The sequence below is a fragment of the Streptococcus sp. ELY_86 genome (assembly GCF_058314495.1).
Genome location: NZ_JBZFUK010000003.1, coordinates 1 through 115,343, shown reverse-complemented (window position 1 = coordinate 115,343; position 115,343 = coordinate 1). Strand labels below are relative to the sequence as shown.

Genomic DNA, 115,343 nt, shown 5'->3' with positions numbered 1-115,343 from the left:
AGACGCTTAGGATCCCCATAAGTGGGAAATTTGAAAAGCTGATACTTCATGGTGAAATACTCATCCGGTATCGTAATATTTTCACCCGCAAGTAAGGTTCCTAAATCAGTTTCCAACACTTTTGCAATATATTCCAATTTTACAATAGAAGGTAACGACTGTCCCAGTTCAATACGTACCAGCTGACGAACTGTCAGCTCCTCTTCACTGTTACACAGTTGTTCACGCGATAATCCCTTTTTCTCACGCTCTTCTCGAATCTTTTTCCCAATTGTTTCTTTTATACTCATACTTTTCCACTGAATTTATAAAATGACTCTGGCTAGTTATGGTCTCTTCTTACATTAAAAAATAGAGCACACACCTGACATCGCTTAGGGCTGCTGGATTCCTCCCCTGACCCGCTTCACGCGCAGATGTTGCTCCAAAAGTATTATAACATAGATTGAGCAAACTGCCAACTTAAGACTTTCGTCTTTGCCTAAAAAAGTCCAGCATAATTCTGGCACAGTCTTCTTCGAGGATTCCTGTTTCCACTTGTACCCGATGGTTGAGCCGCTCATCTGTCAGAATGTCATAGAGGCTGCCGGCGCCGCCAAATTTTTGATTGGCAGCTCCGTAGATGACCTGCGGAATACGGGCAAGGCCAATCGCACCGCTGCACATGACGCAGGGTTCAATTGTCACAAAAAGGGTCGTAGCAAGCAGACGCCAGCTGTTTTCATGCTTATTGGCCTCTGTGATGGCCATAATTTCGGCATGCATAATGGCCTGACTCAGCTCCTCACGCGCATTGTGTCCGCGGCCGATGATCTGCCCGTCCTTAACAATGACACAGCCGATAGGAATCTCTTCTTTGGCCAATGATTTTTGAGCTTCTTTCAAGGCTTCTGCCATGAAAAATTCTTTTTCTTCCTGAGTGAAGTCGGTCATCAGCAATCACCGATTTCCCATGATTTATGAGGCTCTGCCAATTCTACAGGAATACCCTTTGAGTAAGTCTCAGTCTGGCTTCTGAGGACTTCCAAATGATTGTCTGGTTCAATCCCTGCGGGCGGCAGCGGCGGCATGTGGGTCAGCACTAATTTTTTGACCCCTGCTTGGGCGGCAATCTGTCCTGCTTCCTTGGACGTCAGGTGGGCTGGGTGGTTTTCATTGCCTTCGTAAAGGTAGACATCTGCAAGGAACACATCAGCATCCTTGGCAAAATCAGCCAGTCCGTCAAAATAACCGCTGTCCCCTGTAAAAACAAGAACCTGGCCGCTCTCACGCTCGACAATGCGCATGGCATAGCAAACGACAGGGTGCACAGTTTTAATGAAAGTAATGTCAAAGGGGCCAATTTTCTCAGTGCCCTTAACATCATAGGCGATTCCTTGAGAAACACCGTCAAGGGTCAGTTTGCTAAACTCATAACTGTCCTCATCGTGGCCATAGATAGGCAAGACTTTGGGCTCCCACAAGTGCTTAGGATAAAGCTGAAAATAGTGACGCAGAACCCCTAAATCAGCAACATGGTCCGGGTGGTAGTGGCTGATAATGACAGCATCTAAATCAAGGGGTGAGATTTCTTTTTCCAGTTCATTGACAGCACGGCTGCCGCAGTCTATCAAGAGCTGAAAGCCGTCGTGTCCCGTTAAAAGATAGGAGGTTGTTCCCGCATCTTGATAAGGATAGGCTCCCCAGCAGCCAATGGTTGTTAACTTCATAAAAACACCTTCTTTATTTCCTGTTAGCTTTATTATAGCAAATTTCCTGCAACAACTAAACAAGGGCCTGCTTCAAAGAACTTCTCTGAAACAGACCCTCTAAGTGTTTTATCTCAAACAGCTAATTATTAAAAGTCCTATAAAGACTGCATAAATAGCAATAAAGACCCACTTGAGACGGACAACGATCGCCGCAAATTCCCGGATAAAGGCACTGGGAATATAGTAGGCAGCTGTTGAGCAGCCTAAACCGTCCCCGGACATGTGAAGCCCGTGCGCATAGACACTGGTTCGAAAAACATGGTAGGCATTGGTGACAAAGAGAAACCGCGGATGGCTCATTTCTTTTTCAGCCAGCTCTTTTGAAAACAACAGATTTTGATAGGTTGAGCGTGACTTCTCTTCCAAAAGAACTTTATTGCTGGGAATATCCCCTTGCTGTCTGATGTAAGCAGCAATGGCCCTGGCTTCTGAAATCTTTTCGTCAGGTCCCTGACCGCCGCTTGCAATCAGCTTGGCTTGGGGATTGCTGGCTTTTCGAAAGACCTCAAGTGCCTTATCAATTCGCTTTTGCAGTAAAGGCGTTACCTCTTTTCCCTTTCTAAGCCCTGCACCGTGAATGATAATGAAGTCATAGTGCTTATTTTTAGGAATAATCAGATACAAAATGGAATAGAGCATAAAAGCAACAAAGGACATTCCAAACAGCAAAAACGTAAATAGCAAAAGAAAGTAGATAAAATAAATCAAGCTGTTTTGTGAAAGATTTTTCAAAAAAGATGAGCCCAAATACACGAAAAGAAAGAAGCCTAGGATGGCGATTCCCAGAAAAAGGGATAAGAAATTAGTCTTTGAGCGCCCCTCTCTTTTCAAAAGGACAAAACCGTTATAAATGAGAAACAGGCCGCTAAAAAAGAGAAAAGCAGGAACCAGTAGAAATCCCAGTACGAAAATCAAGTAAGCCATTGTGTAGCCCTGCTGGTAGAAAAAACTAGCAGCCGTGATATAGGCAAAAAACAAAAAGATGATTAACAGAACCGGATTGATCAAACTGCGGGCATCGTGATATATAGAAAGGGCAAGCACCATAAACACTATCAGCGTAATGACTTCTAACATTGCTTCTCCTTATAAATCTCCTAAGCAAAAATCACATGCAGTACCAGCAAATGATTAAGGTAAGCAGGATTAAATCACAGAGCATAAAAATCAAAATAAAGTATCTTAAACGATCGGCTTTTGTCATCAGTTGATCCTCCTTCGCTACAAATCTGCTGCCAAACCAGCGGCAGCCATTTTCTACCTTTATTTTACTGGAAAAATCATAAACCAAACTTACACTTTTGTAAGCCGGCCGGTAAGCACTGGGCGGCCAATAAGAAATCCAAAACTATGTTCAAAAGCGACTGCCCAATCTCTTAATTTTTGACACCTAAAAAGACTGGAGCTGTACCCACAAGTGGATTTTGCTCCAGTCAAAGCAGTTTTTGTCTGTATCGATACATTTTCGGCCATCGTTTAGAAATTACGATTGGATTTATTGTAGCCGTAGCGTTCGATAAAATCTTCACGGAATTCAAGCAAATTATCATCCATAATAGCCTGACGGACCTTTCGCATGAGATTAAGCAGGAAATAGAGATTGTGATAGCTGGTCAAGCGCAGGCCGAAAGTCTCATCAGCTTTGAGCAAATGGCGCAGATAAGCGCGCGTGTAATTTTTGCAGGTATAACAGTCACAGTCATGATCAAGCGGCGTGAAATCTTCTGCATACTGAGCGTTTTTGACAACCAAACGTCCTTCACTGGTCATGCAGGTTCCATTTCTGGCAATTCGGGTGGGCAGGACACAGTCAAACATGTCAACACCGCGGATAACGCCGTCAATCAGGCTGTCAGGCGCTCCCACTCCCATCAGATAACGCGGCTTGTTTTCCGGCAGGAGAGGTGTTGTGAAATCAAGCACAGCATTCATTTCTTCATGTGATTCACCAACTGCTAAACCGCCAATAGAATAGCCCGGAAAATCCATAGCGACTAAATCAGCTGCGGATTGACGTCTGAGATCTTCAAAGCCGGCTCCCTGAACAATCCCAAAGAGGCCTTGTTCCTGCGGCCGCCGATGAGCCTTGAGACCGCGTTCTGCCCAACGGCTGGTCCGTTCAATCGAATTTTTAACATAATCGTAGGGCTGGTAGAATTGAGGACATTCATCAAAAGACATCATGATGTCTGAACCCAGATTGTTTTGGATAGAGATAGCCTTTTCCGGTGACAGAAACATTTTAGCACCGTTTAGATGGTTTTTAAAGGTCACGCCTTCTTCTGTGATATTGCGGCTATCAGCCAGCGAATAAACTTGAAAACCGCCGCTGTCTGTCAAAATAGGCTGATCCCAGTTCATAAACTGATGCAGTCCGCCGGCCCGCGCAATCAGCTCATCTCCGGGCCGCAGCCACAGATGATACGTATTAGCCAGAATAACTCCTGAACCCATTTCTTTTAACTCTTCGGGCGACTGTGTTTTAACGGTTGCCTGAGTTCCCACCGGCATAAACATGGGGGTCGGAAAAGTTCCGTGGGGTGTGATGAGCTCTCCCAGACGGGCTCCCGTGTGTTTTTCTTTTTTTATTAAGCGATATTGAATCGGCGAATCTGTCATTTGTACTCCTTGTTTCCAATTATTTGGATATAACCTTATAAATTTTATCAAAAATAGCTGAGCTTGTCACAAGATGAAATCCACTCATTTTTTATGGAAGGCTTCTAGCTGTAAATGATGTATAACAAACGGCCGGAACACTTCTGTCCCGGCCTTCTGACTTTGTGCTATTCATTAAAATCTTGCAGTCTTTGGAAAAGGCAGTTATCTGCCCATGCTCACATTATTTCTTGCTTATTGAACAGCCAATTTTCGATACTCAATCTTAATGCAGCGGTTCATGACAATATCATTGCGTCCTGCCGCACGCAGAATCTTTTCTGCTTCTTCACTTTCCAGACCCAGCTGTGCCCAAAAAACACGGGCATCTGTTTCGATAAAATCACGGGCCACATCAGCTAAAAACTCGCTGCGGCGAAAAACGTCAACAATATCAACCGGCTCAGGAATATCCTGCAAGCGGGCATAGACTTTTTCACCTAAAATTTTGCTGCCCGCAGCTCTTGGATTAACAGGAATAATCTTATAGCCGGCATTTTGCATCACCTGAGAGACCTCATAAGCGGCCGTTTCTTCCCGGGCAGACAGGCCAACAACTGCAATAGTCTTAGCCTCTTTTAAATAATCAAAAATGACTTCCTGACTGGGATTTTGAAATTGATAGGTCATGGATAACCTCCTTCATTTATTTTGACAGTACATTATTTAGCTTCATACCAAGTCTGACCGGCATTTTCATCAGCCACAAGCGGTACGGATAATTCAATAGCAGACTCCATCGTCTCCTTGACCAGCTGTTTAACAGCTGCCAGCTCTTTATTGGGAACTTCAAGGACAATTTCATCATGCACCTGCAGCAGCATGCGCGCTTGGTAATTTCTCTGCGTCAGCGCCTTGTCCAGATTAATCATAGCTACTTTGAGAATGTCAGCTGCACTTCCCTGAATAGGGGAATTGATGGCTGTACGCTCGGCAAAGGAGCGAATATTGAAATTGCGCGAGTTGATATCCGGCAGCTCACGCCGTCTGTGAAAGAGCGTCTCCACATAGCCTTTGTCACGCGCTTCTCTGACAACTCTGTCCATGTAGTTTTTAATACCCGGATAGCGTTCAAAGTAAGTGTCAATATAATTTTTGGCGGCCTTGCGGCTGATGCCTAAATTATTAGCCAGACCGAAGTCTGAAATACCGTAAACCACGCCGAAATTAACAGCCTTTGCATTGCGGCGGTCGTTCGGTGTCACATTTTCAGGCTTGTCAATACCAAACACACGCATAGCTGTTGAGGTATGAATGTCAGCCCCTTCTTTAAAGGCCGCGATTAAGTGCTCATCTCCTGAAATGTGAGCCAGCACCCGCAGCTCAATCTGTGAATAGTCCGAACTGAGCAAGACACTGTCCGGCCATTCCGGAACAAAAGCCTTGCGGATCAGGCGGCCCTGCTCCAGACGAACCGGAATATTTTGCAAGTTGGGATCAACACTGGACAGGCGTCCGGTCTGTGTCAGATCCTGCAGGTAGCGGGTATGAATCTTACCATCAAAAGAAATCGCTTCTTGCAGTCCGATAATATAGGTCGACTGAAGTTTGGCAATCTGACGGTATTCCAAAATTTTAGCTACGATGGGTGAGCGATGAGCCAAGCGTTCTAAAACATCAACAGCTGTCGAATAGCCGGTCTTTGTCTTTTTGGTGACCGATAAGGGCAGGCCTAATTTTTCAAAGAGAATAGCCCCTAGCTGTTTAGGCGAATTAATATTGAACTCTTCCCCCGCCAAGGCATAGATTTCCTGTGTTAGAGTTTCCAGTTCAATCTCATTGGCTCGCTCCATATCTTTCAGCGTTTCTTCCTTGATGGAGATACCGGCGATTTCCATTTTAGCAAGGACATTGGCTAAGGGCAGCTCCATTTCAAAGAGCAGACTTAACTGGTCATTGTCAGAGAGTTTGCTGCGCATAGGCTCTTCACTGGCAATCAGGACACTGACCTTTTTGGCTAAATGGCTGAGCAGAGCAGTTTTGTCAGGAACCGCCCGTTTAGCACCTTTCCCGTAAATTTCCTCATCGGTCGCAAGCGGCAAATCGGTATAGAGTCTGGCAATGGTCGATGTATTGTTGTTTTCAACAGTCGACAGCAGATACTTGGCCAAGCGGCTGTCAAAGCTGGCTGTCGGCAGATCAATCCCCAGATGATGGAGCAAAACTTTGCTGCGCTTGAAATCATAGGTCTTAATGGGTCTTGACAGAGCCTTTTTAAACAACTCTTCACCAAGCAGACTAATGTCATTGCTGGCATAGATAGCCTGCTTGTTGCCCCAGGCAAAACCGATGATGTCTTCTGTGTGATAGTTGTCGTTTAAAATTTCAAAGTAAAAGAACTGATCGTCTGCAAACATGTCCGGTTTGAGCCGGCTGACCTCGGTATAATCAGCCTCAAAATTTTCAGCCTTAGGCGATGAGCCCAGCTGCGAACGAAACTGCCTGAAATCCATTTCATCATAAAATTTAGCCAGACTGTCAAATTTGGGACCGGCATAGACGATGTCTTCTAAACCAATGGTGATAGGTGCCTGAACATCAATCGTCGCTAAGGTTTTCGACAAGAAGGCCTGCTCTTTATCATTGACCAGATTTTCTTTCATCTTAGAAGCTTTAAAGCTGTCTAAGTTTTCATAGATGGCCTCCAGACTGCCGTGTTCATGCAGCAATTTCAACCCTGTTTTTTCGCCAATCTTGGTGACCCCCGGAATATTATCCGACTTGTCTCCCATGAGTGCCTTCAGATCAATAAACTGCTTGGGTGTCAGTCCCATTTTTTTCTTGAGGTAAGCCGGCGTAAACTCCTCGAACTCTGCGACACCTCTCTTAGAAATCTCAACGGTCGTGTTGCTGTCAGTCAGCTGAATCAGGTCTCTGTCCCCGCTGACAATCGTTACGTCATACTCATCTTCATTTTCTGCCAGTTTATCCAAGGTTCCGATAATATCATCGGCTTCATAATTTTCCAGATCATAAAAAGGCACACCGAGCGCTGTCAGCATTTCACGAATATAGGGGAGCTGTTCGCGAAACTCTGCCGGTGTTTTATCACGTCCAGCTTTATAATCCGTAAACATTTCTGTCCTAAAAGTAGTCTTACCCGCATCAAAGGCGACCAAAATGTGCGTGGGCTCTACCCGCTTGATCATATGATCCAGCATCAGGTGAAAACCATAGATCGCATTGGTGTGAAGACCGGCAGGATTTTTAAAACGGTCAATTTGATTGTAGAGTGCAAAAAAAGCACGGTAAGCGACAGAAGAGCCGTCAATTAACAGTAATTTTTTCTTGTTTGTCATAGCTCTATTGTAACATAATTCTCACTGTTTAAAAGTTTAAAACTCATTAGCATGAAGCTGTTAAGCCCCTAGAAAAGCTAAAAGAAAAAACAGGAACATTGTGATAAGTCCTGTTTCAATTATAGTTAATGTCTTTTTAAATAATCGTCGGTATTTCATCATCATCGTCAAAGTCTTCCACTTTGTCTTCATTAGGGAAGGGTTTTTGCAGATGGCCCAAGATAAAGCGCGATATAGGTCCCACAATTAAAAAGTTCAAGGGAACTGCCATCACAAAGTTTGTCAGCCATGCCCCCAGATAAACCGGCAGCGTCAAGGCAACCCGATTGATCAGCAAACCATATAAGGACATGATAGAAACCATTCCAAGAATCATCAGACCGGAGATGGTCAGAATTTTTTGCCAGCGTTTATGATGGTCTTTCAAAAAACGAAAGGCAATCTTTTTGGCCAGCGGACCCACTAGTAAAGTATCAGCTAGAAAAGCAAGGACAAATCCGGGAATATAGCCCAAGGCTAGGGCTTTCCAGCTGAAATGGCCGACCACTGTCAAATTATAGGCACTCATTCCCAGCACCATTAATCCGCACATCATGGTTGTAAAAAGCATGGCTTCTTTAAAATTTCTTGGCATTACTCGCCTCCTTTTTTGTTCTGAAAACTAGCATATCATAATTTATACAGGCACGTAAGCTCTTTTTTGAAATTTTTCTGAAATAGCGTTTCAAACCAAAAAACCTATCAAAAACGTCATCAAAAGTTTCTGATAGGCTGATCGTTATATGATCTGTGAAATGAAGCAAGCTTTGCTGCCCTTTAACTTTTCAGATTTTTTATACGGCTGGTAACACCTTTCAAATTATAGCACTCTGCATAGTCTCTGATAGGCCGTTTGATATGGTCAATGACATAGCGCTTGCCGTCAATATGGTGAGCTGCTAAGTTGGCATAGAGCTTTTCAATTTCCGCTTTGACAGCCGGATCATTAAAGGTATAGTGACCGGCAATGTCCAAAATTTCTTCCGACAGGGCTAGATCTGCTTTGATTTCTTCAACTGTCAAGTTGACCTGATCGCCCACCATCCACTTTCTCCAACGCTGGCTTTCAATCGCTTTTACCAGCAGGGTTTCGCGAATTTTAGAAGCTTCTTTAACCAAGCCGTATTCAACTAATTTGGCTTCAACTTGAGCCAGATTGAGATAAGCCCTTGTTTCTTCCGTACCGTATTGCGGTGCGACATTGGTCGCTGTAATGGTTGAAGGCAAGTGTTCTAAAAGCGTAACATCATCTAGGTAGTCACCGTTGTGCTCTTTGAGACCGACGCCGTATTTTTTCGCCATCTGAGCCAAATCATAAGCATTTTTAAAATTAAAGTGTCCGACTTGCTCTGTCTTGCGTGTCAGGGTTCCTGTCTGGCCGACGATAAAGGTTGGCATGGGCAGGCCACGCTTGCCTAATTCTGCCTGCAGCTGTTTGATAAAGGTTTCATAGGTCTCAGTTGAGGTTAAACCGCCATTAGTTTCTTCCGTGCCGACTTCATAGCCGATTTCCGGCAGTTGGCGCTTTTTACGCTCATTTTCACAGAATTCAATCAGGGCAACTGTACGCTCCAAAACGGTTTCAAGCGGAATGACCTTGCCGATTTCAAAAGGATCCTTGGTCGGATCAATCATAAGCAAATCAAAACCTGCTTCAATATCTCCTACATAAGACTGCTCTCCCAGTTTCATGGCCTCATCTGTCGGCAAGTGGCTGTTGCGCTCCTTATCACGCTGCCAGGGACCGCCATGGTCGCGGCAAAGGTAATAAAGATTGTCATAATGAATATCTTCTGCGACTTCTTTGACCGCCTGAGCAAAGGTGAATTGATTCCAGCCGTTAACATAGCCTCCACCAAGCTCATCCAAATCAACCTGATTGCGGCTGGCAATAAACATGACCGGATAGTCATCTTCCTGCGAGAGTTCCAAAGCCGCCTGCACACAGTTTTTAGACATGGGACCGATTCCCAAAAGAGTGGCGCTTTCGCCGGTTTTTTGCAGTTCCAAGAGCCCTTGAACGGTCTCTTTAATTGAAAGTTTTGTCATAATGTTTCTCCTTTATTTAAGATACTAAGGGCGTAAAGAAATCCGTATAAAAATAGGAAACGGGCGCCGTGTCGCTAAGACACAAGGACGGTTATCTTTTTTACTAGGATTTTAGCTCGTGTTCAATTACATAAGATACAAAGGGCGTTAAGAAATCCGTATAAAAATAGGAAATGGACGCCGTGTCGCTAAGACACAAGGACGTTTATCTTTTTTACTAGGATTTTAGCCCGTGTTCAATTCATAGTTTTTCATTCTTCAATATCCGGTTTGGTAAAATGCAGGATAGCAACTGAAATCAAAGTACCAATCAGCATAGCAATAACATACCAGAGTTTTCCGTTAACAACAGGCAAAATGATGAGACCGCCGTGAGGTACCAAGGCCTCAACATTATTTACCATCCCGAGAGCACCGCCGACAGCGCTGCCGATAATAATCGCGGGCAGAACACGTTTCATATCCTTTACCGCAAAAGGAATGGCACCTTCTGTAATGCCGATCAAGCCCATAAAGAAGGCAGACAGTCCCAAATCACGGTCTTCTTTGCTGTACTTCTTGCGGTCAATAAAGGTGGAAATGGCTACAGCCAAGGGCGGAATAGCTACCGCAATCCGGTGAGCACCGTTAGGCGAATAGATGCCTTCTGCCATCAAAGCAAGCGTAAAGGCCGTTGCCGTCTTGTTGATGGGGCCGCCCATATCAACAGCTGTCATGGCCCCGATAATCAAGCCCAAAACAATGGCACTGCCTCCCTGCATTTCGCCCAGCGTTTTCACCAGCCAATCCATGACAACACCAATTGGTACAGCAATAATATAGATATATACCATTCCTAAAACAAAGGTCGTTATGATGGGAACAATCAAAATAGGCATCAAAGTTCTGACCAGCTGCGGTGTCTTCCAAGTCTTAGTCCATTTGACAAAATAACCTGTCAGCACACCCAAGAGCATAGCTCCTAAAAAACCTGTTTTGACTTGATCTGCACCGATCGGATTATTGGCAATATAGCCTAGGATCATAGCCGGAGCCAGGGCCGGTTTTCCGGAAATGGAATAAGCGATATAGCCCGACAAAAGCGGAATCATCATGGCAAAGCCGGCTGCTCCCAGATCATTTAAATTTTTCATAAATTGATTGGTGATTTCCATCCCCTTGTCGGTTGGCTTTCCGGTGGACAGAGCGATTGCCAGAAAAACACCGCCGACAACAACCGAAGGCAGCATGTAAGAAACCCCGGTGTTGAAAGCTTTTTGCAAGTCTTTCCATATTTTTTTATTCATTATTTCACCCTCTTATTTTATAGTGCTTCTGCCTGATCTAAAACCTTAGACGGATCTTTGATAGCCTCTCCCGGGTCAACGCTCAGAACTTTACCTTGAGCTCGCTTATCATCAAAACGATCCTGTCCTTCAATTTCAACGGCGATAGCCAAAATCACAAGATCTGCTTCATCTACAGTTTCTTGTTCCAATTCATTCTCAATTCCCATACCGCCCTGAGTTTCCACTTGGTAGTCATAACCGCGTTTTTCACACTCTTTTTCAAGCGCCTCCTGAGCCATGTAAGTATGGGCAATGCCTGTCGGGCAGGCTGTTACGGCAACTATTTTCATTTTGAACCTCCTTATACATCAATCGCATTTAATAGCTGAAAAACCTTGTCTTTGCCTTGCTGCAACAGTTCCTCTCGAAATTGTTCATCCAATAATCTTTTGCTGACCTGTGAAATAAACTTTAAATGCAGTTTTTCGGTTCCTGTTTCCGGAACCCCAATCAGAAAAATCAGCTGGACATCTTCCTTGTCTTCCTGAGTCCATCTAAATTTTTCTTTGGTCCGCAAGAAAGCAATGAAAGGCTTCTTGACGACATCTGTTTTCCCGTGCGGGATAGCAATGCCATAGCCGATAGCTGTCGGGACTTCGGCTTCTCTTTTTAAGACTGCCTGAAAAAACAAGTCTGCATCGCTGACATAGTCAATAGCCTCGGCTGCCTTGGCAATCCATTTAATAATCTGATCCTTGCTTTTGCTTTCATGATCAAGGAAAATTAATTCTTGCCGGATAATATCAGTCTTTTCCATAAACGATCTTTAAAACCTCCTTAACGTCTTTTTCCTGTCTGAGTGTCTTCAATTTTGCTTCATCATTAATAATCTGATAAATGCTGGCAATAATGGCTCTGGCTTGTTTTAAATCTTTCTGAGCAATTCCTATCATAAAAACAGTATCAACATAGTAAGTATTCCACTTATATTTTTTACAGCTGGTAATAAGCGCAACAAAGGTTTTCAAAACATGCACCGGCTTGCCATGAGGAACGGCAACACCTAAGGGCAAGTCAGTTCCCCCCAGCTCTTCACGCTTCAAAACGTCGTATTTAAAATCTCCGGTTACCAGCTTTTCTTCCTCCAAATGCTCGCCAACACTTAAGATAACGTCTTTTTTGGAAGCATATTTTTTATCAGTGAAAACCAAATGCGGCAAAATGTAGTGCTTCAGAATTTCCGGTGATTTGGATAAAACCTTATTTTGTTTTGTTTTTTCACTGAAAATACTGATAAGCTCTCTATTGCTGATAAAAGGTGAAACATAGTAACAATTGCTTTCTTGCTGCTTTAGCTTGACCGTGGTCAAAACAAAATCATACTGGTTTAGATCAAGCTCTGCTGCTTCCGGCACCGAAGCAACTTCCAGCGTATCCAGCGAAGGCAGGGCATTTTTGATGCGATTGATTAACAATTCTGAGGTCACAATACCTGTCGGACAGATCACTAAAATTTTTCGGCTGATACCGGCTTTTTCAATCGCCAGCTGGAAGTAAATCGTCAAAAAAGCAATCTCATCCTCATTGATGTCAAGCCCCAATTCATCACTAAAATCCGTCATCAGCAGCCATAAAATATTAAAGACCACTGAGTATTCCAGTTTTATCTGCTCTGTAAAAGGGTTTTTGACAAAGGTATGCGACTGCAGGCGCTGGAGCATAGCGGGAATGTGAATTTTTAACTGCTCCAGCAAATGCTCATCACTTGAAAAATCAATCGTTAAAGCCTGTGACACCTCTTCGATCAAATGCTCAACCAAACCATCATCGACGTAAGCTGCCGGAATCGGCTCAAAGCGGTAATTAAGGAGCATGTAGGATAAATATTCGATATCACCGTTTGTGTAGGCGAAGCCCAAGCGCACAGATGCTTTATGCAAAATCTTGACCGCACTGTCAATATAAAAGGCATGTGTTTTTTGATTCAAAAGCCCCTCTTTTACAGACAAGTGCTCTCCCTGCAAAAGCTGATAAACTAGGGCAATGAGAACACTGAGAAAACTTTGAATGTAAAGCTCAGAGATGGTGTTGATGTTCTCCTTGATATAGCTGTACAGGATATTTGTACAGACCCCTACAGCTTCGTGAGGATAAGAAGTCAACAGAATATCGATATCATCTTCTAACGGTAACGGGCTTAGAGACTGGGCATGCTCGATCAGGAGCTGATTAAAATTAAGCAGAGCATTGAGCTTTTCTTCAGAGTCCTTCCAAACAGCTCTGGTGCCCTTATGATTGCTAAGCAGATGGAAGTCATTACCCTTGCCCAAAGTCTTTTCGATAAACGTGAAATCCTGTTTGATAGATGTTTTGCTGACAAAGTATTCCTCAGACAGGGCATTAAAGGTTACTGTTTGACCTTTGAAAATCAGCCGAATCATGATGGCAACTCTTCTTTTCAGGCTTTGATCCTCGTCTTCTGCCGGGTTTTCGCTGCCCAATTTTTTATCAACAGCAATGCCCACACCGCGCTTCCTGACAATGTTCAAGCCAGAATTTTGAAGCGCTTTCATTTCTGTGTACACCGTTCGCTCAGAAATTCCCAATTTTGCAGCTAAATGGGCAGCCGTCTGAAACGACGGCTCCTGCTCAAGCAGGTCCAGCAATTTTAACTGTCTTTTGCTGAGCATTTCTAAATCACCTCCTGACACATCTACACCTATTAGTTAGAATGGATTGAGGCAGCTTAAACTGTAAACATTCTCTGCAGAAAAACAGTCGCAAGCCAAACAAGCCGGTATTCTGTCAAACCAGTCAACACTCACTATAGCAGCTGCCCTTGTGATAAATTCATTATAAACAATCCCTTACTGCCCTGTAAATAACAAAAAGCTGCAGGAAGTTCCTGCAACTTTTAAGATTTTATAAGAAATGGATAGACTGTAAGCCCCTTATTTACAATGTTTTTCCGGTCATATCCGCATAGTCTTGTTCCATGATTGCCCATGACTGCGCAATATCATCAGTCAGGGAGAACAGCCCGCTCCGACCCACAATGTAGATATCCGGCCCTGCCTCATCAATACGCTTAAACGTTTTGCGGCTGGATGAACCGTCCATTTCTATTAAGTAATGGTAAGAATTCTCATCTCTTAGATGCCTTAAATCAACAATCTTCTCTAAAGTTGATTCTAAAAAACGCTGCCCTGCAAATCCCGGATCAACTGTCATAACAGTGATTTTATCCAGTAAATCAATATAAGGCAAAACAGCACTTACGGGGGTTTCGGGATTAAGAACAACTCCCGCCTTTAAACCGGCAGCATGGATTTGATCAATCAAGCGAAAAGCTAAGCCGTTAATAACTTCGGCATGCATGCAAATCCACTCACAGTTCATCTTGATCATTTCAGACACCCAGAAGGCCTGATCGCTAACCATCAGGTGAATTGACAAGGGCAGGCTGGAGAGCTTTCTGACTTCACCGATAAACCACGGCGACAGTGTAATATTGGGAACAAAATGTCCGTCCATAATATCAATATGATAAGAACTGGCATGCTGGTTAAGAAACGTAATTTCTTCTTTAAATTTATCCAGATTCATACACATCAAAGAAGGTGATATTTCAACTGCTGACATCTCTACTTCCTCGCTTTCTCATAGAATTTCAAAGTCATCAAGACTGATATCTGCTTCATCCTCTGGATTGACTTCCGCTGTTGCTTCCTTGGAAACAGGCTTTTTGATCACGGCATAAACTAAGCCTGTTACCAAAATATTGATCAGCAATCCGCAAATCCCGGCCAGCGGCCGTGTCATGGTCGGAATCATCAGAATCCCGCCAAAAGGCACCGCTGAATCAGCTCCCATCGTCATAGATACAGCACCGCCTGCTGCACCTCCTATGGCGGTTGCAATCAAGCCCGGTATCAGATTGTTCATGACAATGGGAATGACTCCTTCAACAATATTGACAATACCCATGGGAACAGCTGATTTCAGCGTTTCAATTTCATCCTTGCTGTAGATGTTTTTTCTCATCAGCTTGGCAATAAAATAAGCCAGACCAAAGCCAACAGGGGTAGCCGTATTGACTAGCTGCAGGGCCGTCAGAGGTTCTTTGACGCCTTCTGCCTGAAGGGTTAGGACAAAGGCGTAAACTGTTTTATTGAGCGGACCGCCAAAATCAACACCACTGAGCACTCCGACAACACCGCCAAAGACAATACGGGATGATGAACTGAGCCCTTTTAAGAAGGTTGTCAGCCAGCTGGTAAAGGCACTGATTGGACCGCCAATCAGGTAAATCATAATCAGACTGCTGACAAAGGCTGTCACAAAAGGCACAATCAAGGTAGGCATCAAGCCCTTTGCCCAGTTGGGGACTTTTAGATTTTTTAATAGATAAAGAGCCAGAAAGCCAGCAATATAACCGCCCAAAATACCGCCGATGAAGCCGGCACTGATACTGTTGGCAATTAAACCGACAACAAAGCCCGGTGCAATTCCCGGTTTTCCGGCAACAGAGAAGGCAATCCCAGTCGCAATAACAACAGGTAAGAGACCTAAAGCCTTGCCACCCATGGTTGCCATAGCATCCCAAAATGAAAATTTCCCGATGATGAGCGCATCCTGAGACTGACCGCCCATAGCCATCCCAATGGCAACTAAAAAGCCAGCCCCGCAAACGATGGGGATTAAATAGGAAATAGCTGTCAGCAAATGGCCTTTCAAATTAGCTTTTTTCAATAAATCTTTCATTTCTCTCCTCCTATGATGAAAATGCAGCCAAAACATCTTCTGGGCTTTCAGCCTGTAAGAGCCTTGCTACGACCTGATCGTTGCCTAATTTTTTAGCAAAAAGAGCGAGCAGCTTTAAATGTTCCCTCGCTGCCTTAGCATCCGAACCCACCGCAAAAAGAATCACTGCGCGCACGCCTTTGCCGTCAAGACTCTCCCAGGGAATTTCTTGGTCATTAATACCAATAGCTACCGCGGGAACTGTGACAAACTGACTTTTGCCGTGCGGAATGGCCACGAAATTACCGATTCCTGTCTGCCCTTGGGCTTCACGTTCATAAACATCCTTGATAAAGGCTTCCTGATCAGAAATCTTGTTTTCCTGAAGCATTAGACCGGACAAAGCCCGAAGAGCTTCTTCTTTGGTTTTTACCGATAAATGAGTGTCAATCAATTTGACATCAATAGCATCCTTTGCTTCCATTGCTTGTCCTTCCTATTGTTGAGCGGCGACTTCTGCCAGTTTTGCAATCAGCTTATTGGGCGATTTGATGGCAACTTCTGTCGGTACCTTGACTGTTTTCTTGCCGGCAAAGCGCTCTTCTCCGGAAATTTTGACATCAATGGCTAGAATCACAATATCGGCTTCTGCAATCTCTTGGGGACTCAGTTCATTTTCAATACCGATGGTGCCTTGCGTTTCGATTTTGACCGTATGTCCCACTTTTTTAGCTGCCGCTTCTAATTTTTCCTGAGCAATGTAAGTATGGGCAATCCCAACAGTACATGCTGCTACTCCAACGATTTTCATAGTCTTCCTCCTGTTTATAAATTCTTTTCGATAGTTGTTTTGCTGTCTTTTAATAACCTTTCAACGTAAGCATCATTTGCCAGCTTTGTCATAAAGCTTCTGATTTGCTCTTTAACAGCCCTTTCGTCATTCGTTTTCAAAGCCAAACAGATCACTAGCTTGATGTCCTTGATGGTCTCACTCCAGTCCTCAATAGGCTCAGCCAAGCGCAGAATCAGAATCTGGCTTTGTCTAAGCTCGCTTGATTCAAGATGCGGCAGGACTGTCTGCTTGTCAATCTGAATGTTAGCCAGCTTTTCGCGGAAAAACAGTTTCTGCTTCAATTGCTGACTGATAGAAGCATCAATCTGTTCAGCTAAAAAGTGATAGACATCATCCGCTTTTTGAAAAGATTTTCCGACAAACACTTTTTTAACTAATTCAGCGCTCACTTTTGATTTCTCCAATCTTTTGCCGCAGGCGTTCCTGATCTTCTGCTGTAAACATCCCCGTTACTAATAAAAAGTGGTAAGACGGCGATTGCTTAAGGGGAATGGTTGAGATTAGCAAATCAATCGCAGGATAGATTTCTTCCAGGTGTTCAACCTCACGCGAAGCGATAACATCAACAATTTCCAATTCTGAAAAATTATTGGCAATTTTAGCCCGCAGCAATTCTGAAATACCAATACCAGTTGTGCAGACAATCAAGGTTCGCAGTTTACGGCCGCTGGTCTCCAGCAATTTGGCAAAGTACAGCGTTATAAAACCATTTTCATCTGCCGAAATGGGTGCCAGATGATAAATCCGGCTGATTTCTTCTGACGTCTGACAGACCTTGTTAAAAAGATCGGGATAAACCAGTTTAATCTGACTGAGCAGACCATTTTGAACCATAATCTTTTGCTCCAAACGTTTGAGCATAGGCTTGATATGATTAGCCAGATCAAAGAAAATATCCTGATTGGTGATATCAAAGTCCCATTTTTGACGCATTAATTTCAAGTAAGTCCGCGTAATTCCCACTACTTCTTCTGAAAAGGAAATACTTTCAGAACTGACTTTTTCCAACCTTGAAGCTGATAAATACTGATAAAGATAGTAGACTTCAACTCTTGGAATCGGCAGCTGCAAATAACTTTCCAGATGTTTGATAACTTCCTGAGATATGTCCAGCAAAATGTCAGAGGCATCCCTCAGTCCCTTTTTTTCTGTGTCATAGGCATAAGTTTGATGGGCTCTGATACGCTCCATCAAAATATACAAGTGCAAAAAAATGTTGATATTATAAGGATAAGGAATTTTCCCAGAAAGGTGTCTCTCAATTGTTTCTAATTGATAAAGAATAAATGCTGCATCTTTTTCATCAATATCCAGATCGGAGTGTTCCTTTAAGTCAACAAAATCAAGAATCTGATCATGCTGAATCCCGGCCAGTATAGCGCGGCGGATATTTTCTTCTTGCCCTTCAATAGCCAGCGTTCGTTTTTTACGCAGCAATTTCAGATCAAACTTTTTAATATCCTGAGCGATAATTTTCTCATCGGCAATCAAAACGGATTCCCCTAAAAAGAACTCCTCCATAACATCAAATACACTGACGGGTTTTGGTGCCTGCAGGAGCAATAATTGCTTTAACTTACTTCTTCTTTGCTGGGGGGAATAATCGGCATGCGGCTTATTTTCATACAGCAGCAAATAGCGATCATAGTCCAGCTTGTACCCCCTTCCTTTTTCAGAGATAATCAAGGGACCGTCCGGCAAATCTTCATTGATACTTTTGACCCATCTGTAAATCGTTTTAGCTGACGTGTTTAATTTTTGCGCCAAAACATCAGACGTGATAAAATCCCTTTGAGTTAGCAGGAGATATATGAGTTCCTCACTTTTGCCTTTCAGGCTCATCTAAGCTTCCTCCTTTACATCCTTATGATAGCAATATTTCTTACCAGTATTTTACTAATTATTGTCCATAGCAACAGACATTTATTTGAATTATCTAATAAAATTACAGCAAAAAAGAGCAAAACCTCATTAGTTTTTTGGAAATCCAATGAAGTCTTGCTCTTTAAAAGACTGTTAAAGCCGGTCTAATAAAATAAATTGTTCTTCGAAAAGCTGTTTGTAACCTATAAAAGTTTCTCTTTACCCCGACACTATAGCTACTGCCCTGACCGGTGAACCCGTGGCTTTTTCCCAATGCGGGTAAGCGATGGCTATCAGACTTCCTGTTGCGGGTACTTGGTCAAGATTTGCCAATACCTCAAGCTGATAGATATCCTGCTCCAGCACATAATATTCCTCGGCTAAACGGCCGTTTTGGGCTGTCCGTATCCAAAGTTTCATGACCCAGAGCTGAAATGTTTCGCTCATGAATTAGAAATGCCAAAGCTCCATGCGACCAGCCGGGTGTGTGCTGCACTCCCTGATTATCTAAATTTTGGATGGCTTTTTGATCCGGCCAGCGCTTTGACCAATCGCTGCGAAAGGCTACAAAACTGCCGGCAGGAATGCTGCCATGCTCTCTTTCAAAAGCCAGAATATCTGCTTTTGTGAGCTCATAGTCGGGATTTTCTGCTACCTCTTGCGATTTATCAATCACAATCAAGGGCAAAAGCAAATCTTTCAAATCGATCTCATCCAGCCAGCGGCCGCCTTCTACAAAGTGAATAGGGGCATCAATGTGAGTGCCGTACTGACCGACAACAGAAAACTGCTGCACATGAAAACCATCTTTTAAAGTAAAAACATCTTTCTTTTCCAAAGCAGGCAAAAGCGGAAAATGCGGACTTTGGTCGTTGATTCGATGAGTCAGATCCACCCATTTAGCTGATTTTAGGGTTTGATAGGCAGCTGATATATTTGACATAACATGTCCTCCTTTATAATACAGCGATCAGCATATAATAGCGCAACAACTGCTGGCTAAATGCGATTTTTAGCCCTTATATAGAATGAACAGCTGCTGCATCATTTAAAATACTGTCATCCAGCTGATTGGTCTCTTTGGCCGTAATGAGTCCTGCTAAAATACTGTCATTAACATTGACTAAGGTCCGCCCCATATCCACAATCGGATCGATTGCAATCAAAACGCCCAGAGTTGTTACAGGAAGATTGAGCGCTCCCAAGACGATCAAGGTAGTGAATAAAGCTCCGCCGCCAACACCGGCAACACCGAAAGAAGCAATGACATCAATCAAAACAAGCATCAGGACAAACTGCCATGAAAAAATATTAATACCAACCGTCGGTGCAATAATAGTGGCAACAATGGTCGGGTAAACCCCGGCACAGCCATTTTGCCCAATCGTCAGACCAAAGCTGGCAGCAAAGTTAGCAACGGTCGGGCTGACACCCAGAGATTCTGTTTGAATTTTGACATTTAAGGGCAGAGTCCCTGCACTCGTACGTGAACTGAAGGCAAAAAGCAATGCCGGCAGTGCCTTTTTATAATATAGAAAAGGGTTGATACGATTGATGAGCAGTATCAGCGTATGGACCAGCAAAACGAGAATCAAAGCGGTATAGACAGCTGCGATGAAAAGTCCTAGACGGCCGATACTTGCCAGAGAATTTACCGCAATGGTATTGGTAATCAGAGCGAAAGTGCCATAAGGCGTCAGTGCTAAAACCAATTTAACAAGCCGGTTGATAATCAGCTGCAGTGCCTTTATTCCCTTGGCAAAAACGGCTGCATATTCAGGGTCACTTTTTTGAACAGACAAATAAGCAAAACCGACTAAAAGTGCAAAAATAACAACTGCTATCGTGCTTGTCGCCCGGCTGCCGGAAAAATCGGCAAAAATATTGCTGGGCAGAAAACTGACAATCTGCTGAGGCAGCGTAAGACCTTCGATTTCACCTTGGTGTTCCTGAATGCTGGCCAGAGCTTCTTTGCCTGCTCCTCCGGTAAAATTAGCTCCCTGCAGCTTAAATAAGACAGTCGTGAAAAAACCTATCAAAGAGGCAATAGCTGTCGTTCCCAGCAAAATGCTCAGAGTAATCCCTGTAATTTTCTTAAGATTTTGTTTTACTTCCAGCTGTGTAAAGGCACCAACCAAGGATAGAAAAATCAGCGGCACTACCAGCATTTTAAGAAGCGACACATAGCCGTTTCCAACAATTCCGATCCAATCAAGAGCTTGGGCTAAAATCTGACTTTTTGCCCCCAGAACCAGCTGGAGAACGAAGCCAAAAGCCGCTCCCAAAACCAGCGACAGCAAGACTAAACTCGTAAAGCCCACTCTTTTTCTATGGACAAAAGCTAAGACCGCTAATAAAAGAAGCGCAGCTGCTACAATAATTAATGTTGAAAATGTATCGTTCATAAAATCCTCCTTTGACATCATCCAAATAAAAAACTTGCAAAGCTGCTGCCTTGCAAGGACGTTAAAACGTGCTACCACCTTGAATTTATGGTATTCTCACAAATACCAACTCCATCAGTACACCTAAATATACTGGAAAGCTGTATGGGGCTTACCCCTAACAATTTCAGAAAAAACTCCCTTGATTGTTATCATTCAAAGACCATATTCAAAGCGACCGGCTAATCTTCTCACACCTGACGAAGACTCTCTGTTTAGCGGCAAACTTTTACTTTTTCTTATCAGTATGATGTATTTAATTGTTTTTTATTATAGCCGTAAACCCCTTTAAAATCAACCGATTCAGGCATTAAGCTTATTTATGGACTGCCATAAGTAAAATTTATAGGAGTAACTCCCGGCAAAATCAAAAGGCCTCCGCCTTTGGCGAAGACCCTTAATATCTTAATAGATGTCAAGCTTATAAGCTTTTCACAATATTGACAACATTTTCAACTGTAAAGCCATATTTTTCAATGACTTCAGCAGCCGGAGCTGAGGCACCAAACTTATCAATACCAAGAACCTTGCCGTCTAAGCCGACATACTTGTACCAAGGCTGTGTTGCTGCCATTTCAATTGCAAGACGGCGGCGGACCGAGCTTGGCAAAACAGCTTCCTTGTAATCATCAGGCTGCGCATCAAAGAGTTCAGTTGACGGAACAGATACAACACGCACCTTATTTCCTTGAGCTTCAAGTTCTTTGGCAGCCTTAACAGCCAGATTGACTTCTGAGCCGGATGCCAAAAGAATCGTGTCAAAATCAGTACCTGTTTCATAGATGACATAAGCACCCTTAGCAACCGCCGTAAAGCTTGACCCTGCTTCAACGGCTAAGTTCTGACGGGTTAAGACAAGAGCTGTTGGAGTAGTCTTGCTTGTCAGAGCATAGTGCCAAGCAGCCTGTGTTTCACGCGCATCTGCCGGACGGAAAACTGTCAGATTAGGAATAGCACGCAAACCAGCCAGATGTTCAATCGGTTCATGGGTAGGCCCGTCTTCACCGACAGCGATCGAATCATGGGTAAAGACATAAGTCACCGGCACACCTTGAAGAGCTGACAGACGCACAGCAGCTTTCAGGTAATCTGAGAAGACAAAGAAGGTACCGCCGTAAACACGCAAGCCCCCATGAAGAGCCATACCGTTCAAAACAGTTCCCATAGCAAATTCACGCACACCGAATTGGATATTGCGGTTGAGCGGGTTATCAGCATCTTGCAGTCCGTCTTCTTTAATGTAGGTCATGTTAGAATGCGCCAGGTCGGCTGATCCGCCAAGGAAGTTAGGCAGGACAGCTGCCGCTGCATTGATAGCATCCTGTGAAGAATTGCGGGTTGCTTGGGAGAAGCCGTCTTCATAGACAGGAAAGTCTGCTTCCTTGATTTCAACAGGATCTTTGCCTGAGATAATGGCTTCAACCTCACGTGCTTCTTCAGGATAAGCCTGACGGTATTCTCCTACCAGATTTGACCAGGCAGCATAGGCTGCTTCTCCGCGGTCAGCAACATTTTCTTTAAAGTCAGCATAGACGTCTTCAGGTACTTCAAACGGTGCGTAATCCCAGCCGAGAGCTTTGCGGGTTGCAGCCGCTTCTTCGTCTCCAAGCGGTGCACCGTGAACAGCATTGGTTCCGCCTTTAGTCGGAGCTCCGTAGCCAATCACTGTTTTCACTTCAATCAGGCTTGGCTTACCGGCACTTTTAGCCTCTTCAATAGCAAGGCTGATGGCATTAACATCTGTGCCGTCTTCAACCAAGCTGGTATGCCAGCCATAAGCCTCATATCTAGCACGGATATTTTCAGTGAAAGCATCATTGGTTTCACCATCCAAACAAATATCATTGGAATCGTAAAGGACAATCAGTTTATCTAAGTTTTGTTTAGCGGCATAGGAAGAAGCTTCACCGGAAACACCTTCCATAAAGTCACCGTCACCGGCAATAACATAGGTATAGTGATCAAAAATAGGATAGCCTTCGCGGTTGTATTTAGCTGCTAAGAAGCGTTCTGCCTGTGCCAGACCAACAGCCATCGAAATGCCCTGACCGAGCGGACCGGTTGTCACATCAACACCGGCAGTATGGCCGTATTCAGGATGTCCCGGTGTTTTTGAACCCCACTGACGAAACTGTTTGATTTCATCCATGCTCACGTCTTCAAAGCCCGACAGGTGCAAGAGAGCATATAAAAGCATGGAGCCGTGGCCTGCCGATAAAACAAAGCGGTCGCGGTTGATCCAGTTTGGCTGACTCGGACTAACCCTTAAGTGCTTTGTATATAGGCTGTAAGCCATAGGAGCAGCCCCCATAACAACACCCGGATGGCCTGATTTCGACTTTTCAATAGCATCCACGCCCAAAAAGCGGATGGCATTAACCGATAAATCTGACATAATATTCTCCTTTATAATTGATACCCTTATTTTAGCATAAAACGCTTACTTCTTCCAGAAATCTTAAGAAAGCATGACAGTTTCTTTTAAAAAATATCCACACATCGGGCGATATGCGGATAGAAACTGTCATTTTTAGCAGCTGCCCTGCCTCCAGGTGTGACAAAAACAGTTATAATAAGCAGCTGCCTGAAAAGTTAGCTTTGATTTTGCCGCCCAGACAAAGCAGAGGTTACAGCAGTGACCAAAGCCGTCTCAGCTTAAAGCATAAACAGATACAGTAGTTAATTACAGCAATGCCTTAAACTGGATGTTGGAGTCGTGTTCGAAGCAGTCATCAAAACCGCGTGGATGGTGGTATTCAATTCTGCCCTTATCCTGCGGATAGGTATATTTGCCGCCAACTTCCCAGATGAATGGGTGGAATTGGTACTGCAAACGTTCTTTGCGCATCTTCCAAAGCATTAAAATTTCATCGGTTGACGCCATGAAGTTAGACCAAATATCATAGTGCACCGGAATGATGACTTTTGCACGCAGGTTTTCAGCCATACGAAGAAGATCAATAGAGGTCATCTTGTCTTGAATGCCGACCGGATTATCACCGTAGTTGTTGATGGCAACATCAATATTAAAGTCTTTGCCGTGTTTAGCAAAATAGTTTGAAAAATGAGAGTCAGCGCCGTGATAAATAGTTCCGCCCGGTGTTTCAAAGACATAGTTAACAGCCTTGCGAGCCATTTCTTCATCTGTAACAGCCAAGCCTTTTAGCTCACCATCCTGCTCATCTGCCCCTTCAACCGGTAAAGTCACCAAGCAGGTCCGGTCAAAAGACTCAACAGCGGTTACTTTGATATCCTTAAATTCAAAAGATTCACCCGGTTTAATAACAATGATGCGGTCTTCTGGGACACCCCATTTTTTCCAAATTTCACCGCATTCGTAAGGACCGACAAATTTAACATGATCCAATTTCGGATTATTGACAATGGCCGCAGCTGTATTGATGTCAATATGGTCACTGTGGAAGTGGGAAACCAGATAGTAGTCCAATTCATTGATGGCAAAAGGATCAATAACCATGGGCTGCACACGCAGATTAGGCTGTAATTTGCGCACACCGGCCATATTGGCCATTTGGTGGCCGCGTACCATATCTTTCACTTTCTTGGTTGATTTTCCGCGGTTAGACCAAAGATCCATGACAACATTGGCACCGCCCGGTGTTTTTATCCAGACACCGCAGTTGCCCAGCCACCACATGGCAAAATTATCAGCAGGGACGACCTCCTCTTCGATTTCTTCGTTGAGCCAGGTTCCCCACTCAGGAAAAGTGCTTAAAATCCATGATTCTCTTGTAATGTCTTTAACATTAGCCATTGACGCTTCCTCCTCTATTTGGATATATTTTCTACACTTTTATGATACCCCTATCATAATCCTAAAAAAAGACCAAATAAAGCACAAATTTGTGTTCACATTTGGACTGTTGTTAAAGGTCCCATCGATAAACTATACTGTTTCCAATTGTTTTAGCTGAAAAATCAAGTGCATTTACGAATAATAGTATTAGAGGGCCAAAAAGGTGCCTTCTACTTGGCAGTGCTGAACAGGACACTGTTTTAATATTCCAAAGCTTAAGTCTGCCGTTAAGTAAAATAAAGAAAGGAGTATATGCTAAATCGAGAAAGCAAAAGCAGAGGTTTCTGCAGGCAGGCTTCATTAACACCTGCCAAGATAAAAACGGAACTGTGACTGATGCATGACTGTGTACGTATCTTATAACATTTCAAAATTTCTATACAGCAAAACGAATTCAACCAGGCATCAGCTGGATTTAAGCTTAACAAAACACCGTAGCTAAAAGCCTGCGGTGTTTTTGACTGCAAGACTGCTTCAAACCAGAGCTAGTTTTCAGTTGCCGTTTTCAGCTGTGTATCATAGAGCAGTTCTTGATTAATTAAACGCTCAATTTTGGTTTTTAAAACATAGCAGTCATTATCATCTTTGACATAATGACGGATATAGCTTTCTAATTTTTTATCAAAATCGTCCTGTCCCGCCTGAGCATGCTGTTTAGCAAAGCGGATTAATTTTATGGCATCGTCGTCCGTCAAAATCGAATGAACAAAGAGTGTCGGCAGCTTGGTCTCAAGCTTATCAGCAGCCGAAATCACCAAATCAACGGCAATAATATCAGCAATACTGTAAAACTGTTCAGACGTTAAAACCGCTTCAATTTTACTGTGAGGCAGATACTGACTGCACTGCTGCATGAACAATTTTTGAACACCGATGCCCTCATCACAGACCAAAGCCAGAGTAACAGGCGGTGTCGGCTTCGATTCGGCATGCTCTAATTCGCCGCCGATATGAATTGTAATATAAGCAATATCATCATCATTCATTTTGATAAACCAGGACTCTTCCAAAAGAGGGATACAGGCCTTGGTCATAGCAAACAAATCTGCATATTTATCCTTAATTTGATCGGTCAGGGGATTGCTGGCCGCGATTCCGTAAGTTTTTCGAAAAAGCAGGGCCTTGCAGTGCGTCAGCAGCTGATCGAGCAGCAGCTTCTTATTTTGAAAGTGGACGTGGTAATCCAATTCAAAAGTATTGATAAAATGTCCCAATATGCGGCGCATATCATCATAATCGTGGCTTTCCAAATGAGTATCCTGATCCTTGCGGTAAGACAAAAACAAAACCGCAACTAAGGATATTTCAATCTCATCCAGCTCCAAACCAAATTCTTTTTTCAGGTTTGCGGTTAGATTTTTAGCAATCTCATACTCTTTTCGTTCTTTAATAGGAGAGAATTCCTGCAGCAAATCACTTTGCTCCTCCGCAGACAGTCTCAGATTGCGGTAGCTTAAAATGTGATAAGGCAGCGTCTCAGCCATCAGGCGGATATCCTGAGAATTGATTTTTTTCCCCAGCAATTTCTGAGACGCCTGCAGTTCCTTGTCCATAAAGGCAGAAATATCACCTGAAAAATAACCGGACAGACCGGCAAAATGCCGTAATTTCTCGCGAACCATAGCGGTGTAATTGGGATTGCTGTCCATGTAAATGGTGTAGAGCAGCTTATTCAGATATTGAATCTTAGACAAAGGATGACATTTCAGGTGATAACCCCGCGACTTAGTAACTTGCAGCTGGATACTGTATTGCTCAAAAGACAGTTTCTCGCGGATTTCATTAAGATCGTTTAAAATTGTATTGCGGGACACGCCGTTCAGCTGCATCAGTTTCTCAATGGTTACACGGTCTCTGGAAACAGCAATATAGGTGATACTGAGGAGCATCCGTTCATGCACGCTCATGACATAAGAATAATCATCCAAACCAGCTAAAAGAGTTTGGCAGGCTTCCTTTTGCTTAAGCGACAGGAGAATTCCCACACGCGGATGACTGATAATTTTAGGAAGCTGAGGCGGCAGGGCTTCATTTATTTTATCCAGATGATAATAAACTTTGCGCCTCGATTGGCCTAAAACTTTTGAAATAGTCATAACGGTCTCAGGCTCCTCTAACTTGATGAGATAAGCCAGAAGATCATAACTATTTCGATCCAGGATAATCATTTTCCACATCCTTTGTTAATCTATTAGAACTTTGCAGTACAAAACAATACGCCGACAGGTCATTTTGATAAAGGCAGGAACTGTCAAAAATCGTTTATTGCTGGGAAAATCCCTCTCCAAACAGCATCGGCAGAATTATGAAAAGCAAACTAAGGTACTAGCTTCATTATACCATACTTTCAAAAGAGCGAATCGCTTTCTTTAGCCGATAAGCTTTTGCACTACCACGATACTGCAGTCATGCAAAAGACCCGTTCTTCCTAAGCAGAAAAAACAGGTCTTTTGCCAGTTGTAAAAAGGAATTTGCCGGCAGTACGGCAGTGAAAATCAATCTTAATTTTCAAGCTTGTGCAGCAGTTTATCTTTGAAGTAGTTAAAATAGGTCTTTTTATCCGTTACCGTAACTGTCTTGCCAGTCATGCCGTATTTCACAAGCTTGCTGTCTTTTTTGGAGACCGTTACTTTGGCAGTTACCTTAAAGAGATTGCCGTTTTTGGTTTTGGTAGCTGACAAGGCAACATTGGTAATTTTACCTTTAAGAACAACTCGATCATTGCCCTTTCTTTCCAAAGAAAGCCGGGTCTTTTGCCCTTTCTTCATAGAAACAACATCATCAGAAGAGACATAATAGACAATCAAGACTTTCTTGGACTTTCGAATGTCAGGGTAAAGCTGACCGATTTCAGCCAACTTAGGAATGATATTGATCCCTTCATATTTGGGATTGGTATGGATAATCCCATCGTCTGAAGCAAAGATAGAAATTTTCTTTACCTCATCATCATTGCCGGAGCTCTTCTTTTCAGCTTTCTTATCCTTACTGTCCTTGTCTTTATCATCATTTTTAGAATTTTTGCTGTCAGATTTCTTTTTGGATTTTTCCTTGCTATCTTTTTTATCAGTTTTCTTAGCTTTTTTCTTGGCTTCTTCTGCTCGTTTTTGCCTTTCTTCTACAATTTTCTTTTGTTCAGCCTGCCGTTTAGAGTCGGCATTTTCTGAATAGGTAATCAGCAGATCGCCTTTTTTAACGCTGGCATTATTGTCCAAATTATTTTTAATGATGGACGTATCACTGTAGGATTGAATAACCGATACCACCCTTGTCGGAGCCACTTCTCCTGTGGATGTGACGGTTATTTCCTTTTTAGCAAAACAGAGAAAGACTATTATAAAGATGATCAAGCAGACCAAAGGAACAATCAAGAGGGTCGCAAAATTATGATAGCGTCTCCTATAAAATTCTGCACTTTGTAAAAATTTAGGATCCATCTTATTCCTCACTTTCAATGAAACAGCTCATAATAGAGACCCTTATCAGCCAAAAGGCTCTCAGGTGTTCCCTGCTCAATAACCCGTCCCTGATCCATGACGATAACATTGCTAGTCCGTTGGGAGATACTCAGGCGGTGGGCAACAAAGATAATGGTTTTATCGGTCATCTGCAAAAGATTATCAACAATTTTCTTTTCGGTCAGAATATCCAGACTGCTGGTAGCCTCATCAAGAATTAAAATCGGTGCCTTGGTTAAGAGTGCTCTGGCCAGGGCAATACGCTGCTTTTGACCGCCAGAAACACCGGCACCGTCTGATAATTCAGTCTGATAGCCCAGCGGCATTTGTTCAATATCTGAGCGGATTTCAGCAATTTCACAGGCACGAATAATCTCTTCCTGAGTTGTCCCTTCTTTGGCGCCCAGAGTTAAATTATCCATGATAGATCCGCTGAACACATAGGCTTGCTGAGGAAGGTAGCTAATGTGCTGCCGCAGAGCGGTTTTATCAATAACCTTTAGGTCATTGCCATTGATACGGACAATCCCTCTGTTGGGCTCATAAAAGTTGACAATCATCTTGGCCAGAGTTGTCTTACCGGAACCGCTGGGACCGACAATACTGACCTTATCCCCTTTTTTGATGGTTAAATTGATATCTGACAGCGTATCGCGGCCAAAGCCGTACTTATAGGAAAGATTTTCAAAAGTAATATCACCGTCCAAAAAACTGCTGTCTGACAACTCACCGCTGTTTTCAAATTCAGATTCAACCAAGTAAACCTCATTCAAACGAGTATTGGCAACACGGGCGGACTGCAGCTTGGATTGTAAATTGATAATATTTTCAATCGGATTTGAAAAGTAAGATAATAAAGCGTTGAAGGTAATAAGCTGACCGACTGAAATTTTATTATCCATGACTAAGCGCGAACCGTACCAGAGAATAACGACATTAAGAATAAGCTTGGCACCGCTTTTCAGGGCAGATTGAAGAGCACTGTATTTGTGCAGTTTGAAATTTTTTTCCAAATAATCCACAAATTCACTGTCAACGTTTTGGTAACGAGTTGTTTCACTCGTGAGTGATTTGATGGTTTCCATCCCATTGATATCTTCAATGATAGAAGAGCTGACCACGGCATTGCTTTCCATGACCTCGTGATTCATTTTTTCAAAAGGTTTCAAGAAAACAAAAACAATAACAGCATAAATCGGAATTGACAGCAGCGTCAGAAAGAACAGGTTATTGTTCTGCACCAACAGGACCCCGCCAACCAAGACAATCATGGTCAGATCTAAAAAGATGGAAAAGATAGTTGATGCGACAGCATCAATAATCTGATTGGCATCTGTAAAGCGGGAAGTAATCTCACCTGTACGTCTTGTCGCAAAGAAAGACATGGGCAGAGTAAAGATATGCTTAATATAAGACAAAATGACATCAATCACCAAGCGCAAACTGAGAACTGCCAAGAGATAATCCTTGGCAAAAGCCATAACCTGCTGAATTATATAGGTAACGACCAGACCGATGGTAATAATTCCCAAGGTCGACACCAGCTGATCGGGGATATACTCATCTAATATACCTTGAAGATAGTAGGAGCCGACAATATCAATCAAGGTTACAATTAAGCTGGCCAGAATGATATAAGTCATCAGCGCTTTTTGCTTAAAGATTAAAGGGAAGAAGTTAGACAGACCGTTCTTTTTACCTTTATGAGGCTTATAATTCGGCTGCGGAGCCAAGAAAATGGCCACTCCTGTCCACTCTGACTGAAAGTGTTCCTTACTCATCTTAGTGACTTTGACCGACGGATCCGGATCCCCAATAATGAGATTGTTCTTTTCATTGGCATAAACAACATAGTAATGCTGCAGGCGCTTATTCTTAATCACGTGGACAATGAAAGGATAAGTCAAGTCATCATAGTCAAACAGCGTCATATCCGCCTTAATAGAACGCGTTTCAAAGCCAATCTTTTTAGCGGCTTCGACAATACCCAGAGCCGTCGTTCCTTGTTTATTGGTCTTTGACAATTCCCGCAGATGAGCAAGAGAATAGTGCGAACCATAGTGCCTAGCAACAGAAGCCAAGGCTGCTGCCCCGCAGTCTCTGGTATCAATCTGGGGAACCATCTTATAATGTCTGCGCCAGAAAAGACGAGAAGTGCCTTCCGGCAGCGGCTCAGAAACACCCATTCTTCCTCTGATAATTCTTTTGATAATTTCTAAGACAATATTAACAGCTACCACAATTAAAACAATATAAATAACCTGTTCCATAAAACTAATCTTTCTTCATCCATTTTTCAGAAAAATAACCCAAACTATTCTGGGTCATTTTAAAGCCTTAAAATACTTTAATATCTTAAAGAAACGCTTGCCATGCTATCATTATACTTCTTCAGCACCACTCATAATTTAATGTTTTATCATCTTTAATAGTTTTGCGCCATCAATCACAATGAGAGAAAGTCCTTCTAAGACCATTAAACCAACAAGAATGTACTTAAGGGGTCTTATCGGTGTGTATACAGCTATTAACCCCATTATTACAAAAATCGGCAGCAAACTATTCTGAAATAGACGTTTAATCATAGGCTATAACCAGCTCCTATAGAGATTTCAAGCAAATTTTAATAAGTTTACTGTCATTTAAATTACAATCAGTTTTTATTAAAAAAAGAACAAATATAAACCATAAAATGCTATTGCAATACACTCTAATACAAAGACCCCAAAAGAAATCAGCCTAATTGCCATAAGCAGCGATTAACGGACATACTATGCAGCTAATCATAAAAAGACGACTTAAAATACTCCACATGTTATTACCATCCGTTTTTCCAATCTTCAGCTTCAGAAAGAGCAGTTACATCTGCCAAAATGATTAAATACTAATGATTGAAGAGGGACTAAAATATGATAGAACTACAATGAGTTTTACGACTTTAAAATCTGAATTTGATTACTTGTTACTTGGTCTTAAAATAACTAACGCCGATAATGATTAGTGAAATAATATCCACCAAAATTAGTAAAGTAAGACAACAATATTTTGTCGTATTATTTCCGCTGGATGCACTAATCCTCGCTAAAATTCCCGAAATAATCGTTGCTGTCATTGCAACCACTAAAATTTTCTTAAAATCTAACATATCAATAACCTGTTACAAACCCATTATACGTATACGCACTATGAATAAAACCTGCAGTTGCACCAATAACAGCGCCAAATAAACCAGAATCTACCGTTATTTATGGGAGTTTAAATCTCTTAGTACTTGTAAGAAATACTTACCGTATACTGCAATCATAAGTAAACTTGCCACCAATCCTATGAGGAAAGTAATCAGCTCTATGTTTTTACTTGGAAACCACTTTGGAATAAATACCAAAATGCTCATACTGATTACATACAACAGACAAATTATTATAGTATGTACCGAAATTTTCATATCAAACTCCTAACATTTTTTAATCCAAATTCCGTACTTATCATAGCTGAAACCTTTCATAAAGCCAGCATATAACCAATAATTTGACAATACTTTTGCTTTCACTAATGCAAAAGATAATAAACAAATAGACCAAGCAAAATGATGACACAGATAAATGAAATTACTATGTTTTTACTGCGGTAAGAAATAAGTGCTAATACACAAAGAGCAAGTAACACTAAAATTGACTGAATTATGTGCATAAACCAACATCACCTTTTCTAAATTTGTACTGATATTTTTAATGAATTCAATAATATACCTTGTACCTAGAATAGACTAACATTCGTATTCCAAAAGAAAAATACTATTAAAATTATTAAAGTTAACTCTAAACCTACTTTAAGTAAGCGTAGTACCAATTGAAGTCATACAACTAATTTTCAATATATAGAAATGATTCAATTGATAACTAGAAGCTGTTAATTACCAGAACCCTCCGTCTCCCCACCCTTCTCTAGCACCAATATAAACACCTGCCACTGTAGTCAAGCCGAGAGTCCCAAGAGCTAGATAAGGTCCTGCAACTGGAACTCGCCAAAAAAATTGAGCTGGCTTGAAACCAGCCGTAAATCCTGTTCCAGCTCCTAAAACTCCACCAGCAATTGCTCCAACAAAACCTGAACCATCAATATCTGCAAGATAGTCTTCTCCTGCTGCTTCAAAATGGTCAAATGCCATTGAGTCTAAAGTTACTGTATTCATAAAACTTCTCCTTTTCTAAATATTGCTGTCATTTAGCATTTTAAAATGACAGGTTCAATAATATTTCTGACTTTTCACTTTGACGGAAACAAAGTGAAAAGCGAGTATAAATTTTCTGATAACTATTGTTTTTATTAATTTCTTACAAAAAATAAGCCAGTCATCTCATACAATGACCCAAAGGCTGATCGCTAAAAACTAATTTCAGAACTTTATCCCGCTCTTCCTTCACCTTCCTACCTTTTATATTCGCCAACGATTAGAAAAATAATTTATTTTCTTTTATTTTTTAAATAGCAAAAGCCTATATAAGCCAACAGAAAAGCTTGTACTATGATGGTGATAACCGCACAAATCTGCTTGACCTTTTGATTGCTGCTGGAAGAGGCGATAACCGATGCGGTCGAGGAAATCACCAGAACCAAGGTAAAAACTAAAATAATATTATCGCCAAACTTCATTGTAGCTCCTACTCTATTTATCACATCTTCTATCCTGAGGTATCTTTACTATTTTCAGCTTTTTTCATGACAAAACCAGTTACGGCTGTGATAAGAATAACTAGTACTATTGCTGCTATTTTTGAATAGCGCCATATAATGACAGCAGTAACCATGGCAAATATAAACCAAGACAGCAAATAAATTATCTTTCGTGCTCGATTCGCCATCGTATTGCCAACCGAATTATTTGCTTTTTGATTACCATTACCTTTATTATTCTTCTCTTGAGCTTTTGCCATACTAAAAAAATTGAAAACAGCCGTAGCTGTGAGTACAGTAAATAGTATTATTGCCACAATTCTTGAATTCGACCACTCAACCAAAGCAAGACCTGTGGCTAACAAAAGCCAAGATAGTAAAAAAATTATCCTTCGTGTTTTTTCATTTTTTAGTATCATGTTAATATATCCCAATTATTAATTTGTCCATAATAAATGGCTCAGCTGCACCACTATTGGAGACAATAAAATGAACTCATTTGTCAATTTTGATGCTTTTTATTCCAATAAAGTATTAATACTGAAATATTTTCTATCATAAAGATTATAAACACGATAAGCTTAATATTTTTAATGGGTAACAATAGGGAAATAAGCAACAAAACGGGATAACTGATAAGAACAGCTCTTCCTACTTTTGGCGACAGCATAACACACTCCTTAACATTGGAAAGCACTGCTAAAGCATTAGGCACTCCCTTTGAATATCGGTGCCATTTTAACACTTTAAACTAGCAGGTGCAATAATATTCCAGAAATTTAACAGTGATGGTAACAAAGCGAAAACGGATCAAAAATTTTCTGACAATTATAATGTTATCCACTTTTTATTCGTAGATTTGCAATTCTTCTCGGAAATTAAAAAGTCGGGGACATGCTGTCCTGATTGGATAAACCTCATATATCCCTGACATCTTTTAACAGTTCCTGATAAAAAATTTTTTCTAGTTCTTTAACTAAAGCATAGGCACTCTTAGTATCTTTCACATAAGGATGGACAGATGTTCGCAATTTCTCGTCTAATCTGCTGTCTTTAGCTTTTTCACCCTGAATAAAGCGTATCATTTTGACACTGTCATCATCTGTCAAGATAGCATGTACTTGCAAGACTGGTACTGGTGAATTTAAAATACTTGAATCTGTAGTCGTAATAACAAAATTTGATGTTAAAAGGTCATGGATACTGTGAAATTGCTCTGAAGTAAAGACTGCATCAATGTGGGGATGCGGAAGTACTTGCTGACATTGACGCAAGAAAAATCGTTGGACCCCGGCACCATCATCACAGACTAAAGTTATCTTAATCTTATCAGATCGCATTTTGGGTTGCTCTTTTCTTTCCAGTTCTCCGCCCAAATGAACGGTTAAATAAGCGATATCATCATCTGTTAAGCTAATAACCCACGCTTTCTCCAAAATATCTGCACAGGATTTTGTTTGGTCAAAGAGCTGCTTATAATTCTCTTTTATCTGTTTGGTTAAAGGATTAATCGAAGGAATATTAAATGTTTTTCGATAAAGCATAGATTTACAGTGAGCAACCAGCTGGTCAAGAAGCAGCTCTCTATGGTCAAAGCTGCTGTGATAGAGAGTTTCAAATTTTTTTAAAAATAGGCTCAGCTGGGACCGCATAGCATCGTAATCATGGCTGTCCGCATGTTCATCACGATCCTTGCGAAAAGACAGGAGCAAAAGAGTGACAATAGATTTTTCCAATGCATCCAAACGAAGATTAAAGGTTTGATAAATCCTTTCTGCTAAATCGTGTACCAAGCTGTATTCTTTACGCTCATGCGCTAGATTAAACTCACGTTTAAAGGCAAGTTTATCTTCCTCAGATAAAACCATGCTTCGATAGGCACTCAGCAAATAAGGAAGAGCCTCAGCCATAAATTGACGATCATAGCGGTTAACCTTTTTCCCTAATTTATTGCTTAAATTTTCTACCTGTTCACTTAAATAACCACGCATTTCCTTCGAAAAATAGCGATTATTGGGGGAATGTTCCTTGATTTTTTGATAAACAATTTCTTTAAAAGCATCGCTCCCCTTATAAATAATCGTTTGTAAAAGTTTGTAGGAAAATTGAATTTTAATCAAGGCCGGGCAAACTAAAAAATACCCTTCTGATTTGCTCACTTGAAGATTAATTCCAAAGGCATCATCTGCTAATTTCTGTCGTATTTCCTGTAAATCATTTAAGACCGTGTTGCGAGAAACATCGGTCAAATTCATTATTTTATCAATCGTTACTCGAACAGATGCAACACTGATATAGATAAGTATCAGCTGCTGCCGTTCTTCTGCGCTCATGACATAGGAATAATCATCCAGCCGACTCATTAAATCACGGCAGATTGTTTTTTGCTGTTTGTTTAATACGATTCCAATTCTGGGATAGGAGACAATTTTATCTACTCCCACAGGCAGAGCTTCATTAATTTTGTTAAGATGATAATAAATTTTTCGCCGGGATTGACTCAAAGCCTTCGATATGCTCATAACGGTTTCCGGCTCTTCTAACTCTAGTAAATAATTGAGAAGAGCATAACTTCGTTTATCTAAAAGAATCACTTTTTTCTCCTCTCGTAAAGTATGAGGATATTAAAAAATCTGTAAAGCAGAAAGGGCAGGAAAGAGTCCCTAAAACTCTAAGCAGTCTGTTTTCCTCATAAATTTTTATCCTGCATTTGATGCCAAACAAAAATAACGTTAGTTTTTGTCTGTCTTAATCAGCGTCAATAAGCCTGTTTGCATCATGGTTAAGTACTTCAGCAGTTGATGGATACTCTAAAGCAAGATATTCTAAAGAAGGAAAAGCTTCTTTAATCTGACAAATATCCAGCTCACCTTCAAACAAGCTAGAACTAACTTGGGGGTTATTATTTACGAGTTTATAATTTTTGCAATGAAGATAGGTCGTAACAGAAGCTAAAATTTTTTGCGCCTCCTCAACGGATTCATGAACCCAAGCCCAATTACCCGTATCAAACACAAAGCTGACAGGCAGCTCAGCGGCCTTCATCAAATTCATCGTGTGCTGACAGTTGGCTAGGCTGGCATGGAGCGGCGTTTGATTATTTTCTACCCGTATACCGATTTTATCAAGGGGAAAATCTGATAACTTTCTTAACTCTTGGCTGGTCACCCCTCGGCTGTCACCCGTATTTAATTTAATAAAAGGAGCTGCTAAAGTCTGCGCCTCTTCAAAAAGAGTTGTCAGCAGAGGGTTGATTCTTCCGTTTATAAATAAATCTTCATTAATACTGTAAAAAAGCGATATGCCATAGTTATCAGCCGTTTTCTTTAATCGAAGCAAGTCGGCTGTCCTATTTCCAATAAATTCACGTCTGACTTCAAATCTTCTAAATCCTAAATCATAAACGCTTGCAAGTAAGTCTTCCTGACTTTTACCAGCCTGTAGGTCTTTTAAAAAAGCAATACTGTTAACAATAATATCTTCTTTTTTCATGCTAGCCCCTTTAATTTAACTCATTGAGTTTCTCCAGAGCGCTCAGCAATTCCCACTGCGGCTGCATAGCTTCAATAAGGCTCTGGTAAACTCGGTATTTTGCTTCATAGCAGGCATGTTCTGCTGCAACCGGTTCGAAATAATCTTTAGGTTTCACCATCTTGTGACAGGCTTCTTCTAAGCTTAAGCCGTCAATTGCCTGCAAACAAGCAATCGCACCACCTAGAGCACCTAACTCACTCCCCTCAACGGTTTCAACGGGAATATCGAGAATGTCTGCAAAGATCTGCATCCAAGCCCGTGAATTAGCAGCACCGCCTGAGAGCCTGATTTTCTTTGGCTTTCCTCCTTTTGTCTTTATAAGCTGATCAATGTGCTGTTTGTGGGCAAAGACAATTCCTTCATAGACCGCACGAAGCATATGAGACTTGGTAGTCGTTGAACTCAATCCAAAAAAACTCGCTCTGGCGTCCTGCCCGACATTACTGCCATAGAGAAAAGGGAAAAATAAGACGGGTGTATAGGATGCGCTGGTTTCCTGCAAAAAGATTTCTAAATTATCATAAATTGAACGACCTTCTTGCTGACTGTTTTGAATTTCTTCAGCCATCAGCATTTTCAGAATAGCATCAAGGTTGCCTGCAGATGTCGGGCTGCTGGCTTCAACTAAAAAATCACGGTTAGGAAAATAAGAATTCATATGACCGCTGTCTTGATCAGCCGCAATCTTACTGGGATAAGTATTGATATTCCACGTTCCTGAAATCACACTAAAAACATCATCCTTTAGAACACCCGAGCCAACAGCACAGGCATCAATATCAAACAAACCGCCAATAACAGGAGTTCCTTCAGCAAGGCCAGTCTCGTGAGCAGCGCTTCTACTAACGCCACCCACAGCTTGTGCATAATCAACCAGAGGAGGGAGGGCTGATTTCACCTCAGGTATGCCAAAAAAGTCTAAAATTCTTTCATCGTAGGTGCCAGTCTTAAAATTAATCCAGTGGTTTCCTGAAGCGTCTCCATACTCCTGATTGATTTTACCGGTTAATTTAAAACGGACGAAATCTTTAGCAGACAGAATTGCACCAATTTCTTGGTATAGCTCCGGTTCATGATTCTTCATCCACCGTAAAAGGACTGGGTTCTGGACACCGACAATATGCTGCTGGGTTAGAGGCCAAATTTCTGACACTCGCTTCTCAAACTGTTGGGCTAAAGCTGTAGCTCGGTTATCTGTCGAAAGAATACCGCGTTTAAAAGGACGCCCTTTCTTATCCAAGAGATACAAACCTTTGCCATGTCCGATACAGGCGACTGCTGAAATAGACTGACTGCTAATGCCAGATGTTTCAATAACCTTTTGAATAGCGTTAACCATTGCCTGCCAGGTCGCTTTCAAGTCCACTTCTCTATAACCCGGTTTATCTTCGATACGGAGTGTTTCAAAAGATGAAACAGCCAGTTGCTGACCGTCTTCATTAAATAAGACGGCTTTTGTGTTGGTACCGCCGTAATCAATGCTTAAAAAATACCGCATGAGTTCGCCTCCTGTAAAAAAAACAGAGCTGAGAATAATTTCCCAGCTCCATTGCCTATAGATTCAAGCCTTTAGTAGCTGGATCAAATGCCTCGTGATTGGCCTTAATAAATTCTGGCTTAAAGTAAACACGCTCAGCATTGTTGTAGAGTACATCTTCCAATTCTTCCTGCGTAAAAATATCAGTATGCTCCAGCCATGTGGCCAGTTCCTCATAAGTATTAAAGGTAGCCGACCAGGGAGAATCTGTTCCCCATATAATGCGCTTGGCTCCAAGAACTTCTTTGGCAATTTGCACATTCTTTTTCGATTTTGGAAAAGGAAACTTATCAGGTCTGTCAATATCTTGAATGGCTGATATGTCGGTATAGATATTTTCTAAATCTTTCCAGCTGCTAATTTCAGCTCGCAGACGATTCGGATTATCTGCATGTGGGAAAGAGAGGTGGCAGACAACAAAATCAAGACTGGGATAAACACGCGCTAAGTTTGCAATAGCATCCGGCTGATGGCTGATTTGATCCCAGTTACCGTAATCAACAGTTATGACAAAACCAGGATAATCAAGCAAATAAGTCAGAATCTGGCTGACATGCGGATCTGAATCCAAACGAAAAGGGGTCTTAAGACCGCGATAGCCGTGAATACCTCCGCCCTGGCTGATTTCAAGTTTGAGTGCCCTAAAACCTAATTCTTCAACATGACGCTGTATGATTGCCATAGCATTATCTGCAAAGGGATCTACTGAAAAAGCCCCTGTAAAACGCTGAGGATACTTCTTAATGGTCCGATAAGTATAATAATTCTGGTAGCCATTGAGATGACCCTGCAAAATAACAGCTTTTTCAACGTCATTGTTATCCATATAATCTAGCAGAGATTCTGCCGGAAAATTTCTATCCCCATAATGATCTTCAATCAATTTGATAACTTCACCATCGTCCCAAATGGCATAACCATTGCCAAGGGCATTTAAACGCCCTTTCCCATTAAAGCCGGCGATAGCATCGACAATATGGGCGTGTCCGTCAATTTTTTTCATCATTTTTCCTCCATTAAATTCTTTATCAATCTTCACTGAGAACGATTTTTTCAGAGCTTCCTTCAAAGCCGCTATTTTTATCTGCCATCTTATTGAGGTAAGTGTAGATGGATTCGCGGCGAGTCCGCAATATAAACAGAGCGATAAGATAAACGATGACAGTTAAGCCTATCCACAGCGGACTGCCCGATATCCAAGCGATAAAAATTAAAGCCGTCAGAGGGTGAGCCAGAAGGTTAAAACTCATAATGATAGCTACTCCAGCCGGTAACAGTGAACTGTTACTTTGCTGCACAGCCTGAGTATAAATGGGACCAAGATAAGAAGCCGCATAGAGACCCAGAGAAAACCAGATGATACCATTCAAAATCGTTTTTAGGATATTCCCTTTAGTGATGGCTACCATAGACTCCACCATAAAAGGAATAGCAATCAGATCAACAACCGGCAGGGCTCGATTCCCAGGCAGTAAAAGAGACACAAGAACCATGATAGGAACAAGAATCAAACCGGATATAATTGTTGCCGGTTCTCCATAGCCCACACCATCATCAACTGCAATAAACCACCGTTTCTTACTGACTGTTGCTGCTTCCGTCTCACTTTCTTTCTTCTTATTTTGCTCAACAGCCTGAGCAAGAGGCGCAAAAGCTTGGGCAAAAACACCTGTGATCAAAGGAAAAATTGTCATAACAGCAGCTAAAGCCACCGCAAACTGAAAGATGCCTCCCCAAGCCTTAATATCCCCTAAATTACGAATACTGCCTAATACACCTATAATCAAACCTAGAATAAATCCAAGGGTCATAGGCTCTCCAAAGATGCCTAGTTTAGCCTTTAGAGAATCTGGGTTGAGTTTAACTTTACTTAATCCCAAAGCATTCCACAAAGGATCTAAAACGATGGCAGGTACCACAGTTTCAATATTGTGAATGGAGTTTACGGTCGCATTTTTAATTCCAAAATAATCAGACCAGCGATCAGCTACAGTTTCTGATAATATTAAGGAATACAGGAGAACAAAGACCATAAAAGCAAAGGAAAGAATAAAATTATGGGTCACCTGATAGGCAAGAGTCCCCCAAATCATGTAACCAAAGTTATTCCAGAGATTGGCCGGGGTAAAGACGCGTGTGATTCCCAGTAAAAAGATAACCAGCTCAATCACCAGACCGATAACAAAAAAGGATAGGCCAATCGTTGACGAAAAAGCTGTCAGAGAACCTGTCTGCCAGCCGATATCAACAATCGGCAGATTCAGGCCGGTTGATTCAACCATAGCTTTGATATATTTGGTAACAAGCGGTGAAAAGGAAGAAATAATCCAGCTGAATCCTGTTAGTCCGACACCGGCGCGAAGTGCACTGAACAGAGCCTTCTTAGCGTTGACCTTTAAACATAAACTAACAATAAAAATCATCACCGGAACAACAACTGATGCTCCAAAAGCATCGAAGAAATTGTGCAGAGCTTCTAGCATAAAGTAACCTCATTTTCTTAGGTAAGCGCTTTTATCATAATCTGTAAATTACAGCCATGCATATCTCTAACAGCTGCACAGGAAACTTTTGCCACAGCCCAGAGAAAGCTTCAAAAAACTTCCTTCTTGCTGCTTGACTCCTGCTGCGCAAAAGCTCCTTGACAGCTTTGAATATCAGAATAAATAAGCATGGCTAATTGATAAAAACTATTTGTTAACAACATTAACAGGGTTTCCGGCATAAAAGGAACGGATATTCTCTGCCGCTTCTTCTGCCAAAGTCCGACGTCCCTCAACAGTACCTGTACCCGCATGAGGAGCCATCATAACATTATCCAGAGCACGCAGTTTTTCCGAAACATGCGGTTCAAACTCAAAAACATCCAAACCGGCACCGGCAATTTCTCCTTTTTCAAGAGCTCCCACTAAATCTTCTTCTGACACAATAGGCCCGCGCGCAGCATTAACAAGATAACTGCGATTTTTCATAGCTTTGAAAACTTCCTTGTTAAACTTATGCTTAGTTGATGGGAGGAAAGGAGCATGAATGGTAATAACATCCGCTGTCCGAACCAATTCCTCAAAGTCAGCATAAGTAACACCAAGTTCTTTTTCCTTTTCTTCTGATAAGCGATAGGCATCATTATAGATGACTTTCATTCCAAAGGCCTGTGCCAATTTAGCGACAGTCGAGCCGATTCGGCCAAAACCATAAACCCCCAATGTCGCCCCTTCAAGTGTTAGACCTTGGTGGCGGCGTTCACTCGGATCAATCCAGTCGCCATTGCGGACAATCTTATCATAAAAGGCCAGACGTTTAGCAGCTGACAAAATCAAGGCAAAGGTCATCTCAGCAGTCGGCACACGAACAGCCTGAGGAGAATTAGAAACAACAATTCCTTTTTCTTTAGCATAAGCAATATCAACATGGTCAAAACCGACGGCATTCAAAGAAATGATCTCTAAGTTTTTACCGGCATCAAGCATTTCTCTGTCACCTTTTTGCCCCATCAATAACCAGCCGTCGTATTCATGCAAATGTTCCAGTACATACTCTCGTGAAAACGGTTCGCCATCCGAATAGGTCACATCAAAGTCTTCGAAGAGCTTTGTCAGTCCTTCTTTTGGAACAATACCTGTTACAAGTATTTTTTTCTTTGTCATATTTTACTCCATTCTTATATTTTGATAAATTTGGTAAGACATCTCTTTGTTGTAAGCGTAAGTGAGCAGACAGTCCAAAACAAAGGGAGAATACGGTAACCCCAGATAAGCTTTAGCAAACGCCATAGCACTCATTTCACTCAGGGAAACAAAGGTCGTCTTATAACGATATCCCAGAAAAGACCATAGAACCATTTTTTTCGTTTTTGTAATCACTGATGCCACATGCTTAAATTCTAAATAATGGAAATATTCATGGGCAATCAATAGCTGCTTAAGTGTTTTTTCCGAAAAATCATGCTGATACTTGGTCCCGCTCACCAAACTTAAAAACCTATCAATACTGTCCTGAAAAACCGTGATTTTATCAGGTTCTACGTACTGGGCAAAAATTAGATAACTGCCGCCATTCGGTGTAGATGGGTTCGTATAAGCAATACCTGCCCTATCCAATAAAGCAAAAATATCTGCAGTTTCTTTTTTTGCACCTTCAGCATAAGCAGAGCCGCATGTTACAGCTGCAGCAATCAGGTCTGCTTTCATTTCTTCTGTCATACGCTCGTAAACAGGATCTGCTTTTAACGCATGCTGATAGAATCTTTCTTCGGGAACTGCCATAACCATTTCAGCAAAGGTCTCAAAGTCTGGAACTGTCACAGTACTTTTTCTCTCCTGATTAGGAGGAGCCTGAGACTTGGGAAAGAAAATCTTCTTGATATTCATTTTCATCATAATTGTGTTTTAACCGCTACTAAGATAACTTTTTCTTCAGGATCCAGCATGTCCATTTCAACAGACATTAAGAGGAGAATTTGCTCAAAATCCATGCTGCCATTAAAATCCATAATTCTTGGGCCGACACAGATATAAAAATCCGGCCGCAAAACGCTGTCTGTCGTAAACACAGCCAATTTTTCATAAAAATCCGCAACAGCTTCCTGATAATCTTTGACCTGAATCTCTACTGCTGTGCCCGAGCTGCTTTGAACTTTGATAAAGCCTTTGGTGTCCAAAATACGGATAGCCTCATCACCATCTGTGCGGCCAATAATCTTGAAGAAGTCACCATTCAGTCTCATAGCAACCTTTTCTGCCGGAACACCCATATCTTCGGCTGCTAAGGCCAGCAATTCGTCTTGTGTTGCAGCAGACAAAAGATCCATTGATTTCACTTCTGTAGAACCGAGGGCTATAGCAGTTAATTTAGAGGTTTGTGAGTCAATTTCTACATGCACTTCAACTGTCGCTGCTGCCGCACCGCTTTCAACAGCCCTGTCAATAGCTTCTTGCCGAATGGATCGGATATCCTCAGGTGTTGGATTGGGAACTACCCGCTCCACGGCATCACGAACCAAGGAAAGAGCTACCCCAATAGAAGAAATAACTTCCGCATTTTCCGGAATTTTATACTTGATAGCCATCTTATCAGCACAGTACCCAATCAGTGAGGCTGCTCCGCCGCCGACGCCAATCAAGGAAATTTGATCATGACTCAGCTTGTACTTTTCCGCCAATTCCATAATGACAGGTTCAATCTTTTCATAGGCTTTATGCAAAATTTGCTCAGCCAGCTCCTCAACAGTAATCCCTATATAATCAGCAACAGGTTTCATAGCTAAGCGGGCTGCTTCAACATTTCCGTAAGAAAACTCATCGGGACTGACTAACCCTAAAACATTGGCTGCACAGCTATTTGTAATGGTCAGATAAGAACCATCCTTTAAGCGGAGCCGAACATAGTCTTCCGGATCTCCGTCTTTAGGTTGAAATAAATCCAATTCACAATCTTTTAGCTGCTCTGTTTCAGAGAAAACAGCATAATCCAAACCAGCAATATGGGCACTGCGAGGTCCGACATCTACTACACCGTCCTTGGACACACGTACCATACTGCCGCCAGCAACACCCAAGACACGGACATCTAAGGAGCTGATATAGGTCTTATGACCGCCAACAATAGAGTAGTCAACCGCCGGCCGGCCATTTTTTATGACGCCGATATTAACAGAAGTTCCGCCAACTTCAAAATAAACCCCATTTGAAGCCCGTAAATACATCAGCGCTCCCATGACACTGGCTGCAGGACCCGACAGCATTGTGAGAACAGGGCGCTTTTTCATTTCTGCAATATCCATGACACCGCCGTCACCGCGCATAATCATTAAAGGAACCTCAACACCGGCATTGTGAACACTTGCTTCTGTCTGACTGGCTGTGTCCAACATTTTGGGGAGGATACTTCCATTGATAGCTGCTGTCCGTGTCCGACGAGTCAAACCATATAATTTGGTAATTTCAGAGGCTGTACTTGCCATTAAGCCCCGGCTTTCAGCTTCACTCAGAATATTTTGTTCAGGCGTAGCATCGTCAACCCCGAAGGCAGAGGAAGCTATGATAACCTGAGCGCCTTGTGCCTCTAAACTATCCAGTTTTTTATTAACGTTTTCCTGAGTGAATTCCCTTCCTGATAAAAACTCATTAACAATCCTGATATATCTTCCTGTTCCTAAATCAATGTCGTCCAGATGAGTTTGACGCTTAGCCAGAAATGATTCAAAGAAACCGCCGGCAGTTCCCAGTATACCAACCTTAGCCACATCTCCTTCCAACAGAGCGTTGGTTGCTTGGGTAGTACTGTGGGCTACAAACACAACATCTTCTGGAGAAATGTTATTTTCTTTCATACAGTTAACAAAGGATGTAACGACACCCGTTGCTACACCAAATTCGTCATCATGAGTGGTTTTTACAGATGACTTTCCAATAATCTCATGAGTATCGTTATCGATAGCTACAGCTTTGGTATGAGTACCGCCCACATCAATGCCCATCCTTACTTTTCTACCTGACATATCTTACCTCCTTAACCAAACATGAAGTAGGTAACCATGGCTAAGACAGCACTGATAACCCAACCGCTGGGGATGCTAATTTTCAAAAAATCCTTGGTTGTTACTTTGGTATAATTGATACCCCAAATAATCCAGGATTGGGTAATACAAGATGAAATATTCATTGTAATCGTTGGAGTATACATCAAAGGAAAGAGAAGGTTTGTACTAAAACCAACACTTTTCAGGATTCCTAAGGTCGCAGCTCCTGCACCAGCCAAGGTAAACGGACCTCGGAACAAACCTAAAGGTGCCAAAACAGCAAAAGCCAGACAAATGATAAAGGTGGAATGAGGAATAACTCCTCCTAATAAAGCGTTAAAGTAGGGAACGGCCAGCTCTGAGGCTTTATTAAACATGGGAATAATCAGCATAAAACCAACCAAAGGAGCCGTATCAATAACTCCGTCATAGAAGGTTTTATTAAAGATATCACCAGTCGCTTTGAAATTTTTGAGATAGCCGCAAATAGCTAAAGCATAGAAGCTGGCAATTAAGAACCCGAGAATAACCGGAATTTGAAAGCCGATTGCCAGTACAACCGGAATAAACGGTGTTAGCAGCGCCAGAGTCGGCACCTTTCCTTCTTGCTCTTTGGCAGGTGTTTTAGCAGCCCAAGCATGAATACGTTTCTTTCGATTAGCAAAAATGACAATAATCAAAATAGCGATTGCCAGCTGAACGGCTAAAGCGACGAAGCCCCAATGCAGGTAAGTTGCATTGTAGAAATAAGTTTGTTCTCCCTTAGGACCTAGGTAGAAAGCTTGATATTGGTTGAAAATCAGAGGGTTGATATACAGTCCTCCTCCGATAGAAAGCATAAAAGCAACCAAAGAAAAGGTTTTAGGAACACCTAAGGTCAGCATAATCGGCAGTACAATAACACCGATGGCAACAACCGCACCCGCACCGAACATACTGGTAAAAATGGCTGTTGTCACAATTAAGAGTAATGTTGCTGTTATGGCAGGCTTATCACCGCCCAGCTCAACCGTCTTTTTGATAATAGATGAAGCAATGCCGGTTTGCAGCATCACACGGCCAAACCAAGCACCAAAACAGAAATTAACTAAGACCGGTCCCCAGCCTTCCGGCCCTGCTTGAAAGACATTGGTTAAAACATCTTTAAAAGACATTGTGACAACATCTTTGTTCTGAGCGATAAACTGAGGATCCTTGACTAATATATTCCCAACTAAAGGAATGACGGTCCACAAGATAGCCATAATCAGCATACCAATCATCAGGTTACCGCCTTTGACGGCGTAAACGACTAATCCTAAAAAGACTAGCAATAATAAAATTCCTATTAATGTTTGAATCATGGTTCATCTCCTTTATTAAGATACGGTAGAGGCTTGTTATCTAAGTGCTTCTCACTTGATAACAAAGGTCAATCACCATAGTGATTTGGCAACCTCTCCCACCAACTCCGTGTGGTTAGTAAAATTGACTAACCAAACTTCTTGTCGCATAGGGCACTGGCGGATAGGGTATTCAATACAGATTCAAGAGGAGACTCTAGGAGGAAGCCCTTTTTGACACAGTCCACAGCTCGTGTTTGGCTCCCTTTTTTAGAGACTAAGGCCGCTTTACAGTCCAGAGATTCAAGAACCGCGTTTGACTTTTACGACCACTTTCTTAACGAATTCGGGTGTACCATCCACCCATCCGTTTGTTTTATGAGGTTCATCCATACCGATGATTAAAAAATCTCCTTTCTTTAATTTCACTTTATTGATATGCTCAGGCCCTTCTAAAAATTCAATATCCCGCTCACTATTATAGGGACTTACAGGGGCTGCATCAGTTAAGGATGACAAATAAATATACTCACTGCCTTTTGCGATATAATGAACATCTAACCTATCATGGTGTCTTTCAAAGGGAAGATCTGATATATCCTGTGTTTGATAAGATAGAACTTGCAGATAGGTATCCTCATCTACTTGAATACGCCCGTCTTTGACTTGGAGAAAATCCCTTTCCTGAAGCAGCTTTAAAACTTTACGAATCACCAGATAATCTGCTCGATTAAAGCTTTCTATATTTGAATACAGCATTTCCTATCCTCCTATTGCAGAATCGGTGTTAACTCCTTAGAAAGATATCTGGTATAAAGCCACTTCATGGCGGCCGTTGTTAGCAGAAAAGATATAATTTTTACCATTTTTTTCAAAAGCTAAACAATTGCTTGAAGCGGAACCTGAATCGATCATTTCTGCCTGAATCTTACCGTCAATCTGCCGGTAGAGCATTAAGTCGGCACGGCCGGATCGAAAGCCAAATACAAATACCGGCTCTCCATCAAAGTAACCTGACCAGATAGAATGCCCAAAGGGGGTCTTTTGAGGGTGATGAAAAATCTCTGCTGTAAAGTCTTCATTCAGCACTCGCAATTTGTCGCCGTGAAAAGCTTGGATAATAACATTTTCTTTGTCGCCATCACCATCCAAATCAATCTGGACAATATCACTGGTTTCTTCGCCAAAGAGTAAATCTAGGCGCCAATCATCCGTATCCGAATACTCTGGGTAGGTTAATTTCACAATTCCTTCAGCACCTGTTATCAAGGAGTATCCCTCCTCTTTGACACTGTAGTAGCCGTGATTTTTACAAAGTCTAAGCGGAAAAGTCCGTAAATCGCTCAAGCGGCTACCTACTTTATCAAATCGCCCAACAATAATTTTTCCCTTATCAGACCAATCTTCCACAAACCTCTTAGAATTAGCAATAGTGCAGCCAATAAATAGAAGACTGCCATCAGATTGCTCAATAAGATCAAAGCGATGTAAATAAGGAAAATCTGCCACCTTTGATATTGTCCAATGCCCTTTCGAAAAACTCCCTCTGACGATTTGACAGGATTTAGCATTAAAGCCGGGGTAAAATTTTTGAGTTGCTAAAAAATCAAGTGTGCCCGGAATTTGAATGATACTCATAGTTCCTCCAACTTCATCCCAGACAACCGTCTTTTCAAAGGAACTAGTGAGATTATAAGCAAAACAGGCATCCTCAACTTCTGAAGCAACGAGCAGGTAATCTTCATCCTGATACTGAAGTCTGGCAACAGAATAACTGGATTGCAAAGACTCCGATAATATTTTTTCGACTTTCATTTAGGCTCCTTCCGAAAAGCTTTTAGTTAAACGTTTAACTAAACCGCCAAAAAATAATAACCGTTTATGGTTAAACGTTTAACTTTTTATTACTAAGAGTATACCACACAAAAAATATTTTGCAAGCGTTTTCTAAATTAAATTGATAAAAAGAGAAAAGGCAGAAATTATTGTCTGTCTTCTCTCTTGCTTCAAACCAGCATTAAACAGTTAAAAAGATTTTCGAAGCACAATATTATTACGAACTTCAATCAACTGGGGTTCATAGACCTGATCATCATGCTTAATCTTATCGATCAAGCACTCTGCTGCGACACAGCCAATCCCATAAGAATCCTGACGAATGCAAGACATGTTCGGGTTTAAAACTTCCATCCAGTCCAGGTCTTCATATGAACCCAGGCCAAAATCATCAGGATAGCGGTAATCTGTTTTGTTCAGCATTTTCATAAATTCTAAAAGAGTTGGGCCATTCATCATGAAGAAAGCTGTCCTCTTCTGCGCCTTTTCAATAATCGAAAAAATCTTTGCTTCTGCTTCATCTTCTCCCAAGATAATGAGCTTGGACGGATCGCTGCTTACCGTATTGATAAATCCTTGGTAACGTGCCTCCCGTGTGGAAATCCCCTTAATAGGAAAAGTCACAAAGTAGATATCTTCATAGCCGGCAGCCTGCATTCTCTCCAAAAATTTACTGGTCGAATAGGTATTATCTGAGACTATTGTATCCAGTGTCAGATCTTTTGACTGTCGGTCAACCATTACCATTTTTTGATTATCCAGTGTTTTTATTATGGGATTATTGGCATCAACCGAATCTAAAATAACACCGGATACCTTTTCTTGATCTAATCTTCGCAGATTATCCAACTCTAAATTTAAATCATTATCTGAATTTGTGAAAGTCGCAGCGTAGCCGTGTAATTTGCAGGTATCATTGATTCCTTTCATGACAAGGGAAATGAAAGGGTTAGTAATATCAGCAATCACGACTCCGATAGTTTTAGTGTCCCGCGTAACTAAGCTCTGCGCAACCTTACTTGGCTGGTAGCCTGTTACCTCTATGGCCTGCTTAATTTTTTCCTTTGTTGCAGGTGACATTTTTTTATAATTTCCGTTAAGGTAGTAGGATACTGTCGCCTTTGAAACTCCCACCAACTTAGCAATATCATTAATGGTCACCTTACCAAACATTGTCTTTCCCTCGCTGCTATAATGTTTCTACCATTATATCATTTTGATTTGGAAAGAACAAAAGGGTAGACTGGCATTAAAAAGGCAGTGCCTACTCCCAGTATTAGCGTTTTAATCTAACATTTGGGGCAGCTCAGCGGAGCAGTTTATATCTGCTAATGCTCCATGCCCTTTTGCCCATAGTAGGCGTTTTTCCCGTGTTTGCGCAGATAGTGCTTGTCTTTCAATGCCTGCGGCACTTCTTCGACTTCAGGGCTGATTGCTTCGGTATAGCGAGCCATACGAGCGGCTTCTTCCAGAACAACGGCGTTGTAGACGGCTGATTTTTCATCCTTGCCCCAAGAAAATGGGCCGTGGTTGCGCACTGTCACACCTGAAACAGCTAAAGGCTCTAAGCTGCGTTTGGCGAATTCTTCGATGATAACCTTGCCGGTTTCCTTTTCGTATTCCCCGTTAATTTCCTCAGCGGTCAGCGCTCTGGCACATGGAATCGGACCGTAAAAAGTATCTGCATGGGTCGTTCCGTAACAAGGAATATCACGGCCGGCCTGTGCCCAGGCCACCCCTTCAGTTGAGTGAGTGTGGACAATGCCGCCGATTTCCGGCCAGGCTTTATAGAGCTCAACATGGGTCGGCAGATCAGATGATGGATTAAGATCGCCTTCGACGATATTTCCGTCAAGGTCTGTCACGACCATGTTTTCAGGTGACAGTTTGTCGTAAGCAACACCTGACGGTTTGATAGCTATATAGCCTTGTTCTCTGTCAATGGCCGAGACATTGCCCCAGGTAAATTTTACAAGGCCATGATCCGGTAATTCCATATTGGCATCATAGACACGTTTTCTTAATTCTGGTACTAACATTTATCGTAACCCCGCTTTCTCAATCAGTGGATAAAGGAAATCCTGCGCTTCCTTGATAGCTGCCCGTGTTTCTTCAACGGTTTCACAGTTTTCTGACCACATTTCAATCAGAAACGGACCGTTGTAGTTTGTTTTCTTTAATACATCAAACATGGCTTCCCAGTCAACACAGCCTTGACCAAACGCTACATCACGGAATTGACCTTTTGAGGTTTCTGTTACCGCATAAGTGTCCTTCAGGTGGAGAGCAGCAATTGAGCGGTGCCCATTGTAAAATTCGCTCCAGAGGTCATTGTGCCAGGCTGAAACATTCCCCGTATCGGGATAGACAAAGAGGTAAGGAGAGTCAATCTCTTTTTCAATGGCTAGATATTTTTCAATCGAATTGATGAAGGGGTCGTCCATGATTTCAATGGAAAGGATGACCTGAGCTTCTTCCGCCCAAGTGCAGGCCTGACGCAGATTTTTAATAAAGCGTGCCCGCGTTTCAGGCGACTTTTCTTCGTAATAGACGTCATAGCCTGCCAGCTGAATATTGCGGATGCCGATGTCCTGAGCAAAGATGATGCACTTCTTCATCATGTCCATGGCTCGCGCTTCTTTTTCAGGATCATTGGACCCCATCGGAAAGCGGCGGTGGCCGCTGAAGGTGATGGTTGGCACACGCACACCTGTTTCAAAAATGGCTTTCACTAGGTCTAAACGTTCTTCTTTCGACCATTCCAGTCGTGCTAAGCGTTCATCACTTTCATCGATGGACAATTCTACAAAATCAAAACCTAACTCCTTAGCAAAATTAAGCCGCTCCAGCCATGTAAAATGTTTGGGTGTTGCTTTTTCATAAATACCAATCGGACGCGTCATAGTCTACCCCCAGATTCGTTTAATTTCATCCTTGAAAGCACGGGCTGCTGCTGCCGGATCTGGAGCTTCGGTGATACCGCGGCCGGCGATAAAGGTAAAGACATCAACCCCTTCAAAGAGTTTTAAGGTATCAACGCTGAGTCCGCCTGTGACAGATACACGAAAGCCCATATCAATAAGTTTTTTCACCTTATTAAGATCTTTTTCACCCCAGGTTTCACCGGCAAGAAGGGCGTCGCGTGATTGGTGATAAATGGCTTGTGAAATACCGGCATCCAGCCATTGCTGAGCTTGCTCATAAGTCCAGTCGCCGTACAGTTCGATCTGAATTTCACCGCGATCACCGCGGACTTCTTCGATAGCCTTGCGAGCTGCTTCCATGGTTGGAATGGTTGCACAGCAGATACAAGTCATCCAGTCAGCACCGCGAACAGCATTGTTTTTTGCTACCGTTCCGCCGGCATCGGCACATTTGGTATCTGCGACAATGATTTTATCCGGGAAAAGGCTGCGCAAAACTTCAACAAGTTCACTGCCAACTTGGAGCAGACAGACAGTCCCTGCTTCAATAACATCCACTTCCTGTCCCACCGAAACAGCTGCTGTAACAGCCCCCTGCAGATCAGAATGGTCAAGAGCAACTTGTAAATTTGGTAATTGTTGGGTCATATTTATCTTCCTTTCATTAAAGATACAAAGAAGCTGCTTTAAGAATCTAAATCCAAGCCTTCAAGATAAGGACTGCTTTTGGATTCATTAACCATAGCCAGCACATCTTCCGGTGTTTTGCAGTCCAGCAGACGCTGGATTGAATTTTCCAGTTCAAAAAGGGCAATAATCTGCGGAATGGCTACAGACGTATGAATAGCGGGACTGGTAGCCGCCAAGCACAGCAGCACCGATACTTCTTTCCCGTCTGAAAATGTCACCGGTTCTGTCAAAGTAATGAGTGAAAAGGCGTCGCGATTGACTCCTTCACCAGCCATTGCATGGGGCATCGCCATTCCCGGCATGAGCACATAGTAAGGACCGTGCTCCTCTGTAGAAGCAATAATATTGTCATAGTATTTTTCTGTGACTGCACCGCTGTCAATCAAAGGCTGAACAGATAATTTTACGGCTTCTTCCCACGTTTTCGCTGACAGCCCCAGTCGAATGGAGTTATTTTCTTTAAATGATTTTGTTAAGTTCATCAAAAAACCTCTCTTACCAAAATTCTTTATCTTTTTTAAAGTGGAAGGTGTTTCCAAATTTTGAAAACACCCTCTTACCTTAGATCATTACAAAATGGCTTGTAATTTTGTTTTAATTTCATTATCATCCATTAAATTGTCAAGACCTACCAGATGACCGTTTGTCCGTCCGTCCAATTCGTGGATCAAATGATTGGAAGCCACAACGATGTCATAATTTGCAGCTAATCCCTTAGCTTCGCCAACTGAGCAGGAAGCTGACTCAATATCCGTCACGCCTAACTGACGAAGAGCATTTTCAACTTTCATCTTGATAACCATAGATGAACCCATACCATTTCCGCATGCTGTAAGAACTTTAACCATGATAATTCCTCCTGTAAAATTTTACTTATTATATTAATGTTATCAGTCTGTATAAACTGTGATTAAGATATTATTGTCCCTGAACATCTCCGCGATAGTAAGCATCTTTGTCTTTTGCTTTGGCAAACTGAATTTGCGGAATAGCAAGCAGGAAGAGAGCCACAAGAGCATAACCGACAGACCCTGCATACTTAAAGAGATAAGCAAATGGAACCCATGGAATTTCAAAGTCGATATTGCCATGGTAGCCGCCGAAGTTAGCAAGGCCCAAAAGAGCAACCGCTACTGCACCCAGAATAACCTGAAGCACACCTGAGATGAAAGAGAGAACTACTGCTGCCTTCCAGCCGCCGCGCTTATCCGCATAAACCGCAATAGCCGCATTATCAAAGAATACCGGAACGAATCCTGTAATAATCAAAACCGGATTTTTAAAGACGATGAGCAGAACAATGGTAATCAGCTGTCCGATAAGACCTGTTGCAAAACCAAAGAGCACTGCACTCGGTGAACCAAAGCCGTATGATGCTGCCACGTCAACCGCCGGAAATGAACCGGGCAGCAATTTATTAGAAATACCTTGGAAGGCGTTAGTCAGCTCACCGACGAACATACGTACACCCTGCATCAAAATGAAGAGGTAAACAGAGAAGGTGAAGGCTGTTTGAATAACATACATGAAGTAAGACTGTTTCGTCGGATCAAACAGAGTTCCTGTTGTGATGACCTTAGGATTGGCCATAATGTCCGGACCTAAGACCGCAAGAATGGCACCGAAGAAAACCAGCATCAAGGTTGCTGAGGCAACGACTGTATCGTGGAAAATGTTAAGAAAAGCAGGAAGTTTTAAATTATCCAGATTTTCTTCTTTTTTACCGAGTTTTGGTGCAAATTTATCGGCGAACCAGATGGCAAATTGCTGCTGATGCCCGATAGCAAAACCACCGCCGCCTGTCAGGCGCTGAGTTGGCTCAACTGTCAGATTTGAACTGACAGCCCAATAAAGACCGCAGATAATCCCTACTGCTAAGGTTCCCCAAAATTGATTGCGGAAAGCCGGAATCAAGAGGATAACCATTAAGGTAACCGTTGCAGCCTGCTGAACCATGATGTGTCCTGTGATGAACAGAGTCCGAATCTTGGTTACTTTCCGAAGGGCAACAAGAAGGATATTAAAGAAAAAGCCAATCAAAAGGGCTGATGTTGCCGTACCAATAAATTGAGGAAATTCCTGAGCAATTTTTTCATTTGCTGCTGTCAGTCCAAAATAAGGGTCAATAACCGCCGCACCGATATTAAATTTGTAATTGAGAGCTGCCAAAATCGGGCGGAAAGTGGTTACCAAACCGGCAGCGGCCACATCCAGAATCATATAACCAACTGTCGCTTTGACAAATCCTGCAAAAACATCATGTAAAGGCTTCTTCAAAAGCAGGTAGCCGATAAGTACCAGCAAACCAACGAAGAAGGCCGGTTTTTGCAAAATATTCTGCGAGAACCAGTTAAGGACATCTAAAAGAATGTTCATTGTTTTTCCTCTTTTCTAAAAAAGTTTGTTACGTTTTATAGCTTTATTATAATTGCTGAAAACGCTAACAACAAGACCAATAATCACACATGCGAGTGTTCAAAATTGGGCTGAAAGATTTTATGAAGTCAGTAAAGATCCTTTTTGTGAATTCTGCACAGCCACATGCTGCTTTGCGCTACAAATGGTTAAGCAATAAAAAAGCCTGATTACAGCTGCAAACATCTGCAATCAAGCTCCAATATGATGGGCTATATAGAAAAAACTCCGCAATCCTTTAAGAATGCGGAGTTTAGCAATTCGTATCAGCTTTTTAGCACACGGCAGCAATCAGTCCAACTTTTCCCACTGCCACTGATTCACTTCCGGAATGTCATCACCATGTTCCCGGATATACTGTCTGTGATAGGAAACTTTCTCATCCATCGCTTGAGCGAAGGCAGCTGCCTCATCTTCCAAGCAAGCTACAGCAGCATCCTGAGCTAAGTGGAATCGATCTAACTCAGATAAGACCCGCATATCAAACGGCGTGGTGATATCCCCATTTTCACGATAACCATGGACATGAAGATTATGGTTGCGGCGAGTGAAGAAGATGTCTCTGATCATTCCTTCATAGGCATGGAAGGCAAAGATAACAGGCTTATCTGCTGTAAAGACAGCATCAAATTCCTCATCGCTCAAGCCTCTTGCATCTACGCTAGGGTGGCGCAGCTTCAAGATATCAACAATATTGACAAAACGAATTTTCAGATCCGGAAATTCTTTATGCAAAATGCTGATAGCTGCCAAAGCTTCTAAGTTTGGTTCTGTTCCTGCAGCCGCAAAGACCACATCCGGTTCCTGATCCTTATCGGTAGAAGCCCAGTCAATCACCTTGTAGCCTTTTTCAACCAGCTCCTCAGCCTCTTGGGCAGAATAGAACTGCGGACGAGGGTGCTTAGAAGTTACGATTAAGTTAATTTTATCTTCTGATTTCAGTGCCTTATCCATGACAGCCAGCAAGGAGTTGGTATCTGCCGGCAGATATTCACGGATAAATTCCGGCGTTTTTTCTGATAAATGAGTCAGAATACCCGGATCTTGGTGGGTATAGCCATTATGATCCTGCTGGAAGACCGTTGACGTTGAAATTAAATTTAACGATGGATAATTTTTACGCCAGGTCGTATGTGTTTTGGATTTACGCAGCCATTTGAAATGCTGAGTAATCATCGTATCGACCACGCGCAGGAAGGATTCGTAGGAGGCAAAGAAACCATGGCGTCCTGTTAAAACGTAGCCTTCCAAGAAACCTTCTGCCTGATGTTCTGACAGCTGTGAATCAATCACGCGCCCAGCTGGGCTGAGCCATTCATCATAGTTTTCATCCCGGCGAGCCAGCCATTGCCGGTTGGTCTTTTTGAAGACTTCATTGAGGCGGTTGGATTTTGATTCGTCCGGACCGAAAATACGGAAATTATCAGGATTTGCTTCAACCAAATCAGCGGCATATTTCCCAAATTCGATCATGTCCTGCGCAACCACAGCACCTGGTTTTGCGGTATCAATGGCGAATTTTTTCCAGTCAGCCGTATTCATTGGCTTAAGGATACCTGCATTGGTGATTGGGTTGGTTGACATCCGCCGATCACCTTTTGGTGAAATAGCGGCAATCTCAGGAATCAACTGTCCTGCTTCATCAAACAGCTCTTCAGGCCGATAAGATTTCAGCCATTTCAAAAGAGCATCAACATGTTCCATGTGGTGGGCATCAACCGGAATAGGAACTTGGTGCGCACGGAAGCCCCCTTCGATAGGTGTTCCTTCCCATTCTTTAGGACCTGTCCAGCCCTTAGGAATGCGAGCAACAAGCACTGGCCATGCCGGCATAGCTGCCTCTTCCGCCGGATTTTTGCGGGCTTGAGTTTGAATAGCTTTAATCTTTTCAATAGCTTCATCAAGTTTTGCTGCCATAACCTGATGAGATTCTAGAGTAGGTTCCTTAACTTCAACAAAAATCGGATCCCAGCCCAAGCCTTGGAAGAATTGCTGCAGTTCTTCATCTGTACGGCGGGAAAGAATGGTCGGGTTGTGGATTTTTCCGCCGTTGAGGTAGAGAATTGGCAGAACAGCACCGTCATTAACAGGATTGATAAAGGTGTTGGACAGCCAGCCAGCCATTAAAGGACCTGTTTCGGCTTCGCCATCTCCGATAACCGTCGCAGCGATGACATCCGGATTATCCAGTACCGCACCGGTCGCATGTGACATGGCGTAACCCAATTCACCGCCTTCATGGATAGAGCCCGGTGTTTCAGGAGCCGCGTGCGAAGCAATGCCGCCTGGGAAAGAGAAGATTTTACAGAGCTTGGTAAAGCCTTCCTCTGTTTGAGTAATCTCAGGGTTTAATTCAGTGTAACTGCCGTCCAAATAGGAATTAGACACCATCACCTGTCCGCCGTGTCCAGGCCCTTCAATATAAAACATGTCTAAATCATACTTATTAATCGCCCGATTTAAATGAGCATAAATAAAGTTTTGCCCCGGAACAGTACCCCAGTGTCCGATAGGATGGACTTTGAGGTCATTTTGAACAAGTTCTCTTTTTAAAAGAGAATTATCCTTCAAATACATCTGAGCTGCTGATAGGTAATTGGCTGCACGCCACCACGCATCTACTTTTTTCAAATAGTCATCTGATTCAAAATTCATATTTCTTATTCTCTCCTTGTGATTTTATGAACATATACATTTGCAGAAAAAGAGTCTGGGAGTCAGTCATTTAAGAGGAAGAAGGTGTCTCATCTTCACAATCTAAGGATAGCTCAAAGATGAGATCAGCCAACTGTAACTCTATTTCCAGACCCTTTTTGTACCTTAGTCTAATTCTCCGGGATTAGAAGCAATGAGAACTTTCAGCTCTTTACCGGCCATCATTGCTTCAAAGGCATCACGCCAATGTTCCAAGTCAAAAACAGCAGTCACCATTTTATCTTCATTGATAGCGCCCTTGCTTTCCAAATGAATAGCAATCGGCCAGTCGTATGGATTTTGTGAACGTGAGCCTTGATAAGTGATTTCATGCTGAATGATCGTTCTTTCATCCAGTTCATTCAGATCTTTCGCGAAAAGTCCTACTTGCTGCAGCACACCGCCTTTACGAATCAGAGGGAGAGCCGCATTGACAGCAGGAATAGCACCTGAGCAGTCATAGACTTTATCCACTCCCACGCCGTTGGTCACATCTGCTACAATTTGAGCCAGGTCTTCTTCTTGTGTGTTGACAACAATATCTGCGCCTAACTCTTTAGCAATTTTCAGCCGGTCTGCATCCTTAGTCACACCTGAGACAATGGTAAAGGCTCCGATTTCCTTGGCAATCTGCAAGGACAGTAAGCCCATAGGTCCAGGACCGATAATCAAAACGGTATCATGAAAATCAAGCGGCGTCAATTGGTACATAGCATGTACGCAGGAAGCCAACGGTTCTGACATAGCAGCCAATTTATAGCTGACGTTATCGGGAAGAATATGCACGCTTTCTTCTCTGGTCAAAACATAATTAGCCATGCTGCCAAAAGCTTTGGTCCCGATTCCGGAGCGTTTTTCACATAGGTTGTATTGTTTTTCTTTGCAGTAAACACACTCGCCGCAGGTATCAAAGGTTGTTTCACTGGTAACGCGGTCACCCACTTTTACCTTGGTAACATCTTCGCCGACAGCCACAACCTGTCCGGAAAATTCATGTCCCAGCACCAAGGGAGTTACGGCATTTTTATATTCACCTTTATAGGTATGAATATCTGTTCCGCAAATCCCTGTGTAGGCTACTTTCATCAATACACGGTCCCCTTTGACCTCTGGAACATCGATTTCTTCCAGAGACATGTTATCAAAACCGGGGGCTGATTTTACTACAGCTTGCATTTTCTTAGGAATATTCATTTAAATGACCTCCATACTAATAATGATCTACATTAGAATACTGATTTAACTAATTCTGAGAGTTTTAAGAAAATCCAGTTAAGGAGATTTCCGCCTGTGTCAAAATTAGAAATTTGTGATGCTCCTTTAGGGAATTTGACAACCCCTTCTGCCATCTTAGTCATTACAGGGGCAAAGTCAGTTGCCATCCACAGAGCAAAGGTAATAACAACCGTCAAAGCAATAACAGAGTGCAGGATATTTCCTTTTCGAGTTGGTACAACCAAGGCAGCGAAGAAAGGAATCGTTGCTAGGTCGGCAAAAGGCAGTACGCGGTTGCCCGGCAGCAAAACAGCAATAAGCAGGGTAATTGGAACCATCAGCAGACCTGTTGACAGTGCTGCTGGAGAACCTGTTGCAAGAGCTGCGTCCATTCCCAAGAAGATTTCACGGTCAGCGTAACGTTTTTGCAGCATTGACTGAGCAGCTTCTTGAATTGGGATAAGTCCTTCCATGAGGATCTTAACCATCCGCGGCAGGATAAACATAACGGCACCCATAGCCATAGCTGTTTGAAGAATCTTCGTAATGTTATAACCACCTAAGATAGCAAGCGCTCCACCGATAATAATCCCCATGATCATTGGTTCACCAAAGATACCGAAGCGTTTTTGAATGATTTCAGGCTCAACATCAAGTTTGCCGATACCGGGAATTTTGCTGACAGCCCAAGCAATTGGAATACCCAGAATCGCATAGCCTTGAGCAGAACCTGTTGATATCGAAACCCCTTCAAGTCCATAGTATTCTTGAACATAAGGAGCTGTTTTATCAGCAATGATTTGAACAATAATCGTGTAGCCAATCCCGCAGACAATGCCCCAGAAGAAGCTTTTAGTGACAATGTAGCCAGTTGCTGCAGCAGCACTCATGTGCCAATAATTCCAAATATCAATATTGAGTGTCTTTGTCCAATTGAAGGCCAGCATGATTAAGTTAACAATCAAGATAACCGGTATCATCACCGCTGCAATCGGCTGAGCCCATGTTGCCGCCGAAACTGCCGGCCAGCCGGCATCCACAACGGTAAGCTCCAAACCAAACCTTTCAACCATGGCCTGCGCTGCAGGACCAACATTGTCGGATAAGAGTCCTAATACCAGACTAATCCCTAACATACCAATCCCTACAGTCAAGCCTGAAGTAATGGCATTGCGCATGGGAACTCTAAAGATAACTGCCAAAATAAAGATGATTATAGGGAGCACTACGCTCGATCCCATATTCAAAATCCCTTGAACAACAGTTGTTAATGTATCCATAACCGTCTCCTTTTAAATGATAATTAGGTATTACAAATTAATTATTAGCCTGTATTTTAGCTACTTCTTCTAAAATCTGAGCCTCAACCTTGTCCTGTCCGATTCCTGTTAAGAAAGCCATGGCTTTGATTGCAGGGATTCTATATTCTGTCGGCAGCATGGTTGTCGTAATCAATAAATCGTTTGCATCTTGCTTAGATGCGGCTTCGGCGATTTTAATCTGTGTAATTTGTGCATCAATATGATTGCGTGCAAACAAATCTTCAATCTTTTTCATAACAACGGTAGAAGTTGCTATGCCTGCTCCGCAGGCTACCAATACTTTAACTTTTGACATACTGACGTCTCCTTTAAATGTTATTTGTTTTTACAATAGTTATAATGTCATCTGCAGACTGCGCATTTCTTATTTGCGCCAATAATTCAGCATTCTGCAATAAGCCCATCAATGACTGAAGCATCTCAAGCTGGGCATGGGGCTCTTTCAAGCCTAAAACGAAGGCAATCTCAGCTGCTACCGATTGATTAAAATCTTCCATACTGACAAAAGAAATCGGCTGGGTGGTAACAATAGCGACAAACTCTTGTTTGATGCACTCAGCATCTGTATGAGGAATGGCAACACCCATTTTTTCAAGCTGCAGTCCTGTTGGAAAATTCTTTTCCCGTTCTATGATTTTGTCAAGAAAAGTGTCATGAACATAACCTAAATCAAAAGCTTTTTTATAGATCGTTTCAAACATATCACTGCTTGACTTAAAATTTTCATTAACAAAAATAAGTTCTGGTCTTATATAATCTTCAAGTTTCATTTTTTCAGCCATTATGCTAACCTCCTCCGTTATTATTAGCTGTTTTTTTACAATAACTCTATAAAGTCACTGACAGTCGGCGAACACCACAATTTATCAATGTATTCCGAACTGTCAATTTTAGAATAAATGCTTATCAAGGCATCCTTGTAAAAAAATTCATCTTCTTGGGACATTGAAATTAACATAATCACTTTAACCATGTTACTTCCCCAGCGAATGGGCTTTTTCAACGTCATAATCACCAATTGTGATTCACTCACAGCAACCGACAAAGCATGCGGAAGTGCTATTCCGGTATAAACACTGGTGCTCCCTAAGTCCTCACGGATCAATATCGACTTACGGTACAATGGATTTTGACGATTCTGAACGCTTGAGTGTTCAACCAGAAAGTCGATGCAGCCATTGACGGTTTTTTGGTCAACTTTTAAAAAGACACTCTTTCCAATCAGCTTGTGCACCAGCGATTTTGTATAAGCTTCCTTATTTTCAATGACAGACAAAACGCGCCTGTTTCCCTGCTGGAGCTGTAAGTACTGATTTTGCAGATTTTCCAGATCAGCATCAGTCAAAACCGGACTGATAAAAATGACTTTGGACTCATCCACACCTATATCTGACAGTGAAATGGAACTGATAATCATATCTGCCTGCTCTATCTTATCCGGCGTTAATTCGCTGGCATCAATTTTCACCAGATGGTCAAAATTAGAAATAACATGCGACAAAGATGTCATAATCAGCTCCGTTGTTGCTAAGCCCTGAGGACAGACAACATAGATCATCAGCGGTTTAGCCAGCTTTTCAATAGCTATTTCAAAATGTACCGTCAAAAAAGCCATTTCTCCGTCCGTCATATCAATCGAGAAAGCGTCTGACAATTCCCGGCAGGACAACCAAACAATATTGTAGAGAACACTGTACTTCTTTTTGATTTCTTCTGTGATATCACTGTTGACCATGATTTTATTTTTCAGACGAAAGATCATTGGCTGTACGTGACTGATCAGCATCTTAAACAAATGCCGATCGCCGCTCAAATCAATACTGAGCAGTTGGCTGACACGTTCAATCAGATTATTGATAATATTATTAATCTGATCGCCGACAATCAAATCATTGGTTTCATAACCAACGGACAGCAAGGTATAAGATAAATTGATAATCTCCAAGAGCGGTATGGGCTCATCTTTGAGCCCGACAAATTCTCTGAACAAATCCCCTGCAAAAGTATAAACTTCGTAGTAAGAAAGATCTTCAATAAAATGAACCATATCATTTGAGACAATCGTGCTGCCATTTAAATAGCGCATCTTTGCGACCAGCAAATCAACAATCAAATAAATGCTGTACTGCTCACTCAGAATAAAATGATAGGTCGAGGCATAGTGATTTAGAATGGAAATAACACGTTCTGTTTCTTCTTTTGAAAAAAAGTAGGCAAACTGGCTGTTATGTGTCACCGTATGCAGTCCCAGATGAAATTCTGTTATTAAGTAATTTCTGAGAAACTTTCTTATCTCCTGCTCCTGACCGACAATGCTGTATTTGCCGTTATGGCGCTCCATGTGAATCTTGTAATCTGTAAATTTATTTTCTAATTTATCAATATCCCTTCTGACGGATGTTTCACTGACAAAATACTGAACAGACCAATCAATAATGTCAATCTCCTTTTGATCAAAGAAAAGAGATTTCAGCAGCAGATACTCTCTGGAAATATCTTTAATTTCCTCAGCCTGAAAATGATTCAACAAGTCTGCCAACCGCTTTTTTTCATTGGCATTAACGGCTAAACGTATGCCGCGCCGAGGAATTTTTTCGATTTTATCAGACAGTTCTTCGATCTCTTGATTTAAGAAAGACAGGTCTGAATAGATGGTCTTTGTCGAGACGGAGTATTTATCAGCCAATGTTTTGCCGGCGATAAAATCATCGACTAAGAGTAAATCTCGTAAAATACTTATCTGTCTGTAATTCACACATCATTCCCCTTTCTTTGATATGTTTCATTATAAATGTTTGCGTTTACAAAACAAAGCCAAGTTACTTCTCTATTAATGTGGAAGTGCTGTTAACAGCGCTGTGACGACTTTAACGCAAGTTTATTCGATTTTCTCATAAATGTTTAATAAAATTAATAACGTAAAAATTTCCAATTCATTAAATCTGTTTTCTGCAAGTGTTATTTTCAAAAAAGCAGACAAAAACCACCCGTCAAACGGGTGGTTTGAAGCAGGGCTATAAGCCCAGATAACCAGCCAGCGCCTAAAGACGCTGGCTTTCACGTTGTTCAAGCCTCACTGCTCTTGACTCGTCACCAGCCTCTTAAAGAGGCATTCGCATTACTTGCCATTATCCCTAAAGGGATCTTCGTATTCTTTCACACTCAATTTATCAAGTGCGATGTCATGGTTTTCTTGATCCTGTATCTATTTCTTTATCGTGGCTTCGTTAAGTCCAACTGTACTGACATAGTAGCCTTCTGCCCAGAAATGGCGATTCCCAAATTTATATTTGAGGTTGGCGTGTTTGTCAAACATCATAAGAGCACTCTTACCTTTTAAATACCCCATGAAACTTGAAACGCTGATTCTAGGCGGAATACTAACCAACATATGAACATGATCAGGCATCAAATGCCCTTCAATAATCTCAACACCTTTGTAGCGACATAATCGGTGAAATATCTCACCTAAACTGCTACGATATTGATTATAGATTACTTTTCGTCTATACTTAGGGGTGAACACAATGTGGTATTTACACATCCACTTTGTGTGTGATAAATTATGCGCTTTTTGAGCCATACTTTTCTCCTTTCGCTTTACAATAGGCTTGAACACCTCTATTGTAGCGCGTTTGGAGTTTTTTTGGTATAACCGCAGATTGCGCACCCGCATAGCGGGTGGTTTATTTGTCTCGCACCAAAGGGCGCGAGACGGACTAAAAGTCACATAATAAAAAAGACCAAGAATTGCTCTCGGTCTTTAAACCTATAAAATTTATTCTGATAAAAAATTGACATTTGTTCTCTACTCTAATACATATAAATACTAAGCAGAACACTATATCATAAACTTGATTAATCCCTTAACTCCCCTTAATCTCCTCCACCATAAATTACATCATATAGAGTATTACTGTCATAGTTTTTTAAAACAATTATGTTATGAGAAAGTGAATTCTCTGGTAGACAACTTAGCTTCAGCCATCGCAGATCTTTTATTGACCTCTATCAACTTTTACTGTACCATTTCCAGAAGAAGAGTATCTAACACTTTTTTAAGTTGATTCACGACTGCAAACCTCTTGCCAGCCTCCTATTTTAAACTATTTTTTAGACTTTTGAAACCTGCAAGCCTTATATAACGAACGCACTGGAACTGAGCCACTCCAACGCTAGATTAGAGGAACTAACAAGCTCATCAAAAATATCAAGCGTCAGGACCTTGGTGATAGAAATTTCCCCAACTTCAAGAAACGAATTTCTCTAATTTTGAATATTAAAAAGAGAGAACCAACTGGGTTCTCTCCGGACTACAGCTTTTCATCACCCACTACAGTTGACAAAGTTCCGAATTTTTTCAATACACCATATTATTGGGCGCTTACTATTATTCCAAAAAATCTTAATTGTTAAAATGTATTATGCCTCAATTTGAATTTTCTACCATAAATTCGTATAATATCAATGAGGCTTTAAAATGTATAATGTGGAAAAAATAATTAAAAAGAACTCAGAACTAATGGCACTACTAGAGATTATTTATTCTTTTCAGCTTAATGACTGTTGGCTTTGTGCAGGAACTATACGCAATTATATTTGGGATTACCTAAGTACTGGAGATACATCTTCGAATATCAATTTTTCAGATATAGATGTCATTTTCTTTGATAAAAATATATCATATAAACAAACTGTTGCAATAGAAAATAAAATAAAAAAAAGATATCCTAAATATAACTGGGAAATAAAGAATCAGTATTATATGAATATACATAGTCCTAATACTGAAAAATATACTAGTTCTACAGATGCTGTTTCAAAATTTCCAGAAAAATGTACGGCAATAGCTGCTAGACTAAATAATAATCAGGATTTAGAGTTATTCACTCCTTATGGAATAGAAGATTTAATCAACTTTAAAATCTCACCGACACCACATTACTCTTCTGACAAAAAGCGACAAATAGTTTATAACGAAAGAATAAAAAAGAAAAATTGGATTAAATTTTGGCCTAATATTTCTATAGAATTAATTGAATAGATTAATTTATTTTTCTTAATACAATAAAGACAGAGAGGCTCTCTGTCTTTATTGTATTGTCTTTAGTTCAAAATTTAGTCAATATATTTGCTGTTACACTATTAACACAATCTTCAAGTTGTTCATTCAAGAAAACATCCCATCCTTTTTGATCAGATAAACTATCTAAAATACGTTTTACTCTTGTTTGATAATCAATAAATTTATCTGCTTTATCAGTTAATAATTTTTTGTTAGCGTCCATCTCACCGAATTCAGTTGGTAAAAATTCTGTTCTTCGGGATAGAATTGTCGAAAAATCTGCATTCAGATAATATACTAAATCTGGTTCAGGAACATTGAAGAATATATCATTCAAAACATTTTGATTATACTTCTCTTTAATAACAAAGCGTGAATAAAGCTTATAATACCAACCGTCAGTAATTACAAGATTCCCTTTACTCAATTCTTTTTTTATAGCATAATCGTACAAAGTTGAAAACCATGTAAGATTAAGATATAACCAATGATTATCACCTAAATCAAATAGCCTCTCCTCAGGATTGTAATCCCACAATACAGTTTTTATAGTCTTCATATGACTTCTAACATAATCCGATTCATATATATTAATATCCTTTTTATTAATATATATCACACTCATTCCTTGTTTTTTTAATTTATCGGCTACCTTTTTTGAAATAGTTGTCTTACCGACTCCATCAATTCCTTCAAATGTGATTAATTTCCCCTCCACGTAGTTACCTCCTATTAAAAAACAATTTGATTAATAACTTTAACCTTTGTAGTCAGCTCTCTCTTAATTTTTTCCATAATTCTATCAGGGCTTTCCTCACCTTTTGTAAGTAAATTTATCTCTTTGGAACAAGGAAGAACGATTTTATCACACCCTAAAGATTTTATTAAAAATAAATCAAATATTTCTGAACGATATGGCACCAATCTATTACCACTGCATGCTAAAATATCCGTGCAGAAAATGATTTCTTTCTTACCCATACACTCATTTACTATTTTTTTTATTGAACTCAAATAGTCTGATATTGTAACGTCAAGTACTAAATCTCCTCGCGCAATTAAAATTTCATCACTTTCCCTCACAATATTCCGAATATCTTCTATTGCTAATTTTGTTTCTATTTTAGGAATAATGCTTCCACTAATTTTCTGTGCCATGTCTCTAACTTCACTTGAATTTTCTATAAAGGAAAAAATATATTTCATATTAGGATAGTTAATTTGTCGAATAATATTTTCAAAATCTTTTCCGATTTCAATGTATCCACATTGTATTGACTTTCCAATGTATCCTTCAAATGAATTAATCGCTTCTACTTTAAGGTAATTATTATTCTTTTCACGAACTAAAAATCCACCTTCTCCATCTGAATAATATGTCAATTCTCCTTCTTCGGAACTAAAAATTGTGTTTTCATCAAGTAAGATACAATTGGGCTCTGTGTTATATATTCCTTTTGAAACTGTAATAGTATAGATTTCTCCTTTCTGAATTTCAAATTTAAATCCTGTATCATCACAAAAAGTTGTTTTTCTTATTCTTGCTTTACCTTTTGGATAAGGAAAATCTAAATAAATTTCTAAATTAGAATTATTCAAAATAGGATAAAGTTTTTTTATTTTTTTACTTATTTCATCTTGTGGTAATTTTGAAAGATTAATGCGCACACCATCAATGCCTAGACTTTTCAGCTCATATAGTAATCTCCCCAATCCCTCAGTATCTAGAATATGATTTATAGTTTGAATTATCATCCTTGAACTCCTCATTACCTTTTTATAGTTCCTCAGGCACTCTATAATTTTTGATATAGAATTGATTGAATTTCTTCCAGTAAATTTTTTCTCTTTACCCGGATATCTTCCCTTCGCTCATTTGACAAATTTTCCTCATGTCTTAATTCCAAATTATCTGAAATAATATGTAAAAAAGAAAATTGAATGTTTAGTTTATTTGCAGCTCTCGCCATATGACCTATTTCAGGATCTACAAAGTCGTAGTTCCCCTCTCTATTAATAAATTCTAACCAATTTTCCGTTTCCTGCAAAACAGATGGTAGCGTTACATGAACTCCTTCAAATATATATGGACTATCATCACTAGAAAAAATATTATCCCATTTAATTGTACCAATATTTGGGATAATGCTTATATTTCCTGTTGCAATACTTTCATTAGGAATAAAAACACCCTTCAAACCACCTAATTTCCCAACATAGATAACAGTATCTACACCCATACTAGCTAATTCTGAAACTAAGTATCCTGAAATATCACCCCAATAGGTATGTTCACATCCTAATAGTAAGGTAGATTTACCACTCCTTGTATCAAATTTTTTCCATTTAAATACCCCCTCTCCTTCCCAATCATAATTCAAATTTCCAATTGGATCTACATAACCTAAAATAACCGTTTTAACTTTTGGTAATTCTTTAAGATTTGATTCTTCTAATGTTTTAAAACATTCTTCACTTTTAGGAAGTCGGTAGTTTATATTAACGTTTTTATTTATTATCTCAAAGTATGATTTCAGAATACAAAAATAGTGAAATACATAATCAATTCCTGGATAACAGTGAACAATGTACTTCCCATCTTCCATAGTTACTGTAGGTCGCATATAGTTAAATAGTTTATCATTTTTTTCGACACTAGAAATCACAGCATCTCTACTGAAATCTGGAATAACTATTATTTCATTACTCTCTGCTATATTTTTAAATAAATGATGAACTTTTAATTCAAGATATTGTTTTAAATATTTTCCCATCGAATGATTTTTTACCATTAAGCTAGAATAATTTAAATTTTCTTTATATTTCTCAGATACAGTTAATATTTGTATTTTTTTCATAAATTCTCCTTATTAAAAAACTGTTGAATTAAGCATATCTTGAATTAATGAGAGCATGTTTTGGAGAACTGACTTCAAATTCTGCTTATTCACAGTAGAATAAATTTGAAGATTCATATACCTTTCGAGTAACTCTTGATTACCATATCCTCCATTATTAATATAAATCTTTGAAATCCATTTACTTTTTAGATTAGGCTTCCCATTTTTTGCATTTAATAACGAAGCGCATTCCCACAATGCTCGTCTTGCACAATCAAGTGCTAAAATGTACTCACCAACTTCAAACATCTTTAAGCTATCATCACAATATGATCTCGCTTCTAGAGAAATTCTATTTGTAATCAATTCAAGAAAATGGGATGTTTTAATTAAATAAAGTAACCTTTCACTTACTTTATTTTGATTAGTAAAAAATCCATGATAAATTCTCAAAAGTAATTTTAATTCCTCATAGCTACATGCTAGACCATTTGTAATTGTGAGTCGTTCTATTAAATCTTCAATTACGTTAATGGACCAATATTCAATATCAAGTTCAATATCCCCTACTCTGACCACCTCAACACCCAAGCAGTCCCCATATCTTCTCATTCCTTGATTATTAAAATTTTGATTATCCTCTAAAAAAACGTATATATCAATGTCAGAATTTTTATTACCAAGTCCTTCTAAAAATGATGTATACAATAAAATTCCAGAATTTTCAGTCATCTGAGATAGTTTATCAACAATTACTTTTAAACTTAAGTTTTTATCCGATAAGACTTTGTTAATAACTTTTTCTTTTACAATCATAACTATTCTTCCTCCTTATACTTTGATAAAAAGCGCTCGTATTTCCCAACTTTATTAGTAGGGTGATTAAAGTTAAATAACTTTAAAAAATCCGCTACAGTCTTTCTATCTTGAAACTCCAATTCAAGCTCAAAATCTACATTATCATAATAAAAATTTTTATCTAAACAAATTTTTATATCCTTATAATGTGCTATATACCTCTCAGTTTTTAATTTTCCTACTAATCCAATAATTGGGGGTAAATCTAAATATTTCACCTGAGCTCCTAATGTGTGTAAATTTATCTTATTAGGAATCTCTTTCAAAGGTAAATCAAAATGCTGTTCCAAACTTTCAATATAGGATCCAACTTTTTCTTTATTTTTTATCTGTAATTGTAAGTCTTCTTTCTTCCTAATTCGAACAGTCATATTGTGTTTAAAATATTCCAAATTTTCTGTATCAAAATAATAATTTTCTTGAACAACGAACTTCCTCGGATTTATTTTTTGTTTTAATGATAAAAATTCATCTTCGGTGATTAAATATTTATACTCTTTTTCAATCATTTTTGCTCTCCTAATCTTTGAAAATAAAGTTTTTATTTAGAAGAACTGAAACATAGTTTTTTACATCCTCTAACACCATCTCCTTATTTACCTCATATTTTTTAGCTAAAATAAATGCAATATCTTCCAATGTATTCTTACCATTACATAAATCAAAAATTCTAGCCCCAACTTCATTAACTTCATAAACATTAATAGTATCAGTAATAATAAATTTTCCATCAATCTTTGCTAAATAAACTTTCAAATTTCTTGAATACATATAACTAATCCTCTCTATTCTTTAACTAGTAAATAAATAATTTTCCAGTTACTTTATTTCTCCTATAAGCTTCATTAGAAATAATAGTAGTAATAATCACTAAGCATAATAAAATTATTATGAACCCTATCCAAATATCCAACGATACATGTTCTTTAAAAAATATTCCTCTAACCATATATAAGCAGTAAGTTGATGGAAAAACAAATGATACAGTTCTCCAGATTACTGGAAACGCACTTACTGGAATACTCGTTCCAGATAAAATTCGCATGGGCTCATCACAAATTGTAAACAAGTAATTTGAATCTCTAGAAGTTAAAAATAGTGAATTTATAAAAGCACCCCAAATAGTTGATGAAATAATAATCACTATTAATGATAGTAAACAAGAAAAGATTAACTCAACTGAAATTGATCCAACTATAACAAATAAAATAGTAATAAAAGATAGAAACATTCCAATATTCGTTAAAATCCCTCCTAAAGCTCGTCCAAGCAAAAAATTAGTTAAAGAGGTAGGAGTTATAAAAACTGCTTCTAAAGTTCCATTCTGCCGTTCAAACGTTAATAAAAAAGCACTTTGAACCATTGACCAAAAACAGTTATATACCAATGTACCCGTTATAAGAAATGTCAACAAGTCTGTTTGATTTTCTATTCCAAATTTTCTAAGGAAAGATAAATCAAAGGAATTATAAGTGTAAAAAGTCTGAAAAAAAATTATAATTGGCCAGACTATTAAAGACATAATATTACTTAGCGAATTTTGATAGTTTTTTCGTTGCTTTATAATTTCTGCTTTCAACATTATAAATTTTTCTTTAATATTTATCATGCCAAATCTCCATTAATGAATCTTCTAGTGATGGTTCAACTATACTTATGGATTCAATAGAAATACTATTATAATTACTGCATGCAGAGATAAATTCTTGGATAATATTTTTCCTTGATTTTAGAGTAAATGATTCATCATTATTCCAAACACATTTAACAGGAATTTCTAATTTATTAACTACGTTCTCCACATCTTTTTTGTCCTTTTTGCCAAATTCAACTTTTACAAGTTTTTCTGGACTGACACTTTTAACTATTTCGTATGGAGAACCCTCTCTTAAAATTTTTCCATTATCTAATAAGTAAATATAATCACATAATTCCTCTATCTCTTTTAAATAATGTGTTGTTAAAAGAATCCCTTTATTTAATTCTTTAGCGAGTTTTAAAATATAATGCCGTAATTCTTTTGCAATTATAATATCTAGTCCTAAAGTAGGTTCATCTAATAGAATATAATCTGGATTATTTATCAAACCTTTAGCAATCTGGAGCCTTTGCTTCATTCCTTTGGAATACTTTTCAACAGGAATATCTGACGAGTCCTCTAATTTAACAAGTCTTAAACACTCGTCGATTCGATTACTCAGTTCTTTTTTATCAATCCCATAAAGACTTCCAAAGTAGTCTAAATTCTCTCTTCCTGTCAATCTCCAATATAAATTTCGCTCTCCTCCAGAGATAACATTAATTCTTTTCTTTGTGAGTTTTTCATCGTTATTAATATTAATACCATCCATTAGTATTTCTCCATCACTAGGAGTTAGTAATGTTGATAGCATTCTAATAGTAGTTGTTTTCCCAGCACCATTTATACCAAGTAATCCAACTATTTTTCCCTTAGGAATTTGTATATCAATTCCCTTGATAACATCCTTTTTTTGCTTATCATTTCTAAAAAGTCTTTTGAAAAAGTTTTTTTCACTATTTTCATAATAGCTTTTATACACTTGTCTCATTTCTAACATTTATGAAAAAACCTCCTCAATTAGTTTTTTTTCTAATTTTTCAAACCATATATATCCTAGGTAAAAAATAGCCAGTCCTTCTATAATTGCTAAAATACTTGAAAATACTGTAGATTTACCCATATTTCCAGTTAATACATCTCGTAAAACATTAAGCGCATGAGTTAACGGTATTAAGTTACTAAAAAATTGTAGTTGCTTTGGAAGATAAGTAACTGGAAATGATACTCCTGATAAAAAACTTAATATAATAAAAAGTGTATTTTGACTTATAAATGTATCCCTTGTATACACCATAATATTGGAAAGAATCAGGGCCATTGAAAAACTTACCATTGCAATAAAAAACACTGGTAAAAACATACCGATAACATTTTCAAAATTATATTTAACTCCTAAAAATACCGAAAAAACAATTACTAAAAAAAACTCTATAAATGATCGTCCGAGCTGTTCTACAAAAGTTCCTAAAAAGTATCCTAACCTTGAGGCCGGAGATATGAGAAACGAATCAATAGTCCCTTCGCGAATTTCTGAAATAAGGCTTCGACCAACATTCATTAATGTTGCAATAGAAACTGCATAAGCTCCGTACCCTAATGAAACAAATAGTAAATAATTCATTCCCGAAGCTCCATCAGTAAATTCATTTTCTGTTTTCCCATTGAAAACAAAATAATATAGTAGTACTGGTGTTAATAAAGCCAAAATCGAACTTAAAACACGTTGAAGAATAAATGAGATAGGATATGCCCGTAACATTGAAACACGATTCTTCTTATATACAGATTTAATTATATTTAACATTTCTATAGCTCCTTATTTTACTAATAATCATCAAAGAATGCTCCATCATTTTCATAATGTAATTGCTGATATTTTAATCTTTTCAAAATCAGCCATATTTCCGGAAAATTGTATGCTATATGTAGTATCAAAGAATAGAATAGTGAATTTGTTACCAAAAAAATATTTCCAGAAAGCATACTCAAAATAAACTGAGATATATAATTTTTATAAGTAAACATTGACGCTGCCCATCTATTTAAATAGTGTGCACCAACAAATAAAAAACTAGAAAATACTAAAAATACAATTTTTAAATAATAGCTATAATCCTCCAACTCACTAAGAATAAAGAATCGAAAATACATCTCCTCTGTAAAAATACTATATACCATCCCTAAAATCGTTAAAAATACTTCTTTTTTTGAAATACTTAATTTTATAAAAGGGCTTGATGATTTCATCCTATAATCTTTGTGATGTAGTAGAAGCAAAACTACTGTTAAAAAAAGTAAATAAATTAAAAAAATTTCAAAATGTTTCAACTTTCCTATGGCAAAAGAAATAGTTTTTAGCTTAAACAAGAAAATTGGAAGTATCATTGGTAACCCAAAGAGAATTTCCTGTAACTTGTAAGAATAATTTATCTTCTGTCTTAAGAATGGTAAAAAAGTAATAGCTATAATCAGTACAAAATATGAAAATAGTATTCTTAAAAGATATTGAGTAGAATTAAGTATACCAACAATATTCAATAAGAGTAGTAATGTAAGAACTACTAGTGATACCTTTTGTTTTTTCAACATTTTATTAACCTCAAAATTACAAAAATATGGAACAAAAGCGCTTTTGTTCCATATTTCGTCCCGAAAAAAATTGAATGATATCTTAAGCTACAACTCTAGCAATAATCTTAGTATCTTCAATTTTTTCAATTGTTGGTTTTTGATACATAACATTTCCTCCATAAAAAATAAGACTGAGGTCGTCACCTCGGTCTTATTTTATAACTATTGTTGTATTACTTGTTATTTTTTACATATTCACAAAATCACTAATTGAACTAAGTAATTTTTCTGCAGCTCCTAAACAATCTAGTTTTTTTAACATTTCAATATATTCTAACATTAACTCCATTGAAGCTTCATCACCTCTTTTAAACGAATAGTAGGCCTTATTAAAACGATGTACGATTCTCTCAAACACATCTGCTTCTGATAATTGTAGAGAGTCTATACTATTCATAAATTTTAGTGCTTGAGCTAAATAATCATTTTCAATACAAATAGTAACTACATTTAAAAGCATTTGATAAATCTTTCTACGGTTTTCTAACAATTCATCATAAAATTGTACTCGACTAAGCATTTCTGACGATAAAGTTATCAATGTATTAATAGTAAAGACACTCGCACCATTAATAAACAACCACAGCTCATAACGTCCCCACTGTTCGACTGAAAAAAGATAATCCACCAAAAAAATTTAAATCTTTTTTAGAAACTTTTCTACTTTGATCACAGGTGTAGATAATTATTTTCACTATTATGCTATTCAAATAAAGAGATTTTTTATCAGGATATTTTACTTTTTCTATCTCTAAATCATTTAAAAATTTATCTAATTTTAAATAATCATTGTTCAAATATGCCTCAAACAACTCTTTATTAAACCTAATATCATCTGTTAACGTATAGTCATTATAAATAGACTGAAATTCATCTAATAACACATTTATATTATCTAAACATTGAAAAAAAGAATCAATAGATATACTACTCTGTCCTCGTTCAAACCTTGATAATTGTGCCATAGATATAACATCTTGTGAGGCCTCTCTTAAAGAAAGATTTTTTGACTCTCGTAATATTTTAAAAATTTTTCCAAATTCTTTCAAACTATAACCTCTCTTTTACAAATACACAAAAAATAAGACCTAAGTTTATTCATATGCTAAAGTATTCTTAATTATGAAAGAAGGAGTTGTCACTATGAAAAAGTTTATCAAGTTCACTACTATTATGCTTCTCATGTTTGTTACAATCTAAAATAATAAGCTCAGGGTCTTTCTGAAACCTGGGCTTATTATATCATTTTATTTTATTATCTTCATTTTTCTGGACTAGAAATTTTTACCACTTCTCATCAAATCTATCCAATTACGGATTTTCCATTAATAAATTAAATACAATTATTTGTTTTTTTGTAAGTCTGCTGTGTTTCTTTTTTGAAGAATAAAAAGCACCGAAATGCATGGTTCATAAAAGGTGGATGGTCTTTCCAGCTTTTATGAAGCTCATACAAAATCAATGCTTTTTCACATTTATAACATGATATTTAACAATTAATATTAAATATTAGCCCAGACACTGTCTAAGATATTGGTCTGATCGCGGTCCGGTCCCACAGAGAAAGTCGAGATACGGACTCCGACAAGTTCACTGACGCGGCGGACATAGTTGCGGGCATTTTCCGGCAGGTCTTCCAGACTGCGAACACCTGTAATGTCTTCTGACCAACCCGGCAGCTCCTCATAGATAGGCTTACAGCGCTTGAGCTGTTCAAGACTGGCCGGATAGTGGTCAATCCGCTGACCGTCCAGATCATAAGCGACACAGATCTTAACTGTTTCAAGCCCTGAGAGAACATCAATACAGTTGAGACTGAGGTTGGTAATGCCTGAGACCCGGCGGCTGTGGCGCATAACAACTGAGTCAAACCAGCCTACCCGGCGCGGACGCCCTGTCGTTGTGCCGTATTCATGGCCGATTTCACGGATACGCTCGCCAACTTCATCAAAGAGTTCGGTAGGAAACGGTCCGTCACCAACGCGGCTGGTATAAGCCTTGCAGACACCGACAACCTTGTTGATTTTACTTGGACCAACACCCGAGCCGATGGTTACACCGCCAGCAACCGGATTAGAAGAGGTCACGAAAGGATAGGTTCCCTGGTCGATATCCAGCATGACCCCTTGCGCCCCCTCAAACAGAACACGCTTGCCCTTATCCAAAGCATCATTCAAGATAACGGAAGTATCCGTCACATATTGTTTGATTTCCTGACCGTAGGCATAATATTCTTCAAAGATCTCTTCAAAAGCGATTTCTTCACATTCATACATCCTGCTAAAGAGACGGTTTTTCTCTTCTAAATTAGTACGCAGGCGCTCTGCAAAAATATCTTTATCCAGCAAATCAGCAATCCGAATGCCCACACGCGCTGCTTTGTCCATATAAGCCGGCCCGATGCCCTTGTTAGTTGTTCCAATTTTATTGTCGCCCTTGGCAGCTTCCTGCAGCTGATCAAGTTTAATATGATAAGGCAGGATGATATGTGCGCGGTCAGAAATACGCAGGCTGTCTGTCGTAATGCCTTCTTCGTGCAAATAAGTCAGCTCCTTAACCAAAGATTTAGGATTGACTACTACACCGTTGCCGATAACTGAAATTTTTTCCGGAAAGAAAATTCCTGACGGAATCAGGTGCAGTTTAAATTTCTTACCGTCGATAACAATCGTATGACCGGCATTGTCGCCGCCTTGATAGCGTGCAATTACTTCGGCATCGGCTGACAGAAAATCCGTGATTTTCCCCTTGCCTTCATCTCCCCACTGGGTTCCAACTACTACTACTGATGTCATATGCTGATACGAACTCTAACAAAGAGAGTCCTCATCCTTTCTTAAAAACTATAACCCCTAAAAAGCAGATTGCCTAAGCTCCGGCACTCCTCAGACATACTGAAAGCCAAAATAAAAGCAGAAACCAATGAAAATTTCTGCCAAAAGCAGGGTCTCAAACTTATTTAAGCAGCTATAACATGGCAGGAATTTCACCTGCAGGTTTGCCTTACAATTTATTATAAGAAATTTCTGACTGTTTTTCAATATTTCGTATCAGAATCATGCGTTTTTCCGAACATTCTTGTAAACTAGTACTAGAATATCTTTTAGGAGAAAGAATATGTCAACCATTGATCAGATTTTACAGCAAAGTCCGCAGAACCTCCCCGTCTTACAAGCTACTTTTGGACTGGAAAGAGAGAGCCTGCGTATTGATCAAAAGACGCAGCGCTTAGCACAGACCCCCCATCCTCACAAACTCGGTTCCCGCAGCCATCATCCGTACATTCAGACAGACTACAGCGAGCCTCAGTTAGAATTAATCACCCCCGTTGCTAAATCAAGCAAGGAAGTGCTGCGCTTTTTAGGAGCTATCACCGATGTCGCCCAGCGCAGCATAGATAATGATCAGTATCTATGGCCCTTATCCATGCCGCCGCAGCTTAGAGCAGATGAGATTGAAATTGCTCGGCTGGAAGACCCGTTTGAGGTCGCTTACCGGCAGCACCTGGCTGAAAAATACGGCAAGATCCTCCAATCTATGTCAGGCATTCATTACAATATTGAACTGGGGGCTGACCTCTTTAAAGCATTGTTTGAGCGCAGCGGCTATCAGTCTCTGATCGCCTTTAAAAACGATCTCTATTTAAAACTGGCACAAAATTTCCTGACCTATCGCTGGTTTTTGACTTATCTCTATGGCGCCAGCCCCTTGGCCGAACAAGGCTTCTTTGAAGAAGAATTAACCGCCCCTGTTCGTTCGCTCAGAAACAGTCATTTAGGCTATGTCAATACCTCAGATGTCAAGGTTCCTTTTGATCGGCTGGAAAATTACGTCTCAAGCATTGAACGTTATGTTGACACAGGCGCCTTATCTGCCGAGAAAGAATTTTACTCAGCTGTTCGCCTGCGCGGCAGCAAGTACAGCCGAGACTATCTCACCAAGGGCATTACTTACTTAGAATTCCGCTGCTTTGATCTGGATCCGTTTGATAACCGCGGGATTACACAGGAAACCATTGACAGCGTCCATCTCTTTACCCTGGCTATGCTTTGGCTCGACGCTCCTCAGGAAGTCAATCAGACAGTGGAGAAGGCTGCAGAACTTAACGAAAAAATCGCGCTCAGCCATCCTTTGGACAAACTGCCGCAAGAAGCTCCTTACCAAAATATCCTGACAGCTATGGAAGAACTTATTGAGCACTTCGGGCTGCCGGCTTATTATGAACAGCTTTTGACCGACATCAAGGAGCAAGTCAATAATCCCGAACTGACTGTCGGCGGCCGCCTTTTAGAACACATTGACAAGCTGTCCTTGGAAACATTCGGTCAGAAAAAAGGAAAGGAGTATCATGACTATGCTTGGGAGGCTTACTATGCGCTCAAAGGCTATGAAACCATGGAACTTTCCACACAAATGCTGCTTTTTGATGCTATCCAAAAAGGCATTCATTTTGATATCTTAGATGAGAGCGATCAGTTTCTCAAGCTCTGGCACGGTAGTCATACGGAATACGTCAAAAACGGCAACATGACCTCTAAAGATAATTATGTTGTTCCCTTAGCCATGGCTAACAAAGTCGTGACCAAAAAAATCCTAAGAGAGCACGGCTATCCGGTTCCTGCCGGAGCAGAATTTGACAGCAAAGATGAAGCTCTGCGCTATTATCAGCAAATTGAAAAGCAGGCAATCGTTGTCAAGCCCAAATCAACTAATTTCGGTCTGGGTATTTCCATTTTTGAAGCGCCGGCCAGCTTGACTGATTATGAAAAAGCTCTGGATATTGCCTTTCTTGAAGACTCTTCTGTTCTTGTTGAAGAATTTGTCGCCGGAACTGAATACCGCTTTTTTGTCCTTGACGGCAAATGCGAAGCTGTTCTGCTGCGGGTTGCCGCTAATGTAGTCGGTGACGGCCGACATACGATTCGGCAGCTGGTTGAGCAAAAAAATAAAAACCCGCTGCGGGGCCGAAATCACCGCTCACCGCTTGAAATCATCGAACTTGGAGATATTGAGCAGCTCATGCTGCAGCAGCAAGGCTACACACCGGAAAGTGTCTTACCAGCCGGGGTTAAGGTTAACCTGAGAGGTAACTCAAACATTTCAACAGGCGGCGATTCTATTGATATCACAGAAACTATGGACACCAGCTACAAGCAGCTGGCTGCTGACATGGCTAAAGCCATGGGGGCTTGGGCCTGCGGTGTTGATTTGATTATTCCGGATGCTGCTTTAAAAGCAAGCAAGGACAATCCGCATTGTACCTGCATTGAGCTCAATTTCAATCCTTCCATGTACATGCACACTTACTGTCAGGAAGGACCGGGGCAAATTATTACCGGAAAAATACTGGCTAAGCTGTTCCCTGAAGTTCCTATTCATTTCGACTAAAAATAAGAAGACAGCAAAAACGAGACCGACAAAAGTTCGGCCTCGTTTCATATATAGCAGTATTTAGCTCACGCTGTGGTCAAAGACAAGAAATGAAACTTGTAAAACAAGTGCCATCACTTACCTTCAGGCTCAGGTTCAGAAAGGAACCATGGTTGATTTCCGAGCAGCTTTCGATTTAGGCTCCGAAAACTTTGAAGCGGTCTTCGTCGGCTGCAAATTCTTTATCGCCTGCCGGAGCTTCAATAGAACCAAACGGTGCCTGAGCACGCAGTTTCCAATTAGCCGGCAGACCATACTTTTCAGCAACCTGAGCATCAACCAGAGGATTGTAGTGCTGAACACTCATGCCAATATTTTGCTCTGCCAAAGCCATCCAAGCTGCATAAAGGGCAATGCCGTGCGCTTGTTCAGACCATGGCTGGAAGTTATCGGCATAAAGCGGGAAGTTTTCTTCCAGATTTTTAACGATATCTTGATCTTCAAAGAAGAGAATGGTTCCGACACCGGCCGCAAAGCTTTCTAATTTAGCCTTTGTTCCTTCGAAAGCTTCAGCTGGCGTTACCTTTTCTAATTCACTGTAAGCAATCTTATTCCAGAAATTCTCAGATTCTTCACCAAACAGAATGACTGCTCGGCTAGTTTGGGAGTTAAAGGCTGAAGGTGCTTGTTTGATGGCATTTTTAATCAAGTCAGCCAGTTCAGCTTCTGATAAAGCAACATTTTTACCCAAGGCATAAATGCTGCGGCGTTGTTTTTGTAAATCTAAAAAATTTGACATATGATAATTGCCTCCATTTGTATTTGTAAGGCTATTATACATTTATTACTAATTAGTATCAATTAATTTGCTTATTCTTTTATAAAAGTACTGACAGCGTGTTTTACAGAGTTCCCATTCTGCCACTTCCCTCAATTTATGTTAAAATAAAAGGTATGGATAAACTTATTAAATCAATTTCACAATCAGGGGCTTTCCGTGCTTATGTGCTCGACAGCACTGAGACAGTTCGGACGGCGCAGGAAAAACATCAGACTCTTTCAAGCTCGACAGTTGCCTTGGGCCGTACACTGATTGCCAATCAAATTTTGGCAGCCAATCAAAAAGGAGACAGCAAGGTAACCGTCAAAGTCATTGGCGACTCTTCTTTTGGCCACGTCATCTCAGTAGCTGATACCATGGGCAATGTCAAGGGCTATATTCAAAATAAAGGGGTTGACATCAAAAAAACCGCAACTGGTGAAATAGTTGTCGGTCCTTTCATGGGAAATGGGCAGTTCGTCGTTATCACAGACTACGGTATCGGCAATCCCTATACCTCATCTACACCCTTGGTTTCCGGAGAAATCGGCGAAGATTTAGCCTACTATCTGACAGAAAGTGAACAGACACCTTCAGCAGTAGGGTTAAATGTGCTTTTGGATGACCAAGACAAGGTCAAAGTAGCCGGCGGTTTCATGCTGCAGGCTATGCCCGGCGCTTCTGATGAAGAAATCAGCCGCTACGAAAAACGCATTCAAGAGATGCCTGCCATTTCAAGCCTCTTAGAATCTGATAAACCGATTGAGGCTCTGCTTTTGGCACTTTACGGCGAAGACGGCTACAAGGTGCTCTCTGAAGAAGAAATCCGCTTTGCCTGCGACTGCTCGCGCAAGCGTTTTGAAGAGGCTCTTAAAACCCTGCCTGTTCACGATCTTCAAGAAATGAAAGAGCAAGATCAGGGAGCAGAAATTGTCTGCCAATTCTGCGGAAAAACGTACAACTTTACTGAAAATGATTTAGAGGAGATGATTCATGACCAAGCTTAACAGCTCATTTATGATTGACAACGTTGAAATCCCCCATCGCACTGTCTTAGCACCGATGGCCGGTGTCACAAATTCTGCTTTCCGCACGATTGCTAAGGAATTCGGAGCAGGACTTGTGGTGATGGAAATGGTCTCTGACAAGGGAATTCAGTACAACAATGAAAAAACACTGCACATGCTTCATATTGATGAGGAAGAGCACCCTGTTTCCATTCAGCTCTTTGGCAGCGACGGTGACAGCTTAGCGCGCGCAGCCGAATTCATTCAAGCTAACACTCAGGCTGACCTTGTTGACATTAACATGGGCTGTCCGGTCAATAAAATCGTTAAAAATGAAGCAGGAGCCATGTGGCTCAAGGATCCTGACAAGATCTATTCCGTTGTCTCAACGGTTAAGTCTGTCCTTGATATTCCCCTGACCGTCAAAATGCGGACAGGCTGGTCGGAGCCTTCCTTAGCCGTTGAAAATGCCTTAGCAGCTGAATCTGCAGGTGTTGCTGCCTTAGCCATGCACGGACGCACGCGCGAACAAATGTATACCGGCAAATGCGACCATGAAACACTGGCTAAAGTAGCCAAAGCTCTCACCAAGATTCCTTTCATTGCTAATGGAGATATTCGCTCTGTCGAAGATGCTAAATTTATGATTGAAGAAGTAGGTGCCGATGCTGTTATGGTAGGACGCGCTGCCAGAAGCAATCCGTATATCTTTACTCAGATAAACCATTATTTTGAAACCGGAGAAGTCTTAGACAACCTGCCTTTCAGCAAAATGCTGGACATTGCCCAAGACCATCTGAAACGCTTAGTCGATCTTAAAGGAGAAACCATTGCCGTCAGAGAATTCCGCGGCTTGGCACCGCACTATCTTCGCGGGACATCCGGTGCCGCTAAAATCAGATCTGCTGTATCCCGGGCAGAGACTCTTACTGAGGTGAAAAATATTTTCGCTCAGGTTCATTCTTGACACTGTAAGCTTTGCACTAAGTATAATATAAAATAAGGAGACTGGAATTTTCTTCCGGTCTCCTTTTCATAGATTAGACAATATCAAATTTAAGCTTATCTTTTTGAACACCGATTTTCAGCGTCTGACCGCCGGCCAGCTCTCCGGAAAGAACAAGCTCTGCCAGTTTATCTTCGACTTCGGTCTGAAGACTTCTGCGAAGCGGCCGCGCTCCCATTTCCGCATCATAGCCGATCTGCGCCAAATGTTTAAGCGCTGAGCTCTGGAATTTAAGGGTAATGCCTTGCTCGGCCAGATGAGAAATCAGCGGCTGCACCATAATTTTGACAACATCACGCATGTTTTCCTCAGTAAGATTATGGAAAACAACCTTTTCATCAATACGATTGATGAATTCAGGACGGTAAGCTTTTTTGAGTTCTTCTAAAATACGGCTTTCCATAGCCTGATAATCATGAGAAAAATCCTTAGCTCCAAAGCCGACAGTCTTATCATCCCGCAGGGCTGTTGCTCCAAGATTTGAGGTCATAATAATAATCGTATTTGAAAAATCAACTTTCCGCCCGCGGCTGTCAGTCAGAACTCCGTCATCCAGTACCTGCAAAAGGACATTAAAAATATCCGGATGAGCCTTTTCAACTTCGTCAAAAAGCAGCACAGAATAAGGTTTGTTGCGAACTTTTTCAGTCAGCTCTCCCCCTTCTTCATAGCCGACATAGCCCGGAGGAGCTCCGTTGAGGCGTGAGGCCGCAAATTTTTCCATGTACTCACTCATATCAAAACGAATGAGGGCTGACTCGTCATCAAAGAGAACTTCTGCCAAAGCTTTGGCCAGTTCTGTCTTTCCGACACCTGTAGGCCCCAGAAACATAAAGGATCCGATCGGACGCTTGCCGATTCGAATGCCCGACTGATTTCGGCGAATAGCACGGCTCACTGCAGAAATGGCCGTATCTTGACCGATCACCCGCTTATGCAGTTCCTTTTCTAAATTGAGATACTTTTTACTGTCTGCCTGAGTCATCTTGCTTACCGGAATTCCGGAAAGTTTGCTCAGGGTTTCTAAAATCGCATCTTCGCTGACTGCCACTCGTTTTTTAAGCAGAGGTTTTTCTTCTCTTTTCAAAAGGCGGCGGGCAGCAGCTATATCTTTATCAATAATGGCTTGATCCAAGTCCGTCAAAAAGGCAGGAGCCTCTTTTTTCACCGATCCCTGCACTGTAGCACTGGCCTCATCTAAGAGATCAATAGCTGAGTCGGGCAAATTCTTGCCGGTCAGGTAACGGTGCGCTGCTCTAACTGCCGTTTTGACAGCTCCATCAGAAATCGTCACATGGTGATAGTCTTCATAATTTTTCTTTAAGCCAAGCAAAATTTGGTAAGCCTCTTCTTCACTTGGCTCTTCAATAGTTACCTTGGCAAAGCGGCGGGACAGAGCAGAGTCCTTTTCGATATGCTTTTGATATTCTTCTTGGGTTGTTGCTCCAATTGTCCTAAGCGTGCCGCGCGCTAGAGCCGGTTTGAGAATATTGGCCGCATCAAGCGTACTGTCAATTCCGCTGCCGGAGCCCATAATGGTATGCAGCTCATCAATAAAGAGGATAATGTGACCGTCCGCCTCGATATCTGCAATAATCTGATTCATGCGCTCTTCAAAGTCCCCGCGAAAACGTGTTCCCGCTACAACACTCATCATATCCAGCTCTAAGACTTTCATATCTGCCAATTCAAAAGGCACTGCGCTGTCCACGATACGCTGAGCAAGACCGTAAGCCAGTGCTGTTTTACCAACTCCGGCATCACCGACTAAAACCGGATTGTTTTTTGTCTTACGGCTTAAAATCTGGATCATGCGCGAGATTTCCTTTTCCCGGCCGATAACAGGCTCTAAACGTCCTTTGCGGGCCAGATCGGTCAGATCCCGTGTGAAATCTGCCAGTTCACCTGTCATGCTGGGCGGTTTCATTAAATCTGAAAACTGACCGTTCGTCTTGTTTTTCTTAGGCTTGCGCATTTCAAAAATGGCTTTGATATCCTCTTTTGAAAAACCTGCATAGCGTTCAACAGCCTTGCGTAAATCAAGCAGACGGACAGATTCGCCATCGTCTTTGATTTGAAAGCCGACCAATTCTAAAATCCGCGTTGCCAGCAGATTGGGATTGAGCAGCATGGCAAATAAAACATGCTCTGTTCCCACTTCTTTGGCATGAGTTGCCTGACTGATAGCATAAGCCTCTGTCAAGGTTCGGCTCAGGGCATTGGATTGCTCCAGCAGCGTTATATCACCGCTTGGTTTTTTCGGTCTTCGTCCAACCGCCAAAACAGCTGCCGCCTGGTAATCTTCAAACTGGACATCGTCCCCAAATTCAGCAAAACTCAAGCCGGCTACTGAGCTGTCAATTTCAACCATAGCAAGGAGGACATGCCAGCTTTCAAGATAGGCACTTTCAAAGCGGGCAGCTTCAAACTGAGCCAGTCGGAAGACTTCCTGCATTTTCAATGAATAATCGGTCATAGATGGTATCCTTTTCTGTCTAAACGTTGTAGTATTTTACGAAGCATACGGGCTCGGATTTTAGGGCTGTCTGCACCCAGAACGTCATCTCCGGCAGCCGACAGGATAATATTTCCCTCACGCTCACTGATAATTTTTTCATCAAAGAGGAGCTGGATAATATCGGTGAAAACCTGCTCACTGATCTGCTCGCCAATATTTGCTTCCAGATTATTAAGCATCTGATGCTGGTCTGAAAAACGAATTTTCGCAATGCGGATATAACCGCCGCCGCCTCGTTTGCTTTCGACAAGGTAGCCGCGGCTCTCGGTAAAACGTGTTTTAATCACATAGTTGATCTGACTGGGAACAACACTGAAACTGTCCGCTAAAGCACTTCTCTTAATTTCTGCAAAACCAGACTGAGCCAGTATTTTTTTGATATATTCTTCAATACTGTCAGACGTATTTTTTGATGTCATGATCTCGACTCCTTCCCAGTCACTTTGACTATAACTGACCTTATTATACCGAAAAATACTACATTTGGAAAGCAAGAGCCTTGAAAGTTCTAAATCTCTGATAAGGGCGCCTTTTAAGCAGCTTTGAGTGCAGTTAAAACTGCGCCCGCAACAGGATGACATTATAAAATCGGAATCCCATAGGGATCCCGATGTTTATTTCTGTTTCAAATTAACAGTTAGTCTTGATTATTCAAGGCAGCAGCCATTGTTGCAGCAACTTCGTTTTCAAAGTCATTGGCAGCTCTTTCGATACCTTCACCAACTTCAAAACGGACAAAGCTGATTGCTTTAGCGTTTACTGATTCAAGGTAAGCTTCAACAGTCTTGCTGTCATCCATGATGTAAACTTGGGACAGCAAGGTGTATTGTTGGTCAACCTTAGTGTTGTCAAGCATGAAGCGGCCCATTTTACCTGGAATAATCTTATCCCAAATTTTTTCTGGTTTCCCTTCAGCCTTAAGCTCAGCCTTGATATCTTCTTCGGCCTGAGCAATAACCTCATCGGTTAATTGCAGTTTTGAACCGTACTTAAGAAGTGGCAGCGCTGGTTTATCGACCATGGCACGGCTTTCGTTGTCTTGTTCGATCTTATGGTTCATTTGAGCCAATTCGTCATGGATAAATTCTTCGCTCAATTCTTGATAAGAAAGGACAGTCGGATTCATTGCCGCTACGTGCATAGCTACTTGTTTAGCAAGGGCTTCGTCTGCACCTTCAAGCACTGTTACAACACCGATTTTACCGCCATTATGCTGGTAAGCTCCAAAGACTTGGTCATCTGCTTTTTCAACAAGGGCAAAGCGGCGGAAAGAAATTTTTTCACCGATTGTTGCTGTCGCATTAACATAGGCAGCTTCCAATGTTTCACCTGAAGCCAAAGTCACTTTAAGAGCTTCGTCATTGTTGGCAGGTTTTTGTTCAGCAATAGCTTTTGCAGACTCATTAACTAATTCAACAAATTGAGCATTCTTTGCAACAAAGTCAGTTTCTGCATTGACTTCAACAATAGCTGCCACGTTGCCGTTAACATAAATGCCTGTCAAGCCTTCGGCAGCAACACGGTCAGCTTTTTTCGCTGCCTTAGCGATTCCTTTTTCGCGCAAAAGCTCAACCGCTTTGTCCATGTCTCCTTCAACTTCAACCAATGCTTTTTTGGCATCCATAACACCGGCACCGGTTTTTTCACGCAATTCTTTAACAAGAGCTGCAGTAATATTTGCCATGATTATTCCTCCAATTTTAATTATTAAAAGGGGAGGGCCAGGCCCCGCCCCTTAGGTTACATACGTTATTATGATGAACAAAGACCGGGCAAATAAGACTCTCTCGCTTATTTGACACAGCCATATCTGTTACTTAGTCTTCGTTTGAACCTTCAACAACTTCAACGATTTCTTCGATTGAATCAGCTTGTGTGTCGTCAGCAGCAAGTTCTGCTTCAACCGCTTCAACACTGTCTTCACCTTGACGGCCTTCAATCACAGCATCAGCCAGTTTACTTGTAATCAGTTTAACCGCGCGGATAGCGTCATCATTTGCCGGGATAATAACATCAATGTCATCCGGATCAGCGTTGGTATCAACCATTGCTACAACAGGAATACCAAGTTTCTTAGCTTCTTTAACAGCAATTTGTTCTTTATGCGGGTCAACGATGTAGATAACATCTGGAATGCGAGGCATATCTTCGATACCGCCCAAGAATTTTTCAAGACGTGCACGCTGTTTGTTCAACAGGGCAACTTCTTTCTTAGGAAGAACTTCAAAAGTTCCGTCAGCTTCCATTTGTTTGATTTCTTTAAGACGTGCAATACGTTTTTGGATAGTATCCCAGTTTGTCAATGTACCACCCAACCAACGGTGGTTGATGTAGTATTGACCAGCACGTTCTGCTTCTTCTTTAATAGCTTCTGAAGCTTGTTTTTTAGTACCGACAAACAAGATCACCGCATCGTTAGCTGCTGCATCACGAACAAAGTCGTAAGCTTGATCAGCCAATTTTACAGTTTGCTGAAGGTCGATAACGTGGATACCGTTACGTTCTGTAAAGATGTACTTAGCCATCTTAGGATTCCAGCGACGAGTTTGGTGACCAAAGTGAACACCAGCCTCAAGAAGTTGTTTCATTGAAATTACTGCCATGAGTATTTCTCCTTTGTTGTTTTTTCGCCTCTCTTAGAGTTCAGCTCGCAGCCCCACCACAAGGGCAACAGGGTCACAATCCGTCTAAGATGAGTATTATCGCCTAACTAGCGACCTTACTATCATAACAAAATAAACCAAAATTTGCAAGTGATTTTCACTTGACCTGACTGATTTTTTAAGGTAAAATAATGAATGTTACGGCGGTATAGCCAAGTGGTAAGGCACGGCTCTGCAAAAGCTTGATCGTCGGTTCAAATCCGTCTACCGCCTTAAAAAATACAAGTAAAACTGAGAGTTATCGTCTCGGTTTTTGTTTTGTCCAGAAAATTTCCCCCGTTCTGCTCAATGCTCTAAGGCCTGCCTGACAAACTGGTTTTAATATAACTAAACTTCAAATTCTCAAAAAACGTATCCCCAAATGGCCAACAAGATGATAAAATAGAAATAGACAAAACTGTTAATAGCTGAGATGAGTTTTTGCCTGCCGGGCAGCTTTTTTAGTCCTTGCCCCTAAGCAGGATTTCCAAAGATTTCTGACAAGGCCTTGATTCATCTGTCGCTGCTGCAAAAAATCGGATCAAGGAGCACTTGCGATGCTATCTTTGGCGATTTCATTAGCGATAGGGCAGTCAAAGGCCCTCAACAGTTTATCCTATACCGTCATTTGTCCAGGAAGGAAGATTTATGAAAAAACTAACCTATGGTGATCACATCAGAGTCCTCAGCCCCTCAAGCTCTATTGAGCTTTTAGGGGGCTTCAACGCTAATTTGTCCGCTAAAAGGACCTTGGAAAAATTGGGCTTTACCGTCTCCTTTTCCAATAATTATATGGAAAGCGACCTGCTCCATTCAAGCTCGATTGCCAGCCGCGTGGCTGACTTGCACGACGCCTTTCGCGAAGACCATGTTAATGCGATTTTGGCTACCATCGGAGGCTTTAATGCCAACGAACTGCTTCCTTATCTGGATTATGATCTGATAAAGCATCATCCTAAGATCATCTGCGGTTATTCTGATACCACAGCTCTTTTGAATGCCATCTATGCTAAAACCGGTATGGAAACCTACATGGGGCCTTCTTATTCAAGTTTTAAGATGAATGAAGGTCAAGACTACCAAAGCAGAATGTGGCTCAATGCTGTCACCAGACGTTCTTACAGCCTTGTTCCCAGCAGGGAATGGTCCGACGATGCTTGGTATGATCCCAGCCAGCCGCGCCATTTTAAGCCGACCGAGTGGAAAATTTACAATGACGGCAAGGCTCAGGGAACCATCATCGGCGGGAATCTGTCAACTTTCGGGCTCTTACGCGGAACAGAATTTGCACCTAAACCAGAAAACTATGTTCTTTTTTTAGAGGGAGCTCAAGAAGAGCATTATACCGAAATCGCCCGCAATCTGGCTGCTCTTTTGCAGGTCTACCCTGACCCGCAGGCAGTTGTCTTTGGACGTTTTCCTAAGGAAGCTCAAATGACTGAAGATATCTGGCGCTTTATTCTGGATAAACATCCGGTTTTAAAAAGGATTCCTGTTATGTATGACCTTGATTTTGCTCATACACAGCCGCTGTTTACCTTTACCATCGGTGCTCAGGTAACCATTGATACTGTCCGCAGGCAGCTGTCCGTGATGACTGAGTAGCTGCACAGTCTGGAATTTCTCCATGCTACCAAAACAAAATCTTCATCCGCAAATATCCCCAGATATACTTGCATAGCAGCTGATTTGCCGCCTGTCACTACTGCCGCTGTTTTAAGACACAAAAAACCCTTTTTCTGTTCACTTATAAAACAGAAAAAGGGTTTTGTTATGGTTCCAAATTTTAATTATTCCAAACAAGTCTCGTCATCATGGCTTGTTCCTAAGCTATTTCCGGACCTTTTGAAAAGTGTTCATCTTTATTGCTCTAAGCTGCCTGTCCAAGCAGCTGTTCCACCGCTGATGTTAGTAACATCATACCCCTTGCTGTCCAGAAAAGCACAGGCCTGTGCAGAACGGCCGCCCATTTGACAAATGATATGATAGGGCTTATCTGCTGCCAACTCTTGATAACGGCTGGCTAATTCACTCAAGGGCAGATTAACAGCACCCGGCACATGCCCTGCTGCAAACTCATCTGTCTCGCGCACATCAACCAGATTAAAAGCTTTTGCTTCTAATTCCTTTTCAATTTCTTTAATATCAACAACTTTAGTCATGAATAATCTCCTGTGGTCTAACCGTATTGTACAGTGAATAAGCTCCGTCCAGATTTTGTACTTTGAAACCATTTTGTTTCAAAATCCGCTCTGCAATGTAAGAACGCAGGCCGCTGTGACAGCTTACAATATAATCCCTATCTTTATCCAGCTCACCTAGACGTTCCCGCAGCTCATCAAGCGGAATCGTTACGGCATTAGGAAAACGTCCGTTGGCAATTTCAGAAGCTGTCCGAACATCAAGCAGAACTTTCCCTGCTGCCAATTCATCCTTGAGTTCATGCCATTGAACGCTGTCGCTCGTCCCTTCAGCCAAATTACTTGCCGCATAGCCAATCATATTGACCGGATCCTTGGCAGAACCAAATGGCGGAGCATAGGTGAACTCCAACTCGGGCAGATCAAAAACAGTCAATCCGGCCTTTATACCTGTTGACAAAATATCAATCCGCTTGTCAACTCCCTTTTGTCCGACAGCCTGTGCCCCATAAATAGCACCCGTTTTGGGATTGAAAACCAATTTTAGGGTAATAGATGTTGCTCCGGGGTAATAGCCTGCATGATCATTGCCGGTTGTATGGACAACTGCCACATCCTCAAAATGCTGGCGGGCCATTCGTTCACTCAAGCCGGCAGAAGCTGCTGCCAGACCAAAGACTCGGACAATCGCAGTGCCGATACTTCCCTTATTTTGACGCGGCAAACCAGCGATACTGTCTGCCACTTGCCGGCCCTGACGATTGGCCGGACTGGCTAAGGAAATCAAGGCATCTTCTCCTGTAATCTGCTGTTTCACAAGAATCGCATCACCGACGGCATAGATATCCGGCTGATTGGTTTGGTAATGCTCATCTACCAAGATACCTCCGCGCAGGCCTAAAGCAATCCCTGCTGACTTAGCCAAATCATTTTCGGGCTGTACACCGACAGAAAGAATGGTCACATCAGACTGCAGTTCTGTACCATCTTCTAAGACAATGACCTGACCCTTATCAGAAAAAGCCTGTGCGGATTGATTGGTATAAACAGCAACGCCTTTTTTAAGCAGTTCATCTTCCACAAAAGCGGCCATTTCTTCGTCCAATGGCGGCAAAACATGCGGTGCTTTTTCAACGATAGTTACTTTTAAGCCCTTTTTAGCCAGACTTTCGGCCATTTCAAGACCGATAAAACCAGCCCCGATGACGGTTGCTTTACGGGCATCTAGGCCATCAAGATGTGCCATAATTTTATCCAAATCAGGAATATTGCGGAGTACAAAGACATTTTCTGCCTCATCTAAACCTGCCATCGGCGGAACAAACGGTTTTGCCCCGGGGGACAAAATCAATTTGTCATAGCTTTCAGTATATTCCCGACCGTTTGACACAGCAACCACTTCTTTTTTAACCGGATCGATCGAGAGAACTTCTGTCTCAGGACGCACATCCAGTTCAAAACGCGCCTTTAATTGTTCCGGTGTCTGCACTAGCAAATTGGAACGCTCTGCTATTTCCCCGGAAACGTGAAAAGGCAGACCGCAGTTAGCAAAGGAGACATAAGGTCCCTTATCAAAAACGATGATTTCTGCATCTTCCATCAAGCGGCGTAAACGAGTTGCCGCTGACATTCCGCCGGCTACACCACCAACAATAACGATTTTCATAGGTTTAGCCTCCATTTATATAATTTTTCCTTTATAAGACATCATGCCGCCTTTGACATTGACGACATCATAGCCTTCTTTGCTTAACAGACTTGCTGCCCGCTTGCTCCGCATGCCGGATTGACAAATGACATAAATCGGATCAGCTTTCTTTCCTTTATAGGTATGAATATCTTGCAGCGGGAAATTCCGCGCTTCCTTGATATGCCCGCCCCGGTATTCTTTAGGTGTTCGAACATCCAATAAGGTAATTTTCTTTTTAGCTAAAATACTCTCTAATTCAGCAGTTGTAATACTTTTCCCCCAAGAGGGCAACAGTTTTTTGAACAATTCAAGCATGATTTCTCCTTTTTATCTATATACCCCGCAGGGTATGATTAGATAGTAACACAACCCCAAAATACTTGTCAACTATTTCACTTCTTGTTTTCACATTTGACAAAAATACCCCCAGTCAGTATAATAAAATCATGAAAAAAGAGCAAAAAGATATTATCAATCGTCTAAAACGAGCCGAAGGACAGTTACGAGGCATCCAAAAAATGATGGCAGAAGACCAAGAATGCATTGATATCATTACGCAGCTCTCTGCCGTCCGTTCCAGCATCAACCGCACGATGGGACTGGTCATTGCCAACAAAATGACTCAGATCATCGAAGAGCCCAGTGACAATCCTGCTTTGCAGGAAAAACGTATTCAAGAGGCTGTCAATCTTATTGTAAAGAAATAGCAAAAAACTCTAAGAACTTTACAGACTTTGGCTTCGCCTCTCTAATCAAGACACAAAAACACTTCTGCCGGCATCTTGTGTACCGGAGAACAGGAGTGTTTTTACTATGGTCAAAAAAGCATGCATCATCCACTGCAGTTGACAATGAGCTAATAAAAAAGACTTGCCTTCTGCAAAAGACAGAAAAACAAGTCTCCTTATGCTTTACTTTTGTCCTATTAACTAAAAGAACAATGCCTTATTTCACCTTTTTAACTCTTGCACACAGTTACTGCAATTTTTGACCATTGACCAATTCATAGTAGCGCGCAATAGCCGAATGATCGTCTGAACCATAGTCATGAGCTTTGAGCACTTGCAGAATTTCCATGGCCTGAGCGGTAAACGGCGTTGACACATTGTAAGAGTGTGATGCGTCCAGAGCATTTTGCAAGTCCTTGATATGCAAATCAATACGGAAGCCCGGAGTAAAGTCACCATCAAAGATCTTTTGTGATTTTTGATCCATAACAGTCGATCCGGCCAGACCGCCGCGAATGGCTTCGTAAACACGCGATGGGTCAACTCCGGCTTTCTTAGCCAACGAATACGCTTCAGATACCGCAGCAATATTGACCGCAACAATCATTTGATTAGCTAGTTTCGTCAAATTACCAGCACCGACTTCACCGACGAGCGTTACACTGCTGGCCATTGCTTGCAGAATATCCTTATATTGTTCAAAGACTTTTTCGTCACCGCCCACCATGACAGCGATAGTCCCGTCGATAGCCTTAGGCTCACCGCCGGATACCGGAGCATCTAGGAAGGAAACTGACAATTCTTTTAATTTATCATGAAATTCTTTGCTGGCTACCGGTGAAATAGAGCTCATGTCAATGACCGTTTGACCGACGCTTAAGCCCTCAGCAATCCCGTTTTCATTAAACAGAGCTGCTTTTACATGCGGTGAATTTGGCAGCATGGTGATCACAATATCACCTTTTTGCGCAGCATCCTTACCGCTCTCTGCGGCATGGCCGCCGGCTGCTACCAAGGCATCAATACTGGCTTGATTAAAGTCAAAGCCATGGACCTCATGACCGGCCTTTACCAAATTGATAGCCATTGGTTTTCCCATAATACCTAATCCGACAAATCCAATTTTCATTTTTACTTACATCCCTTTCTGAATTCTATACTTTACATTTTAACAGACCCTTATTTCAAGATAAATAGTCTGTATACCATAATTGCTAAGCGACAGCCTTTTTTATTTAGTCAGTGTACTAAATAATGTAATGAGGTTGCGGCTGGCTGATGCCACCAGAGTTTCGGTGTCAGCCATCGCTTCTTCCAAGGTCATCGGACGATTAACGATATCAAAAACACCTGCTATTCCTTGATGGTAGACTTCGTTCAACTCTAAAGAACGGCTGCCTACAATCGCTACTGTAGGAACATCGTATTTTTTAGCAATGGCTGCAATCCCGATAGGGGCTTTGCCGTTGATTGACTGGCCGTCCATGCGTCCTTCGCCGGTAATGACCAAGTCAGCTTTTTTAATATCCTCTTCAATGTGAATCATCTGAAGAATCTTATCAATGCCGCGCTGAGACTGGCCGTTTAAGAAAGCCATCAGACCTGCCCCCAGACCTCCTGCGGCTCCTGCGCCGGGAATATCCTTAATATCTTTGTGCAGAGTCTTCTTAATCACCTGTGCAAAATTAGCAAGCCCTTCATCCAAAACCTTTATCAAGTCCTCACTGGCTCCCTTTTGAGGGCCGTAAACAGCCGTTGCCCCATTGCTGCCGCAAAGCGGATTGGTAACATCAGACAAAATAATCAGCTCCACAGAATCAAAATGGCCTTCTGCAGCAGATGCGTCCAAACTGGCTACTTGGTTCAAATTTTCACCATTTGCAGCCAGTTCTTTTCCCTGGGCATCGAAGAACTTTACCCCAAGTGCTGCTGCCATCCCCATACCGCCATCATTGGTTGCTGAGCCACCAATACCGATATAGATCCGCTCAACACCATGCTCTAGGGCGCTCTTGATCATTTGACCGGTACCGTAGGTTGACGCCTTCATGACATCTAAAGCTCCCGGTTCAACTAATGTTATACCGGATGCTGCTGCCATTTCTAAAACAGCTGTTTTCCCACCATCAATAATAGCATAGGAAGCATTGACAGGGGAACCAAGCGGCCCTTGGACACAAACCGTAACCTTCTCACCCTGATTAACATCAAGGATAGCATCAACAGTTCCCTCACCGCCATCAGCGATGGAAAAAATCTTTGTTTCATAATCAGGATACAAGCTATGGATGCCCTCAGAAATATAGGTTCCAACTTCTTTAGAACTGGCACTGCCTTTAAAAGAATCCGATGCAATGACAATTCTTTTCCCCATACTCATACCTCCTGCTAATTCTTTACTCACCAGATGGAAGAAAACCGCCCTTACGCATTTCTTCTTTCATCTTTTCCAATACCGGTCCGGTCGTTGCTTCCGTCGGCAGAACAGACTTGCCCATGTCCATACCCATCAGATTTGCCATATCCTTGGTTGCTGCTGGGAAGCTTGCTGCATCCTGAGACAGACGAATCGGATTTAGTTTAAACTGAGCTTGCAGCGATTTTTCAAAATCTCCGGCAGCATAATAATCATAGATGCTGCTGACCAGCTGCGTGTACATATTGGCTGTAGAGCAGACACTGCCGACAGCGCCGACACAAAGACCCGGAAATACAACGGTATCTTTACCTGTCATCACTCGAAAATTGACATCCTGAGTCTGACGGACAAGTTCACTGCAAAAGGTGATATCCCCGCTTGATTCCTTGATACCGATAATATTTGGCACATCATGAGCCAAACGGACAATGATATCCAGCGGAATCGTATAGCCGGAGCGCCCCGGGTTATTATAGAGCAGCATAGCTGTATCAGGAACACTGTCAGCTATCGCTTTAAAGTGGTGGTACAGAGCCTCTGCTGTCGGCTTAATAAACATAGGATTAAGCACTGAAACCGCAGCTATATCCCGTTTGGCCGCTTCTTTGGCTAAAGCGATACATTTGCGAGTACGAATGGCTCCGATACCGAAATAAATAGGAACACGGCCGGCTGCTTCTTCCAGCATCACATCTAAAGCACGGAACATCTCGTCCGGTTCAAACATATAAAATTCTGAATTGCTGCCAAAGGCTAAAATGCCATGCACCCCGTTTTCAATGACATGATTGACGATTTTCCGCAGTCTGGTATCGTCAATATTTTCGTCATCATCAACAGGGGTGATGATCGGAACAACAATTCCTTTTACGTTTTCTCTTTTAAACACTGAGTTTCTCCTATCTTACTAAACTTGGCTTTTTATTGTCAAATGTCCAGCCCGGAATCAAATACTGCATGGCAGCAGCATCATCACGCGCACCAAGATTCTTATCAATATAGAGCTGGTGTGCTTTTTTGATCGCATTCAAATCAGGCTTGATTCCTAGACCGACAGAATCTTTGGCAATATGGATAACGCCATCCCTGATAATATGAGGATTTTCGGTCAGAGCCTGACCATCCTGCCAGATATAATGCGTGTCACAGGCATTGATTTCGCCCGGTGCTGCAGCTGCAGCATGAGCAACCATAGCCAGAGAAATATCAAAGTGGTTGTTGGAGTGAACGCCCCAAGTCATACCAAAGTCATGGCACATCTGAGCGACACGGACAGACCCCTGCATGGTCCAGAAATGCGGATCGGCAAGCGGAATAGTCACCGAATGCAGGGCAACCGAATGCTGCATCTGCCGCCAGTCTGTCGCAACCATATTAGTAGCTGTCGGAATGCCAGTCGCCTTGACAAACTCAGCCATAACCTCGCGGCCGCTAAAGCCGTCTTCAGCCCCGCAAGGGTCTTCAATATAAGCAGCAATGCCTTTTAAGTCCTTACCGATTTCAATGGCCTCTTTCAAGGACCAAGCACCGTTTGGATCAAGAGTGATACGGGCATTCGGAAATTCTTTTTTCAAAGCCTTAATGGCTTTTGCTTCTTCCTTGCCTTCCAAGACACCGCCTTTAAGCTTAAAGTCCTTGAAACCATAGCGCTTGTAGGCAGCCTTGGCCAGTTCAACAACAGCTTCAGGCGTCATGGCTTCCTTGCGGCGCAGACGGCCCCAATCATCTGAATCGTCATCTCCTTGCAAGTAAGGAAGATCCGTTTTATTAGGATCGGCAACATAGAAGAGATATCCTAGGAAAGGCACATCTTCGCGGACCTGTCCGTTTCCTAAGAGAGCAGCCACCGGCACTTGCAGATGCTGACCCAAAAGATCAAGGAGAGGTGTTTCTACTGCTGTCTGAACGTGGACAGTCGTCCGGAGGTCAAAGGTCTGGAGACCGCGGCCGCCTGAGTCAAGCTGTCCAAATTGCCGGCCGATTTCTTTAACAATGTTTTTATATTCTCCAATGCTGCGGCCAACGACTAATTCTTTAGCTCTTTCTAAAGTATCTGTAATTTTTTGGCCGCCCGGAACCTCACCGACACCCAGATTCCCCGAACTGTCTTCTAAAATGACAACATTACGCGTGAAATAAGGCCCGTGAGCTCCGCTCAGGTTTAATAGCATGGAATCATATCCGGCAACCGGATAAACATCCATTTTAACAACTGTAGGCACTGACATTTTTTATCCTCCCAAATCATTTTTTCATTTATTCTTTATTGAAACAGCTGAGCATCTACTTGTAAATCCGGCAAAACATCCTGATTGAGCGTCAGACCCAGACCCAGACGTGTCGGTACTTTCATCTTGCCGTCGACCAATTCTACCTTTTCCTCAAAGAGACCGATGGTTTCAAACCACTCAAAATGTTCCACCCAGGCATCGCCGCTGTAGCAGGCTGTTAATGGCAAGTGGAGCTCCATGCTGTAGTGCGGCGCCAAGACTAAATGATTTTCTTCTGCCCGCTGGAGCACCTTTTGAAACTGTGTGATTCCGCCGATACGCGGCGCATCAAGCTGGCAGACATCAAAGGCACGTTTTTCAAAGAAAGGAACCCCTTCTTCATAGCTGGTCAGCATTTCTCCTGTTGCAATCGGTGTGCCCAGAGCTTGTGACAGGCGCAGATGTCCTTCAACATCGTGGCAGGTCACAGGTTCTTCAAACCAAACCAGATTGTAGTCATCAAAATACTTGCCGGCCTTAAGGGCTGTTGAAACATCCCACTGCTGATTGGCATCAATCATAATGGGAACATCGTCCCCCAGAGCCTTTCTCAAAGCGGCGACACGTTTGACATCATCTTTGTAGTCGGGCTGACCGACCTTGATTTTTACACCGCCGACTCCCTGCTCGAGTACAGTCTGCGCATGGGCAATAACCTCTTCAATCGTGTCCTGCAGGAAACCGCCGGTTGTATTGTAACAAGGAACGTATTCCTTATGCTGACCCAGAAGTTTACTCAAAGGCAAGCCGGCACGTTTCGCCTTAATATCCCAAAGAGCGATATCAAAAGGCGTGATTCCCTGCACAGCAACACCCGTATTACCAATAGAAATACTGGACCACAATAATTTATTCCATAAGCGGCTGATATCGTTAGGATCCTGCCCCAGCAGCAAAGGTGCATATTCTTTTGACAGAGCGTACTGAGCTGGGCCGCCGTTACGCTTACAGTAGGTATACCCCATTCCCGTGTAGCCGCCTTCTGTCTCAATAATAGCTGCTGTGATCATCACTTCTTTGAGCGGTGTTTGCTTGCCTTGGATAACCTTGGCATCACTGACAGGCTTTTTGAGCGGAACACAAATTAATTTTACTTCAACTTTTGTAATCTTATCTATCATATAACTAAGCCCCCCATATTTAGCGGTGGCAAAAGACCGGCCGGTTAGGATCGAACTGCCAGCTTTCTTCCAGATACTGCATGGCAATGGTATCGTCGCGGTCTTTAAAATCCATTTGATGGTAGAGTTCGTTTTGGTTTCTTAGCTTGTCCAAATCAATATCAACACCTAAACCAGGTTTATCCGGAAGCTTGATCTTCCCATCAGTAAAGCTGAGTGGTTCTTTGAGCAAGGACTCGCCATCCTGCCAAATCCAGTGGGTATCAACCGGAGCAATGTTACCCGGCGCCGCTGCTGCAACCTGAACAAAGGTCGCAAGTGTAATGTCAAAATGATTATTGGAATGCGATCCCCAAGTCAGTCCCCACTCATTTAAGAGATAGGCCATGCGAACACTGCCATTTAGCGTCCAAAAATGCGGATCAGCTAAAACAATATTGACACTGCGCAGAGCCGCAGCATGGTGAAATTGACGCCAGTTGGTCGCAATCATATTGGTAGCCACAGGAATTCCTGTGGCATCGCGGTATTCCGCCATGATTTCACGGCTGGAGAAGCCCTGTTCCGGACCGCAAGGGTCCTCAATGTAAGTCAGCACATTTTTACGGTCTTGTGTCAGAGCAACCGCTTCTTCCAGCGTCCAGGCTCCGTTAGGATCAATGTTGATGCGAGCATCCGGAAAAGCCGCTTTCAAAGCGTCAACCGCCTTCATTTCTTCTGCACCGGCTAAAACACCGCCCTTTAATTTAAAATTATTAAAACCATATTTGTCTTTGAGCACGCGCGCTTGTTTGACAATCGCCTCAGGCGTCATCATTTCGGTTCGGCGCAGCGATTCCCAGCTGTCGCTGCCATCGCTTTTTTCATAAGGCAGATCAATTTGAGCAGAATCTGCCGAGTAAAAGAGATAGCCCAAAAATTCAACCTCGTCACGCTGAATACCGCCTTCACCCAAAAGAGCAGCAACAGGCAGCTCTAAGAACTTCCCAAGCAGATCCAGCATGGCACATTCAATAGCTGCTTCAGACTGAACCACAAATTTTAAATTGGAAATATTTAATTGCTGCAGGCCTTCACCAGTATCCTGTGCCGCTCTTTCACGGCTCCTGCGAATATTGGTCAGAACCTTGCGGTATTCACTGACACACTCACCGATGACAAAAGGTCTATAACTTTCAAGCTGTTTGGTGATGTGCTCTCCGCCGTGAATTTCTCCGATACCAAGATTGCCGCTGTCATCTTTTAAAACAACAACATTTCTCGTAAAATAGGGAGCATGACAGCCGCTCAGCGTTAGAAGCGGGCTGTCATGACCAGCTACCGGATAAACAGTCATCTCAATGACTTTTGGTGCTTTACCCATATGTTTCTCCTTTATTTAAGATACTAAGGGCGTTAAGAAATCCGTATAAAAATAGGAAACGGACGCTGTGTCGTCAAGACACAAGGACGTTTATCTTTTTTACTAGGATTTTAGCCCGTGTTCAATTACCAAGATACAAAGAGCGTCAGCGACACAAAGCAAAATAGGAGGTTCGACGAAGCGTCACAGGACGCTAGGAGAAACTATCTTTTTGCACAGTGTCGCAGCCGTGTTCAGTTACATAAGATACGGCAGAGGATTGTTATCGTTTTCTCGACGCTCCTTCAAATGCAATAATTGGCCTTAAACAACACCCATAGATGCAATAATGGCAATAAACACAGAGTTAAGCAGCGGGAAAGCAGCTCCCAGCCAGAATTCGTGGTAGTAGCCTTCTTTGTGTGTCAAATGCGTGTAGTTCAAACGGTTGATAACCGAACCGTTGTGCGGCAGGGAATCCAAACCGTAACAAGAGATATTAACCATACGGTGCAGGACATCTGCACTGATACCTTGTTTTAAGAAACGCGGAGCAAAGACATTGAGTGAGATCGCTTCACCGCCCGAAGCTGAACCGGTAATACCGGCAACCAAGTTAGTCGCAACGGCAAGCTGAATCAGCGGCGGACCAGGGATCTTATCCAAGTTGTCAACCAAGTATTCAAAGCCCGGCGCTGCTGCAACAATGCCGCCGAAACCTACAACAGCCGCAACATTCATAATAGATTTCATGGTTGAATTAACACCATCAGCCATGGTATTTTTGAAATTAGCAAATTTATTATAGTAGAACACAAAGCAAACCAAGCAGCCCATGGTCAAAGAAAGATAAGGAGCTACGTTAAAGACATTCATGGCAACAATCAAAGTGATAGACGGCAAAAGCGCTTTGACAAAGTCCCAGTTAGTCGTTTCTTTATCCATAGCTTTCAGTGCCAACACCTGTGAAGCTGCTTCCATCTTGTGACCGGTCTTTTCAAAACCTTCACCGCGTTTTTCATTGCGTTTGAGCATCCACCAGATATACCAGGCACCAAAAATGATAGATACTCCGGCAGCAATAATACCAAGCATTGGCGCTGCAGTCGGTTTTGTTCCCAGTGTTTCCATCGGAATCAAGTTTTGAATAGCCGGAGAACCCGGTAAAATAGCTGTCCACATCGAACCGCCGTAAACCGCAACAGCAATGATGAAATGCCAAGGAATATCCAATTCCTTAAAAATACGAAAACAGATTGGCGCAATGGTAAAGATAACAACGAAACCGCTTACACCGCCGAACGAAAGAATAGCCGTAATCAGCGAAAGTCCCATCAAAACCCAAAATTTGGCATTTTTATTGCCCATTTTCAGGGACCATTCGGCAATCTTATTGGCAATGTCCTGAGCAGCACCGCAATCCCCCAGCATAGAACCTAGAACGGTTGCCGGCAGGAAAATCAGAAAATTATCCTTAGCAAAGTCAGAAAAAGCCGGCGCATATTGTTCTGTCAGACTTTTTGTCAGCGGCAGGCCAGACAAGAGAATAACGATGATAGAGGCAGCGGGACCTAAAATAAGAATCGGAAACTGCTTATAAGATCCCCAAATCAAGAACCCCAGGGCAAGCAGGATGCCCAGTAAACTAATTAATCCACTGTCCATAATGAACTCCTTTTATAAAAATATAGTAGCATGAGAAAACACCAACTTGAGATGCTGAGCAGTTTGAAAATCAGCTGCCGTCAGCTCAATGTTGTTATTAACTCCCATCAATGAGTGCTTGCTAAGAACGAGAAGTCCCGAAAAGCAGACTGACGCTGGCTCCAATCCCGCTTTCGGATCTATCAGAAATTCTTTTTTCTGCCCGTCTTAGTATCGGCTGTTTCATAATAGCATATTCGTATTCTTATGTTCAACGTTTCACAAGCTATAGTTTGAGCCACTTTTAGCCGTCCTTTTATGGTATGTGTAACATATCACTGTATTTTACGGCATTTGTCCCTGCCATAAGATTAAAAGCGTCTGCCGATTCTTGCCTAGACCAATAATCTAAATACCAGAGAAAACTTTCTTATTGCTGAAGCCATCAGTTTCCTGCCTTCTTTAAAATCGGTCTAGTAAAAAACATCTTCTCCGCCCTAAAACAGGCAATTCGGTATTTTAATTTAAAACAAATATTTTTTATTACAAAAACCAAAGGAAAAAATAGTATAATGACTTTAGTGCTTACAGTTTAAGGGGGAAAGCTTTATGATTGAAGCAAGCGTCGTTCAGGACATTCTGACGCGAATGAAAGAAATTATTAATCAGGAATTAAATTTCTTTTCTACAGACGGCATTATCATTGCCAGCACTGATCCCAGCCGAATCGGACAGGTCAATCACGAAGGCGCTCAATTTGTTCTTGAAAATAATCAGCCTATCGTTATCGAATTTGATAATCAGTACGAGGGAGCCAAGCAAGGGATTAATCTGCCGGTTGACATTGACAAGCAGATTGTCGGTGTCATCGGGATTACCGGCAAAAAAGAGGAGGTTTCTCAATACGGCCAAATCATTAAGGAAATGACAAAAATCCTCATTCTTAACAATGCTGCTAAAGAATTGGTTTACAACAGACGTAATTCCCATAAAAACATTCTGGATTATATCCAGAGCGATGACAGTCCCAATGATAATTTTTCAGTTGAAATGCTTTACGGTATCAATCTCTCCTCAAAGGAATACACGGCTATTGTCGGTTTGCCCGAGGATAATCTGACGGAGCAGTATTTTGACGATATATCCAATGTCTACCTTGATTTGGAGCTCTTGTTAGGAGACGGCAAGACCATCTTTGAGGTTCGCGGCAATATGATTTTAGCACTCCTGCAGGACAAGCGCCCGCAGGCCGTTTCTAAGATTATCCGGCAAATCACCCAAATTATTGAGAAAAAATACAATACAACTCTCTTATTTGGCGTCGGCACCCCGGGACGGGGCAAAGAGGAGCTCAAGCAAAGCATCAATCAGGCAAAGACTGCGCTGAGCTGGAACAAGACCTTCCGCCAAAAAAGAGAACTGCTCTTTACAGACATGGAATACGGTCTGATTCTGCACAATGTCGCCGATATCAACAAAAACTATTTTCTGGATAAAATATTCGACCGCCTTTCCCAAAAAGAAATTGATGAGATGATCCCGCTTTTAGATACCTACGAAGCCTGCAACGGCAGCATCAAAAAATGCGCCGAAGCTCTGTTCATCCACAAAAACACGGTCCAATACAAACTCAATAAAATCACTGAAAAAACCGGACATGATCCAAGAAACCTTTCTGACTTTTTTGTTCTGAAGCTCGCCTCTATCCTTTATAAAATTCAAAAATAATTTTTAGTCTCTATACCATGCCCTTTGCAGAAAGAATGTGCTAGACTTGAGACATACCTATTAAATCGGCCCTAAAGTTTCCCAACATTTAAGCAATCATGCAGAAACTGACGGATAAAACAGCATTTCCCACAGGAAAAATCCTTATGTCTATTGAAGAGAGTGGGACTTTTGTCCCAGACACACTGATTGGAGGAATTCATCATGCCAAACAAATTATTATTGCAGCCAACCTTGGGAGTTGGTACTTGGTTTTTAGGAGAAAACCCTGCTGCTGAAAAAGAAGAGCTGGCAGCTCTGCAGTATGCTCTGGATAAGGGCATAACCATTATTGATACCGCAGAAATGTACGGCCATGGTCTGGCTGAGAAGCTGGTGGGCAAGGCTATCAAACCTTTTGATCGCGAGAAACTCTACCTCATTTCCAAAGTGCTGCCGACAAACGCCAACAAAAAACGAATGGAAGCAAGCCTTGATGCCTCTCTAAAAGCTCTGCAAACAGACTACTTAGACCTCTACCTCTACCACTGGCGCGGCGGTACACCGCTGGCCGAAACGGTTGAAGAATTAGAACGGCTGAAGGCTAAGGGGAAAATTCAAGCCTGGGGAGTGTCTAATTTTGATTTAGAAGACATGGAAGAACTGCTGGCCCTACCGGGCGGAGAAAATTGTCAGGCCAATGAAGTGCTCTATCATTTAGGCTCCCGCGGTATTGAATATTGCCTGAAACCTTTTCAGGATCAGCATAATATTCCCACGATTGCCTACTGCCCTTTAGCTCAGGCCGGAAGCCTGCAAAGAAAACTTCTTGATAACAAGGATCTGGCTGAACTGGCTGACGAACTAGGTATTAACATCTATCAGCTGCTGCTGGTCTTTACACTGGCTCAGCCCAATATGATTTCCATTCCAAGAACAGGACAGTTAAAACACATGAAAGAACTTGTCGCCTGCCGAGACATTCGCCTCAGCACCGAGCAGCTGGAGCGCCTTAATCAGCTGTTTCCGGCACCTAAACACCGAGTTCCTTTGGATATCGAATAAACGACTGATTGGCTTTAACTGCAAAAATGAGACCGGATGCATCCGGTCTCATTTAATAGGTGGGCTATTGCAGAGCTGTTAGGGCTCTGCTTTTTTACATACTCTCGCACAGAAAAAGCAAACAGATTTATCAGAATAAATCACCAAATAATCACGCGCTCAGATTGATCACGCCACATGCCGTCGCCTTCTTTGACATCAAAGGCTGCAAAGAAGTCATCAAAATTAGCCACCTGAACATTGGTTCTTAATTTACCCGGAGCATGGACATCAACTGTTGCCAGCATCTGCATGTATTCCGGACGGGCTTTCATCCGCCAGATGGTCGCAAAATTAACAAAGTAATCACGGGCTGAGAAGTCAGCCTCTTTTTTAGCCGCTTCCAAAGCACAGGCTAAACCGCCCAAGTCAGCAACATTTTCCGATACCGTCAGCTGCCCGTTTACCTTAGCACCATAGGAGTCAAGCCCGTCAAATTGTTCAACCACTTTGTCAGTACGCTCTTTAAAGGCCTTATAATCCTCATCTGTCCACCAGTTATTAAGGCTGCCGTTTTCATCAAAGGAAGCCCCATTCGTATCAAAGGCATGGGAAATTTCATGAGCAATGACCGCGCCAATACCGCCGTAATTGGCAGATGAAGATTGTTCCAAGGAATAAAACGGTGCCTGTAAAATTGCCGCCGGAAAAACGATTTGATTTTGCTGCGGATCATAATAGGCATTGACCATGTGAGCAGGCATGTGCCATTCTTTGCGGTCCACAGGTTTGTTCCACTTGCTCCAGCTGTAAGCGATGGAAATCTTAGCCAAATTTTGGGCATTTTCCACCAGACTCAGCTTGTCATCAATGATTTTCTGCGCATAAGTTTTAGGCAGCTCCTCTGGATAGCCGATATGCGGTGTGATGACATTGAGTTTGGTAATGGCCTTGTCACGTGTTTCAGGCGCAAGCCAGTCAGTTTTGCGCAGGCGTTCTTTATAAACGTCAATCATGGTCGCCACTTTTGCTTCCACATCAGCCTTAGCTTCCGGAGAGAATTTCTCACCGGCATACCAAAGACCCAAGGCTTGATTGTAAGGTCCCTGTGCCAGATAAAAGGCTGCTTTTTTCTTGTCCATAGGCTGAGGCGTTCCCGACAGAGCCCGGCTGTAGCTGCCAGAGAGTATGCGAATATCATCTGTCAGATAAGCATTCCAAGCTCCGGCTGCGCTGAGAACCAGATTTGCTTTCAGCAGCTCCCAGTTGCTTTCAGAATAAAATTCTTTAGCAAAATTCGTCCAGAACCGCTCTTCAGGAACAATCACCTTATCCGGAACCTGCCCCAAAATAGCTGTAAAGATTGCATCTAAAGGCAATTCCGGAGCTAATTTTGTAAAGTCAGCCCAGTCATAGGGGTGGTAAAGCTTGACATATTCAGAAGACTCTTCGCTTGACAGCACATACTGAGCCAATTTGGCATCCAGCTCAATAACCTTATCTAAAAGGTCCTTAACGTCGTCCTGAGCAAAACCAAATTTTGGCAGCAGTTCTTCCTGCATCGCCCGCCACTTAGCCAGCAGCTCTTTCCCGTTTTCATTATCCTTAGCATAATAAGTCGTATCCGGTAAAATCAAACTAGGCGCTTCTGCCCAAAGAACATTTACCTGTGCATTCATAAAATCCGGCGCCACACCAAACGGCAGCAGATTAGGTTTGCCGGCCATCTCATAATCAGCGATTTTAGAGGCAAATTCGGCAAAAGACGACAGATTTTGGTATTCTTCAATGAGCGGCAAAGCCGGCGCCACACCTACTGTTTCACGCTTATCATAATCCGCCACCTGACGGTGAAACTTAACAAAGTTTTGCAAAATACTGTCTTCAGGCACATTTTCTCCTGCCAGCCACTGATCCGTAGCCGCAAGCATCAAATCCTCAATCTCATCCGACAAATCCGAAAAGCCGCCGGTGCGCGGTTTATCATCCGGAATAACAGCGGTTTTTTCCCACTCACCATTGACAGCATCATAAAAATCATCTTGTAATCGTACCATAAACACTCTCCATTTCTATACGACTTCTATTGTAACAAAAAAGTCCGATTTAAGCAGAATCGGACCTTAGACTAGCAGACAAGCTAGGAGTTGTTATAAGCACAGCAATGCGATTGCAAACTTCAGCTCCTTTTAAAAAAGGGCTGCAATGGAACTGAACAAGAAAGGAGAGACAGCAAGCAAAGCTGTTTTTAGACTATCATTCCTATAATAATTGATAGAAAACATAATGATAATAGAAATAAATGCTGTCAACTTAAAAACACTTAAAAGATCGTATGTTGGATGGATTAAAAGTAGAACACAGTCAACCAACAACATGATAGTTCTGGATAGCAGTACATCAAAAAGAAAGATTTTCCCATCCTCAATAAATAAGGTTATAAGAAATTTTGCAAGAAAGTAGCCAACCACTGCACTAACAATATTACTAACAACGGAAATGGCAAATACCAGCTTTTGAGGAGAAACTGTTATAACACTCTTTAATTCGTTTAATGCTGATAGTCTTTTGTCTAAAACCCCTGTTTTCAGCAATAAATCTACAAATAAAAACAAGATAAAAAGATGGCAAAGAAAGTTTCCTAACGAAAAAATAAGCGCATTATACTTCATGAACCTTTCCTCCTTCTATATGAAGAGTGCGGCTGTTTTGTTCCAGCAATAGACAGGACAGATTGTGAAAAACGTAAATAATTGTGGATGTTTTAGACAGTTTGACTAGCTGTTTCGCCACCATTTTTAAGCTATCATTATCAATTGTAGATAAAGTTTCATCAATAAAAATATAGTCCCAATCCTTAATAAATAATAACGATAAACCTAACTTTAGTTTGGTACCAACTGAAGCATGCAGGTAGTCATCATTATAGGAATCGCTAAAAAAGGCCTCTACATCAGCTTCTAATTCTGGAGTCAGCTTAACCTGATAAGTCTTACACAATAAATAAAAGTTATCCTTAATAGAAGACGGTGCCAGACCAATTGGATTCAAATCAAGAAATAGTATATCTCCTTCAAGCTTTAATCTTTTCTCATTATCAAATGCAGACAGTCCTGATAATAAGCGAATGAGAGTACTCTTTCCACTGCCATTTTTACCTGTCAAACGATACAATCCCTTGTGAATCTGAAAGGAAATATCATCGAAAAGAACTTTATGACGAATTGTCTTTGACACATGTTCTAATTTCATCCTATATACCCTTCTAAAAAAGCTGCACAAATCAATAGAAAATATGATCCAAGATAATATTTCCAAAAAGACAGTTGCTTTTTCAATCCTTTCTTAAAACTTTTTTCCTTGATCGAGTAATACAAAAGATATTGACTTAAGCCTTGATAAAATAAAAAATTGGGCAATTCAATAACACCATGCGGCGTCAGCTTGCTTAGTGTATAACCTACTCCATTTAACTGTATTCCCATACTGATTTGAAAAGTAGTAGTCAAAAGATCAAAAAATTGTAATATGGGAGAAATAGCAAAAAACAAAATATAAACTACAAAATTACCCGTATTATTTATTAAAACAGTAACAAATAACTGATGACTAACTGGCAGAATACTAGACTTAAAAAGCGAAGATTTAACTGCAAGACTCAGCATTACTCCTATAAAAATAGTACTAAAAATAAAGATAATATAATAACTTTTAAACATTTTATCAGACACTGTTATCCTCCCAAACTCATACAAATGATACAAATAAGATATAACAGAAGGAAAGAATATCTTAAAATATGATTCCTTTCTTCATATACCAAATAATCCAGTTTTCTGAAATAGGTAAAGGCAATCAAGAAATTTAAGAATAATAAAATAACCGCTTTAACAGTTACAATAAACGAAGAACTTACAACAAGTGCAGGCAAGGCAGTAAGATGTATAAAATTGGCATAAACTGTCCACAAATACAAACCACTGACTTTGAATCTGTCATAAAGCGTTAAATGATTATTGAGAATCAGCAAACGATGCCGTGTTGAGTCAATGTCTATATCTTGACTTTGATTGCCGACAAGAAGTTCCAGCAATGCCAAATAAATAGAAGTATACAAAAAAGTAACCGGAACCAATACCGTCCTATTCAGGTGATTAAACAAAAGCTGACCAAAATAGGTTATCAATAAATTAAAAATGATAATTAAAAAGAGCAGAAAAAGATTATTTTTAAAAATAGTTAGCTGTAACTTTAACAAAGATGCATCGGAAAAAGTACTCCTCTCATACTTGATAAAGCGAAATAAGAAATCGTCAATTCTAAAATGAAAAAGAATATAAGCTACAAGGACAAGCAAGGATGCTAATAAATTTAGAAGCAATAAGGCAGTATTTCCTTGATTCAGACAAAGTAAAGAAATTAAGAATAAAATTTGATTAACAACTGCTAAAACACCAGATAGCAAATGAGATAGAAGATTTATAACAATGATAACACAGCTGAAAAAAGCCATAGCTAAACTAACAGAATGATTGCTGATTAAGTAACATAAAGCCGCTATAGTAAGGATAAACTGTACTCTGTAAATATAATAGACGGATAAAAAAATATGCCTTAAAATATAACGACTCTTGACAAAAAAAGTCCCCAACCTTTGCTGATGATAAGGAAAAAGAACACTTGAATGCTTCATTGTCCCAAATAGACTAATGGATACAAGTAAAATTTGTTCTTGCATCCTCAAATTGATTGAATTATTGTTGGGGATTACTAAAATAACGATTAAGAATAAAAAGATCATCCCTATTGTATTGAGATGACCTAAAAAATCAGAATCCACATGCAGAAACCTTTTTTTCATAACTACCTCTTAATACAGAGCCGCTGCTGCTTTTCCTTTTTTCTTTAGAATATAGAGAACTGCTGCCGCTACTCCTGAACCAATGGGGCCGACACCCGTTACAAAACCAACATAAAAATAATACCCTTCATTAGTCTTTAAAAAATGAATTTTGAATGCTTCTTTAATTGACCTCATTCCGATTGATAAACAGTTTCAATTAGACTTCTTTTCTTTTTATAAAACTCATAAACGGTATTATCACTGTTAACAAGCAATCTTAATAATTCATTCGGCAAAGTAGATTGACTAAGATCAATTTCAAGATGATTCTCATCTACTATTCTTTTAGTGAACTTAATGGAAGCATCATTAAATAGTTTTTGGCTATCTAGACAGTGAATAATGTAAACTTCTTTTTCTGTAGAGTCTGGATTTATTAAATCCTTAACTGTTCCGCTGTCAATAATTTCACCACTGTCAATAATATAGATATAATCTGATACACGTTCCAATTCGTCTATGTTATGTGATGTGAGTAAAATAGCTGCACCAGTAGTTTTTAAACGCTTTATAATATCCATCATGATTAGTGCAGACGGAACATCCACTCCTGAAGTGGGTTCATCAAAAATATAAGCATCAAAATCCCCAATGGCACATTGGATGAAAGAAAGCTTCTTTTTCATTCCAAAAGAATAACCAGAAATCTTACCTTTTAAGTTTTTGTAAAGACCTAATTCTTTAGACAGGTTTATCGCATAGGATACATCTGTCTTTTTTAGTTGAGCAATGAATTTCAAAAATTCTAAACCCGTCCAGTCAGAATACATGTTATCAGCATCAGGCATAACAGACACTGCTCCTTTTTTGACCTCTCCAGAATCACACCTGTAGTAGTCCATTATTAATCCAATTAAGGTCGACTTGCCTGCACCATTTCTGCCTATAAGAGATGTAACCTTCCTATCTGATATTTGTAAACTCACTCCTCTTATAACATCATTCTTCCCAAATGATTTGATTAAATTATGACATTGAATCATTCTATATCTCCCTTTTCTCAAATATGAGTTGCCCAGCAAAAACCAATACGGCAGATAAAAAGTATAAAATTATTATTTCCCAAGTCTTGGATAAATAATGATAAGGAAATAACCAGCGAAACGGTTCTAATATTGGCCAACTTTTAAGCAAAGAAGCTGTATAAAGTATTGGGAATAGAATACTGAGCATCAAATTTATCAAATTTGATAAACGTTCACTACCCGCAGATACCGAAACCAACATTACTAAACTCTGAATATAAAGGTAGAATCCCAAAATCGCTAATAAAGAATAAAAAGGAATATTAACGGTACCCTTAGTAATAAATAAGATAAGCAAAGAAATAAAGGTTAATACTAAAAAGTAGCTTGTTGATGCTAGGTATTTAAAAAGATAGATACTACGCCGAGACAGATAAGGTGTTAAAAATCTCATCGTCTGAGATTCAATTTCCCCAGCAAGTAAACCTGAAAATAAAACAGATGAAAAAAGATAACCCAAAAGGGCATAAAGAACGAATAATGAATCAGTCAGTTCACCATCTAATAAAGAGCTCATCGAAGATGAGTATCTGCCTATAAGATAAGAAGATATTAGAAAAAAAGCACTAACAAAAAGAGATTTTTTAGAAAAAATTTCTTTTTTAAGAGTTGTTAAAAATAATACCACTAGTTGCCTCCTAATCGATTCATTTTACGACCTTTTCAAAAGTAAATTTCTAAAAAATAAACAGAGAAAATAAACGTAATATGGAAATAACAAGTGTTATGCACGACACCACACTTTTAAGCATATCTTTAAAAGTGATTATTCGCGAATCTTTTCTCTTCTCTATATTAATTGGAATTAAAGAATTAACAACATAAAATGATATTATTACTGTAAGATAATTAATCCCATAAACCAATATCTGATTCGTAATGACTCCTAAAACTACTATCATTGGTAAAAATACTAAAGAAAGTTTTAAGGTCGATTGTATTGCATAATATCTTAGTTCACTTAATGTTTGACTATTATAAAAAAAATGTATTTTTTTCCTTTGATTTTTAAGATATTCAAAATAAGCTAAATACATAAATCCTAATATGGTAAAGATTAAAGTTAATAAATAATCACGCTGATTATCTATTATAAAACTAGACAAAGCTAAAAAGTAAATAATAATCAAGTCATATAAAACACTTGTCCTAAGGATAAATAAAAAAAATCTTCCCTTCATTTCATCCTTCTTTTCTAGGATGCAGAATCCATAAATTAATAACACATAATACCAAATAAATTAACAACAATCCCCAATTACTTATACTGAGAAACAAAGAAAAAATATTAATAGATAGCATTCCACGAATACTGAGGGCAAGTAATCCACAATAAAGAATTTTCATCATTGTATAAATCATCTCTTTTTTACTATTTGACAAATATCTTGTACTCAACGAATTAATTAATGTCAAAAAAGAAAGTAAGTTAATAAAAATCAAGAAATATTTCAACGTATCATTTGTCACTTCTAATGGAACAAGTAGATAAAATATTAATAGAATTGATAATATCAATTTTCGATATCTATAATAACTTCTAGCCTTTTCAATTTCTATAACTGGGAAAAAGCCTCTTAGTAAACCTAATTTTTTAAATATCTTATCTTCTGGAATAGCCACATTACACAGGCCTATCAAGAGTAAAATTAAGGAAACAATAGGAGCTAGTTTAGGATAATTTCCTAGGGAAAAAATCAGGAATTTCCCTCCTATTAATAAAGAGAGAATAACTAATAATAAACTCAAAGTATTAAAGACCCCATATATTTGGAATCTTTTTCTAATTAAATCAATTTCTAAAAAAAATACTTTACTCAAATAACTCACGCTCCAACAAATCAACTTCGCCGCTGTTTTTAAATCGCTTTTTCACTTTTCCATCTTCTAAATAAATAAATTCATCACAAAGATCACTCAAAGTATCTAAAATATGGGATGAAACAATAATTATAGATTTCTTTTTTAACTCAGAAAGTAATTTCTTAAGTTGGTAAATATATTTAATATCTACACTATTAAATGGCTCATCTAAAACAATTAATTTGTAATCATGCAAAAAGACATTAATTAATGACAGTTTTTTTCTCATTCCCTGAGATAACTCGCTAATCAAGACATTTCCCTTTCCTTCAAGATTCAATTTTTTTAGAATATTAAGATTAGTTTGAGAAACTTTTGAATATTTTCTAATAATATCAATAAACTCTATAACTGTCATATAGTCAAAAGGCTCTAGATCTGAAGGAACATACAAGATGCTACTACTATCTAAATCAGATACCTCAAAAGAGACGTTAGATTTCTTGAGTCCAGACAGTAAATCCATGAATGTAGTCTTACCAGCACCATTTTCACCTATGAGACCAATAATATTGTTTTTCTTAATATCAAGAGTACTGATATTTAATTTAAAATTTGGATATTCATGAACAATTTTATTAATTTTCAAAGTCATCTAACCTCCTAAATAAGATTTGTGAAATCTAATTAGATTTCACAAACCAACAACTAACTAACCACCCCAAATGGAACGGATATAGTCAAACACAGACTCTCCTAATGAGAGGAGGAACCATTTGTTCTTCCAAGCCCATTGGATTGCTTTTGTACCGTATTTTGCAACAAATGCTAAAATTCTACCCCACATAATAAAGTTCTCCTTCCCATCAATTATTATAAAACTAAATATTAGCTAGCTTAACGCTTTATAAGTAATTGAACAAAATGTATTGTAGATATTTACGCAATGATTATAACATTGATTATTTCAACAATAACTTATTCGCAAATATGAAAATTATTGTTAATATTTTTTCTTATTTGAGAAAAACAGTGTTCTGATAAGTTGACTGTTATAATAAGTATAAAATACAGAAAGAGGTGCTTAATATGTTTGATTGGCTCGTTAAATTATTTACTGGTGGAGGCAGTGGCGGCGGAGGTGCTTTCTAATTTATTAAGATTCATAGGAGGTCTATTTATGTTAAAAAGATTGTTTACATTAGCTCTCATAATTCCATACTTTTTATTGCCACTTTTATAGATAAAAAGCAAGACTTTACATTTTATATAATAACTCCAAAAAAGGCTATCAGGAAAAACATTGATAGCCTTTTTATTTGTTACTATCAAAATTCAGCAGCAACTGCTCCATATTCGCTCTGAGGAACATAGCCATTGTTGGGTTCCCTAGCTTCTCAACCATGTTAACATAATATTCTAATTCAGCTTTATCAGTTATTTCTCCTTGCAAATATGCAATTATTTGTTTCAAAAAATTGAGTGATACTATAACAAACATATCTTGATAAGTTAGAAGTTTTTCTAAATGATTTATAAAATAGGCTGCATAGTAAAACTCCTTTCTCTCAATTAGAATCATAATTAAGTTTAAAAGAGCAACTTGTGCATTTTTCTTATTAGTAGGAATGGCAATATATAGCTTATTACGCTCAACAAAAGCTTTACCCAAGAAGATTAAATCCTCAACTGATAAGATAATCATAGTATTGCCAAAGAGATTGAGTTCATACTCGGTCCACTCTTCGATATTATAAAGATATGTCGTAAGGAACTCTTTATCCTCCTCTGATATTGTATAGCTATGATCCAAGGTATGAATAGCCACGCGGACAACTAATCTATTTAACCGGTTATAAGTGTCAAAACTTTCATAATCTCCATAAGTGTCTAAAATTTTCTTTAAGCCCTCAATATCACGCTTTGACTGAAATTCTACAATCTTATTTCCTATTTTGAAAAAATCATTTTCTTCATAATTATTTAAAGCATGAGCAAACTCAGAAAAATTCATATGAATGCCCTCAATAGCTAAGATCAGCTTGTCCGCTGCCAACATAGTCTGCCCATTTTCAAACTTTGATAATTGCGACACCGACAAATTATCTCGTGCTATATCCTTCAGTTTAAGTCCTCTTGCAATCCTGAGTTCGCGATAGAGTTCTCCCAATTCCATGGATTTTTTTGCTTCCAATATATTCCCTCTTTATCTCTTTTAGGCAGTTATTACAACTGTACTATTTGTCTCTACCTTAACAAAAACATATTACAGTTTTATTAACACATTTCCAATATAGTATTCGTGTTTATAGACCACAGCACCCAGGCAAGCATAAAGGCGGCCGGCATAAGTACCAGTGCTTGTCGTCTTTGATTTCCTTTTTTCATTTTCAAACTTGATTTATTCCTTAAAAATATCTATCATCTCAAACAAGAGTAAAGAGCGGCGTAGCACCAGCGGCTGCAGATGCCAAACAAGCTCTCGTGCCTCTGCCGTCAATTCCAGAAAGCACTCCTTATCCATGATTTCAAACTGCTTAAATGCTTGTATTTTCATAATATTTAATGTTAGCTGCTTGACCAACCGACGATATTAGTATAGCCTAATTTTTAAGCTGTGCACGTCTATGTCATGAGCGGTCGTTATTTTGTTGTGAATGGTAAAAGGGGAGTTTTTTATAACCTAAATTGTACAAATACCTTAGGAAAATAAGATATATTAAAAGAAATTCTATTAATTTCTACCGTTCAAATAATTCCTCCAAAAAAGAGGACTCAAAAATTGGTCCTCTTAAACATTTTACGGCATTTGAGAATCAATCCAACCCGCATAAACTCCTGCACCCGCTGCACATGCTAATGTCACATACGGAATAGCTGCCGCACAAGCTGATGCCCCTCTACAGCACCAGCCATGCCCGCCATAACATGTCTGTACAATCTTTGATTTCCACCTTGGATAACTTCCAAATCTAGCATATCAAGATTATCAAATTTTTTAATACTTCGAAATTCATACATAATAACACCTAATCTTTCTTTATCCTAATGAAACTTAGTATAGCTAATATTGAGAAAAAAACTACTGTAAAATGGATATATAAATAAATTAAAATATCTGAATAACTTCCCTGACAAATATTAATAATGGGAGAGATACTGGTTATCGCGATAACAATCAATGTTTTCCTAGAAAACAAATAGCTAAGAAAATTAAGAGCAAAATCAATCCATCTCATATTTTCAACTTTATCTTTGATAAGAGTTAAAAATAACAGATAAATCATAAACTCGAATATAACACTTCCTATAATTAGAACTAAACTTTTTTCGATCTTAATATCAAGGAACAAGCCATTTAAAAAATTTAAAATCGTTGATATACAAATTACAGTAAGTAACTTAAAGATTTTTTTATTCTGCATAATCTTACTGCGCCAATGCCCAGAGCGTTGCTGCCCCACAATACTGAGCACCTAAAATAGCTCCAGGGAGGAAACCGGCACCACCAGTAGCAAATCCGCCAACAGCTGCACCTTGTATAGCACAGCCACCAATAGCTGTTGCTGCTTCCCCAAATGAAACTTTACTTCCTCCTTCAACAGCAGAAAGCACTTCCTTATCCATTGCTTCAAATTGTTCAAATGCTTGTGTATGCATAATAAATCTCCTTTTATCATATTTATTTTGTCTGGTTGGCCAACCGACGATATTAGTATACCCTAATTTTTAAACTGTGCACGTCTATGTCATAAATGGTCGTTATTTTGTCGTAAACGGTCATTTTTTGTTCCATTTACACAATTTTTAACCAGTCACGACAAAAAATGAGTGTCTCATGCTTTAAGCACATCTAGCCGTTATTCCCTGTCACAATATTTCTAATCAGTCCCATGAAAGAAAATAATGTAGAACTAACTAATAATAAAAAGGTGCAGTCGCTGATATCCCCCAGCAGTCGCACCTTTTGTTATAAACTTACCCCATCTCTAAAATTTGCTGGAAACGACCCGGTCTGGTGCTTGTCTTGAGATTGGTATGAGGATAGCTACTCAGTATTTCTCTGACATTAGCCAGTCCCCACCCTCTGTCAAGTCCTTTAGAGGAATTGCCGCGCTCATAAAGGCCGGCCAGATTAATATTTTGATGAGACATGCTGTTTTCAATGATGAGAACAGTATTTCTTTGATGTTTAAAGTAGGACACCTGTAATTCTCTATCGTTGGATTCGACAGCTCCTTCTATGGCATTATCCAATAAAATAGAAAGCAGCCGGATAAAATCAAGGGGAGCTAGATTGGGCCTGCCAACTTCCTCCGGAATCTCTATTTTGACTTGAATACCAGACTCAGCAGCCTGAGACAGTTTGGCGGAGAATATGCTCTTAATCGCATCATCTCTGATAAGTGAGAGGTTGCCAATTTCAAAATGATCCGACTGTAAGAAATTAGCAGACCCTGCTGTCACTTCTTCAAAGGTTTGACGGACACTGGCCATATCATTGTGCTCAATACCATAGCGAAAACTGGCTAAAACATTAGCATAATCATGCCGAAAAGAGCGGATATCCCTGTACAAGCGCTCTATCTCATGGCTGTAGTTTGTTAAATGCCTCAATTCTTTTTCTTTCTGCTTTAACAGAACCAGCTCAAGGTGACTGGTCATTTTTTGATTTAAAGAAGCTATAAAAACAGGTACCGAAACCATGAAAATTAAGCTAAGATATTTTCGGATATCCATTGCTGAATCTCTTGGAATTAAACTAAGGTAAGTGAGGTTGTAGGACAGCCACTGAATAAAGGAATATAAGCCCAGTGTAATGATCGTCGGTCTGATGATTGAATGGATAACTGTTTGATCGGTAATCTCAAAAAGACGTTTAAAATCTACTCGCATAATACGCAGAATTAATTCATTGATAAAAATAGCCCCCAGACATTGCAAACAAGTTACCAAGCTTAACAATAATCCATCGTTACTATTAACTATATTAGGATAAAAGATACTAAAAATATTAAAAACTAAAAAACGTGCGGGAAGTTCAAACATAACCTTGGGGTAAAGGGCATAAAACCATCTTAGCCAAGCTCCTTTAGAAAGGTTTCCAAATTTGACTGCCAAAAAATAAAGCAGAGCAATATCCAACAAATAATCTGAGTAAAATAACATTCTTGCAGGGAAGTAAACAACAACCCCTATAGATAAAGCAATAAATCTATATTTGGCAGGTATTTTTATGCGAGTTACTCTTTCAAATATTATTAGGATAGTAACTAAAATGGCTGTACGAGAAATGATATAGCTAAAAAGAGTAGTTAAAGTATTTACCAGCACTATTTCCCTCCTTCATGCAAAGCTTCAATCGCCCTGATTAATTCTTTTATTTTTGGTCTGGCAACGATGCAAGTCTCACCATTTGGAAAATGGGCTAAACGCTGGCTATAATCTAATTTTGCGACATTAGCCGGATTAACAACATAGGAACGGTGAACCCTTAAAAAATGCGGATCACCTTCAATTTCAGCCAGAGTTCCATAAAACTCCATATAGTCATACTGACCGTGAAGAATCAGTTTATGAGGAGTGACCGACACTTCAATATAATAAATATCTTTGTAGGGCATCTGAATGCGAGAATAGTCATTTTCAAGAAGAAAAGTCTTGTCGGCAGCAGGCTGATCCAAGTTAGCGGCCACATAATCCAAGGCCGCCTTTATTCGTTCAGAAAACTTTTCTTCTGAAAAATTTTTATCAATAAAATCAAAGGCAGACACTTGATACTGAAAAGTCAGGGGCATTAGTTCAGAGTGCGTTGTCACAAAAACGATAACCGCCTGATTGTCTTTTTCGCGGATGCGGCGCGCTATTTCCAGTCCTTTCTTTTCCTCATTTTTGATTTCAATATCTAAGAAAAAGATTTGATGGTTACCCTTTTCTTTAACCTCAGCTAAGAGCTGGTCAGGTTTCCCGTAAGGCGAAATCTTACTTTCCAAGATATGCTGGTCTTGCAGATAATGAGTGATGATGTTTTCTAGACGTGACTGCTGCTTGAAATCATCTTCTAAAATATAAACCTGTATCACTAGTTTACTCCTATCATTTTAAAGGTGAGACTCATGCAGATTTCCAAAAAAATACTAGAGATTTTTCTCCGGCACAGTGTCAAGTCAAGTGCAACAAGTTCATGGATAGACTAGGATGCCATTGTTTAGGCTGTTTGGGCTAGCCCAAACAGAAATTTT

Annotated in this window: 106 protein-coding genes, 1 tRNA gene, 1 other RNA gene, 2 pseudogenes and 1 other annotated feature (1 of these 111 running past the window's edge); of the genes and pseudogenes, 9 read left to right on the top strand and 101 right to left on the bottom strand. The window is 40.6% G+C overall.

The window, feature by feature from the left end; translation table 11 throughout:
* The 55 genes and pseudogenes from AC4HAN_RS06020 to tnpA form a co-directional block, all read right to left on the bottom strand.
* Positions 1 to 290: the 5' portion of a helix-turn-helix domain-containing protein gene (locus tag AC4HAN_RS06020; RefSeq protein WP_491091690.1), read on the bottom strand. It extends 607 nt beyond the left edge of the window; the window shows 290 of its 897 coding nt (coding positions 1-290); the start codon lies at positions 288 to 290; the stop codon falls past the left edge of the window.
* 55 nt (positions 291 to 345) lie between these two features.
* Positions 346 to 431, bottom strand: an RNA gene (gene ffs, locus AC4HAN_RS06015) — signal recognition particle sRNA small type.
* A 31-nt stretch (positions 432 to 462) separates the two neighbouring features.
* On the bottom strand, positions 463 to 933 hold the full coding sequence (gene tadA, locus AC4HAN_RS06010) for a tRNA adenosine(34) deaminase TadA (protein WP_491091689.1): 471 nt from the start codon (positions 931 to 933) through the stop codon (positions 463 to 465).
* Positions 933 to 1,709 (bottom strand): MBL fold metallo-hydrolase, encoded by a 777-nt coding sequence (locus tag AC4HAN_RS06005; protein ID WP_491091688.1) that lies wholly within the window; start codon positions 1,707 to 1,709, stop codon positions 933 to 935. The genes tadA and AC4HAN_RS06005 overlap by 1 nt, the downstream gene beginning before the upstream one ends.
* Before the next feature lie 108 nt (positions 1,710 to 1,817).
* Positions 1,818 to 2,828, bottom strand: a complete 1,011-nt coding sequence (locus AC4HAN_RS06000; protein ID WP_491091687.1) for a YdcF family protein — start codon at positions 2,826 to 2,828, stop codon at positions 1,818 to 1,820.
* 399 nt (positions 2,829 to 3,227) lie between these two features.
* Entirely contained in the window at positions 3,228 to 4,370 is a 1,143-nt protein-coding gene (gene tgt, locus AC4HAN_RS05995) for a tRNA guanosine(34) transglycosylase Tgt (protein WP_491091686.1), read from the bottom strand.
* A 234-nt stretch (positions 4,371 to 4,604) separates the two neighbouring features.
* Entirely contained in the window at positions 4,605 to 5,039 is a 435-nt protein-coding gene (locus tag AC4HAN_RS05990; RefSeq protein ID WP_491091685.1) for a CoA-binding protein, read from the bottom strand.
* A gap of 32 nt (positions 5,040 to 5,071) precedes the next feature.
* On the bottom strand, positions 5,072 to 7,708 hold the full coding sequence (polA, locus tag AC4HAN_RS05985) for a DNA polymerase I (protein ID WP_491091684.1): 2,637 nt from the start codon (positions 7,706 to 7,708) through the stop codon (positions 5,072 to 5,074).
* A 136-nt stretch (positions 7,709 to 7,844) separates the two neighbouring features.
* A complete protein-coding gene (locus AC4HAN_RS05980; RefSeq protein WP_491091683.1) occupies positions 7,845 to 8,342 on the bottom strand; it encodes a DUF2798 domain-containing protein in 498 nt (165 codons plus the stop codon).
* Positions 8,343 to 8,524: 182 nt separating this feature from the next.
* Positions 8,525 to 9,796 carry a class II D-tagatose-bisphosphate aldolase non-catalytic subunit gene (locus tag AC4HAN_RS05975; RefSeq protein WP_491091682.1) on the bottom strand — a complete coding sequence of 424 codons (1,272 nt, stop codon included), beginning with the start codon at positions 9,794 to 9,796 and terminating at the stop codon, positions 8,525 to 8,527.
* 251 nt (positions 9,797 to 10,047) lie between these two features.
* Complete coding sequence (locus AC4HAN_RS05970; RefSeq protein ID WP_491091681.1) at positions 10,048 to 11,082, bottom strand: PTS fructose transporter subunit IIC; 1,035 nt, start codon at positions 11,080 to 11,082, stop codon at positions 10,048 to 10,050.
* A gap of 17 nt (positions 11,083 to 11,099) precedes the next feature.
* Positions 11,100 to 11,414: a PTS fructose transporter subunit IIB gene (locus AC4HAN_RS05965; RefSeq protein ID WP_491091680.1), complete on the bottom strand. Its 315-nt coding sequence runs from the start codon at positions 11,412 to 11,414 to the stop codon at positions 11,100 to 11,102.
* An 11-nt stretch (positions 11,415 to 11,425) separates the two neighbouring features.
* Positions 11,426 to 11,881, bottom strand: a complete 456-nt coding sequence (locus AC4HAN_RS05960; RefSeq protein ID WP_491091679.1) for a PTS sugar transporter subunit IIA — start codon at positions 11,879 to 11,881, stop codon at positions 11,426 to 11,428.
* Positions 11,868 to 13,754 carry a BglG family transcription antiterminator gene (locus AC4HAN_RS05955; RefSeq protein WP_491091678.1) on the bottom strand — a complete coding sequence of 629 codons (1,887 nt, stop codon included), beginning with the start codon at positions 13,752 to 13,754 and terminating at the stop codon, positions 11,868 to 11,870. The genes AC4HAN_RS05960 and AC4HAN_RS05955 overlap by 14 nt, the downstream gene beginning before the upstream one ends.
* A gap of 265 nt (positions 13,755 to 14,019) precedes the next feature.
* Positions 14,020 to 14,706, bottom strand: a complete 687-nt coding sequence (gene alsE, locus AC4HAN_RS05950; RefSeq protein WP_491091677.1) for a D-allulose 6-phosphate 3-epimerase — start codon at positions 14,704 to 14,706, stop codon at positions 14,020 to 14,022.
* Between the two features lie 18 nt (positions 14,707 to 14,724).
* Complete coding sequence (locus tag AC4HAN_RS05945; protein ID WP_491091676.1) at positions 14,725 to 15,828, bottom strand: PTS fructose transporter subunit IIC; 1,104 nt, start codon at positions 15,826 to 15,828, stop codon at positions 14,725 to 14,727.
* A 10-nt stretch (positions 15,829 to 15,838) separates the two neighbouring features.
* On the bottom strand, positions 15,839 to 16,291 hold the full coding sequence (locus AC4HAN_RS05940; RefSeq protein ID WP_491091675.1) for a PTS sugar transporter subunit IIA: 453 nt from the start codon (positions 16,289 to 16,291) through the stop codon (positions 15,839 to 15,841).
* A 12-nt stretch (positions 16,292 to 16,303) separates the two neighbouring features.
* Positions 16,304 to 16,618: a PTS fructose transporter subunit IIB gene (locus AC4HAN_RS05935; RefSeq protein WP_491091674.1), complete on the bottom strand. Its 315-nt coding sequence runs from the start codon at positions 16,616 to 16,618 to the stop codon at positions 16,304 to 16,306.
* A gap of 14 nt (positions 16,619 to 16,632) precedes the next feature.
* A complete protein-coding gene (locus AC4HAN_RS05930; RefSeq protein ID WP_491091673.1) occupies positions 16,633 to 17,049 on the bottom strand; it encodes a PTS sugar transporter subunit IIA in 417 nt (138 codons plus the stop codon).
* Positions 17,039 to 18,502: a BglG family transcription antiterminator gene (locus AC4HAN_RS05925; RefSeq protein WP_491091672.1), complete on the bottom strand. Its 1,464-nt coding sequence runs from the start codon at positions 18,500 to 18,502 to the stop codon at positions 17,039 to 17,041. The genes AC4HAN_RS05930 and AC4HAN_RS05925 overlap by 11 nt, the downstream gene beginning before the upstream one ends.
* A gap of 240 nt (positions 18,503 to 18,742) precedes the next feature.
* Positions 18,743 to 19,466: pseudogene (locus AC4HAN_RS05920) on the bottom strand (cyclase family protein).
* A 76-nt stretch (positions 19,467 to 19,542) separates the two neighbouring features.
* On the bottom strand, positions 19,543 to 20,928 hold the full coding sequence (locus AC4HAN_RS05915; protein ID WP_491091671.1) for a cation:dicarboxylate symporter family transporter: 1,386 nt from the start codon (positions 20,926 to 20,928) through the stop codon (positions 19,543 to 19,545).
* Between the two features lie 51 nt (positions 20,929 to 20,979).
* Positions 20,980 to 21,222: a binding site (T-box leader), on the bottom strand.
* A gap of 166 nt (positions 21,223 to 21,388) precedes the next feature.
* On the bottom strand, positions 21,389 to 23,362 hold the full coding sequence (tkt, locus tag AC4HAN_RS05910; protein WP_491091669.1) for a transketolase: 1,974 nt from the start codon (positions 23,360 to 23,362) through the stop codon (positions 21,389 to 21,391).
* Between the two features lie 288 nt (positions 23,363 to 23,650).
* Positions 23,651 to 24,742 carry an L-ascorbate 6-phosphate lactonase gene (ulaG, locus tag AC4HAN_RS05905; RefSeq protein ID WP_491091668.1) on the bottom strand — a complete coding sequence of 364 codons (1,092 nt, stop codon included), beginning with the start codon at positions 24,740 to 24,742 and terminating at the stop codon, positions 23,651 to 23,653.
* Positions 24,743 to 25,269: 527 nt separating this feature from the next.
* The gene (locus tag AC4HAN_RS05900) at positions 25,270 to 26,952 is read right to left on the bottom strand and encodes a BglG family transcription antiterminator (protein ID WP_491091667.1); all 1,683 of its coding nucleotides are present in this window, start codon (positions 26,950 to 26,952) and stop codon (positions 25,270 to 25,272) included.
* Between the two features lie 333 nt (positions 26,953 to 27,285).
* The gene (locus tag AC4HAN_RS05895) at positions 27,286 to 28,221 is read right to left on the bottom strand and encodes an HlyD family efflux transporter periplasmic adaptor subunit (protein ID WP_491091666.1); all 936 of its coding nucleotides are present in this window, start codon (positions 28,219 to 28,221) and stop codon (positions 27,286 to 27,288) included.
* Positions 28,222 to 28,235: 14 nt separating this feature from the next.
* On the bottom strand, positions 28,236 to 30,512 hold the full coding sequence (locus AC4HAN_RS05890) for a peptide cleavage/export ABC transporter (RefSeq protein WP_491091665.1): 2,277 nt from the start codon (positions 30,510 to 30,512) through the stop codon (positions 28,236 to 28,238).
* Between the two features lie 1,643 nt (positions 30,513 to 32,155).
* The gene (locus AC4HAN_RS05885; RefSeq protein WP_491091664.1) at positions 32,156 to 32,434 is read right to left on the bottom strand and encodes a hypothetical protein; all 279 of its coding nucleotides are present in this window, start codon (positions 32,432 to 32,434) and stop codon (positions 32,156 to 32,158) included.
* 272 nt (positions 32,435 to 32,706) lie between these two features.
* Positions 32,707 to 32,895: a hypothetical protein gene (locus AC4HAN_RS05880; RefSeq protein WP_491091663.1), complete on the bottom strand. Its 189-nt coding sequence runs from the start codon at positions 32,893 to 32,895 to the stop codon at positions 32,707 to 32,709.
* A 29-nt stretch (positions 32,896 to 32,924) separates the two neighbouring features.
* A complete protein-coding gene (locus AC4HAN_RS05875; RefSeq protein ID WP_491091662.1) occupies positions 32,925 to 33,335 on the bottom strand; it encodes a hypothetical protein in 411 nt (136 codons plus the stop codon).
* Between the two features lie 498 nt (positions 33,336 to 33,833).
* Positions 33,834 to 35,510 carry a BglG family transcription antiterminator gene (locus tag AC4HAN_RS05870; protein WP_491091661.1) on the bottom strand — a complete coding sequence of 559 codons (1,677 nt, stop codon included), beginning with the start codon at positions 35,508 to 35,510 and terminating at the stop codon, positions 33,834 to 33,836.
* A 154-nt stretch (positions 35,511 to 35,664) separates the two neighbouring features.
* Positions 35,665 to 36,408, bottom strand: coding sequence for a sugar phosphate isomerase/epimerase family protein (locus AC4HAN_RS05865; protein ID WP_491091660.1), 744 nt, complete (start codon positions 36,406 to 36,408; stop codon positions 35,665 to 35,667).
* Positions 36,409 to 36,418: 10 nt separating this feature from the next.
* Positions 36,419 to 37,948 carry an FGGY-family carbohydrate kinase gene (locus AC4HAN_RS05860; RefSeq protein ID WP_491091658.1) on the bottom strand — a complete coding sequence of 510 codons (1,530 nt, stop codon included), beginning with the start codon at positions 37,946 to 37,948 and terminating at the stop codon, positions 36,419 to 36,421.
* Positions 37,949 to 38,003: 55 nt separating this feature from the next.
* The gene (locus tag AC4HAN_RS05855; RefSeq protein ID WP_491091812.1) at positions 38,004 to 38,990 is read right to left on the bottom strand and encodes an amidohydrolase family protein; all 987 of its coding nucleotides are present in this window, start codon (positions 38,988 to 38,990) and stop codon (positions 38,004 to 38,006) included.
* Positions 38,991 to 39,015: 25 nt separating this feature from the next.
* The gene (locus tag AC4HAN_RS05850) at positions 39,016 to 40,470 is read right to left on the bottom strand and encodes a PTS galactitol transporter subunit IIC (RefSeq protein ID WP_491091657.1); all 1,455 of its coding nucleotides are present in this window, start codon (positions 40,468 to 40,470) and stop codon (positions 39,016 to 39,018) included.
* 207 nt (positions 40,471 to 40,677) lie between these two features.
* The gene (locus AC4HAN_RS05845) at positions 40,678 to 41,634 is read right to left on the bottom strand and encodes an NAD(P)-dependent oxidoreductase (protein WP_491091656.1); all 957 of its coding nucleotides are present in this window, start codon (positions 41,632 to 41,634) and stop codon (positions 40,678 to 40,680) included.
* A gap of 3 nt (positions 41,635 to 41,637) precedes the next feature.
* Positions 41,638 to 42,366 carry a hypothetical protein gene (locus AC4HAN_RS05840; protein WP_491091655.1) on the bottom strand — a complete coding sequence of 243 codons (729 nt, stop codon included), beginning with the start codon at positions 42,364 to 42,366 and terminating at the stop codon, positions 41,638 to 41,640.
* Positions 42,363 to 44,486, bottom strand: a complete 2,124-nt coding sequence (locus tag AC4HAN_RS05835) for a hydantoinase/oxoprolinase family protein (RefSeq protein WP_491091654.1) — start codon at positions 44,484 to 44,486, stop codon at positions 42,363 to 42,365. Before AC4HAN_RS05835 ends, AC4HAN_RS05840 begins: the two co-directional genes overlap by 4 nt.
* An 11-nt stretch (positions 44,487 to 44,497) precedes the next feature.
* The gene (locus tag AC4HAN_RS05830; RefSeq protein ID WP_491091653.1) at positions 44,498 to 45,850 is read right to left on the bottom strand and encodes a citrate transporter; all 1,353 of its coding nucleotides are present in this window, start codon (positions 45,848 to 45,850) and stop codon (positions 44,498 to 44,500) included.
* A gap of 282 nt (positions 45,851 to 46,132) precedes the next feature.
* Positions 46,133 to 46,588, bottom strand: coding sequence for a NanQ anomerase/TabA/YiaL family protein (locus AC4HAN_RS05825; RefSeq protein WP_491091652.1), 456 nt, complete (start codon positions 46,586 to 46,588; stop codon positions 46,133 to 46,135).
* A gap of 36 nt (positions 46,589 to 46,624) precedes the next feature.
* Positions 46,625 to 47,644 carry a hypothetical protein gene (locus AC4HAN_RS05820; protein ID WP_491091651.1) on the bottom strand — a complete coding sequence of 340 codons (1,020 nt, stop codon included), beginning with the start codon at positions 47,642 to 47,644 and terminating at the stop codon, positions 46,625 to 46,627.
* Positions 47,645 to 47,854: 210 nt separating this feature from the next.
* Complete coding sequence (locus AC4HAN_RS05815; protein ID WP_491091650.1) at positions 47,855 to 48,838, bottom strand: LacI family DNA-binding transcriptional regulator; 984 nt, start codon at positions 48,836 to 48,838, stop codon at positions 47,855 to 47,857.
* A gap of 155 nt (positions 48,839 to 48,993) precedes the next feature.
* Complete coding sequence (locus AC4HAN_RS05810) at positions 48,994 to 49,704, bottom strand: L-ribulose-5-phosphate 4-epimerase (protein ID WP_491091649.1); 711 nt, start codon at positions 49,702 to 49,704, stop codon at positions 48,994 to 48,996.
* A complete protein-coding gene (locus AC4HAN_RS05805; RefSeq protein WP_491091648.1) occupies positions 49,705 to 50,568 on the bottom strand; it encodes an L-ribulose-5-phosphate 3-epimerase in 864 nt (287 codons plus the stop codon).
* 3 nt (positions 50,569 to 50,571) lie between these two features.
* Positions 50,572 to 51,237, bottom strand: a complete 666-nt coding sequence (locus AC4HAN_RS05800; protein ID WP_491091647.1) for a 3-keto-L-gulonate-6-phosphate decarboxylase UlaD — start codon at positions 51,235 to 51,237, stop codon at positions 50,572 to 50,574.
* Positions 51,238 to 51,275: 38 nt separating this feature from the next.
* Positions 51,276 to 51,761 (bottom strand): PTS sugar transporter subunit IIA, encoded by a 486-nt coding sequence (locus AC4HAN_RS05795; RefSeq protein WP_027975139.1) that lies wholly within the window; start codon positions 51,759 to 51,761, stop codon positions 51,276 to 51,278.
* Positions 51,762 to 51,848: 87 nt separating this feature from the next.
* Positions 51,849 to 52,127: a PTS sugar transporter subunit IIB gene (locus AC4HAN_RS05790; RefSeq protein ID WP_027975140.1), complete on the bottom strand. Its 279-nt coding sequence runs from the start codon at positions 52,125 to 52,127 to the stop codon at positions 51,849 to 51,851.
* Positions 52,128 to 52,197: 70 nt separating this feature from the next.
* On the bottom strand, positions 52,198 to 53,655 hold the full coding sequence (gene ulaA / locus AC4HAN_RS05785) for a PTS ascorbate transporter subunit IIC (protein ID WP_491091646.1): 1,458 nt from the start codon (positions 53,653 to 53,655) through the stop codon (positions 52,198 to 52,200).
* 330 nt (positions 53,656 to 53,985) lie between these two features.
* Positions 53,986 to 56,349, bottom strand: a complete 2,364-nt coding sequence (locus tag AC4HAN_RS05780; protein ID WP_491091645.1) for a phosphoketolase family protein — start codon at positions 56,347 to 56,349, stop codon at positions 53,986 to 53,988.
* 165 nt (positions 56,350 to 56,514) lie between these two features.
* Entirely contained in the window at positions 56,515 to 57,582 is a 1,068-nt protein-coding gene (locus AC4HAN_RS05775) for a zinc-binding dehydrogenase (RefSeq protein ID WP_491091644.1), read from the bottom strand.
* Positions 57,583 to 57,614: 32 nt separating this feature from the next.
* Positions 57,615 to 58,883 carry a PTS galactitol transporter subunit IIC gene (locus AC4HAN_RS05770; RefSeq protein WP_491091643.1) on the bottom strand — a complete coding sequence of 423 codons (1,269 nt, stop codon included), beginning with the start codon at positions 58,881 to 58,883 and terminating at the stop codon, positions 57,615 to 57,617.
* Positions 58,884 to 58,920: 37 nt separating this feature from the next.
* A complete protein-coding gene (locus tag AC4HAN_RS05765) occupies positions 58,921 to 59,220 on the bottom strand; it encodes a PTS sugar transporter subunit IIB (RefSeq protein WP_491091642.1) in 300 nt (99 codons plus the stop codon).
* A 13-nt stretch (positions 59,221 to 59,233) separates the two neighbouring features.
* On the bottom strand, positions 59,234 to 59,707 hold the full coding sequence (locus AC4HAN_RS05760) for a PTS sugar transporter subunit IIA (RefSeq protein ID WP_491091641.1): 474 nt from the start codon (positions 59,705 to 59,707) through the stop codon (positions 59,234 to 59,236).
* 35 nt (positions 59,708 to 59,742) lie between these two features.
* Positions 59,743 to 61,680, bottom strand: coding sequence for a BglG family transcription antiterminator (locus tag AC4HAN_RS05755; RefSeq protein WP_491091640.1), 1,938 nt, complete (start codon positions 61,678 to 61,680; stop codon positions 59,743 to 59,745).
* 363 nt (positions 61,681 to 62,043) lie between these two features.
* Positions 62,044 to 62,508 (bottom strand): annotated as a pseudogene (gene tnpA, locus AC4HAN_RS05750) (IS200/IS605 family transposase).
* 897 nt (positions 62,509 to 63,405) lie between these two features.
* Here tnpA and AC4HAN_RS05745 point away from each other — a divergent pair.
* On the top strand, positions 63,406 to 63,969 hold the full coding sequence (locus tag AC4HAN_RS05745) for a nucleotidyltransferase family protein (protein WP_491091639.1): 564 nt from the start codon (positions 63,406 to 63,408) through the stop codon (positions 63,967 to 63,969).
* Between the two features lie 67 nt (positions 63,970 to 64,036).
* Here AC4HAN_RS05745 and AC4HAN_RS05740 read toward each other — a convergent pair whose 3' ends face one another.
* From AC4HAN_RS05740 to AC4HAN_RS05680, 13 genes are all read right to left on the bottom strand, one after another.
* A complete protein-coding gene (locus AC4HAN_RS05740; protein WP_491091638.1) occupies positions 64,037 to 64,708 on the bottom strand; it encodes a dTMP kinase in 672 nt (223 codons plus the stop codon).
* 14 nt (positions 64,709 to 64,722) lie between these two features.
* Positions 64,723 to 65,745: a pyruvate kinase gene (locus AC4HAN_RS05735; protein WP_491091637.1), complete on the bottom strand. Its 1,023-nt coding sequence runs from the start codon at positions 65,743 to 65,745 to the stop codon at positions 64,723 to 64,725.
* Between the two features lie 41 nt (positions 65,746 to 65,786).
* Positions 65,787 to 66,848 (bottom strand): hypothetical protein, encoded by a 1,062-nt coding sequence (locus tag AC4HAN_RS05730; protein WP_491091636.1) that lies wholly within the window; start codon positions 66,846 to 66,848, stop codon positions 65,787 to 65,789.
* 12 nt (positions 66,849 to 66,860) lie between these two features.
* Complete coding sequence (locus AC4HAN_RS05725; protein ID WP_491091635.1) at positions 66,861 to 67,646, bottom strand: nucleotidyltransferase domain-containing protein; 786 nt, start codon at positions 67,644 to 67,646, stop codon at positions 66,861 to 66,863.
* Positions 67,647 to 67,648: 2 nt separating this feature from the next.
* Entirely contained in the window at positions 67,649 to 68,197 is a 549-nt protein-coding gene (locus AC4HAN_RS05720; protein ID WP_447462459.1) for a CYTH domain-containing protein, read from the bottom strand.
* 10 nt (positions 68,198 to 68,207) lie between these two features.
* Positions 68,208 to 68,459: a PqqD family protein gene (locus tag AC4HAN_RS05715; protein ID WP_491091634.1), complete on the bottom strand. Its 252-nt coding sequence runs from the start codon at positions 68,457 to 68,459 to the stop codon at positions 68,208 to 68,210.
* 25 nt (positions 68,460 to 68,484) lie between these two features.
* Entirely contained in the window at positions 68,485 to 69,297 is an 813-nt protein-coding gene (locus AC4HAN_RS05710) for an ABC transporter permease (RefSeq protein WP_447462457.1), read from the bottom strand.
* Positions 69,284 to 70,267: an ABC transporter ATP-binding protein gene (locus AC4HAN_RS05705; RefSeq protein ID WP_491091632.1), complete on the bottom strand. Its 984-nt coding sequence runs from the start codon at positions 70,265 to 70,267 to the stop codon at positions 69,284 to 69,286. Before AC4HAN_RS05705 ends, AC4HAN_RS05710 begins: the two co-directional genes overlap by 14 nt.
* Positions 70,268 to 71,074: an ABC transporter permease gene (locus tag AC4HAN_RS05700; RefSeq protein WP_491091631.1), complete on the bottom strand. Its 807-nt coding sequence runs from the start codon at positions 71,072 to 71,074 to the stop codon at positions 70,268 to 70,270. It abuts the gene before it with no gap.
* A gap of 20 nt (positions 71,075 to 71,094) precedes the next feature.
* On the bottom strand, positions 71,095 to 71,859 hold the full coding sequence (locus tag AC4HAN_RS05695; RefSeq protein ID WP_491091630.1) for a CPBP family intramembrane glutamic endopeptidase: 765 nt from the start codon (positions 71,857 to 71,859) through the stop codon (positions 71,095 to 71,097).
* Between the two features lie 229 nt (positions 71,860 to 72,088).
* Entirely contained in the window at positions 72,089 to 72,481 is a 393-nt protein-coding gene (locus AC4HAN_RS05690; RefSeq protein ID WP_491091629.1) for an Rgg family transcriptional regulator, read from the bottom strand.
* A 7-nt stretch (positions 72,482 to 72,488) separates the two neighbouring features.
* Positions 72,489 to 72,950, bottom strand: coding sequence for a helix-turn-helix domain-containing protein (locus AC4HAN_RS05685; protein WP_491091628.1), 462 nt, complete (start codon positions 72,948 to 72,950; stop codon positions 72,489 to 72,491).
* A gap of 453 nt (positions 72,951 to 73,403) precedes the next feature.
* Positions 73,404 to 74,696, bottom strand: a complete 1,293-nt coding sequence (locus tag AC4HAN_RS05680) for an adenylosuccinate synthase (RefSeq protein ID WP_491091627.1) — start codon at positions 74,694 to 74,696, stop codon at positions 73,404 to 73,406.
* Positions 74,697 to 75,018: 322 nt separating this feature from the next.
* Here AC4HAN_RS05680 and gshAB point away from each other — a divergent pair, with 322 nt between their 5' ends.
* Positions 75,019 to 77,289 carry a bifunctional glutamate--cysteine ligase GshA/glutathione synthetase GshB gene (gene gshAB, locus AC4HAN_RS05675; RefSeq protein WP_491091626.1) on the top strand — a complete coding sequence of 757 codons (2,271 nt, stop codon included), beginning with the start codon at positions 75,019 to 75,021 and terminating at the stop codon, positions 77,287 to 77,289.
* A gap of 178 nt (positions 77,290 to 77,467) precedes the next feature.
* On the opposite strand, the gene AC4HAN_RS05670 is transcribed toward gshAB, so the two are convergent.
* A complete protein-coding gene (locus tag AC4HAN_RS05670) occupies positions 77,468 to 78,070 on the bottom strand; it encodes a nitroreductase family protein (RefSeq protein ID WP_491091625.1) in 603 nt (200 codons plus the stop codon).
* Positions 78,071 to 78,225: 155 nt separating this feature from the next.
* Between AC4HAN_RS05670 and hslO the strand changes: the two genes are divergently transcribed.
* Positions 78,226 to 79,098: an Hsp33 family molecular chaperone HslO gene (gene hslO, locus AC4HAN_RS05665; RefSeq protein WP_491091624.1), complete on the top strand. Its 873-nt coding sequence runs from the start codon at positions 78,226 to 78,228 to the stop codon at positions 79,096 to 79,098.
* Positions 79,085 to 80,065, top strand: a complete 981-nt coding sequence (dusB, locus tag AC4HAN_RS05660; RefSeq protein ID WP_491091623.1) for a tRNA dihydrouridine synthase DusB — start codon at positions 79,085 to 79,087, stop codon at positions 80,063 to 80,065. The genes hslO and dusB overlap by 14 nt, the downstream gene beginning before the upstream one ends.
* Before the next feature lie 73 nt (positions 80,066 to 80,138).
* On the opposite strand, the gene AC4HAN_RS05655 is transcribed toward dusB, so the two are convergent.
* From AC4HAN_RS05655 to rpsB, 4 genes are all read right to left on the bottom strand, one after another.
* Complete coding sequence (locus AC4HAN_RS05655) at positions 80,139 to 82,580, bottom strand: ATP-dependent Clp protease ATP-binding subunit (protein ID WP_491091622.1); 2,442 nt, start codon at positions 82,578 to 82,580, stop codon at positions 80,139 to 80,141.
* On the bottom strand, positions 82,577 to 83,041 hold the full coding sequence (locus AC4HAN_RS05650) for a CtsR family transcriptional regulator (protein ID WP_491091621.1): 465 nt from the start codon (positions 83,039 to 83,041) through the stop codon (positions 82,577 to 82,579). Before AC4HAN_RS05650 ends, AC4HAN_RS05655 begins: the two co-directional genes overlap by 4 nt.
* A gap of 218 nt (positions 83,042 to 83,259) precedes the next feature.
* Positions 83,260 to 84,306: a translation elongation factor Ts gene (gene tsf, locus AC4HAN_RS05645; RefSeq protein WP_491091620.1), complete on the bottom strand. Its 1,047-nt coding sequence runs from the start codon at positions 84,304 to 84,306 to the stop codon at positions 83,260 to 83,262.
* Positions 84,307 to 84,439: 133 nt separating this feature from the next.
* Positions 84,440 to 85,225, bottom strand: coding sequence for a 30S ribosomal protein S2 (gene rpsB, locus AC4HAN_RS05640; RefSeq protein ID WP_027975156.1), 786 nt, complete (start codon positions 85,223 to 85,225; stop codon positions 84,440 to 84,442).
* Between the two features lie 202 nt (positions 85,226 to 85,427).
* On the opposite strand from rpsB, the gene AC4HAN_RS05635 reads away from it, so the two are divergent.
* A tRNA-Cys gene (locus AC4HAN_RS05635) sits at positions 85,428 to 85,498 on the top strand.
* 414 nt (positions 85,499 to 85,912) lie between these two features.
* Positions 85,913 to 86,869: a S66 family peptidase gene (locus tag AC4HAN_RS05630; protein ID WP_491091619.1), complete on the top strand. Its 957-nt coding sequence runs from the start codon at positions 85,913 to 85,915 to the stop codon at positions 86,867 to 86,869.
* A 257-nt stretch (positions 86,870 to 87,126) separates the two neighbouring features.
* Here AC4HAN_RS05630 and AC4HAN_RS05625 read toward each other — a convergent pair whose 3' ends face one another.
* Genes AC4HAN_RS05625 through AC4HAN_RS05615 form a run of 3 tightly spaced genes read right to left on the bottom strand, consistent with a single transcriptional unit; the run spans position 87,127 to position 89,410 of the window.
* Positions 87,127 to 87,426 carry a rhodanese-like domain-containing protein gene (locus AC4HAN_RS05625; RefSeq protein WP_491091618.1) on the bottom strand — a complete coding sequence of 100 codons (300 nt, stop codon included), beginning with the start codon at positions 87,424 to 87,426 and terminating at the stop codon, positions 87,127 to 87,129.
* Positions 87,419 to 89,071 carry an FAD-dependent oxidoreductase gene (locus tag AC4HAN_RS05620; protein WP_491091617.1) on the bottom strand — a complete coding sequence of 551 codons (1,653 nt, stop codon included), beginning with the start codon at positions 89,069 to 89,071 and terminating at the stop codon, positions 87,419 to 87,421. The genes AC4HAN_RS05625 and AC4HAN_RS05620 overlap by 8 nt, the downstream gene beginning before the upstream one ends.
* A 15-nt stretch (positions 89,072 to 89,086) precedes the next feature.
* Positions 89,087 to 89,410: a rhodanese-like domain-containing protein gene (locus tag AC4HAN_RS05615; protein WP_491091616.1), complete on the bottom strand. Its 324-nt coding sequence runs from the start codon at positions 89,408 to 89,410 to the stop codon at positions 89,087 to 89,089.
* Positions 89,411 to 89,541: 131 nt separating this feature from the next.
* Between AC4HAN_RS05615 and AC4HAN_RS05610 the strand changes: the two genes are divergently transcribed.
* A complete protein-coding gene (locus tag AC4HAN_RS05610; RefSeq protein ID WP_491091615.1) occupies positions 89,542 to 89,802 on the top strand; it encodes a metal-sensitive transcriptional regulator in 261 nt (86 codons plus the stop codon).
* 268 nt (positions 89,803 to 90,070) lie between these two features.
* Here the strand turns inward: AC4HAN_RS05610 and garR are convergent, their stop codons facing one another.
* From garR to AC4HAN_RS05575, 7 genes are all read right to left on the bottom strand, one after another.
* Positions 90,071 to 90,952, bottom strand: coding sequence for a 2-hydroxy-3-oxopropionate reductase (gene garR, locus AC4HAN_RS05605; protein ID WP_491091614.1), 882 nt, complete (start codon positions 90,950 to 90,952; stop codon positions 90,071 to 90,073).
* A 102-nt stretch (positions 90,953 to 91,054) separates the two neighbouring features.
* A complete protein-coding gene (locus tag AC4HAN_RS05600) occupies positions 91,055 to 92,197 on the bottom strand; it encodes a glycerate kinase (protein ID WP_491091613.1) in 1,143 nt (380 codons plus the stop codon).
* Positions 92,198 to 92,219: 22 nt separating this feature from the next.
* Complete coding sequence (locus AC4HAN_RS05595) at positions 92,220 to 93,131, bottom strand: dihydrodipicolinate synthase family protein (protein WP_491091612.1); 912 nt, start codon at positions 93,129 to 93,131, stop codon at positions 92,220 to 92,222.
* 10 nt (positions 93,132 to 93,141) lie between these two features.
* Positions 93,142 to 94,470, bottom strand: coding sequence for an enolase C-terminal domain-like protein (locus AC4HAN_RS05590; RefSeq protein ID WP_491091611.1), 1,329 nt, complete (start codon positions 94,468 to 94,470; stop codon positions 93,142 to 93,144).
* A 35-nt stretch (positions 94,471 to 94,505) separates the two neighbouring features.
* Positions 94,506 to 95,633, bottom strand: coding sequence for an L-talarate/galactarate dehydratase (locus AC4HAN_RS05585; RefSeq protein WP_491091610.1), 1,128 nt, complete (start codon positions 95,631 to 95,633; stop codon positions 94,506 to 94,508).
* Between the two features lie 19 nt (positions 95,634 to 95,652).
* Positions 95,653 to 96,996, bottom strand: coding sequence for an enolase C-terminal domain-like protein (locus AC4HAN_RS05580; RefSeq protein WP_491091609.1), 1,344 nt, complete (start codon positions 96,994 to 96,996; stop codon positions 95,653 to 95,655).
* 303 nt (positions 96,997 to 97,299) lie between these two features.
* Positions 97,300 to 98,640: a GntP family permease gene (locus AC4HAN_RS05575; protein ID WP_491091608.1), complete on the bottom strand. Its 1,341-nt coding sequence runs from the start codon at positions 98,638 to 98,640 to the stop codon at positions 97,300 to 97,302.
* 588 nt (positions 98,641 to 99,228) lie between these two features.
* On the opposite strand from AC4HAN_RS05575, the gene AC4HAN_RS05570 reads away from it, so the two are divergent.
* Together AC4HAN_RS05570 and AC4HAN_RS05565 are read left to right on the top strand one after the other, a co-directional pair.
* Complete coding sequence (locus AC4HAN_RS05570) at positions 99,229 to 100,347, top strand: CdaR family transcriptional regulator (protein WP_491091607.1); 1,119 nt, start codon at positions 99,229 to 99,231, stop codon at positions 100,345 to 100,347.
* Positions 100,348 to 100,551: 204 nt separating this feature from the next.
* Positions 100,552 to 101,391: an aldo/keto reductase gene (locus tag AC4HAN_RS05565; RefSeq protein WP_491091606.1), complete on the top strand. Its 840-nt coding sequence runs from the start codon at positions 100,552 to 100,554 to the stop codon at positions 101,389 to 101,391.
* Positions 101,392 to 101,531: 140 nt separating this feature from the next.
* Here the strand turns inward: AC4HAN_RS05565 and AC4HAN_RS05560 are convergent, their stop codons facing one another.
* The 18 genes from AC4HAN_RS05560 to AC4HAN_RS05475 all read right to left on the bottom strand — a co-directional run bounded on the left by AC4HAN_RS05560 (position 101,532) and on the right by AC4HAN_RS05475 (position 115,184).
* On the bottom strand, positions 101,532 to 103,427 hold the full coding sequence (locus tag AC4HAN_RS05560) for a M13 family metallopeptidase (RefSeq protein WP_491091605.1): 1,896 nt from the start codon (positions 103,425 to 103,427) through the stop codon (positions 101,532 to 101,534).
* A gap of 132 nt (positions 103,428 to 103,559) precedes the next feature.
* On the bottom strand, positions 103,560 to 104,042 hold the full coding sequence (locus AC4HAN_RS05555; protein WP_491091604.1) for a hypothetical protein: 483 nt from the start codon (positions 104,040 to 104,042) through the stop codon (positions 103,560 to 103,562).
* Positions 104,032 to 104,622 carry an ATP-binding cassette domain-containing protein gene (locus AC4HAN_RS05550; RefSeq protein WP_491091603.1) on the bottom strand — a complete coding sequence of 197 codons (591 nt, stop codon included), beginning with the start codon at positions 104,620 to 104,622 and terminating at the stop codon, positions 104,032 to 104,034. Before AC4HAN_RS05550 ends, AC4HAN_RS05555 begins: the two co-directional genes overlap by 11 nt.
* Positions 104,619 to 105,101, bottom strand: a complete 483-nt coding sequence (locus AC4HAN_RS05545) for a stage II sporulation protein M (protein ID WP_491091602.1) — start codon at positions 105,099 to 105,101, stop codon at positions 104,619 to 104,621. Before AC4HAN_RS05545 ends, AC4HAN_RS05550 begins: the two co-directional genes overlap by 4 nt.
* A 2-nt stretch (positions 105,102 to 105,103) precedes the next feature.
* Complete coding sequence (locus AC4HAN_RS05540; RefSeq protein WP_491091601.1) at positions 105,104 to 106,231, bottom strand: hypothetical protein; 1,128 nt, start codon at positions 106,229 to 106,231, stop codon at positions 105,104 to 105,106.
* A 9-nt stretch (positions 106,232 to 106,240) separates the two neighbouring features.
* Positions 106,241 to 106,408 (bottom strand): hypothetical protein, encoded by a 168-nt coding sequence (locus AC4HAN_RS05535; protein ID WP_491091600.1) that lies wholly within the window; start codon positions 106,406 to 106,408, stop codon positions 106,241 to 106,243.
* The gene (locus tag AC4HAN_RS05530; protein ID WP_491091599.1) at positions 106,405 to 107,256 is read right to left on the bottom strand and encodes an ABC transporter ATP-binding protein; all 852 of its coding nucleotides are present in this window, start codon (positions 107,254 to 107,256) and stop codon (positions 106,405 to 106,407) included. The genes AC4HAN_RS05535 and AC4HAN_RS05530 overlap by 4 nt, the downstream gene beginning before the upstream one ends.
* 1 nt (position 107,257) lies before the next feature.
* Complete coding sequence (locus AC4HAN_RS05525) at positions 107,258 to 107,926, bottom strand: hypothetical protein (RefSeq protein WP_491091598.1); 669 nt, start codon at positions 107,924 to 107,926, stop codon at positions 107,258 to 107,260.
* Between the two features lie 49 nt (positions 107,927 to 107,975).
* Complete coding sequence (locus tag AC4HAN_RS05520) at positions 107,976 to 108,479, bottom strand: hypothetical protein (RefSeq protein ID WP_491091597.1); 504 nt, start codon at positions 108,477 to 108,479, stop codon at positions 107,976 to 107,978.
* A 1-nt stretch (position 108,480) separates the two neighbouring features.
* On the bottom strand, positions 108,481 to 109,119 hold the full coding sequence (locus AC4HAN_RS05515) for a hypothetical protein (RefSeq protein WP_491091596.1): 639 nt from the start codon (positions 109,117 to 109,119) through the stop codon (positions 108,481 to 108,483).
* A complete protein-coding gene (locus tag AC4HAN_RS05510; RefSeq protein ID WP_491091595.1) occupies positions 109,112 to 109,756 on the bottom strand; it encodes an ATP-binding cassette domain-containing protein in 645 nt (214 codons plus the stop codon). Before AC4HAN_RS05510 ends, AC4HAN_RS05515 begins: the two co-directional genes overlap by 8 nt.
* A gap of 57 nt (positions 109,757 to 109,813) precedes the next feature.
* On the bottom strand, positions 109,814 to 109,948 hold the full coding sequence (locus AC4HAN_RS05505; RefSeq protein WP_491091594.1) for an aureocin A53 family class IId bacteriocin: 135 nt from the start codon (positions 109,946 to 109,948) through the stop codon (positions 109,814 to 109,816).
* Between the two features lie 468 nt (positions 109,949 to 110,416).
* Positions 110,417 to 111,295, bottom strand: coding sequence for an XRE/MutR family transcriptional regulator (locus tag AC4HAN_RS05500; RefSeq protein WP_491091593.1), 879 nt, complete (start codon positions 111,293 to 111,295; stop codon positions 110,417 to 110,419).
* A 207-nt stretch (positions 111,296 to 111,502) separates the two neighbouring features.
* A complete protein-coding gene (locus AC4HAN_RS05495) occupies positions 111,503 to 111,658 on the bottom strand; it encodes a hypothetical protein (protein ID WP_491091592.1) in 156 nt (51 codons plus the stop codon).
* 305 nt (positions 111,659 to 111,963) lie between these two features.
* Complete coding sequence (locus AC4HAN_RS05490) at positions 111,964 to 112,122, bottom strand: hypothetical protein (protein WP_491091591.1); 159 nt, start codon at positions 112,120 to 112,122, stop codon at positions 111,964 to 111,966.
* Positions 112,123 to 112,530: 408 nt separating this feature from the next.
* Positions 112,531 to 112,761, bottom strand: coding sequence for a Blp family class II bacteriocin (locus AC4HAN_RS05485; protein WP_491091590.1), 231 nt, complete (start codon positions 112,759 to 112,761; stop codon positions 112,531 to 112,533).
* A gap of 318 nt (positions 112,762 to 113,079) precedes the next feature.
* A complete protein-coding gene (locus AC4HAN_RS05480; protein WP_491091589.1) occupies positions 113,080 to 114,270 on the bottom strand; it encodes a sensor histidine kinase in 1,191 nt (396 codons plus the stop codon).
* Positions 114,271 to 114,434: 164 nt separating this feature from the next.
* Positions 114,435 to 115,184, bottom strand: coding sequence for a response regulator transcription factor (locus AC4HAN_RS05475; protein ID WP_491091588.1), 750 nt, complete (start codon positions 115,182 to 115,184; stop codon positions 114,435 to 114,437).
* Positions 115,185 to 115,343 lie beyond the last annotated feature (159 nt).

What these genes read in the sequence shown, in the direction of transcription:
- dusB (WP_491091623.1), top strand. Translation starts at nt 79,085, where the DNA reads ATGACCAAGCTTAACAGCTCATTTATGATTGACAACGTTGAAATCCCC.
- AC4HAN_RS05865 (WP_491091660.1), bottom strand. Translation starts at nt 36,408, where the DNA reads ATGAAAAAAGAAGATATTATTGTTAACAGTATTGCTTTTTTAAAAGAC.
- AC4HAN_RS05900 (WP_491091667.1), bottom strand. Translation starts at nt 26,952, where the DNA reads ATGATTATCCTGGATCGAAATAGTTATGATCTTCTGGCTTATCTCATC.
- AC4HAN_RS05815 (WP_491091650.1), bottom strand. Translation starts at nt 48,838, where the DNA reads ATGTTTGGTAAGGTGACCATTAATGATATTGCTAAGTTGGTGGGAGTT.
- AC4HAN_RS05990 (WP_491091685.1), bottom strand. Translation starts at nt 5,039, where the DNA reads ATGACCTATCAATTTCAAAATCCCAGTCAGGAAGTCATTTTTGATTAT.
- AC4HAN_RS06000 (WP_491091687.1), bottom strand. Translation starts at nt 2,828, where the DNA reads ATGTTAGAAGTCATTACGCTGATAGTGTTTATGGTGCTTGCCCTTTCT.
- AC4HAN_RS05955 (WP_491091678.1), bottom strand. Translation starts at nt 13,754, where the DNA reads ATGCTCAGCAAAAGACAGTTAAAATTGCTGGACCTGCTTGAGCAGGAG.
- AC4HAN_RS05725 (WP_491091635.1), bottom strand. Translation starts at nt 67,646, where the DNA reads ATGATTGTAAAAGAAAAAGTTATTAACAAAGTCTTATCGGATAAAAAC.
- AC4HAN_RS05510 (WP_491091595.1), bottom strand. Translation starts at nt 109,756, where the DNA reads ATGACTTTGAAAATTAATAAAATTGTTCATGAATATCCAAATTTTAAA.
- AC4HAN_RS05620 (WP_491091617.1), bottom strand. Translation starts at nt 89,071, where the DNA reads ATGAAAATCGTTATTGTTGGTGGTGTAGCCGGCGGAATGTCAGCGGCA.
- tgt (WP_491091686.1), bottom strand. Translation starts at nt 4,370, where the DNA reads ATGACAGATTCGCCGATTCAATATCGCTTAATAAAAAAAGAAAAACAC.
- AC4HAN_RS05775 (WP_491091644.1), bottom strand. Translation starts at nt 57,582, where the DNA reads ATGAATATTCCTAAGAAAATGCAAGCTGTAGTAAAATCAGCCCCCGGT.
- AC4HAN_RS05485 (WP_491091590.1), bottom strand. Translation starts at nt 112,761, where the DNA reads ATGCATACACAAGCATTTGAACAATTTGAAGCAATGGATAAGGAAGTG.
- AC4HAN_RS05575 (WP_491091608.1), bottom strand. Translation starts at nt 98,640, where the DNA reads ATGGACAGTGGATTAATTAGTTTACTGGGCATCCTGCTTGCCCTGGGG.
- AC4HAN_RS05560 (WP_491091605.1), bottom strand. Translation starts at nt 103,427, where the DNA reads ATGGTACGATTACAAGATGATTTTTATGATGCTGTCAATGGTGAGTGG.
- tkt (WP_491091669.1), bottom strand. Translation starts at nt 23,362, where the DNA reads ATGTCAGATTTATCGGTTAATGCCATCCGCTTTTTGGGCGTGGATGCT.
- AC4HAN_RS05705 (WP_491091632.1), bottom strand. Translation starts at nt 70,267, where the DNA reads ATGTTAGAAATGAGACAAGTGTATAAAAGCTATTATGAAAATAGTGAA.
- AC4HAN_RS05790 (WP_027975140.1), bottom strand. Translation starts at nt 52,127, where the DNA reads ATGGTTAAAGTTCTTACAGCATGCGGAAATGGTATGGGTTCATCTATG.
- AC4HAN_RS05700 (WP_491091631.1), bottom strand. Translation starts at nt 71,074, where the DNA reads ATGTTAAATATAATTAAATCTGTATATAAGAAGAATCGTGTTTCAATG.
- AC4HAN_RS05650 (WP_491091621.1), bottom strand. Translation starts at nt 83,041, where the DNA reads ATGACATCAAAAAATACGTCTGACAGTATTGAAGAATATATCAAAAAA.
- AC4HAN_RS05800 (WP_491091647.1), bottom strand. Translation starts at nt 51,237, where the DNA reads ATGACCCAACAATTACCAAATTTACAAGTTGCTCTTGACCATTCTGAT.
- AC4HAN_RS05735 (WP_491091637.1), bottom strand. Translation starts at nt 65,745, where the DNA reads ATGATAATTCAAACTATAAATCATATTCTAGATACTGAGGGATTGGGG.
- AC4HAN_RS05915 (WP_491091671.1), bottom strand. Translation starts at nt 20,928, where the DNA reads ATGAACGATACATTTTCAACATTAATTATTGTAGCAGCTGCGCTTCTT.
- AC4HAN_RS05895 (WP_491091666.1), bottom strand. Translation starts at nt 28,221, where the DNA reads ATGGATCCTAAATTTTTACAAAGTGCAGAATTTTATAGGAGACGCTAT.
- AC4HAN_RS05795 (WP_027975139.1), bottom strand. Translation starts at nt 51,761, where the DNA reads ATGAACTTAACAAAATCATTTAAAGAAAATAACTCCATTCGACTGGGG.
- AC4HAN_RS05655 (WP_491091622.1), bottom strand. Translation starts at nt 82,580, where the DNA reads ATGACCGATTATTCATTGAAAATGCAGGAAGTCTTCCGACTGGCTCAG.
- AC4HAN_RS05540 (WP_491091601.1), bottom strand. Translation starts at nt 106,231, where the DNA reads ATGAAAAAAAGGTTTCTGCATGTGGATTCTGATTTTTTAGGTCATCTC.
- rpsB (WP_027975156.1), bottom strand. Translation starts at nt 85,225, where the DNA reads ATGGCAGTAATTTCAATGAAACAACTTCTTGAGGCTGGTGTTCACTTT.
- AC4HAN_RS05715 (WP_491091634.1), bottom strand. Translation starts at nt 68,459, where the DNA reads ATGTATTCAAGAAATTTGAAAGTTTATTTAGCAAAGATTGATGGAAAA.
- AC4HAN_RS05890 (WP_491091665.1), bottom strand. Translation starts at nt 30,512, where the DNA reads ATGGAACAGGTTATTTATATTGTTTTAATTGTGGTAGCTGTTAATATT.
- AC4HAN_RS05875 (WP_491091662.1), bottom strand. Translation starts at nt 33,335, where the DNA reads ATGATACTAAAAAATGAAAAAACACGAAGGATAATTTTTTTACTATCT.
- AC4HAN_RS05480 (WP_491091589.1), bottom strand. Translation starts at nt 114,270, where the DNA reads ATGTTATTTTACTCAGATTATTTGTTGGATATTGCTCTGCTTTATTTT.
- AC4HAN_RS05555 (WP_491091604.1), bottom strand. Translation starts at nt 104,042, where the DNA reads ATGAAGTATAATGCGCTTATTTTTTCGTTAGGAAACTTTCTTTGCCAT.
- AC4HAN_RS05520 (WP_491091597.1), bottom strand. Translation starts at nt 108,479, where the DNA reads ATGAAGGGAAGATTTTTTTTATTTATCCTTAGGACAAGTGTTTTATAT.
- AC4HAN_RS05615 (WP_491091616.1), bottom strand. Translation starts at nt 89,410, where the DNA reads ATGCTTGAATTGTTCAAAAAACTGTTGCCCTCTTGGGGGAAAAGTATT.
- AC4HAN_RS05825 (WP_491091652.1), bottom strand. Translation starts at nt 46,588, where the DNA reads ATGCTGTATTCAAATATAGAAAGCTTTAATCGAGCAGATTATCTGGTG.
- polA (WP_491091684.1), bottom strand. Translation starts at nt 7,708, where the DNA reads ATGACAAACAAGAAAAAATTACTGTTAATTGACGGCTCTTCTGTCGCT.
- AC4HAN_RS05805 (WP_491091648.1), bottom strand. Translation starts at nt 50,568, where the DNA reads ATGACGCGTCCGATTGGTATTTATGAAAAAGCAACACCCAAACATTTT.
- AC4HAN_RS05600 (WP_491091613.1), bottom strand. Translation starts at nt 92,197, where the DNA reads ATGGGGAAAAGAATTGTCATTGCATCGGATTCTTTTAAAGGCAGTGCC.
- AC4HAN_RS05720 (WP_447462459.1), bottom strand. Translation starts at nt 68,197, where the DNA reads ATGATTGAAAAAGAGTATAAATATTTAATCACCGAAGATGAATTTTTA.
- AC4HAN_RS05830 (WP_491091653.1), bottom strand. Translation starts at nt 45,850, where the DNA reads ATGATTCAAACATTAATAGGAATTTTATTATTGCTAGTCTTTTTAGGA.
- AC4HAN_RS05585 (WP_491091610.1), bottom strand. Translation starts at nt 95,633, where the DNA reads ATGATAGATAAGATTACAAAAGTTGAAGTAAAATTAATTTGTGTTCCG.
- AC4HAN_RS05980 (WP_491091683.1), bottom strand. Translation starts at nt 8,342, where the DNA reads ATGCCAAGAAATTTTAAAGAAGCCATGCTTTTTACAACCATGATGTGC.
- hslO (WP_491091624.1), top strand. Translation starts at nt 78,226, where the DNA reads ATGGATAAACTTATTAAATCAATTTCACAATCAGGGGCTTTCCGTGCT.
- AC4HAN_RS06005 (WP_491091688.1), bottom strand. Translation starts at nt 1,709, where the DNA reads ATGAAGTTAACAACCATTGGCTGCTGGGGAGCCTATCCTTATCAAGAT.
- tsf (WP_491091620.1), bottom strand. Translation starts at nt 84,306, where the DNA reads ATGGCAAATATTACTGCAGCTCTTGTTAAAGAATTGCGTGAAAAAACC.
- AC4HAN_RS05680 (WP_491091627.1), bottom strand. Translation starts at nt 74,696, where the DNA reads ATGACATCAGTAGTAGTAGTTGGAACCCAGTGGGGAGATGAAGGCAAG.
- AC4HAN_RS05565 (WP_491091606.1), top strand. Translation starts at nt 100,552, where the DNA reads ATGCCAAACAAATTATTATTGCAGCCAACCTTGGGAGTTGGTACTTGG.
- AC4HAN_RS05535 (WP_491091600.1), bottom strand. Translation starts at nt 106,408, where the DNA reads ATGAGGTCAATTAAAGAAGCATTCAAAATTCATTTTTTAAAGACTAAT.
- AC4HAN_RS05710 (WP_447462457.1), bottom strand. Translation starts at nt 69,297, where the DNA reads ATGATAAATATTAAAGAAAAATTTATAATGTTGAAAGCAGAAATTATA.
- AC4HAN_RS05925 (WP_491091672.1), bottom strand. Translation starts at nt 18,502, where the DNA reads ATGAGCCTGAAAGGCAAAAGTGAGGAACTCATATATCTCCTGCTAACT.
- tadA (WP_491091689.1), bottom strand. Translation starts at nt 933, where the DNA reads ATGACCGACTTCACTCAGGAAGAAAAAGAATTTTTCATGGCAGAAGCC.
- AC4HAN_RS05845 (WP_491091656.1), bottom strand. Translation starts at nt 41,634, where the DNA reads ATGACAAAGAAAAAAATACTTGTAACAGGTATTGTTCCAAAAGAAGGA.
- AC4HAN_RS05590 (WP_491091611.1), bottom strand. Translation starts at nt 94,470, where the DNA reads ATGTCAGTGCCTACAGTTGTTAAAATGGATGTTTATCCGGTTGCCGGA.
- AC4HAN_RS05885 (WP_491091664.1), bottom strand. Translation starts at nt 32,434, where the DNA reads ATGAATACAGTAACTTTAGACTCAATGGCATTTGACCATTTTGAAGCA.
- AC4HAN_RS05835 (WP_491091654.1), bottom strand. Translation starts at nt 44,486, where the DNA reads ATGTCAGGTAGAAAAGTAAGGATGGGCATTGATGTGGGCGGTACTCAT.
- AC4HAN_RS05860 (WP_491091658.1), bottom strand. Translation starts at nt 37,948, where the DNA reads ATGCGGTATTTTTTAAGCATTGATTACGGCGGTACCAACACAAAAGCC.
- gshAB (WP_491091626.1), top strand. Translation starts at nt 75,019, where the DNA reads ATGTCAACCATTGATCAGATTTTACAGCAAAGTCCGCAGAACCTCCCC.
- AC4HAN_RS05810 (WP_491091649.1), bottom strand. Translation starts at nt 49,704, where the DNA reads ATGTTAGTACCAGAATTAAGAAAACGTGTCTATGATGCCAATATGGAA.
- AC4HAN_RS05670 (WP_491091625.1), bottom strand. Translation starts at nt 78,070, where the DNA reads ATGTCAAATTTTTTAGATTTACAAAAACAACGCCGCAGCATTTATGCC.
- AC4HAN_RS05730 (WP_491091636.1), bottom strand. Translation starts at nt 66,848, where the DNA reads ATGAAAAAAATACAAATATTAACTGTATCTGAGAAATATAAAGAAAAT.
- AC4HAN_RS05765 (WP_491091642.1), bottom strand. Translation starts at nt 59,220, where the DNA reads ATGTCAAAAGTTAAAGTATTGGTAGCCTGCGGAGCAGGCATAGCAACT.
- AC4HAN_RS05880 (WP_491091663.1), bottom strand. Translation starts at nt 32,895, where the DNA reads ATGAAGTTTGGCGATAATATTATTTTAGTTTTTACCTTGGTTCTGGTG.
- AC4HAN_RS05945 (WP_491091676.1), bottom strand. Translation starts at nt 15,828, where the DNA reads ATGAAAGATTTATTGAAAAAAGCTAATTTGAAAGGCCATTTGCTGACA.
- AC4HAN_RS05570 (WP_491091607.1), top strand. Translation starts at nt 99,229, where the DNA reads ATGATTGAAGCAAGCGTCGTTCAGGACATTCTGACGCGAATGAAAGAA.
- AC4HAN_RS05855 (WP_491091812.1), bottom strand. Translation starts at nt 38,990, where the DNA reads ATGAAAAAAATTGACGGACACGCCCATATTGTCGATGCTATCGCCGGC.
- AC4HAN_RS05530 (WP_491091599.1), bottom strand. Translation starts at nt 107,256, where the DNA reads ATGATTCAATGTCATAATTTAATCAAATCATTTGGGAAGAATGATGTT.
- AC4HAN_RS05970 (WP_491091681.1), bottom strand. Translation starts at nt 11,082, where the DNA reads ATGAATAAAAAAATATGGAAAGACTTGCAAAAAGCTTTCAACACCGGG.
- AC4HAN_RS05770 (WP_491091643.1), bottom strand. Translation starts at nt 58,883, where the DNA reads ATGGATACATTAACAACTGTTGTTCAAGGGATTTTGAATATGGGATCG.
- AC4HAN_RS05495 (WP_491091592.1), bottom strand. Translation starts at nt 111,658, where the DNA reads ATGAAAATACAAGCATTTAAGCAGTTTGAAATCATGGATAAGGAGTGC.
- ulaG (WP_491091668.1), bottom strand. Translation starts at nt 24,742, where the DNA reads ATGGCTAATGTTAAAGACATTACAAGAGAATCATGGATTTTAAGCACT.
- AC4HAN_RS05625 (WP_491091618.1), bottom strand. Translation starts at nt 87,426, where the DNA reads ATGACTAAAGTTGTTGATATTAAAGAAATTGAAAAGGAATTAGAAGCA.
- alsE (WP_491091677.1), bottom strand. Translation starts at nt 14,706, where the DNA reads ATGTCAGCAGTTGAAATATCACCTTCTTTGATGTGTATGAATCTGGAT.
- AC4HAN_RS05960 (WP_491091679.1), bottom strand. Translation starts at nt 11,881, where the DNA reads ATGGAAAAGACTGATATTATCCGGCAAGAATTAATTTTCCTTGATCAT.
- AC4HAN_RS05850 (WP_491091657.1), bottom strand. Translation starts at nt 40,470, where the DNA reads ATGCTAGAAGCTCTGCACAATTTCTTCGATGCTTTTGGAGCATCAGTT.
- AC4HAN_RS05975 (WP_491091682.1), bottom strand. Translation starts at nt 9,796, where the DNA reads ATGACAAAACTTTCAATTAAAGAGACCGTTCAAGGGCTCTTGGAACTG.
- ulaA (WP_491091646.1), bottom strand. Translation starts at nt 53,655, where the DNA reads ATGAACATTCTTTTAGATGTCCTTAACTGGTTCTCGCAGAATATTTTG.
- AC4HAN_RS05745 (WP_491091639.1), top strand. Translation starts at nt 63,406, where the DNA reads ATGTATAATGTGGAAAAAATAATTAAAAAGAACTCAGAACTAATGGCA.
- AC4HAN_RS05630 (WP_491091619.1), top strand. Translation starts at nt 85,913, where the DNA reads ATGAAAAAACTAACCTATGGTGATCACATCAGAGTCCTCAGCCCCTCA.
- AC4HAN_RS05505 (WP_491091594.1), bottom strand. Translation starts at nt 109,948, where the DNA reads ATGTGGGGTAGAATTTTAGCATTTGTTGCAAAATACGGTACAAAAGCA.
- AC4HAN_RS05580 (WP_491091609.1), bottom strand. Translation starts at nt 96,996, where the DNA reads ATGGGTAAAGCACCAAAAGTCATTGAGATGACTGTTTATCCGGTAGCT.
- AC4HAN_RS05490 (WP_491091591.1), bottom strand. Translation starts at nt 112,122, where the DNA reads ATGTATGAATTTCGAAGTATTAAAAAATTTGATAATCTTGATATGCTA.
- garR (WP_491091614.1), bottom strand. Translation starts at nt 90,952, where the DNA reads ATGAAAATTGGATTTGTCGGATTAGGTATTATGGGAAAACCAATGGCT.
- AC4HAN_RS05780 (WP_491091645.1), bottom strand. Translation starts at nt 56,349, where the DNA reads ATGAATTTTGAATCAGATGACTATTTGAAAAAAGTAGATGCGTGGTGG.
- AC4HAN_RS05610 (WP_491091615.1), top strand. Translation starts at nt 89,542, where the DNA reads ATGAAAAAAGAGCAAAAAGATATTATCAATCGTCTAAAACGAGCCGAA.
- AC4HAN_RS05965 (WP_491091680.1), bottom strand. Translation starts at nt 11,414, where the DNA reads ATGAAAATAGTTGCCGTAACAGCCTGCCCGACAGGCATTGCCCATACT.
- AC4HAN_RS05820 (WP_491091651.1), bottom strand. Translation starts at nt 47,644, where the DNA reads ATGAAAGTCGAAAAAATATTATCGGAGTCTTTGCAATCCAGTTATTCT.
- AC4HAN_RS05760 (WP_491091641.1), bottom strand. Translation starts at nt 59,707, where the DNA reads ATGGCTGAAAAAATGAAACTTGAAGATTATATAAGACCAGAACTTATT.
- AC4HAN_RS05940 (WP_491091675.1), bottom strand. Translation starts at nt 16,291, where the DNA reads ATGGAAGCAAAGGATGCTATTGATGTCAAATTGATTGACACTCATTTA.
- AC4HAN_RS05935 (WP_491091674.1), bottom strand. Translation starts at nt 16,618, where the DNA reads ATGAAAATCGTTGGAGTAGCAGCATGTACTGTTGGGATTGCCCATACT.
- AC4HAN_RS05840 (WP_491091655.1), bottom strand. Translation starts at nt 42,366, where the DNA reads ATGATGAAAATGAATATCAAGAAGATTTTCTTTCCCAAGTCTCAGGCT.
- AC4HAN_RS05695 (WP_491091630.1), bottom strand. Translation starts at nt 71,859, where the DNA reads ATGTTGAAAAAACAAAAGGTATCACTAGTAGTTCTTACATTACTACTC.
- AC4HAN_RS05550 (WP_491091603.1), bottom strand. Translation starts at nt 104,622, where the DNA reads ATGAAATTAGAACATGTGTCAAAGACAATTCGTCATAAAGTTCTTTTC.